At 49.7% G+C, this 114219-nt stretch carries 123 protein-coding genes and 1 pseudogene (2 of these 124 only partly in view); 25 read left to right on the top strand and 99 right to left on the bottom strand.

Translation table 11 applies throughout. From position 1 onward, the window contains the following. Positions 1 to 698, bottom strand: the 5' portion of a protein-coding gene (locus AC0YNX_RS17800; RefSeq protein ID WP_475817045.1) for an NADH:flavin oxidoreductase. It extends 424 nt beyond the left edge of the window; the window shows 698 of its 1122 coding nt (coding positions 1–698); it begins with the start codon at positions 696 to 698; the stop codon falls past the left edge of the window. A gap of 130 nt (positions 699 to 828) precedes the next feature. On the opposite strand from AC0YNX_RS17800, the gene AC0YNX_RS17795 reads away from it, so the two are divergent. The 4 genes from AC0YNX_RS17795 (at position 829) to AC0YNX_RS17780 (ending at position 2760) form a co-directional block, all read left to right on the top strand. Continuing rightward, positions 829 to 1212: an ArsR/SmtB family transcription factor gene (locus AC0YNX_RS17795; protein WP_475817230.1), complete on the top strand. Its 384-nt coding sequence runs from the start codon at positions 829 to 831 to the stop codon at positions 1210 to 1212. Positions 1213 to 1243: 31 nt separating this feature from the next. Continuing rightward, entirely contained in the window at positions 1244 to 1990 is a 747-nt protein-coding gene (gpmA, locus tag AC0YNX_RS17790; RefSeq protein ID WP_475817044.1) for a 2,3-diphosphoglycerate-dependent phosphoglycerate mutase, read from the top strand. 24 nt (positions 1991 to 2014) lie between these two features. Further along, positions 2015 to 2356 (top strand): DUF1801 domain-containing protein, encoded by a 342-nt coding sequence (locus AC0YNX_RS17785; RefSeq protein ID WP_475817043.1) that lies wholly within the window; start codon positions 2015 to 2017, stop codon positions 2354 to 2356. A gap of 263 nt (positions 2357 to 2619) precedes the next feature. After that, positions 2620 to 2760, top strand: coding sequence for a hypothetical protein (locus AC0YNX_RS17780; RefSeq protein ID WP_475817042.1), 141 nt, complete (start codon positions 2620 to 2622; stop codon positions 2758 to 2760). Positions 2761 to 2991: 231 nt separating this feature from the next. Here AC0YNX_RS17780 and AC0YNX_RS17775 read toward each other — a convergent pair whose 3' ends face one another. Then, positions 2992 to 3186: a hypothetical protein gene (locus AC0YNX_RS17775; protein WP_475817041.1), complete on the bottom strand. Its 195-nt coding sequence runs from the start codon at positions 3184 to 3186 to the stop codon at positions 2992 to 2994. Between the two features lie 169 nt (positions 3187 to 3355). Here AC0YNX_RS17775 and AC0YNX_RS17770 point away from each other — a divergent pair, with 169 nt between their 5' ends. Continuing rightward, the gene (locus AC0YNX_RS17770; RefSeq protein WP_475817040.1) at positions 3356 to 4042 is read left to right on the top strand and encodes an ankyrin repeat domain-containing protein; all 687 of its coding nucleotides are present in this window, start codon (positions 3356 to 3358) and stop codon (positions 4040 to 4042) included. Positions 4043 to 4242: 200 nt separating this feature from the next. On the opposite strand, the gene AC0YNX_RS17765 is transcribed toward AC0YNX_RS17770, so the two are convergent. The 13 genes from AC0YNX_RS17765 to AC0YNX_RS17705 form a co-directional block, all read right to left on the bottom strand. Continuing rightward, positions 4243 to 5853 (bottom strand): glycoside hydrolase family 3 protein, encoded by a 1611-nt coding sequence (locus AC0YNX_RS17765; protein WP_475817039.1) that lies wholly within the window; start codon positions 5851 to 5853, stop codon positions 4243 to 4245. Between the two features lie 39 nt (positions 5854 to 5892). Continuing rightward, positions 5893 to 7563 (bottom strand): response regulator transcription factor, encoded by a 1671-nt coding sequence (locus AC0YNX_RS17760; RefSeq protein ID WP_475817038.1) that lies wholly within the window; start codon positions 7561 to 7563, stop codon positions 5893 to 5895. Continuing rightward, positions 7560 to 9374: a sensor histidine kinase gene (locus tag AC0YNX_RS17755; RefSeq protein WP_475817037.1), complete on the bottom strand. Its 1815-nt coding sequence runs from the start codon at positions 9372 to 9374 to the stop codon at positions 7560 to 7562. Before AC0YNX_RS17755 ends, AC0YNX_RS17760 begins: the two co-directional genes overlap by 4 nt. A gap of 226 nt (positions 9375 to 9600) precedes the next feature. Next, positions 9601 to 10497 carry a carbohydrate ABC transporter permease gene (locus AC0YNX_RS17750; protein ID WP_475817036.1) on the bottom strand — a complete coding sequence of 299 codons (897 nt, stop codon included), beginning with the start codon at positions 10495 to 10497 and terminating at the stop codon, positions 9601 to 9603. Beyond that, the gene (locus AC0YNX_RS17745) at positions 10497 to 11378 is read right to left on the bottom strand and encodes a carbohydrate ABC transporter permease (protein ID WP_475817035.1); all 882 of its coding nucleotides are present in this window, start codon (positions 11376 to 11378) and stop codon (positions 10497 to 10499) included. Before AC0YNX_RS17745 ends, AC0YNX_RS17750 begins: the two co-directional genes overlap by 1 nt. Positions 11379 to 11473: 95 nt before the next feature. Then, positions 11474 to 12859, bottom strand: a complete 1386-nt coding sequence (locus AC0YNX_RS17740; RefSeq protein ID WP_475817034.1) for an ABC transporter substrate-binding protein — start codon at positions 12857 to 12859, stop codon at positions 11474 to 11476. A 231-nt stretch (positions 12860 to 13090) separates the two neighbouring features. Then, a complete protein-coding gene (locus AC0YNX_RS17735) occupies positions 13091 to 14068 on the bottom strand; it encodes an aldo/keto reductase (protein WP_475817033.1) in 978 nt (325 codons plus the stop codon). Between the two features lie 189 nt (positions 14069 to 14257). Continuing rightward, positions 14258 to 15238: an Rpn family recombination-promoting nuclease/putative transposase gene (locus AC0YNX_RS17730; protein WP_475817032.1), complete on the bottom strand. Its 981-nt coding sequence runs from the start codon at positions 15236 to 15238 to the stop codon at positions 14258 to 14260. Positions 15239 to 15364: 126 nt separating this feature from the next. Then, positions 15365 to 15574 (bottom strand): hypothetical protein, encoded by a 210-nt coding sequence (locus tag AC0YNX_RS17725; protein WP_475817031.1) that lies wholly within the window; start codon positions 15572 to 15574, stop codon positions 15365 to 15367. A gap of 21 nt (positions 15575 to 15595) precedes the next feature. Next, positions 15596 to 18532 carry a DEAD/DEAH box helicase gene (locus AC0YNX_RS17720; protein WP_475817030.1) on the bottom strand — a complete coding sequence of 979 codons (2937 nt, stop codon included), beginning with the start codon at positions 18530 to 18532 and terminating at the stop codon, positions 15596 to 15598. After that, the gene (locus AC0YNX_RS17715; RefSeq protein ID WP_475817029.1) at positions 18529 to 20130 is read right to left on the bottom strand and encodes an SWIM zinc finger family protein; all 1602 of its coding nucleotides are present in this window, start codon (positions 20128 to 20130) and stop codon (positions 18529 to 18531) included. The genes AC0YNX_RS17720 and AC0YNX_RS17715 overlap by 4 nt, the downstream gene beginning before the upstream one ends. Before the next feature lie 143 nt (positions 20131 to 20273). Then, positions 20274 to 22022, bottom strand: a complete 1749-nt coding sequence (locus AC0YNX_RS17710; protein ID WP_475817028.1) for a sensor histidine kinase — start codon at positions 22020 to 22022, stop codon at positions 20274 to 20276. A 157-nt stretch (positions 22023 to 22179) separates the two neighbouring features. Further along, entirely contained in the window at positions 22180 to 22854 is a 675-nt protein-coding gene (locus AC0YNX_RS17705) for a tetratricopeptide repeat protein (protein ID WP_475817027.1), read from the bottom strand. A 191-nt stretch (positions 22855 to 23045) separates the two neighbouring features. Here AC0YNX_RS17705 and glsA point away from each other — a divergent pair, with 191 nt between their 5' ends. Then, positions 23046 to 23984 carry a glutaminase A gene (gene glsA, locus AC0YNX_RS17700; protein ID WP_475817026.1) on the top strand — a complete coding sequence of 313 codons (939 nt, stop codon included), beginning with the start codon at positions 23046 to 23048 and terminating at the stop codon, positions 23982 to 23984. Positions 23985 to 24102: 118 nt separating this feature from the next. Here the strand turns inward: glsA and AC0YNX_RS17695 are convergent, their stop codons facing one another. Beyond that, the gene (locus AC0YNX_RS17695; protein WP_475817025.1) at positions 24103 to 25572 is read right to left on the bottom strand and encodes a DHA2 family efflux MFS transporter permease subunit; all 1470 of its coding nucleotides are present in this window, start codon (positions 25570 to 25572) and stop codon (positions 24103 to 24105) included. 235 nt (positions 25573 to 25807) lie between these two features. Here AC0YNX_RS17695 and AC0YNX_RS17690 point away from each other — a divergent pair, with 235 nt between their 5' ends. After that, complete coding sequence (locus tag AC0YNX_RS17690; protein ID WP_475817024.1) at positions 25808 to 26422, top strand: TetR/AcrR family transcriptional regulator; 615 nt, start codon at positions 25808 to 25810, stop codon at positions 26420 to 26422. A 59-nt stretch (positions 26423 to 26481) separates the two neighbouring features. Here the strand turns inward: AC0YNX_RS17690 and glpX are convergent, their stop codons facing one another. After that, complete coding sequence (glpX, locus tag AC0YNX_RS17685; RefSeq protein WP_475817023.1) at positions 26482 to 27471, bottom strand: class II fructose-bisphosphatase; 990 nt, start codon at positions 27469 to 27471, stop codon at positions 26482 to 26484. A 695-nt stretch (positions 27472 to 28166) separates the two neighbouring features. Here glpX and AC0YNX_RS17680 point away from each other — a divergent pair. Both AC0YNX_RS17680 and AC0YNX_RS17675 read left to right on the top strand, forming a co-directional pair. Then, positions 28167 to 28328, top strand: a complete 162-nt coding sequence (locus AC0YNX_RS17680) for a LuxR C-terminal-related transcriptional regulator (protein WP_475817022.1) — start codon at positions 28167 to 28169, stop codon at positions 28326 to 28328. 370 nt (positions 28329 to 28698) lie between these two features. Next, positions 28699 to 29712, top strand: coding sequence for a hypothetical protein (locus AC0YNX_RS17675; RefSeq protein WP_475817021.1), 1014 nt, complete (start codon positions 28699 to 28701; stop codon positions 29710 to 29712). A gap of 14 nt (positions 29713 to 29726) precedes the next feature. Here AC0YNX_RS17675 and AC0YNX_RS17670 read toward each other — a convergent pair whose 3' ends face one another. The 24 genes from AC0YNX_RS17670 to AC0YNX_RS17555 all read right to left on the bottom strand — a co-directional run bounded on the left by AC0YNX_RS17670 (position 29727) and on the right by AC0YNX_RS17555 (position 44324). After that, entirely contained in the window at positions 29727 to 31325 is a 1599-nt protein-coding gene (locus tag AC0YNX_RS17670) for a recombinase family protein (RefSeq protein WP_475817020.1), read from the bottom strand. Then, on the bottom strand, positions 31309 to 31506 hold the full coding sequence (locus AC0YNX_RS17665) for a hypothetical protein (RefSeq protein WP_475817019.1): 198 nt from the start codon (positions 31504 to 31506) through the stop codon (positions 31309 to 31311). The genes AC0YNX_RS17670 and AC0YNX_RS17665 overlap by 17 nt, the downstream gene beginning before the upstream one ends. A 71-nt stretch (positions 31507 to 31577) precedes the next feature. Continuing rightward, entirely contained in the window at positions 31578 to 32147 is a 570-nt protein-coding gene (locus AC0YNX_RS17660) for a sigma factor-like helix-turn-helix DNA-binding protein (RefSeq protein ID WP_475817018.1), read from the bottom strand. A 153-nt stretch (positions 32148 to 32300) separates the two neighbouring features. Next, positions 32301 to 32789, bottom strand: coding sequence for a hypothetical protein (locus AC0YNX_RS17655; protein ID WP_475817017.1), 489 nt, complete (start codon positions 32787 to 32789; stop codon positions 32301 to 32303). A 140-nt stretch (positions 32790 to 32929) separates the two neighbouring features. Continuing rightward, entirely contained in the window at positions 32930 to 33355 is a 426-nt protein-coding gene (locus tag AC0YNX_RS17650) for a hypothetical protein (RefSeq protein ID WP_475817016.1), read from the bottom strand. Next, positions 33343 to 33579 (bottom strand): zinc-finger domain-containing protein, encoded by a 237-nt coding sequence (locus tag AC0YNX_RS17645; protein ID WP_475817015.1) that lies wholly within the window; start codon positions 33577 to 33579, stop codon positions 33343 to 33345. The genes AC0YNX_RS17650 and AC0YNX_RS17645 overlap by 13 nt, the downstream gene beginning before the upstream one ends. Further along, positions 33572 to 33784 (bottom strand): hypothetical protein, encoded by a 213-nt coding sequence (locus AC0YNX_RS17640; protein ID WP_475817014.1) that lies wholly within the window; start codon positions 33782 to 33784, stop codon positions 33572 to 33574. The genes AC0YNX_RS17645 and AC0YNX_RS17640 overlap by 8 nt, the downstream gene beginning before the upstream one ends. After that, positions 33781 to 34647, bottom strand: coding sequence for a helix-turn-helix domain-containing protein (locus AC0YNX_RS17635; protein WP_475817013.1), 867 nt, complete (start codon positions 34645 to 34647; stop codon positions 33781 to 33783). Before AC0YNX_RS17635 ends, AC0YNX_RS17640 begins: the two co-directional genes overlap by 4 nt. 109 nt (positions 34648 to 34756) lie before the next feature. Beyond that, the gene (locus AC0YNX_RS17630; RefSeq protein WP_475817012.1) at positions 34757 to 34948 is read right to left on the bottom strand and encodes a hypothetical protein; all 192 of its coding nucleotides are present in this window, start codon (positions 34946 to 34948) and stop codon (positions 34757 to 34759) included. 7 nt (positions 34949 to 34955) lie between these two features. Next, positions 34956 to 35288, bottom strand: coding sequence for a hypothetical protein (locus AC0YNX_RS17625; protein ID WP_475817011.1), 333 nt, complete (start codon positions 35286 to 35288; stop codon positions 34956 to 34958). Continuing rightward, complete coding sequence (locus tag AC0YNX_RS17620) at positions 35285 to 35944, bottom strand: sigma-70 family RNA polymerase sigma factor (RefSeq protein WP_475817010.1); 660 nt, start codon at positions 35942 to 35944, stop codon at positions 35285 to 35287. Before AC0YNX_RS17620 ends, AC0YNX_RS17625 begins: the two co-directional genes overlap by 4 nt. Continuing rightward, positions 35941 to 36120 (bottom strand): hypothetical protein, encoded by a 180-nt coding sequence (locus tag AC0YNX_RS17615; RefSeq protein ID WP_475817009.1) that lies wholly within the window; start codon positions 36118 to 36120, stop codon positions 35941 to 35943. The genes AC0YNX_RS17620 and AC0YNX_RS17615 overlap by 4 nt, the downstream gene beginning before the upstream one ends. A gap of 60 nt (positions 36121 to 36180) precedes the next feature. Next, positions 36181 to 36741 (bottom strand): hypothetical protein, encoded by a 561-nt coding sequence (locus AC0YNX_RS17610; RefSeq protein WP_475817008.1) that lies wholly within the window; start codon positions 36739 to 36741, stop codon positions 36181 to 36183. Further along, positions 36738 to 36977 carry a LexA family protein gene (locus AC0YNX_RS17605; protein WP_475817007.1) on the bottom strand — a complete coding sequence of 80 codons (240 nt, stop codon included), beginning with the start codon at positions 36975 to 36977 and terminating at the stop codon, positions 36738 to 36740. The genes AC0YNX_RS17610 and AC0YNX_RS17605 overlap by 4 nt, the downstream gene beginning before the upstream one ends. Positions 36978 to 37119: 142 nt before the next feature. Continuing rightward, on the bottom strand, positions 37120 to 38496 hold the full coding sequence (gene dnaB / locus AC0YNX_RS17600) for a replicative DNA helicase (RefSeq protein WP_475817006.1): 1377 nt from the start codon (positions 38494 to 38496) through the stop codon (positions 37120 to 37122). Continuing rightward, on the bottom strand, positions 38493 to 38699 hold the full coding sequence (locus tag AC0YNX_RS17595) for a hypothetical protein (protein ID WP_475817005.1): 207 nt from the start codon (positions 38697 to 38699) through the stop codon (positions 38493 to 38495). Before AC0YNX_RS17595 ends, dnaB begins: the two co-directional genes overlap by 4 nt. Positions 38700 to 38778: 79 nt before the next feature. Then, the gene (locus AC0YNX_RS17590; RefSeq protein WP_475817004.1) at positions 38779 to 39681 is read right to left on the bottom strand and encodes a replication protein; all 903 of its coding nucleotides are present in this window, start codon (positions 39679 to 39681) and stop codon (positions 38779 to 38781) included. A 14-nt stretch (positions 39682 to 39695) separates the two neighbouring features. After that, on the bottom strand, positions 39696 to 40220 hold the full coding sequence (locus tag AC0YNX_RS17585; protein ID WP_475817003.1) for a hypothetical protein: 525 nt from the start codon (positions 40218 to 40220) through the stop codon (positions 39696 to 39698). Beyond that, on the bottom strand, positions 40221 to 41018 hold the full coding sequence (locus AC0YNX_RS17580) for an MBL fold metallo-hydrolase (RefSeq protein ID WP_475817002.1): 798 nt from the start codon (positions 41016 to 41018) through the stop codon (positions 40221 to 40223). Continuing rightward, positions 40972 to 41892: a RecT family recombinase gene (locus AC0YNX_RS17575; protein WP_475817001.1), complete on the bottom strand. Its 921-nt coding sequence runs from the start codon at positions 41890 to 41892 to the stop codon at positions 40972 to 40974. The genes AC0YNX_RS17580 and AC0YNX_RS17575 overlap by 47 nt, the downstream gene beginning before the upstream one ends. Before the next feature lie 3 nt (positions 41893 to 41895). Beyond that, entirely contained in the window at positions 41896 to 43425 is a 1530-nt protein-coding gene (locus AC0YNX_RS17570) for an AAA family ATPase (protein ID WP_475817000.1), read from the bottom strand. Then, positions 43422 to 43667 (bottom strand): hypothetical protein, encoded by a 246-nt coding sequence (locus AC0YNX_RS17565; protein ID WP_475816999.1) that lies wholly within the window; start codon positions 43665 to 43667, stop codon positions 43422 to 43424. Before AC0YNX_RS17565 ends, AC0YNX_RS17570 begins: the two co-directional genes overlap by 4 nt. Before the next feature lie 19 nt (positions 43668 to 43686). Continuing rightward, positions 43687 to 44091, bottom strand: a complete 405-nt coding sequence (locus AC0YNX_RS17560) for a helix-turn-helix domain-containing protein (RefSeq protein WP_475816998.1) — start codon at positions 44089 to 44091, stop codon at positions 43687 to 43689. Beyond that, positions 44088 to 44324 (bottom strand): AbrB/MazE/SpoVT family DNA-binding domain-containing protein, encoded by a 237-nt coding sequence (locus AC0YNX_RS17555; RefSeq protein WP_475816997.1) that lies wholly within the window; start codon positions 44322 to 44324, stop codon positions 44088 to 44090. Before AC0YNX_RS17555 ends, AC0YNX_RS17560 begins: the two co-directional genes overlap by 4 nt. 431 nt (positions 44325 to 44755) lie before the next feature. On the opposite strand from AC0YNX_RS17555, the gene AC0YNX_RS17550 reads away from it, so the two are divergent. After that, positions 44756 to 45136, top strand: coding sequence for a helix-turn-helix domain-containing protein (locus AC0YNX_RS17550; protein ID WP_475816996.1), 381 nt, complete (start codon positions 44756 to 44758; stop codon positions 45134 to 45136). Between the two features lie 1017 nt (positions 45137 to 46153). Here AC0YNX_RS17550 and AC0YNX_RS17545 read toward each other — a convergent pair. The 6 genes from AC0YNX_RS17545 to AC0YNX_RS17520 form a co-directional block, all read right to left on the bottom strand. Beyond that, complete coding sequence (locus AC0YNX_RS17545) at positions 46154 to 46519, bottom strand: LytTR family DNA-binding domain-containing protein (RefSeq protein WP_475816995.1); 366 nt, start codon at positions 46517 to 46519, stop codon at positions 46154 to 46156. A gap of 29 nt (positions 46520 to 46548) precedes the next feature. Continuing rightward, entirely contained in the window at positions 46549 to 46671 is a 123-nt protein-coding gene (locus AC0YNX_RS17540; RefSeq protein ID WP_475816994.1) for a cyclic lactone autoinducer peptide, read from the bottom strand. Beyond that, positions 46664 to 47200: an accessory gene regulator ArgB-like protein gene (locus tag AC0YNX_RS17535; protein WP_475816993.1), complete on the bottom strand. Its 537-nt coding sequence runs from the start codon at positions 47198 to 47200 to the stop codon at positions 46664 to 46666. The genes AC0YNX_RS17540 and AC0YNX_RS17535 overlap by 8 nt, the downstream gene beginning before the upstream one ends. Continuing rightward, on the bottom strand, positions 47197 to 47856 hold the full coding sequence (locus AC0YNX_RS17530) for a hypothetical protein (protein WP_475816992.1): 660 nt from the start codon (positions 47854 to 47856) through the stop codon (positions 47197 to 47199). Before AC0YNX_RS17530 ends, AC0YNX_RS17535 begins: the two co-directional genes overlap by 4 nt. A 331-nt stretch (positions 47857 to 48187) precedes the next feature. Next, a complete protein-coding gene (locus tag AC0YNX_RS17525; protein WP_475816991.1) occupies positions 48188 to 48460 on the bottom strand; it encodes a hypothetical protein in 273 nt (90 codons plus the stop codon). A gap of 468 nt (positions 48461 to 48928) precedes the next feature. Further along, positions 48929 to 50068, bottom strand: a complete 1140-nt coding sequence (locus AC0YNX_RS17520) for a hypothetical protein (RefSeq protein WP_475816990.1) — start codon at positions 50066 to 50068, stop codon at positions 48929 to 48931. A gap of 564 nt (positions 50069 to 50632) precedes the next feature. On the opposite strand from AC0YNX_RS17520, the gene AC0YNX_RS17515 reads away from it, so the two are divergent. The 5 genes from AC0YNX_RS17515 to AC0YNX_RS17495 are packed head-to-tail and all read left to right on the top strand — an operon-like array spanning position 50633 to position 54614. Further along, positions 50633 to 50905 carry a hypothetical protein gene (locus tag AC0YNX_RS17515; RefSeq protein ID WP_475816989.1) on the top strand — a complete coding sequence of 91 codons (273 nt, stop codon included), beginning with the start codon at positions 50633 to 50635 and terminating at the stop codon, positions 50903 to 50905. Positions 50906 to 50918: 13 nt separating this feature from the next. Next, positions 50919 to 51134 (top strand): hypothetical protein, encoded by a 216-nt coding sequence (locus AC0YNX_RS17510; protein ID WP_475816988.1) that lies wholly within the window; start codon positions 50919 to 50921, stop codon positions 51132 to 51134. 12 nt (positions 51135 to 51146) lie between these two features. After that, positions 51147 to 51614 (top strand): hypothetical protein, encoded by a 468-nt coding sequence (locus tag AC0YNX_RS17505; protein WP_475816987.1) that lies wholly within the window; start codon positions 51147 to 51149, stop codon positions 51612 to 51614. 4 nt (positions 51615 to 51618) lie between these two features. Beyond that, positions 51619 to 52284 (top strand): M23 family metallopeptidase, encoded by a 666-nt coding sequence (locus tag AC0YNX_RS17500; protein WP_475816986.1) that lies wholly within the window; start codon positions 51619 to 51621, stop codon positions 52282 to 52284. Further along, entirely contained in the window at positions 52281 to 54614 is a 2334-nt protein-coding gene (locus tag AC0YNX_RS17495) for a type IV secretory system conjugative DNA transfer family protein (protein WP_475816985.1), read from the top strand. The genes AC0YNX_RS17500 and AC0YNX_RS17495 overlap by 4 nt, the downstream gene beginning before the upstream one ends. Before the next feature lie 36 nt (positions 54615 to 54650). Here the strand turns inward: AC0YNX_RS17495 and AC0YNX_RS17490 are convergent, their stop codons facing one another. Then, on the bottom strand, positions 54651 to 54866 hold the full coding sequence (locus AC0YNX_RS17490; protein WP_475816984.1) for a hypothetical protein: 216 nt from the start codon (positions 54864 to 54866) through the stop codon (positions 54651 to 54653). Positions 54867 to 55662: 796 nt separating this feature from the next. On the opposite strand from AC0YNX_RS17490, the gene AC0YNX_RS17485 reads away from it, so the two are divergent. After that, the gene (locus AC0YNX_RS17485) at positions 55663 to 56463 is read left to right on the top strand and encodes a hypothetical protein (protein ID WP_475816983.1); all 801 of its coding nucleotides are present in this window, start codon (positions 55663 to 55665) and stop codon (positions 56461 to 56463) included. A gap of 144 nt (positions 56464 to 56607) precedes the next feature. Here the strand turns inward: AC0YNX_RS17485 and AC0YNX_RS17480 are convergent, their stop codons facing one another. From AC0YNX_RS17480 to AC0YNX_RS17295, 38 genes are all read right to left on the bottom strand, one after another. Continuing rightward, positions 56608 to 56874 (bottom strand): hypothetical protein, encoded by a 267-nt coding sequence (locus tag AC0YNX_RS17480; RefSeq protein WP_475816982.1) that lies wholly within the window; start codon positions 56872 to 56874, stop codon positions 56608 to 56610. Between the two features lie 147 nt (positions 56875 to 57021). After that, positions 57022 to 57951 (bottom strand): GH25 family lysozyme, encoded by a 930-nt coding sequence (locus AC0YNX_RS17475; protein WP_475816981.1) that lies wholly within the window; start codon positions 57949 to 57951, stop codon positions 57022 to 57024. Next, positions 57929 to 58405, bottom strand: coding sequence for a phage holin family protein (locus AC0YNX_RS17470; protein WP_475816980.1), 477 nt, complete (start codon positions 58403 to 58405; stop codon positions 57929 to 57931). Before AC0YNX_RS17470 ends, AC0YNX_RS17475 begins: the two co-directional genes overlap by 23 nt. Positions 58406 to 58462: 57 nt before the next feature. Further along, a complete protein-coding gene (locus AC0YNX_RS17465; protein WP_475816979.1) occupies positions 58463 to 58675 on the bottom strand; it encodes a hypothetical protein in 213 nt (70 codons plus the stop codon). Then, complete coding sequence (locus AC0YNX_RS17460) at positions 58669 to 59205, bottom strand: DUF4376 domain-containing protein (RefSeq protein ID WP_475816978.1); 537 nt, start codon at positions 59203 to 59205, stop codon at positions 58669 to 58671. The genes AC0YNX_RS17465 and AC0YNX_RS17460 overlap by 7 nt, the downstream gene beginning before the upstream one ends. A 12-nt stretch (positions 59206 to 59217) precedes the next feature. Next, on the bottom strand, positions 59218 to 61227 hold the full coding sequence (locus AC0YNX_RS17455) for a hypothetical protein (RefSeq protein ID WP_475816977.1): 2010 nt from the start codon (positions 61225 to 61227) through the stop codon (positions 59218 to 59220). A 2-nt stretch (positions 61228 to 61229) separates the two neighbouring features. After that, positions 61230 to 61796 (bottom strand): phage tail protein I, encoded by a 567-nt coding sequence (locus AC0YNX_RS17450; protein ID WP_475816976.1) that lies wholly within the window; start codon positions 61794 to 61796, stop codon positions 61230 to 61232. Beyond that, positions 61789 to 62922 carry a baseplate assembly protein gene (locus tag AC0YNX_RS17445; RefSeq protein ID WP_475816975.1) on the bottom strand — a complete coding sequence of 378 codons (1134 nt, stop codon included), beginning with the start codon at positions 62920 to 62922 and terminating at the stop codon, positions 61789 to 61791. The genes AC0YNX_RS17450 and AC0YNX_RS17445 overlap by 8 nt, the downstream gene beginning before the upstream one ends. 2 nt (positions 62923 to 62924) lie before the next feature. After that, a complete protein-coding gene (locus AC0YNX_RS17440; protein ID WP_475816974.1) occupies positions 62925 to 63248 on the bottom strand; it encodes a GPW/gp25 family protein in 324 nt (107 codons plus the stop codon). After that, positions 63248 to 63652, bottom strand: a complete 405-nt coding sequence (locus AC0YNX_RS17435) for a phage tail protein (protein WP_475816973.1) — start codon at positions 63650 to 63652, stop codon at positions 63248 to 63250. The genes AC0YNX_RS17440 and AC0YNX_RS17435 overlap by 1 nt, the downstream gene beginning before the upstream one ends. Then, positions 63649 to 64038, bottom strand: a complete 390-nt coding sequence (locus AC0YNX_RS17430) for a phage baseplate assembly protein V (protein ID WP_475816972.1) — start codon at positions 64036 to 64038, stop codon at positions 63649 to 63651. Before AC0YNX_RS17430 ends, AC0YNX_RS17435 begins: the two co-directional genes overlap by 4 nt. A 17-nt stretch (positions 64039 to 64055) precedes the next feature. Then, positions 64056 to 65084 (bottom strand): phage late control D family protein, encoded by a 1029-nt coding sequence (locus AC0YNX_RS17425; RefSeq protein WP_475816971.1) that lies wholly within the window; start codon positions 65082 to 65084, stop codon positions 64056 to 64058. Then, positions 65081 to 65290 carry a tail protein X gene (locus AC0YNX_RS17420; protein ID WP_475816970.1) on the bottom strand — a complete coding sequence of 70 codons (210 nt, stop codon included), beginning with the start codon at positions 65288 to 65290 and terminating at the stop codon, positions 65081 to 65083. Before AC0YNX_RS17420 ends, AC0YNX_RS17425 begins: the two co-directional genes overlap by 4 nt. Further along, positions 65287 to 67125, bottom strand: a complete 1839-nt coding sequence (locus AC0YNX_RS17415) for a phage tail tape measure protein (RefSeq protein ID WP_475816969.1) — start codon at positions 67123 to 67125, stop codon at positions 65287 to 65289. The genes AC0YNX_RS17420 and AC0YNX_RS17415 overlap by 4 nt, the downstream gene beginning before the upstream one ends. A 235-nt stretch (positions 67126 to 67360) precedes the next feature. Then, positions 67361 to 67678, bottom strand: coding sequence for a phage tail assembly protein (locus AC0YNX_RS17410; RefSeq protein WP_475816968.1), 318 nt, complete (start codon positions 67676 to 67678; stop codon positions 67361 to 67363). Between the two features lie 11 nt (positions 67679 to 67689). After that, positions 67690 to 68208, bottom strand: coding sequence for a phage major tail tube protein (locus AC0YNX_RS17405; RefSeq protein WP_475816967.1), 519 nt, complete (start codon positions 68206 to 68208; stop codon positions 67690 to 67692). 18 nt (positions 68209 to 68226) lie between these two features. Further along, on the bottom strand, positions 68227 to 69681 hold the full coding sequence (locus AC0YNX_RS17400) for a phage tail sheath family protein (protein WP_475816966.1): 1455 nt from the start codon (positions 69679 to 69681) through the stop codon (positions 68227 to 68229). Between the two features lie 2 nt (positions 69682 to 69683). After that, a complete protein-coding gene (locus tag AC0YNX_RS17395) occupies positions 69684 to 69953 on the bottom strand; it encodes a hypothetical protein (protein ID WP_475816965.1) in 270 nt (89 codons plus the stop codon). Next, complete coding sequence (locus tag AC0YNX_RS17390; protein ID WP_475816964.1) at positions 69950 to 70372, bottom strand: hypothetical protein; 423 nt, start codon at positions 70370 to 70372, stop codon at positions 69950 to 69952. The genes AC0YNX_RS17395 and AC0YNX_RS17390 overlap by 4 nt, the downstream gene beginning before the upstream one ends. Then, on the bottom strand, positions 70369 to 70944 hold the full coding sequence (locus AC0YNX_RS17385; protein ID WP_475816963.1) for a phage tail protein: 576 nt from the start codon (positions 70942 to 70944) through the stop codon (positions 70369 to 70371). The genes AC0YNX_RS17390 and AC0YNX_RS17385 overlap by 4 nt, the downstream gene beginning before the upstream one ends. After that, complete coding sequence (locus tag AC0YNX_RS17380) at positions 70941 to 71273, bottom strand: hypothetical protein (protein WP_475816962.1); 333 nt, start codon at positions 71271 to 71273, stop codon at positions 70941 to 70943. The genes AC0YNX_RS17385 and AC0YNX_RS17380 overlap by 4 nt, the downstream gene beginning before the upstream one ends. Continuing rightward, entirely contained in the window at positions 71270 to 71572 is a 303-nt protein-coding gene (locus tag AC0YNX_RS17375; RefSeq protein ID WP_475816961.1) for a hypothetical protein, read from the bottom strand. Before AC0YNX_RS17375 ends, AC0YNX_RS17380 begins: the two co-directional genes overlap by 4 nt. An 18-nt stretch (positions 71573 to 71590) precedes the next feature. Then, positions 71591 to 72643: a major capsid protein gene (locus tag AC0YNX_RS17370; protein WP_475816960.1), complete on the bottom strand. Its 1053-nt coding sequence runs from the start codon at positions 72641 to 72643 to the stop codon at positions 71591 to 71593. A 16-nt stretch (positions 72644 to 72659) separates the two neighbouring features. Continuing rightward, complete coding sequence (locus tag AC0YNX_RS17365; RefSeq protein ID WP_475816959.1) at positions 72660 to 73040, bottom strand: head decoration protein; 381 nt, start codon at positions 73038 to 73040, stop codon at positions 72660 to 72662. Positions 73041 to 73043: 3 nt separating this feature from the next. Then, positions 73044 to 74147 (bottom strand): head maturation protease, ClpP-related, encoded by a 1104-nt coding sequence (locus AC0YNX_RS17360; protein ID WP_475816958.1) that lies wholly within the window; start codon positions 74145 to 74147, stop codon positions 73044 to 73046. Continuing rightward, positions 74131 to 75744 carry a phage portal protein gene (locus AC0YNX_RS17355; protein WP_475816957.1) on the bottom strand — a complete coding sequence of 538 codons (1614 nt, stop codon included), beginning with the start codon at positions 75742 to 75744 and terminating at the stop codon, positions 74131 to 74133. The genes AC0YNX_RS17360 and AC0YNX_RS17355 overlap by 17 nt, the downstream gene beginning before the upstream one ends. Positions 75745 to 75768: 24 nt before the next feature. Continuing rightward, a complete protein-coding gene (locus AC0YNX_RS17350; protein WP_475816956.1) occupies positions 75769 to 76002 on the bottom strand; it encodes a DUF6148 family protein in 234 nt (77 codons plus the stop codon). Between the two features lie 6 nt (positions 76003 to 76008). Then, a complete protein-coding gene (locus tag AC0YNX_RS17345) occupies positions 76009 to 77880 on the bottom strand; it encodes a phage terminase large subunit family protein (RefSeq protein WP_475816955.1) in 1872 nt (623 codons plus the stop codon). Further along, a complete protein-coding gene (locus AC0YNX_RS17340; RefSeq protein WP_475816954.1) occupies positions 77873 to 78394 on the bottom strand; it encodes a hypothetical protein in 522 nt (173 codons plus the stop codon). The genes AC0YNX_RS17345 and AC0YNX_RS17340 overlap by 8 nt, the downstream gene beginning before the upstream one ends. 250 nt (positions 78395 to 78644) lie before the next feature. Further along, a complete protein-coding gene (locus AC0YNX_RS17335) occupies positions 78645 to 79115 on the bottom strand; it encodes a hypothetical protein (protein ID WP_475816953.1) in 471 nt (156 codons plus the stop codon). Positions 79116 to 79228: 113 nt separating this feature from the next. After that, complete coding sequence (locus tag AC0YNX_RS17330) at positions 79229 to 79954, bottom strand: putative phage abortive infection protein (protein WP_475816952.1); 726 nt, start codon at positions 79952 to 79954, stop codon at positions 79229 to 79231. A 316-nt stretch (positions 79955 to 80270) separates the two neighbouring features. Continuing rightward, complete coding sequence (locus tag AC0YNX_RS17325) at positions 80271 to 80402, bottom strand: hypothetical protein (RefSeq protein ID WP_475816951.1); 132 nt, start codon at positions 80400 to 80402, stop codon at positions 80271 to 80273. A gap of 3 nt (positions 80403 to 80405) precedes the next feature. Next, on the bottom strand, positions 80406 to 81011 hold the full coding sequence (locus tag AC0YNX_RS17320; RefSeq protein WP_475816950.1) for a hypothetical protein: 606 nt from the start codon (positions 81009 to 81011) through the stop codon (positions 80406 to 80408). 1 nt (position 81012) lies between these two features. Then, positions 81013 to 81471, bottom strand: coding sequence for a hypothetical protein (locus AC0YNX_RS17315; RefSeq protein WP_475816949.1), 459 nt, complete (start codon positions 81469 to 81471; stop codon positions 81013 to 81015). Positions 81472 to 81580: 109 nt separating this feature from the next. After that, complete coding sequence (locus tag AC0YNX_RS17310) at positions 81581 to 84664, bottom strand: chitobiase/beta-hexosaminidase C-terminal domain-containing protein (protein WP_475816948.1); 3084 nt, start codon at positions 84662 to 84664, stop codon at positions 81581 to 81583. Between the two features lie 109 nt (positions 84665 to 84773). Then, on the bottom strand, positions 84774 to 85415 hold the full coding sequence (locus tag AC0YNX_RS17305; protein ID WP_475816947.1) for an Ntn hydrolase family protein: 642 nt from the start codon (positions 85413 to 85415) through the stop codon (positions 84774 to 84776). Between the two features lie 327 nt (positions 85416 to 85742). Beyond that, positions 85743 to 86111, bottom strand: a complete 369-nt coding sequence (locus AC0YNX_RS17300; protein ID WP_475816946.1) for a YhjD family protein — start codon at positions 86109 to 86111, stop codon at positions 85743 to 85745. A gap of 45 nt (positions 86112 to 86156) precedes the next feature. Then, a complete protein-coding gene (locus AC0YNX_RS17295; protein WP_475816945.1) occupies positions 86157 to 87011 on the bottom strand; it encodes an ATP-dependent DNA ligase in 855 nt (284 codons plus the stop codon). A 348-nt stretch (positions 87012 to 87359) separates the two neighbouring features. Here AC0YNX_RS17295 and AC0YNX_RS17290 point away from each other — a divergent pair. Further along, positions 87360 to 87446 (top strand): annotated as a pseudogene (locus AC0YNX_RS17290) (helix-turn-helix domain-containing protein); the annotation flags it as partial. A 114-nt stretch (positions 87447 to 87560) separates the two neighbouring features. Here the strand turns inward: AC0YNX_RS17290 and AC0YNX_RS17285 are convergent. The 3 genes from AC0YNX_RS17285 to AC0YNX_RS17275 form a co-directional block, all read right to left on the bottom strand. Next, complete coding sequence (locus tag AC0YNX_RS17285; protein ID WP_475816944.1) at positions 87561 to 87947, bottom strand: aspartyl protease family protein; 387 nt, start codon at positions 87945 to 87947, stop codon at positions 87561 to 87563. Continuing rightward, positions 87944 to 88204, bottom strand: a complete 261-nt coding sequence (locus AC0YNX_RS17280; protein WP_475816943.1) for a hypothetical protein — start codon at positions 88202 to 88204, stop codon at positions 87944 to 87946. Before AC0YNX_RS17280 ends, AC0YNX_RS17285 begins: the two co-directional genes overlap by 4 nt. A gap of 124 nt (positions 88205 to 88328) precedes the next feature. Then, positions 88329 to 89243, bottom strand: coding sequence for a phytanoyl-CoA dioxygenase family protein (locus tag AC0YNX_RS17275; protein ID WP_475816942.1), 915 nt, complete (start codon positions 89241 to 89243; stop codon positions 88329 to 88331). A 144-nt stretch (positions 89244 to 89387) separates the two neighbouring features. Between AC0YNX_RS17275 and AC0YNX_RS17270 the strand changes: the two genes are divergently transcribed. Beyond that, a complete protein-coding gene (locus AC0YNX_RS17270) occupies positions 89388 to 90239 on the top strand; it encodes a helix-turn-helix transcriptional regulator (RefSeq protein WP_475816941.1) in 852 nt (283 codons plus the stop codon). A gap of 91 nt (positions 90240 to 90330) precedes the next feature. Here the strand turns inward: AC0YNX_RS17270 and AC0YNX_RS17265 are convergent, their stop codons facing one another. Both AC0YNX_RS17265 and AC0YNX_RS17260 read right to left on the bottom strand, forming a co-directional pair. Continuing rightward, positions 90331 to 91167, bottom strand: a complete 837-nt coding sequence (locus AC0YNX_RS17265) for a YhcN/YlaJ family sporulation lipoprotein (protein ID WP_475816940.1) — start codon at positions 91165 to 91167, stop codon at positions 90331 to 90333. A gap of 129 nt (positions 91168 to 91296) precedes the next feature. Next, positions 91297 to 92277 (bottom strand): aldo/keto reductase, encoded by a 981-nt coding sequence (locus tag AC0YNX_RS17260; RefSeq protein WP_475816939.1) that lies wholly within the window; start codon positions 92275 to 92277, stop codon positions 91297 to 91299. Positions 92278 to 92707: 430 nt separating this feature from the next. Here AC0YNX_RS17260 and AC0YNX_RS17255 point away from each other — a divergent pair, with 430 nt between their 5' ends. Further along, positions 92708 to 94132: a DHA2 family efflux MFS transporter permease subunit gene (locus tag AC0YNX_RS17255; protein WP_475816938.1), complete on the top strand. Its 1425-nt coding sequence runs from the start codon at positions 92708 to 92710 to the stop codon at positions 94130 to 94132. Positions 94133 to 94185: 53 nt separating this feature from the next. Here AC0YNX_RS17255 and AC0YNX_RS17250 read toward each other — a convergent pair whose 3' ends face one another. After that, complete coding sequence (locus tag AC0YNX_RS17250) at positions 94186 to 95061, bottom strand: LysR family transcriptional regulator (RefSeq protein ID WP_475816937.1); 876 nt, start codon at positions 95059 to 95061, stop codon at positions 94186 to 94188. Positions 95062 to 95224: 163 nt separating this feature from the next. On the opposite strand from AC0YNX_RS17250, the gene AC0YNX_RS17245 reads away from it, so the two are divergent. Further along, positions 95225 to 96016 (top strand): SDR family oxidoreductase, encoded by a 792-nt coding sequence (locus tag AC0YNX_RS17245; protein WP_475816936.1) that lies wholly within the window; start codon positions 95225 to 95227, stop codon positions 96014 to 96016. 21 nt (positions 96017 to 96037) lie between these two features. Here AC0YNX_RS17245 and AC0YNX_RS17240 read toward each other — a convergent pair whose 3' ends face one another. The 5 genes from AC0YNX_RS17240 to AC0YNX_RS17220 all read right to left on the bottom strand — a co-directional run bounded on the left by AC0YNX_RS17240 (position 96038) and on the right by AC0YNX_RS17220 (position 102995). After that, entirely contained in the window at positions 96038 to 97651 is a 1614-nt protein-coding gene (locus AC0YNX_RS17240) for a response regulator transcription factor (protein ID WP_475816935.1), read from the bottom strand. Then, positions 97648 to 99411 carry a sensor histidine kinase gene (locus AC0YNX_RS17235; RefSeq protein WP_475816934.1) on the bottom strand — a complete coding sequence of 588 codons (1764 nt, stop codon included), beginning with the start codon at positions 99409 to 99411 and terminating at the stop codon, positions 97648 to 97650. The genes AC0YNX_RS17240 and AC0YNX_RS17235 overlap by 4 nt, the downstream gene beginning before the upstream one ends. Before the next feature lie 105 nt (positions 99412 to 99516). Continuing rightward, positions 99517 to 101115, bottom strand: coding sequence for a type 2 periplasmic-binding domain-containing protein (locus AC0YNX_RS17230; RefSeq protein WP_475816933.1), 1599 nt, complete (start codon positions 101113 to 101115; stop codon positions 99517 to 99519). Positions 101116 to 101182: 67 nt separating this feature from the next. Then, entirely contained in the window at positions 101183 to 102058 is an 876-nt protein-coding gene (locus AC0YNX_RS17225; RefSeq protein ID WP_475816932.1) for a carbohydrate ABC transporter permease, read from the bottom strand. Positions 102059 to 102092: 34 nt separating this feature from the next. Further along, on the bottom strand, positions 102093 to 102995 hold the full coding sequence (locus tag AC0YNX_RS17220; protein ID WP_475816931.1) for an ABC transporter permease: 903 nt from the start codon (positions 102993 to 102995) through the stop codon (positions 102093 to 102095). Between the two features lie 243 nt (positions 102996 to 103238). Between AC0YNX_RS17220 and AC0YNX_RS17215 the strand changes: the two genes are divergently transcribed. Continuing rightward, positions 103239 to 106352: a glycosyl hydrolase gene (locus AC0YNX_RS17215; RefSeq protein WP_475816930.1), complete on the top strand. Its 3114-nt coding sequence runs from the start codon at positions 103239 to 103241 to the stop codon at positions 106350 to 106352. Positions 106353 to 106433: 81 nt separating this feature from the next. On the opposite strand, the gene AC0YNX_RS17210 is transcribed toward AC0YNX_RS17215, so the two are convergent. Then, positions 106434 to 108680, bottom strand: coding sequence for an FAD-dependent oxidoreductase (locus tag AC0YNX_RS17210; protein WP_475816929.1), 2247 nt, complete (start codon positions 108678 to 108680; stop codon positions 106434 to 106436). 344 nt (positions 108681 to 109024) lie between these two features. On the opposite strand from AC0YNX_RS17210, the gene AC0YNX_RS17205 reads away from it, so the two are divergent. From AC0YNX_RS17205 to AC0YNX_RS17190, 4 genes are all read left to right on the top strand, one after another. After that, positions 109025 to 110017, top strand: a complete 993-nt coding sequence (locus AC0YNX_RS17205; RefSeq protein WP_475816928.1) for a beta-ketoacyl-ACP synthase 3 — start codon at positions 109025 to 109027, stop codon at positions 110015 to 110017. A 142-nt stretch (positions 110018 to 110159) separates the two neighbouring features. After that, complete coding sequence (locus AC0YNX_RS17200; protein ID WP_475816927.1) at positions 110160 to 111080, top strand: J domain-containing protein; 921 nt, start codon at positions 110160 to 110162, stop codon at positions 111078 to 111080. A gap of 536 nt (positions 111081 to 111616) precedes the next feature. Further along, on the top strand, positions 111617 to 112714 hold the full coding sequence (locus AC0YNX_RS17195) for a glycosyltransferase family 4 protein (RefSeq protein ID WP_475816926.1): 1098 nt from the start codon (positions 111617 to 111619) through the stop codon (positions 112712 to 112714). Between the two features lie 104 nt (positions 112715 to 112818). Continuing rightward, positions 112819 to 113535 (top strand): glycosyltransferase, encoded by a 717-nt coding sequence (locus AC0YNX_RS17190; RefSeq protein WP_475816925.1) that lies wholly within the window; start codon positions 112819 to 112821, stop codon positions 113533 to 113535. Positions 113536 to 113588: 53 nt separating this feature from the next. On the opposite strand, the gene AC0YNX_RS17185 is transcribed toward AC0YNX_RS17190, so the two are convergent. Further along, positions 113589 to 114219, bottom strand: partial view of a lipid II flippase Amj family protein gene (locus AC0YNX_RS17185; protein WP_475816924.1) — the 3' portion only. It continues 161 nt past the right edge of the window; 631 of the gene's 792 nt are visible here — the last part of the coding sequence; the start codon falls outside the window, past its right edge — the gene reads right to left on this strand; it ends in the stop codon at positions 113589 to 113591.

Here is a 114219-nt window from a genome sequence, read left to right as displayed (position 1 = left end):
TGCGACAACCGAATGATGATTGGAAAATCAGGACCTACCGCGCGGCGGCAAGCTTCGATGATCTCGACGGCAAATCGAGTACGCGCCAATAAATCGCCACCATATTGGTCCGTGCGTTGATTCGTTTTCTCCCAGAGGAACTGGTCGATCAAGTAACCATGAGCGCCATGGAGTTCGATACCGTCGAAGCCAATCCGTTTCGCATCGGCTGCTGCTTGTGCGAATGCTTGCACGACTTGATCGATTTCCGCCTGCGTCATCGGCTCATTCACGGGTTCACCCAATAGATTAAGTCCCGAAGGACCAATCGATGGCGCTTCCGGATGAGGGAGCGAACCGTTCTTGCGGGTCATCCCGACATGCCAGAGCTGAGGTACGATGCGCCCTCCCGCTTCGTGCACCGCGTCAACGACGCGTTTCCAGCCTGCGAGCGCTTCTTCTCCATGAAAGTTAGGGATATTCGGATTATCGGTTGCCGCTGGATGATTGATCAGCGTGCCTTCCGTAATGATCAAGCCAACGCCATTCTCCGCGCGTCTACGGTAATAATCCGCTACGTTCTGTCCAGGCACACCTCCTGGTGAGAAAGCTCGCGTCATCGGAGCCATCACGATCCGGTTAGCTAAGCTGAGATTACCTAGCGAGAAAGGCCTGAACAATACATCCACGGATTGCGAGTTGGTTACTTGATTTGTCATGGTTGCTCCTCCACACCACTGTATTTTCTATAAAAGACTGCAGTTTGACATGCTTGTTGCACAATAAAATGTTTAATAATTCGATTGTTATCGAACAATAGAAATATAGCATGAGGTGTGGTAATATGCAATCACTACCTGTCAACAAGGAGGAAGCTTTCTGAAGATACTATTTCACCCGGATAAAGCAGCTATTCATCTCTCGTCTATCCTCTATGCGCTCAGTGATCCAGTCCGGTTATCCATAGTTGCAGAAATCAGCAGAATAGGGGAATCCACTTGTGGCGGCATCGATGTGAGCGTCGTGAAATCGACCTTGTCCCACCATGTTCGCACGCTGCGCGAAGCAGGAGTTGTACAGGTTCGCGTGCAAGGTACCCAGCATTTCCTGTCCATTCGGTCGGTTGATCTAGAAGAAAGATTCCCCGGCTTGCTGAGTTCCATTCTTAATGCTTACTCAGGCTCAAACGAGTCATTTGCGTTCGACAAACCTGAGAATTATGATAGATCTTAAGCAACTTATCCTTATATAAGGAGGATTCCGCATGATCAAAATAGTGCTGATCCGCCACGGGCAAAGCGAATGGAATGTCGAGAACCGATTTACGGGCTGGACAGACGTGGATTTGTCCACGAACGGTCTCGAAGAAGCAAGACAAGCCGGAATCATCCTCAGAAAGCAGGGTTACGTCTTCGACGCAGCGCATACATCCGTTCTGAAGCGTGCGATTCGAACGATGTGGATCATTCTTCACGAGATGGATTTGACATGGATTCCCGAATTCAAGAGCTGGATGCTGAACGAGCGGCATTACGGCGCACTCCAAGGATTGAACAAAGCCGAGACGGCCGAGAAATATGGAGAAGAACAAGTTCACTTGTGGCGCAGGTCCGTTGACGTTCGCCCGCCTGCACTCGATAAAACGGATGCCAGGTACGAAGCGTCCGCACCACGCTACCGAAATTTAGAAGAAGGTGATTTTCCGTTAACGGAAAGTCTAGATGATACAGAGCGCAGAGTGTTAAAATATTGGGAGGAGCATATCGCCCCGGATCTCTCGTCCGGCAAGCATATTCTCATTGCGGCACACGGCAATACGCTTCGGGCACTGGTGAAGCATCTGGATCAGATCCCGGCCGACGGCATCGCTGATCTGAACATCCCGACCGGCATCCCGCTCGTGTACGAATTGGACGAGCAATTGTCGCCGATCCGGCATTATTACTTGGGCATTGACGGCGAGGTGCCGGAGGGCTCGATTCCTTCCCACTTGCCCAGTCTTCCGAAATAATCGTAAAAAAGGAGCGGCAATTCAATGACGAATCAGGAAGTTTCCGCATTTATCGAGAACCTTAGTCAACCATGGCAGATCGAGGTCAGCAACCGACTACGTCAGATGGTTCATCAGGTTATTCCGGAAGCCGATGAACGCATTCAGTACAAGAAGCCCCATTTCCTGAAGAATGGACACTATGCAGCGGTGATATCGCCATCCAAAGACGCCATTGCGTTCATGATCATGAATGCTGCCGGCCTTGCATTTCCGAAAGGATTCGAAGGGCCAGAGGAGCGGAAATGGCTGAAAATCCGTAAAGACGATACGCCTGATTACGATCTCCTTGCCGGTCTTCTGACTCAAGCGTCCAGCACGCTGTAACAAAGTCGGGGAAAACAACAGCAGCCATGGACTTCTTCACTCGTCCATGGCTGCTGTTGTTTGTTGTTTCGTCCTTTATTCCTCTAGAGTGTTTCATTCTCCTGCTTTCACCAGCCTGTAGCCAAGCCCGTATACCGCCTCAAGCTTTAGCTCGTAATTTCAACATTCCTGTGAACTCTGCATGGATTGTGATTTTTATCACATTCTTTATTTCGGACTAAGGATACAATGTGGTTAGAAACAATTTAAGGGGGCGCATTCAAATGGAAGTTATGTTCATGATTATGGGATTCAACTTAGCAGTAATCGTTTTACTGGGCATTCTTGTAAAGGGCGCATTAAACTTGGAATCGATTGATCAAACCTATCCGACCGGCCAAACTTTGAATGGAGGCGGAAGATAATGGATACATTTGCAATTTACCTCTTCTTCTTCGGCATGCTTGCTTTAGTACTTATCGGGCTGCTAGTACCTGCCAGCCGTATAACCATTCCAAAAGACGATGAAAGCTTGGTGGAATGAGTTGAAACGGAATAGTGAAACGATGGAGACTCTTTCGGGAGTCTCTTTTTCATATATATAAAAAAACAGCCTTAGCCCCGTTGAACTCAGGACCAAAGCCGCCTAACTTTCTTCATTGCTGGTCTGCATAGATTTGAATTTCTTCAATAAACAAGTCATTAAGCGAGCTTACCGTACCGTCTTTCTCCACCTGAAATAAGTCGAGTTTCTCACCATTTACCGTGAACTCAATAAAGCAGTTCCAACAATAATAATGATGTTTACCGAGCTTGCCTATATCAATCGAGTTGCAGTTCAGACATCTCATAAACGCATATCCTCCTTACCTTCCATACGAACGTCTATCATCTATCACTAGCTTTTCCATTTGTATGATAGAATATACGGTGAAAAAGGATTTAGAGAGTGAACCGTGAATGAATGTAGGTATGAACAGAATGAATAAGTATCTATCTGCAAAGGGGCTATGATGGATCATGAACAAATACATTCGAGCGTTGAAATCACTGGATATTGCGGTCACCAAAGAACTGCTTCAAAAAGAGCCAAAGTGGCTGCAATGGTCGGAGGAAGACGGCAAGAATGCGCTCCATTACGTCGGCGGAGTAGATGTCACCGATGATCCGCGGAAGGGGGATGCGAGTCTTCAAATTGTGAAGCTGCTCTTAACCAGCGGCATGGACTTCAATAGCGTTCACCGAATACCGGATGACAAGTGCGGGTTCTTCCCCGCCACCCCGCTATGGTACGCATACACGCGCGGAAGAAATGAGAAGCTCTACACCTATCTGCTGAGCGAAGGTGCGAACCCCAATGGCTGCATGTTTGCGATCGCTTGGTATAACGATGTCAAAGCGGCCAAGCGCTTCAAGGATCACGGTGCGGAACTTGAGGATGCGGCATTCCTCTCCGCGTTCAATTGGAAGAGATTCGAGATCGCAGAGTGGTTCTTGAAGAACGGTTCGAATGTGAACTCTGCTGATTCGAATGGCAATACTGCCCTTCATCAAGCGATACGACGCAAATATAAAATAGAGCAAATTGAAATGCTGCTGCAATTCGGGGCAGATTGCGATCAAGCGAACAAGCAGGGAATTTCCCCGAAAACTATGGCTGAGCAAGACAACCGGACGAAAGTGCTGCGTTTGTTTGAAGCGCAGTGAACAGAGCAATTTATAGTCGGAGGTAGAATGTCGTGCGTACTTCTCTACATGTTTCAGAGCAGGGATAACCGATCACTCTCAGCTCCACCACGCAACCGAAAAGTATGAAAAAAAGGGAACCCCACCGTTTTAAACGGTGGGGTTCCCTACACTTTGACTGCACAGGCCAAAATTCACCTGTGCAGCTATCCATCAACCTATTATTGCTCGCCGTCAGCCCAGCGCCAGCCGAACGGATATTGCTCGGACAGCGTAAGCGGCAGCTTGCCTTGCGGCTTGAACTCGCCGAGCAGCGCGCGGGCTGCGGACTCGAGTGCAAGCGGGCGGCATTCGTATACCGCGAGGAATGCCGATACCTCCGGGTATACGAGCAGATCGAGCGGATTGCGCACCGATACCGCAACAGTGCGATCAGCCGCCATCGCGAGCAGCTGTGACGCAGCTTCGCGCTCGTTCACATGCTTGGCCGCATCGTAGCTGACGAATACGATTTGCTCGAATGCGTCCAGACCTTCAAGCGCATCTGCATCGCCGATGCGTCGCTCTACTACATGCGTCATGCGGGCAGCGAGTCGCCCGCCGAGCGTACCATCATCGGTCAGCAGCTCGTCCGCATCCGATACGGCAACAATCGCAGGCCATAGCACGAGCGTCCGCGCCTCCCGCTTCAGCGGCAGCAGTCCTGCTTCATTCTTCACAAGCGTCACCGACGCCTCGCTCCAGCTGCGAGCAGCCTCTTGCTGGTCCGGCGTATTCAGCTGCGGCGCAAGCGTCGCCCAAGGCTCAAGCGCCTTGCCGACTTCTCGCTTCGCTTTCAGCTTCATAATGCGCGCAAGCGATTCGTCGATGCGAGCCTCAGTCAGCACGCCGCTCTCGACTGCAGCAACTACGGCTTCAAGCGCTGCGCGCTGCTTCGAAGCAGTATGGCAGATCAGCACCATATCTGCGCCAGCCTGCAGCGCCATTACCGCTCCGCGCTCCGGTCCATAGAACTTATCAATGGCGTTCATCTCCAAGCAATCTGTGACGATAACGCCTTCGAAGCCAATCTCCTCCCGAAGCAGCCCGCTAAGCACAGGCTTCGATAGAGTAGAAGGCACGCCCGACGGGTCAAGCGACGGCAAGCAAACATGCGCCGTCATAATCATATCCGTCTCAGGCGCTGCCATGCGGAATGGCACAAGCTCAATTGCTTCCAGCCGCTCGCGGTCATGATGCAGAACAGGCAAATCCCGGTGCGAATCGACGCTCGTATCGCCGTGACCTGGGAAATGCTTGATCGTCGCAGATACGCCCGCACGCTGATAGCCACGAACCGCGGCAAGACCCAGCTCGCCGACAACCCCCGGCCGATCGCTATAAGAACGGACATTAATAACCGGATTGTCCGGGTTATTGTTGACATCCACGCACGGGGCATAGTTCAAGTTGATGCCCACTGCGCGCAGCTGCTCGCCAGCAATCGCAGCCGTCTCAAACACGCCGCCGGATGATCCCGTAGCGCCAAGCGCCATGTTGCCCGGCATAAGCGTAACGCCGCGGACAAGGCGCGACACCATGCCGCCCTCTTGATCGACAGCAATGAACATCGGTGTTTTGCCCGCACGTTCAGCCGTCCCCATCAAGCTATCCGACAGCTCGTGCACCTGCTTCGCATCAACAATGTTACGCGTGAAGTAGATGATACCGCCGACACCGTACTCCTCAATCAATGCTTCAATATCGGATGACGGACGCTGTCCATGAAACCCGAACACGAACAACTGCCCGATTTTTTTCCGTAAACTGTACTGCCGCCAATGCTCTCCCATCACTAGCACCTCTTCTTCTCTATTTGACTCCTACAATGCCTAACGCCACTCGTCAGCCTCTTCGTCCTGCGAGAGCGCCACTGTTTCCCCTTGCAGCGCCATCCGATATTCCGTTGGATTCTGCCCAGTATACTTCATGAACACTTTCGTAAAATACCGCCGTTCCGCATAACCGACTTCCTTCGCGATCTGCGCGACGCTCTTCGGCGTCTCAAAGAGCAGCGATTTCGCAGTTTCCATGCGCTGGCGCGTGATGTACTCGATGAACGTTTCCCCAAAAGACTGCTTGAACAGCAAGCTAAAATGAGATGTAGACAGCCCAACATGCGTCGCCGCTTCTTCGACACTGAGGTCCCGGAATAGATGACGATCAATGAACTGTTTCGCATCTGTCAATTGACGCTCGGAATGCTTGCGCTTATCCGTGGATCGCGCCACGCCTTCATCGGACGCCTGCCGAATGGCAGCGAATAGATCTTTGACGCTGAAATGCAGATCCATCTTCCGCCACAGCGCCTCTTCCAGCTCCCGCGGCAGCAGATCCGCTTCCTTCAGCTCCCGCATCAGATGGAGCGCAAGGAAATGCAGCAGCGGCTTGAGCCGCCCTTCGGCACTTCCGCCTGCTTTTTGCAGCTGATCGGCAATCCGCTTCTGCTCCTCGTCAACGCCTGCCGCATCTCCGCGCTTCATTGCGCCGATGAGACGTTCCGCAATATCCCACAGCGTCCGGCCGGTCTCGAAGCCGCCCGCAAGCTCGCTGCCGTAGAATGCAATGGTCACATTCTCCGTCGACAGCTGCATACCGCGCTGCACGGCCTTATAGGCGGAAGATAGCTCAGTCATTGCAGTTACTTTATCATAGATTCCCGCATGCAGCTGCAGCTTCGCATTATGCATGACGGAAGCGAGCAGCATCTCTGCCCACTCCTTCATCTGCGCGGCAACCGGCTCCTGCATGCTGCCTGATTCGGCGCCGCCGCCTTGAATAAGGACACACCACTCGCCATCGCGCATCTGAATGACCGAATGATGTAGATGCGCGACCTGAAGCGTCTCCCTGAGGACATTGCATACGGCAAAATTCCACATTTTCCGCTCTTTATCCGGCCACTCCCGCCAATCCTTCGCATCCGCGGAGCCTGCATCAATGTCGAGTACGATGACGGTGTACTGCGGATTGCCGAGCTGCTGCTCCTGCCCAGCCATCAGCCAGTTGTCCGGCGTAATATTGGTGTAGTCCAGCAGAACGTCGTAGAGGATTTTCTCATTGGCAAGATTGATAATCCGGCTCAGCTTCCGCTGTTCTTCCTTAATCTGCGTCCGCTTCTTGCGCTGCTCTGACATAACCCTGGCAATAACGCCTGTCAGTTCATCATAAGGAATCGGCTTCAAGATATAATCCTTCACGCCATACTGAATCGCTGCGCGCGTATAGGAGAAATCCTGGTAGCCACTCAGCATAATGATATCGCACGGAATGGACTGCTCCCGAATTTGCCGAACAAGCTCGAGTCCATCCATCACAGGCATTCGAATATCGCACAGCACTAGATCAGCGGGCTCCGACTGCAGCATCTCAAGCGCCTCGACGCCGTTCTTTGCTGTTCCTCTTATCTCAAGTCCAAGCATACTCCACGGAATGACTTTTTCCAAGTTCCGCGTAATATGCTGTTCATCATCAACGAGCAGCACTTTGCCGTTCATCTTCATTGCTCACCTCTGCTTCGCGGTATCTTAATTCGGATCATGGTACCGTATCCTTCATAGCTGCACACCATGAGTCCGAACCTTGGACCATAATGAATGCGCAGCCGGTCTGCAACATTCCGCAGTCCAAGCCCTCTCCGCTCGCCTTGCTCCGCCACACTGAGATCCAGATCGCGCATAGGCGCAGGATCGAGCCCATTGACCCGTTTCAATGCCGCTTCATCCATGCCAATCCCATTGTCCGCAATGGTGAAGATGTTGTAACTAGCCTCTTGCGTCATAGCAATTCGAATCAAACCGACATAATCAATACCTTCAAAGCCATGCTGAATACTGTTCTCGACAAGCGGCTGAAGCGTCAGCTTCAATATCGTATCATGAAGCGCTTCTTCTGGAATATCCAGCTCATAGCTGAACAGGTCCTCGAAGCGGTATTTTTGAATTTCAAGGTAACTCCGCACATGTTCTATCTCTTGGTGCACCGTAATGATCTCGGAGTGATGCATGCTCGTTCGCAGCAGAATACTCAGGCGCCGAACCATCTGCATGATCTTGCCGCCTTCGTTCTGGGCTGCGAGCGCATTGATGGATTCCAGCGTATTGAACAGAAAATGCGGCTTAATCTGCGCCTGCATCAGCATCATCTCCGCCCTCTGCTTGCGCTCCTGCTCCGTTCGCACCTCGCCGAGAAGCCTGCCGATGCGATCAATCATGCTGTTAAAGCTCTTAGCGAGCAGCAGCGTCTCATCCTTGCCGGTTGTCGGCACGCGGATGTCCATCATCCCTTGCTCAACGAGGCGCATTTTGCGAACGACGCGAATAATGGCTTTGGCCACGGGATTCACGAAGAAGATGTTAAAGAATAGCGCAAAAATCAAACAGAGTAACGTAATGCCGCCAATCCACTGAACGAATCGAACGTTCTCGCTCGTTAGCGATTGCCACGATTTAACGGACACAAGGACCCACCCGCTCCGATCGAGATTGTACGCAGAGACGAGTGAATCCTCATGGTTGAATATAGCGCGATAGCTCGCATAGCGTTCCGTATGCTGCAGCGGCAGCGAAACCTGGCTGTTTGCGTATCTGCCTTCAAGCTCGTGCTGGCTGTCAATCATGACAAGCCCTTCCTTATTGACAATGAGATAGCGGGTCTGTGTCTGCTTCTCGCCGCTCAAGGTGAAATCCTGCAGCATGCTGTCTACTTCGTCAGACTTTACTTGAATGACCATAACGCCGGAATCGTTAAACGTATACATATCTTTCACAAGCCGAATTTGCGTGAACAGAGCTGCTCCTGATCCTGTTAACCCCGGCTGCTCGTATGGGCCGATCCACTTCTGGCGGCCGCCGAGATTCACAACCTCCGGAAAGATCGCATGACCCTTCAGCATATCCAGAGTGATGTTCTTGAATGTTGTCGGATCGTTGCGGAAGGAACGGAACATCGTGCCGTCCTTGCCGTACAGCACCAGCATGCTGAGCGCTGGGTTCTGAGACAGAACCGTATCCCGAAGCGACTTCTCAAACTGGCTGATCGCAATGAGCCTGCTTGCATCATTCACCGAATTTCGGGAGCTGCGCAGCGCTTCCTGCACATTGGCATTCGTCACGGTCGCGTCCGTGAGCTGGTCGAGCTCCTTGAAGAAATAACGGATATTGCCGCCGACCGCCTTGAGCGTAATCTCCGTCTGCTCGCTGTACTTCTTCTCCAGCAGATGCTCCGAGTTCAGGAAGGACACAATGCCAAGGCCTATGAGTGGAGCAACGATCAGCGCGAGAAAAGCAAGCAGCAGCTTCGGACGAAGGTTCATAAGCGGGACGGCTCCTTTGTTTTTTTATATAGCGTCAAAGGTGTTGGTTATTTGGAGGTGGTACCAGAGCGGAGCGGGCGGAATCGTTGTGAAGAAACCTGCCCAGAACCTTATGCTAGGTTAACACTCTAGCATTACGGTTCGGGCTCAGCGTTCGCCTAGGCGATCGGAACAATGATCCGCACGCGCAGCGGGAGTGGTACCACATCATTTCGCCGCTCACCAATCAGCCCTTGACGCTGCCCGCCGTCATGCCGTCGATAATCTGACGCTGCAGGAACATATACACGAGCAGGACAGGAATGATGCTGATGATGACCGCAGCCGACAAGGAGGCGAAGTTCGTCCGATAGCCGTCATTGAAGGTGGCCATCCCCGTCGGAAGCGTTCGCAGCGATTCGGTCGTGACGAACAGCTGCGAGAAAATATATTCGTTCCAGTTGCCGATGAAGGCAAGAATAAACACCGTTACAAGCGCCGGCATCGTGACAGGAATGATCACTTTCGCGAACAGTCCTGCTGCACCTAGCCCGTCCATAATGCCCGCTTCTTCAAGCTCGGACGGAATGGACTGCATGAACGCATGCAGAATGAAAATCGTAATGGGCAGCGCATATGTGCAGTATACCAGAATGAGTGCACGATGCGTATCATAGAGGTGCAGCTCGTTCACAAGACGGTATAGCGGGATGAACAGCGCGCCTGGAGGCACGAGTAGGCCAAGCAGGATAAAGCTGTACACACGCTTGCTTAGCGCTTTGTACTTCATCCGCGACAAGGCATATGCGGTCGCAGCTGAGAAAAGCAGCGTGAAGAAGCAAGCGATAACCGTTACATAGAGACTGTTCCAAGCATAGAGACCGATATTGGCGCTTTCCCAAGCTGCCCTGTAATTCTCAAAGTTCAGAGTGGATGGGAATGCCCATGTGTTTACCGTAATTTCGCGGTTCGTCTTAAACGATGACAATAGCAGCCATACTAGCGGGAAAAGCGAGACAATCACATAAACTGCGAGCAGCAGATGCATCGGCAGCTGACCGCTTCCGAGTCTGTTCTTGGTGCGCAGACTGCCGTTCATCGCACCGGGCACCGCTGCACGTTTAGCTGTAATTGTGCGATCCATTAGTACTGCACCTCCTCAGATTTCGATACGCGCTGCAGAACTGCTGTCATAACAAGAATAATGACGAACATCGCGACGCCGATCGCACTGCCGTAGCCGAGTTGAAGCGAACGGAAGCCGACTTTCAGCGCATAGGTGGACATGACCTCAGTCGATTGGAAGGGTCCGCCATTGGTCATTATTTGAACGATATCGAGCACCTTGAGCGTACCGGACACCGTCAATAGCAGCATAACGAACATCACCGGACGAACGAGCGGCAACGTAATGCGCCATGTCTCGCTCCAGCCGTTCACGCCGTCAATCTTAGCGGCTTCGCCAATTTCCTTTGGAACGTTCAAGATCGCTGCCAAGCAAAGGACGATGAAGAACCCGATATTTTGCCACGCGTTCGCAATGAGGATCGAGAGCATCGCCAGATGCGGGTCCGACAGCCACTCTTTGGCCCAGCTCTCCCCGCCGATCAAGCGAAGCACTTGGTTAATCAGACCGGAATCGTAGTTGTACAGCACGCCGAACAAGATTGCAACCGTCGTCGTCGAGATGACCACAGGCACGAATACAGCTGATTTATAAAATCCGCGGAAGCGTCTTACCTTGCTGATGAGGATCGCAATCAAGAAGACAAGCGGAATGTTGACGACAAGGGAGAAAACCATGAAATAGAAGTTGTTGCCGAGCGCCTTCATGAAGATCGCGTCGTGCAGAAGGCTTTTGAAATTATCGATGCCGATGAATACTTTCTCTGTTACGCCATCCCATTGATAGAGTCCGTAGATGAATGAAACAATGACCGGATAAATAAAGAACAACCCGTAGAGCAGCAAGGTTGGTATAACGAATAAGGCATAGACCCATGGATTGCGAAGGGTATGGTTCATGATGATCCTCCTAAATCAGCGCTTATCATGCAAAGAGGGCGCCCGTTACGGCAGGACACCCTCTCGTCATCATTAGTTTCATATAACGCTTCGTATTATTTTTGCGCGTTCGCTTTATCTTGCGACGCTTGCGCCGCTTTCGCCACAGCATCCGGCTTCTTCACTTTGCCGATCAGCTCTTGCAAGCCTACACCGATATCAGCGCCAACGCTTGGTTGTACGATCGCGTCGAATGCTTTCCAGGAGGTAGATGCGCTGCCCATTACGCTGAGCACATCAGAGATCAATGGATCTACGCCGGACATATCCGACAGCTTCATGGAAGGAAGAACTTTATCTTCAAGAAGCGTACGTTTTTGAACCTCTTCGTTAAAGAAGTTTTTGATGAACAGGGTTACTGCTGCTTTTTGATCTTCGTCAAGGTTAGACGAGAAGCCGAAGCCGTTCGAGTAGCTCGCGTTGATCGAAGCTTGATCGCCTTTACCGCCAGTGATGGACGGGAAGTTAAAGTAACCGATGTTGCCTTTCAGGTCGCCGGCTTCGTCACTTGTGAAGCGGTTCGCATCCCAACTGCCTGTGAATACCATGGCTGTGTCGCCCTTCAGGAATTGTGCGCCTTGATCTGCGTATGGCAAGCCGAGCGCACCCTTCGTGAAGTAGTCATTGTCCACGAGTTTCGCATAATCGGAGAAGCCCGCTACGAAGTCTGGATCCGTCCATTTCGCTTCGCCTGTCACAAGCTTATCGAAGCTTGCGATGCCGACGTGGCGCTCCATAATTGTGTTCCAGAGCATGCCGTTCACCCAAGCATCCTTCGCAGCGAGCGCAAACGGTGTTTTGCCTTTGGCTTTCACCGCATCCGCGAGCGTGATCAACTCGTCGAAGGTTTGCGGCACTTGCAAGCCGAGGTCAGCGAACATCTTCTTGTTGTAGAACACGCCTTCGCTGTAACCGCCGAATGGCAATCCGTATACTTTGCCATCAATCGTGAATTCATCGAGGCTTGCGAATTTATCTTTAATGCCGAGCTCGTCAAGGATTGGCGTCAGATCGAGCATACGGCCTGCTTTCACATACAGGTTCAGGTCTGCGCCGCCGAATACTTCGAAGATATCCGGAGGATTGCCTGCAGCCATCTCCGCTTTCAGCTTCTGATCGCGGTTAACGACCTCGTCGATGCCTTCCATGCTGATTTTCAGACCAGGGTTCTCGGATTCCGTCTTTGCAACAACATCTTGCAGGATTTTCAACCGAACCTTGCTCGTTTCTTTAATTTGGGTGTGACGCAGTGAGATCTTCACGTCTTTAGCCGCCGGAGCATTATCTGTAGTTGTATTGTCCGTCGTCGTGTTTGTGCTTGTATTCGCCGTATTATTCTTGCTGCTGTTCGTATTTGTATTGTCATCCTTGGAACCGCAAGCGGAAAGTACAAGAGATGCGCTCATAAGCGTCACTGCAGCAACTGTTAACCCTTTCTTCATTAAAAAGCCCCCCAATGTGAGTAAATGATTACCGCTTTCCCTTACACTTTGAATTATAGAGGGCGCTCCAAAAACGCAGGAGGTCGAAATTACAACGGGTTTGGGATACTTTTGGGCGGTCTGTAAAAGAAGGGGGAATAATAAACGACCCACAGGAGGTGAAAATCCTGTGGGCAGCGTTTACATGCAGAGAATAGTATCCTTTGTAACAGATTAGCTAACGGAAATTGCTTACCACGCGTATGCGCGAGGAGCTTCTCCGCCTGGACCTGGGAAGATCTCGTCGATCCGTTTGAGTGTTGCTTCATCCAGCTCCAGCTCGACAGCGCGCAGCGAGCGTTCGAACTGATCGACCGTACGCACGCCGATAATCGGAGCGGTTACCGCCGGGTTCGCCAGCAGCCATGCCAGAGATACAACGTCTTCGCGTTCGCCAAGCTCGTCGCAGAGCTCGCCGTAAGCGGCCAGTTGCGCCGCATGCTTCTCGAGACGTTCCGAATTGCCGCTGCGCTTGCCGCCTCCGCCATGACGCGCATTGCCAGCAAGCAAGCCGCCGTCAAGCGGGCTCCAAGGAATGACGCCGATGCCAAGACCTTGAGCCGCAGGCAATACTTCAAGCTCCGGCAAACGGCAAAGCAGGTTATATTTATGTTGTTCCGATACGAGTCCAAGTATTCCGCGCGCTTTCGCTTCGCCTTGCGCAACCGCTAGATCCCAGCCAGCGAAGTTGCTCGCGCCGACATAACCGATCTTGCCTTGCGTCTGCGCTGCGCTGAATCCGTTCCACAGCTCGTCCCAGCTCACATTGCGGTCCACGTGATGCATCTGGTACAGCTCGATGTGATCGGTTTGCATGCGCTGCAAGGATGCTTCCAGATGGCGCCGCAGCTTATAAGAAGACAATCCCCCGTCACGGTTCGGACCGTCATGCTTATCGTGCATATCTCCGTAAAATTTCGTAGCGAGCACGGTACGCTCACGGCGTCCGCCGCCCTGCTTGAACCAGCGGCCGATAATTTCTTCCGTGCGGCCGGCATTCTCGCCCCAACCATAGATGTTCGCCGTGTCAAAGAAGTTGATGCCCGCGTCCAAAGCGGCATCCATAATGCGGAATGATTCCTGTTCGTCCGTATCGACTCCGAAGTTCATTGTGCCAAGGCAAAGACGGCTTACCTTCAAACCAGAACGTCCCAAATACGTATACTTCATCTCGATTTCCACAGCTCCTCTATCATGGATAATGGTCTAGCGTCTCTAGCAGGAAAAGTCTCCCTTCTCTATTATAGAGAACTAGGATAAGAATACCAAACGCGAAAGTCCCATTTACCAAAAATAAAAGAGGCGTGTCCAGGCTTGGTTGCCCGAGATCATCGCCTCTGTAACGGTTATGCTTCTTGTTTAGCGCAGCCGTAGCTGTTCTTGATATGCCTCATCCATTAGCTTCTGCGCATCCTCTAGCTGGCGAGCTTGGAATAGACGGTCTGAGAGACTGTCCAGTATGTCCAGATCAGAAATTTGCTCCAGCTGCCTGAGCATCTCGCCGCATGCATCGCCGAACTGCGATTTAATGAATTTGCCTAGCATTTTGCGATCGGACTCGATGGCGCCTGCAATTTTACCTGCAATCTGACCAGCGAGCATCCCTTTCAACTCCGCGTCCTTCTCCCATTGCGTCTTCAATTCCATCAATTCCACGACTTTCTCCTCCTCCGTTTGTGCCAGCATTTGAATTTCCCGTTCCAACTCTTGCTTCTCTATGTCATCCAATATTAAATACGTATCAAAAAATCCGGTTATCAACCGCATCCGCGCCGGGTCAATCTCGAGCCGAACCAGCATCCGCAGAAACTCTTTCTTCACTTGTACTTTCTCTTCTTTAGTATACCCCATCTTGCAGAGCAGCGCAGCAGCGATCGGATTGTCCTGCTTGATATATTGCCGCCAATCTTTCTTGCGCAATTCTACGATGCAATAGTTGAAATCAAGCACCTGCTGGAAAGGTAAATGCAAGTGGAACGAATCAGGCTCGTCTCTAGCCTCGTCATAACTGAATATAGCAATGGGCAGAATCGGCCTTCGATACTTCTCGTACAACCTGCCGAAGTAAATAAACATCCTCTCTGGAAACCCTCGCTGCCACTGTGCTTGCGACTCCAGATGCACAATAATGATCGCCTCTTCACCCTTCAGCTTCGTTTCGATCAGGAAATCCACCTTATACTTTTCCCCTGCCACAACATCCGTAAACAGCTCCTCCGACAAGAACGTCAAATTTGCAAAGTCGATAGCTTCAAAGGCTTGCGGAAAGAAAAGCAGCATAAACTCCTCGAAATACGTGCGGATCATCTCTTTAAACAAGCGGTCATGATCAATTGCCATTAGCCGCCTCCTTTACTCTAGAGGTTCAAAACAAAAAAAAGCACCAACCAAGCCGTAGAACATCTACGTCTTGGCGGTGCTTCCGCTGCTTTGATTATATCCTTGCTACGCTTGCGCGTAAACTAGCTAGCTATTATCCGATCGCATCGCTTCTACGGCGTCACGAATCGCTTGATAGAATTCGCGCCAGTGCGGGGCGGCTCCTTCGGGTCCGATGACCTGTGCCTCTGCGAGTTCGCTTAGATCGGATGCTTCCGGCTGCTGTGCCTGCTGCAACTCCGAGGCTGCTTCCTCGTTCGTCGTCGCTGCTGGCGTTTGCACTTCCTTCTCCACCATCGCTTACGCTGCCACCCTTCCTTAACCTTTCAGACGATGCTTGCGCAGTGTAAACAACTCGCGAAGATCGTCGGTCGACATCTCGGTAATCCAATTCTCCGATTGGCTCACAACCTGATCGTTTAGCATTTGCTTGCGTGTAATCATATCGTCGATCCGCTCTTCTAGCGTACCGAGCGTGACATACTTATGCACCTGCACGTTGCGGGTTTGACCGATCCGGAAAGCGCGGTCCGTCGCCTGATTCTCTACCGCCGGGTTCCACCATCGGTCGAAGTGAATGACGTGGTTCGCCGCCGTCAAGTTTAGGCCCGTTCCGCCAGCCTTTAGTGAGAGAACGAACGCACAGCCCGGCTCCTGTTCGTTCTGGAATGTCTCGATCATGCGGTCCCGATCCGCCTTAGGTACACCGCCGTACAGATAAGGCGTCGGCAGACCCAGCCGCTCTTCTAGCAGCCGCTTCAGCGTATGACCCATCTCCACATACTGTGTGAAGATCAGGCAGCGCTCACCCTCCGCTGCAATTTCCTCCACCATCTCAAGCACACGCAGCACTTTGTTGGAGCGCTCCGGATCCCAAGCGTTCTTCAGCAGAGTGGCATCCTCCTTGAGCAGCAAGCTCGGATGATCGCACACCTGCTTGAGCCGCGTCAGCGCCGACAGAATGATGCCGCGCCGTTGGAACACGCCTGCTGTCTCAAGCTGGTTCATCAGCGTCGATACAATATTCTCATACAGCGCACCTTGCTCCACCGTGAGCGACAAGTACGTGCGCATCTCATTCTTCTCAGGCAGCGCCAGCTGGATGGACGGATCCTTCTTGAGCCTCCGCAGCATGAACGGCTTCACCCAGCGCTGCAGCTCGGCGATGAGTTTCTCGTCGCGCTCCTTCTCGATCGGGAGCACGACCGCCTTGCGGAATTCATTCAACGAACCAAGATAGCCCGGATTCGTAAAATCATACAGCGACCACAGCTCCGTCAGCCTGTTCTCCATCGGCGTACCCGTCAAAGCAATGCGATGCTGTGCCGAGAAGCCGCGGATCGCTGCAGACTGCTTCGTGTAGTAATTTTTAATATTCTGCGCTTCATCCAGGCAGATAATGTCCCATGATATGTGGCCGATCTCTTCTTCATCGAGCGGTGCAAGCGTGTAAGAAGTGATAACGAGATCCACCTCACCCGCTTCAAGAACGAATTGCTCGCCACGAGCTCGCTTCGGACCGTAATGCACGAGAACGCGCAAGCCCGGCGCGAACCGCTCCAGCTCCTTCTCCCAGTTGCCGATAACCGACGTCGGACAGATAAGGAGCGAAGGACCCAGTCTGCCGCTCTCCAGCACATGCTGCAGATAGGCCGTGAACTGTATCGTCTTGCCAAGACCCATATCGTCGGCAAGACAGGCACCGAGTCCGAACTTGCGCAAGAACGCAAGCCAGGATACCCCTTGCAGCTGATAATGGCGTAGCTCGCCCTGGAACGCTTCCGGCTTCTCAATAAGAGGCAGATCGGATGCTTCGCCAAGCTGCGCGATCCACGCAGTCAAATGCTCATTGAGCTCGACTTCAGCGACCAGCGCGTCCTCGAGCTCGTTCTCTGCTTCCAGCTCCGCTCCGCCGCGCAAATGCATCTCGAACACATCGCGCATCGACAGCCCGTGCTTGCCGCCGTTCTTCTTCAGCCACTTGCGCAGCCGCTCCATATCGCCAGGATCGAGATGTACCCATTCGCCGCCGATCTGCATGAGACGGCGGTTCTCCATCGCTAGCTTCATAAACTCCGCTTCGCTCATATCGACATTGCCCACGGCAAGCTTCCAGTCAAAATCAACAATCTGCTGAAGCCCGAACATCGACTGCTCGCCAGAGCCAACCGACGAGCGCACCTTCGCTTTCAGCTTCATCCTCCGATTGCGCGCTGCTTCCCACCAAGCCGGCAGCAGGACGGAGCAGCCGGCGGCGAGCAGCTTGACGCTCTCATGCTCGAGAAACTCGAACGCCTGCTCATCGGTTAGCTCTGTCCGAATGAGACCTGCCGCTGCGCCGGCGCGGCCTGCCGATTCGGGAAGCACCCATTCCGGCAGCGCAGTCGCCCATTTCTGTTCTTCCTTGCGCAGCCGATCCGCGAAATACGCCTGCCATTCGGACGGTGCATCCTCCGGCAACACGAACCGCGGCACGGCGCCATCTTCTTCGTATGGCGATGCGGCCGGCGCAAGCGTCAGCCAGCGGCCGCCTTCCGCCCGCTCCTGCACGGCAGGACGCAGCCGCCAGCCCTGCTGCTCGTTCGGCTCCAGCAGCTGAAGTGCCGTCCGAAACGGCACCTGATCCTGCTTCATGCCAATCGACACGAGCCAGTCATCCTCGTCGGCTGCCTTCATCATAAGTGCGCCTTCGCCCGCAAGCGCAGCAGCTTTGCGCCAAGCCACACCTGCCGCTTCATCGCTCTCAATCAGTTCTTCCACAATGCCGCTCAGCCAGCCCTGCACCGCTTCGAGATCGCCTTGCTTCTCAAGCTGCGGCACCAGCTCACGCCATGCCTCGAGAGTCACCTGCTCGCTGCGCGGAATTTCAAGTCGCCATGCTCTTGCTTCGGCACGCCAACGCGACCAATCTGGTGCGTACCATCCGCTTAACAGCGCCTGACGAAGCAGCTCTGCCAGCTTCGACAGCGCTTGCACGCGTTCTGTCCATTCCACTCTCAGCAGCCTTGCCGGCTTCGGAGACGACAAGTAATCCATCGCCAGCGATGAGGGAACGGTCAATTCAATTCGCTTCAGCCGTTCATCCGATCGCTCTTCAATGTCCGCGCCATACCATGAAGCCTCATGCCAGGCAAACAGCAGCTTTCGCATCCGAATCGTAAGGCCGGCCGCATGAGGAGTGGACAGCACAATGCCTTCTCCTGCTTTCCAGAACCCGTCTACGACGATAATATCTGCAATTGAATAGCCTCTCATGTGATGATTTTACCCCTCCACAGCTCTTCCTGCAGTGCGCGCAGCCGTCCGTGCTTGCGAACGATGCCGTCCACGTACCGGTTCCATTTCTCTGCTTGCTTCTCCGTTTTATACAGCTTCTCCAGCTTCTTCATCAGCTTGACTGCTTGCCTGTAGCCTTGCCGGTTCCGTGACCGGATCGCGCCATCAATCGCTTGATGATAGAGCGGATATAACGCCCCAGGCGCGAGCTTGCTCATCTCCCGAATGAGCTGAACATCCATCTCGTCAGGCTCTATGCCGAAGAGCAGCTGGAGGTCAGCCCACTGTTCGTACTGCTTCCGATCCAGCCAATGCTCCGACAAGGCAGAATAAGAATGCGGCAGGAATGAGACGAGATACTGCTGCCAATTCGGATTGTCCGGCTGCTGCATATCAGCTAATCTGCACATCGACAGGAAAGGCCCGAATGCTTTTGACTTGCGCTGGGTGAGAAGACCGCTATACAAATAACCAATCCAGCCTTCGAGCTTGGCATAGCTGCGTTCTTCAAGCCGCTGCAAGGCACAATCGCATGCAAGCAGAGCCGTCCGATTAAACCCCGTCTTGCCGAGTAGATCAATCGCATCCGCGTCCCGATCATCGGCAAAAGCTAGGAAAGCGAGCGCCATCGGCGCAAAGAAGCCCCCCATGCCCGCCGGATCCGTAGGGCTCACCGTCGATTCCAGCTTGCTCTTCAGCCAATCTTCTTCAGCCCTCGTCCAAGCCTCATCATGCACCAGCTTGCCCCAGAGAGCAAAATACAGCGATTCCCATCGATGCAGTTGCTGATCCCGATCCATGTCCCGCTCATGAAACATCTCTATCAAGCGATCGACAGCAGCTCGTTCCAGCTCAGTCATCTCGGGCGGCTTCAGCTCAGCCATTAATTCGTAATATTGATTGATCCACGGCTCTGTCATCCGTGCGAAAGCCATTTCATAATAATAGCGGCTATAGGTATCCGTTATGGAATACGCCCGCTCAGCTTGCTCAAGAACGTAGAGGATACCATGCATCCAGTGCAAGCGGCGAAGCCGGTCATCCCATGACTTGGATACCGCTTTTATACTTAACAGAACCGCCTGCAGCGGATGAAGCGAATGCCGGCATTGCCGCCACACTTCACCATGCGCCCGGTCCATCTCTTCAATCCATTGCTTAGGGTCCATCTCTGTGCCGGATACTGACATCGCGTTTGATCCCACGTTAGCAGGCTGGCTCTGGCCTACCTCGACCAGCTCATTTCCATAAAGCATACGATTATGGATCTCATCGGCGCTTTTGCCGGCATATGCATAATACCCATAGAACACGGCTGCCATATGCTTGCAATAGCCTGTATTCGGACAGGTGCACGTGCTGAAGCCAAAATCATCCGTATCAAGTGTCACCGCATAAATAACGGTTCCTTTAACAGCACCATAAATTGAATTGCCTTCCATCACCTGTATGGAGAGCACCTTCTCACGGCGGTAGTAATCGAAGCCGCGTTCCAGCACCTCAAGGGGGATGTTGCTTGCTATTGCCGTCTCTAGCGCCCGAAGTCTATGCTCATCCAGCTGAAAAAACGTGCTCACTTTACTCCCCCTTTGTATTTGCAACCATTCCAACCATTATATCACATTCAACAAGCAGTTTCGCTGTTCACCCGAACTACCTTGTTTACAAAAGCAAAAATCCCCTGCCTCGGAGCTTCCTCCAAAGCAAGGGATACATCTGGTTAACACGGGATTTTGACGATAAAAGATACCTGGTTTGGCTCGTTAATCACGAGGCGAATCGTTCCTTTATACTGCTCGACGATGGACTTCACGATATGCAGCCCAAGGCCGGAATGCGTGCTGCCCTTAGACGAATAACCTGCCTGGAACAGCGGCTTGTCTGCCAGCTCTTCGGCATTGTGACAGGTGTTGCTCATCACAAACTCGAAATAGCCATCCTTCTGGCTTGCACAGAGCTGAACCATTCGCTCTGCTTCCTCGTACTTCACAACCTCATCGAACGCGTTATCGATCAGATTGCCGAGCAGCCTCGTCATATCGAGCGACTTCACCCCAAGCTCAAGCTTGTTCATGTTGCTGAAATCCGTCTGGAAATCAACCTTCAGCGGCTCCGCCTGCAGCAGCTTCGACCTGACGACTGCAGCAATCGCCGGACTTCCGATATTAATAATATCGTTCATCTGCCGGATCTCACCCGTCAATTCAGAGGCGTATGCTTTCAGCTCATCCATGCGGCCTAGGCTTGCAAGCGACTGAATCGTCTGCACATGGTTGACAAAATCATGCCGCTGCGAACGGATCGACTGGAACAGGCTGTTCATCTCATCCAGATACGTCTCCTGGGCTCTGCGCGCCAGCTCATCCTTGGACTTGCGATAGGCTGTAACCGCCCAGTAAACCACAATCAAGCTAAGCACGGTAACAATCGCGATGATAATGGCAATATTAACGAACTGCTTATCCAGCGAATTCTGAATGATGCCATAGTCCGCCACGAGCGACAGGACATAACGGTTAATCGGTTGGCCTTTCTCATCCAGCATGCTCGCTACCTGATCAGGGACATCAACCGGAATAAATACCTTCATGACATGCTTGCCATTAATGACGGCATCTTCGGTGATCTTCTCATTCTTCTCGTAGGCGAGCTTTACATTCTCCTGATCGTCTTGATGCTTGAAGGTATACGAGCCGCCAATGATTGGATTCTGCGTCATATGCTTCACAACTTCGCCGTTATTCGAGATTGTGCTCTTCTCGCCAAGCGGGAATGTCTCCGGATTAATGACCGTAATCTCTTCGAGCGTCTTGTTCAGCTTCAGCGTTTCGGAGATCAGCTTGCTTACGCCCGTCACCTCGTCATAGGCAAGCTGCCTGCCGTCGTAGCTGACATACGGATCGAGAATATAGTTGGTCGTGCCGTCGTAGTAGTAGCCCCACTTCTGGACGGAACTCGTCTCCGTTGAAGAGAACTCAAACGGGCCCGTCCAGAAGTTCGGCAGCTTCTGGCCCCAATCAATAGATACATCTCTCTTATCGAAAAGCTCATTAAACGCTTGATACCATGGCTTCCACGTGTTTGTCTTATAGCCAAGCTCCTTGGGATTCGAGGATTTATAGAGCACGATATTGTCAGCGGTCCGCTTCAGCAGCGTGATGTCGACCATATCCAGCTTCTTCGCCAGCTCAACGAGCTGGGCGTTCGATACGTCCTCGACGTTCGGGCTTAAGGCGAACTGAGTTGCAATCGACGCGGCGCGCAGCTCACGGCCAATTTGCTCTTGATATTTTTCCGCGCCGTTCCTGGATAGCTCGATCGAAATTTCTATTTGCTTCGCGACCGACTCCAGCTCATGCTGCAAGCTGTCTTCCAGCGAATCCTTCGTTGTAAAATAATAGATGGTGTTGTTCACACCTAGCAAAAGGGCAATCATAATAATCGCCAAAAGCCATACATTACGGCGCATGAAACAAAACTCTCCGATCGAATTGCATTATTAGTAGATATTTGTCGATAGAAATAGAAATCTACCCAATTATGAATGATTTCGCTCCATGTGACAATGTAAGAATACAAGCATTTATTAACAGAAAAAGAACCGCCCGTTTCCCAGGCGGTCGTGCCTAACTCCTCATTCGCTTCAAAAAAGCGAGCAATGCCCATTTGCGCTCCTGTCGCTTCTTGTAACGAGGCAGCGAACGATAGATGACGCCGCATTCCGTCAACGTTTGCTTCGCTTCTACTGTACGGCCCAGCTGCTCATAAAGGTTAGCCAGCTTGTAATAGGCTTCAATCGACGAAGAATGGATCGTGCGGAACGACTCCAGATGAAGAATGGCCTTCTGCGGATCCTTCTTCGCTTCAATAGCAGCTAAGCGCAAGTAAGACGTCCCATATTTCACGCGCGGATTAATGGACAGTGCATTGTGAAGCGCCGCTTCCGCTGCATCCGTCTCCTGCAGATGCATCAGGCAAGCACCGAGGTCATCCCAGAACTCCGCGGAATGCTCGAGCGCATCCTGAAGCGGCATGAGCCATTCTTTCGCTTCCTTGTACTTTTTGCGTTCGATAAGCAAGCGGCCCAGTTCATGCTTGGCTGGAACGTCATTCGGGTTCATCGCCACTTGCTGGCGAAGCCTTCTAATGGTGCCGAGCCTTCGCATCGGCTTCACGAAACTTGGCGTCAAGCCGATAAAGCGGCGATCCAGTACATACAGGATGCCAAGCAGCACGAGAACGGCCAGAAACGGGCTTCCGGTGAGCCACCACAATAAGCCAAAAAGAACGATTTTGATCATAATGCCTCCTGCCTGCCCTTGTGACAAGCGCTGAATGGAAATCTGTTTCCATTATTGTACACGATGATCGCATGGCGCGGTAGATGCAATAATCGCCTGCAGATTATACTTGCCGTGCCTCTTTGGAGGAACGTACACTAGTAGCATATACAAGGATGTTCAGTATAGCCATCAGGAAAGTAGGCGTTATTATGAAGATCGATCAGTTGCGTGCGGCACTGCCTCAATGGGTAGAGGCAAGTCGCAATTACACAAACGATGGCGTGGTCGCCTCGTATATTCCAGAGTTGGCGAAAGCTCCGGCACATGCGCTCGGTGTCACCGTGTTGGGGCGGAGCGGCGAAATGATTCGTGCCGGAGAAACGGACTTTCCGTTCACGATGCAAAGCATCTCGAAGGTGTTCACGTTGCTGCTCGCGCTCATGGATAATGGCGAGGATGGCGTGTTCGCCAAGGTCGGCATGGAGCCGACTGGCGATGATTTCAATTCGATGCTGAAGCTTGAGCTTGTTGAGCCAGGCAAACCGTTCAACCCACTGATTAATGCCGGAGCGATAGCCGTGTCGTCACTCATCCATGGCGATACGCCTGCAGCCAAGACCGAACGGATACTTGCCTTCTTCAGCGAAGCGGCAGGCGGGGCGAACCTCGCGGTGAACGAGGACGTCTTCCGTTCGGAATCCGCAACGGCGCACCGCAATCGTTCGCTCGCTTACTTCCTTAAAGACAATGAAGTGCTTGGAGAAGAGGTCGATGTCGAAGAGGTGCTGCAGGTATACTTCAAGCACTGCTCGGTTGATGTGACATGCGAGCAATTGGCGCGCATGGCGCTTCTGCTAGCTTTCGATGGCACAGACCCACTGACTGGCCGCGAAGTCATTCCTCGGCGTTACGTGCAGATTGCGAAGACCTTCATGATTATGTGCGGCATGTATAACGCCTCCGGCGAATTCGCCATTAAGGTCGGCATCCCCGCGAAGAGTGGCGTATCCGGCGGCATCCTGGCGCTCGTGCCAGGAGAATACGGCATCGGCGTCATTGGTCCGGCGCTCGGCAGCAAAGGCAACAGCACCGCTGGCGTTCATCTGCTGGAGACGATGTCTACTGCGCTGGATTGGCGGATATTTTAGAGGAGGGAGAAGGCGCGAGAGAACACATATGTTCTCCCAACTCGCCGACTTTTTCCCACTAAACCACGAAAAACTGCCCAGCAAGTCAATCCCTTGACCTGCTGGGCAGTTTTTATTTTTATCCGACGTGCATCATCATTTCAGGACGATTGCCTTCTTCACCTTCGACCGGCTGAGGTCTGCGAAGCACAAGACCAAGCACTGCGCCGAAAGCTGCGATGAACGTAAGCACGAGGAACGTGTCGCCGAACGAGTTCGAGAATGCTGCGAGCTGGCTCTTCGCTGTTGGAGCATAAATGGTCATTCGCTTTGCAAGAATCGTTGCAAGACCTGCTACAGCGAACGACGTCATGACTTGCTGCGCGGCGTTTGTCAGCGACGTTACGCGGCTTACGAGATCACGCGGTGCGGATTGCATCAGATGCGTGTTGAGCGGCATCATCGACAGACCCATGCCAGCGCCAAGCAATGCCAGCGGTACCATGATCATCATCAAACCGGACGCTTCATCAACTCTGGACAGAATGAACGAAGCGACTGTAACGAGCACCATACCGATGAATACAAGCGGTCTTGCGCCGACTTTGTCAAACAGCTTGCCGCCGATAGGCATGAACAGACCGGCTGCGATCGCTTGCGGGAGCATAATCAGACCTGTTTTGAAAGCCGAATAGCCTAGAGCTTGCTGAAGCAGCATAGGTACAAGGAACATCGTGCCGAACAGCGCGATTTGGGAAATCCATTGAACCACGATGCCGCGAGAGAAGTCCGAAGAGCGGAATACGCGCAGCTCGAGCAGCGGCTCTTTGCGGGTAAGCTCAACGATAACGAACAGAATAAGTGCGATTGCGCCAATCGTGATACCGCCGATTGTTTTGGCAGCTGTCCAGCTAACTGCACCTTCACTTACGCCATAAGACAAGCCTGCGAAAGCAATTGGAGCAAGGATAAATCCAAGCTTATCGAGCGCAGCAACCGCCTGACGCTCAATACGCGGAAGCGTGCGAATACCAAGAAGAATACCAATTGCGCCGATTGGCAGATTGATCAGGAACAACCATTTCCAGCTTACATAGTCCACGAGGTAACCAGCAAGAACAGGTCCAAGCGCCGGTGCAAGCAGGATTGGAATCCCCATCATACCCATAACCGCACCGACTTTATCAGGCGGGCTTAAACGATACGTGAACGCCATTGCAATCGGAAGCACCATACCGCCGCCGATCCCTTGAATGATACGGAATGTAATGAGCATCTCTACTGAAGTGGCAAGTGCGCAGAGAAGTGATCCGACCGTGAACAGAAACACCGAGATCAGGAATACCTGCTTCGCCCCGAAGCGGTCAGACAACCAGCCCGCGAGCGGAATTACCGCCGCCTGAGCCAGCGCATAGCCCGTTACCGTCCACGATACGACTTGCGTCGTCGTGTGGAACTCTTCAACGAGACCTGGAATAGCTACGTTAACTGCTGTGCCGTCAAGGACAACCATAAAAATACCGATAATAATTGCTGCGAGCGGGCCCAAAATCTTCCGAATGGAGAACGGCTCTTCGCTTCTTGCAGCTGATGCTGCTTGTGCAGACATAGTTTAACCCTCCAGCTCCTTTAAAATTTCCGTCTCTTCAGCTTCTTTTGCTACGGCTGCATTGACCCCCAATAATCGTAAGGAGTACAATGTAGGCACTATAGCCTAACGAAACTTGACGGTTTATTTAGTAAATGGACAATTGTCCGCTTACTTTTCAGCTTACATGAACCGTCTCCGCGTTGTCAATGAAAGACAATGTGAATTTTTTTCAAAATCAGGAGGTTCATGGTTCATGATGCAACGGAGCGAAAGAAAAGATGCCGCCAGCAACCGCGAACTGATACTTGATACTGCGTCCCAGTTGTTCGAAGAGCACGGCATCGACAGCGTCAGCATGCACCAGATTGCGAAGTCCGCGGGTGTCGGGCAAGGCACTTTGTACCGGCGTTATTCATCGAAAGCTGAGCTTTGCATGGATTTGTTAACCGACCGCTTCGGTAAATTTGCAAATGACTTGCAGGCTCAATTGGCGAACAACGCAAGTCAGCCTGTGCGTACGAGGATGGCTGGCTTCTTATCGAGCTGGATCGATTTTATTGCAACAGAATTGAAATGGTTCAATGCCATTAAGCCGGACAACTGGTGCGTCAATGACGAGATTAACGTATTCGAGTCCGAACCGTTTAAATTTGGCATCGGTACGCTGAAGAAGCTCCTTGATGATGCCGCAGCAAGCGGTGAAATTCGTCCCGTCGACGCCGAATTTGCTGCTTTCCAGATCGCCACCTCGATGAGTCCAATTGCGCTCATTTATTTCACGCAGGAGCGCGGGCTGTCGCTTGAACAGTTGAAAGAACAGTACTTGCAGTATTACGACGGACTATTCTTTAAATCATCCAGTCAATGAAAAAAGGACGTTCCCCTAGTTTGCACCGTGGGAGCGTCCTTCTTACATGTAATTATCGGCTACGCCTTTGTGCCAAGCTGATTAAGCTGGCCGAGCAGCGGCTTGCCCGGCAAGTAATGCTGCGACTTGATGTAACGAATCGTGCGCGTCTTCGCCCGCATAACGATTGAATGCGTCTCTGCACGCTGCCCAGGCAGCATCGTAACTCCGCCAAGAAACTCTCCAGGCGTCACCCCTGTAGCCGCAAAAATCACATCCGCATCGCCAACCATATCATCCATTCGCAGCAGCTTCCGCGGATTGACTAACCCCATCGCGATGCAGCGTTTCTCCTGCTCTTCATTCTCCGGCATGAGTTTCCCTTGTATCTCGCCGCCTAAGCACTTAAGCGCCGCGGCTGCAAGCACGCCCTCCGGCGCACCGCCAGAGCCAACGTACAGGTCGATGCCCGCTTCCGGGAATGCCGGTGCGATCGCGCCTGCAACATCGCCATCAGATAGAAACTTGATGCGAACCCCTACCTCGCGCAGCATTCGGATGATGTCCGCATGGCGTTTGCGATCAAGGAGCATGACCGTCAGATCGGACACGTTCTTGTTCAGTACAAGCGCTGCCTTCTCGACCGTCGTGCGAATCGGATCTTCGATGCTAAGCTTGCCGGCAAGGGCCGGACCGACCGCAAGCTTCTCCATATACATATCTGGCGCATGCAGCAGCTTGCCCTTCGGCGCAACAGCTATAACCGCCATCGCATTGTTGAGCCCGCGCGCAACAAGCTCTGTCCCTTCAAGCGGATCAACGGCCACATCCACCTCTGGCCCTTGAAGGCTTCCTACCTCTTCGCCGATATAGAGCATCGGCGCCTCATCCATCTCGCCCTCGCCGATGACGACCGTTCCGCGCATCGACACGGAATCGAGCATGCCGCGCATCGCATTCGTCGCCGCTTCGTCGGCATGATGCTTGTCGCCTCGCCCCATCCACGGTGCGGCGGCGAGCGCCGCCAATTCCGTGACTCGGACAATTTCAAGTGCAAGTTCACGTTCCACGCGTAACCACACTCCTATTGATCAATCAGGTTAAATGCTCAAGCACATTATCAGTTTATTTGCATATACGGCTTAAATGATTATTTATTCAGCCAATCATCAAATGCAGATGATTTTTCCGTGTCTTTGACTGCCATAAATTTTTTCTTATAATCTCCGTCCATTACGTTATTCCGAAAATGAGTTTGATTACCACTTATATCGACCAACCCTTGGCTGCCTCCCTTAATAAAGAAGGTGTCTACTTCACCATCGGTCTGTTTACCTAGAAATAATAAGTAAGATTGATTTGGCGAAAGTAATTCTTCACTACCTAATACACCAATTTGGAATACACGGATTTACGGTTCGGTCTGTGCAATAGACTCAGTCAGTGTTGCTTTTTCATTAGATTGATTCCTTGAACTAATTTGAATAAATGTTATTAATCCACAAACAAAGACGATAGCGATCATAAATAATTGATTTCTTTTCATGACAAATGGCCCCTCGCTAGATCTTCTGCTTTCATTCGCAATACTACTCAAGAGGCCCGTCTCTCATCAGCCCGACAGTGATATCTGCAATACGACAAATACCCGCCCATTTTTCAAGACATACCGCACCACTACAGGCGCCTGATCATAAGATAATTTGACTGTATCCCTTAACCTTGTAAAACATAAAAACCCGAGCAAGGAGGGGTGACAAAATTAATGGGTAACGACCAGAAGAGCAAGTTTCTTTTAACTCATCGTGAACGCGAGGTTTTCGAGCTGTTAGTACAGGATAAAACAACGAGAGATATTGCACAGCAGCTATTTATCAGCGAGAAAACTGTTCGAAACCACATTTCCAAGGAAATGTACTTTCAATAACGTAATAATTCAGATGTAATTCTTATTTGAATAAAGACTGTCTGAAGAGGCAAAAATAAAAACTAGCCCCAGAAATGGGGCTAGTTTTTATAAGCTGTTATGCGGTTATAGTTTTTGCCCGCTCTTGATCGTCACTCGACTCGATCTCCTGAGCAACTGCCTCAAAGAGTGCAGTAAGGAAATCATCATCTTGCCACGACGTCAGACCGAATAAGTGGTATGGGAGCTCAATCGGTAATTCTTGATCTTGCCCTTGGCTACAGGTGGTTAATTCGGGCAGACATATCCCCCCTCAAATTTAAAGATAAGGGATAAATATGCTTGCCCTGCTTATAACATGTTGACTTTAATTAGAGGAGCGTTAATTTTCATGAACATGCCTAACTATTCTATAGTCCCCCATGAGTATCGCCTCTCTGTAGGGAGTTTGCAAAGTCAACATCCTGAACTCGAGAACGTATTATCATTACCTTCAGGCGAAAAACTGAAAGACTTCCAAATTATTTGGCAAAGACCAATAACTGGTTTTAACAATAGAAGCATTTATAAGTGGTATCAATCTAATCTTAATTCATCATCAAATGATACAACTATCGATTTGGCTTCGGAGTCTAACCCAAGAAGTGAAATAGGTAGTGTTTCTTCTTGGAATAAATTAGGTATTGGAAAGCAACGAGACGATAGTAATGACCTTGTACCGTATAACATGAGAAGTGCTACTATTGGATATGGAATTGAAGAAAATAAATGGATGTCATTTCGAGATTTTCAAATTTCTCTTGATGAATTAATGAAGGAGCAAGGCGACAAAAATAATTCAACTTCTATCTACAAAAAGAAAGCAGCTGAATTGCAACAAAGCTTAGTTGCTATTGCTAAATTAAGAACAAATGTAACTCCACACGAAAGTCCAACTGTGAGACTAGCGAAAATTGCTAAAAGCTTTAGCCTCCTGGTATTAGAGCGTCGATTATCAGCTTACGCAGGGTTTATTAAAGAATTAATTGTACTTGATTTATTAAAATATTTATCAAGTAGCTCAAGCTCACACTTCTCTTTTGAAGTTTACAGATCTGATGATTACGGGGATATAAATGCAAAAAATGATTTTTTTCTTTACTTCAAACCAAGAGAATGGGCATCAAACGGTTTCTGGGCTCGAGTTGCAGTAACTGCTTCAGACAAACGAAAAGAGCTCGATTTACTTGAATACAGGAATGAAATTGTATTCAAGGTTGGAGCTAACCCTAAATATTCAAGTAATTCAATTCAATGGAGCCCATATTTTTACGTTCCTGACCCTGTCTATATTGCAGAACAATTAACTAACTTTGTTAAATGGAATGAATTTTGGGCAAAAGTAAAGACCTCACTTGAGAACTGAGTGAGGTCTTTTTATTAGATTATTGTCTGTACGTAGGTTTCTCCGTCCTTATCAATCTCGATTCTACGTATGACACGTAGCAAAAGTAACCGTGTTTTCTCAATGTCATCGTCGTATGAATTTATACTCATCAGCTCGTCCAGCGTGCGACGAACTTCCTTCATGTTTTTCTCGATATCAAGAATTTGCTTCTGACTAGCTTCCATAACCTGAAGCTTCTTGTTGCAATCCTCGAGCTCCTTCTCATACATCTCTTTCTCAAAGCTATACTGCTCATTATCCAGTTCACCAAGCATGTTCTGACGGCGGATCTCGAAGAGAAGCTTTCGGTTATCTGCAATCTTCTTTTCGAGTTTGCCAATATCCTTGTCGTAACTATTCTTCGGCAGCCTCGCACTAATCGCCTCGATCCCGCCTTTACCTTCGAAAGCAGAGACAGCGTTGCGAATCAATGTAATTATCTCTTGAATCAATGCATCTTTGAGATCGTAATACTCTATCCATTTACCATTTCGGCAGCCAACTTCACCAACGCGACGCCGGCGCGAACACATCAGATAACGATATTGCTTTTCCTTCTTCAAGGTTGACATAGTGACCATGGCAGATCCGCATTCAGCGCAAAACATCATCTTGGCGAAAACGTTAACGAATGATCTCCGCCCACCTCGAGCCCCACCGCCTCGTATTAATCTAAGCTCCTGGGCTTGATCAAACATTTCTTTTGAGATTATTGCTTCGTGCGTCGGAAAATTGGTTCGTTCCCATTGGTCTTTCGGCTTCTGAACTAATTTCTTACCGCGATCCATCAAGTCGTTCAAATCGTTATAAGAAACTTCAACTGTGTGCCGCCCGAAAATAGTGTAACCAGTGTAATTCTCATTCTGTAATATGCGTTGAACAGTGGAAAGGCCCCACAGTCCGCCTTTATACGATGGTATCGACTCACGACTCCCATTGTCGCCATTCAGGAAGTTTACAATCGATTTTTCGCCCATACTTCCGTTCACATACAAATCAAAAATCAATTTAACTATCTCTGCTTGTTCTGGAATGACCTCTAAGGTCTTTCTTTTTGCTTTTTTACCGCCTGGATTCGTCACTTCGACTTTTTTATAACCAAACGGCGGGATGCTGCCAGTATAATTGCCGTCCATTGCTGACTGACGAATACCGCGACGAGATGAGATGCTAATATCACCGCTCGTATTTTGGTTAACCACGGATTTGATACCAAACAGCAATTCATCATCTTTGATTCCAGAATCGTAAGCATCCTCAATCGATACAACCCGGATTTTCAGAGCATTCACAAGAATCCTCTTTAGCGAAATGGCATCCAGAGCATCCCTACTGAATCGGGAAAGGGAAGCAAACCAGAGTGATCTGATTTCTCCCCTTTTTGCATCTGCAATCATTTTCTGAACATCTTCTCGAGCAACGATGCTCGTTGCTGAATCTCTATCTTCATAAACCGCATTATCGGAGAAATGAGTTCCCATTCTGCCGGCATGCTCGCGTATAAAAGCTTCCTGGTGTTCAGGGCTATCTTTCTGCGAATCCTTCATTGTTGAGACACGAACATATAAACGATCTTCACCCATTTTGCTCATTACGCATTTCCTCCGAAATGTATTTGCACAGAACTTCATCAAGATTATCCGATACAAGGCCGTTTTTTGCAAGTACTGCTTGTATCCTCTCCTTGACGATAGCACGAATAACTTCGTCTGGATTATCGCCAACTCTAACGATTCGGATGTTGAATGATTTTTTCTTTTTCCTCTTTTCCATCAGCATCACCTAACGTTATTTTATGAGCGAGGGCATGGACATTTGCCCCAGCCCTCGATTGATTATTCGTGTCAGCATGTTAAAAATATATTCCCACCTAGATCTTCGCTTACCTTACGCTGAGCTCGCTGGACGTAATCGCTAACGGATGACTTCTCAATTCCCAACAAGTTTGCAATATATGAGTGCGAAAACCCTTGACCATGAGCCATCTCGTAACATTCCCGTTCCCGATCCGACAGCCGTCGAAGCGCTTCTTCGAGTTGGAACCTCTGCCAATCAGTCAGGTTGCTCGGCCCGCCAGCGTTTGCTCGAACTACTAACGACTGCATGCGGACCGGGTCCATCAGCTTCTCTCGCTCATATGCCGCACGCCGCTCGATACCACGCTTGCTGCCCGGACGCTTGCTCGTGTGCATCCAGGTGATAGCGAAGTTCACATCGGAGATCGCTCCTTTTATGATCTTTATATCTGGATGCTCGGTTGGTTTCCCATCCTCATCGACCAATGCCTCCGCTTCCTTCAGGGCTTTCCGCAGCCGCCAATAGGTTTCGCGGTACGAGAGCTTCAGGTCTCTCATGTTAGCCAAGAAACCACGAGCATCCAGTTCCGGCAGCTTATCCACTTTTCTTCTGGCCACGTTATCCCGCCCCTCTGTCGTTTTGGATAGCCCCGACCGGATCGACCGGGGCATGTGTTTTAAACAACTGACCTAATTAGCAAGTAAGCTCCAGCCCAGCAGGCAGCCACGAACAGCAGCACGGCAATTCTTGACCAGTTCCAGCTCCGCATGCTACTCCTCCAGCAGGCCGAGCTCGTCGTCATCATCGTTTGAGGTTTCTTCTTCGCTGTGTTCATCCTCGGCGGCGCCATCCGAAGATTCGGAATCATCTGTGTCAACATCAGGTTCGGAATCGGCGCATCCGTCTGTTTCTTCTTGCGAATCTTGCTGCTCTTCTGTTTGCTCGTCAAGATGCTCATCGGTATCTTGGTTCACTTCCGCTTCCTCGATCGTTATCTGGCCTTCTTGTTGTTCGAGATCGATTGTGCCGTCGCCATTGCTCCTCATAGCAAGCCCGTGGTTCGGAGCTGCTGGCACTACGTCGTCTATCTCTATTTGTGAAGAAGCAATGCCAAGAGTCGCTTGTCCGCCTGCCTTCAACTTGTGCAAGGCAAGGATTTGCGCGTCACTCAATTCTCCGCGCACTTGGAACTCAAGGACCGTCTCGTCCTTCTTGTTTGTGTTGAACTTCGTGAAATTTACACCTACGACAGTTTTCATTTATGATTGCTCCTTTAAGTTAATTTTTAGAACGTATGTTCTGTTTTATGGCAGCAGTTAGCCGCGGGATCGACCGAAACGGCCATCCCTATTCTTTCAGTCGATATCCTACCTCGCTCAGAACCGATACCAGCTTCGCATCATGGTCTGGCATGCACCACTTCATACTCACCTTCACATTCTTCATCCGTCATCCCAGCAAGAACCGATTCTGGATAATTAAAACCCTTCAACTGCTCTCGGTAATTTGTCATGTTTATCCCTTCCATGGTAGTACCAGCAGCAAGCTCCATCGAGAATGTTTTCTCGATCCCTTCCCTGATCCGCTTGATATCCTCGCGCAGCTCCGTGAGCGTCGTAGCTGTCGACTCCATGATCTCAAGCTTGAGGAAGTGCTTCAGCGCAAAATCGATGTTTGTGAAGTACCCGAGCGTTTTATATATCTCAGTCAGTTCGCCAGTCTTAGCATTCTTCGAGAACTTACCTGTGTACTGCTTGATCAAGAACTGCGTGCCGTCTGATTCAAGGTAGATGTTATTTTCAATCTGGACTTTCAATTGAGGCATTCTAATTCATCCTCCTGAATAAATTTGCGATCGCCGCATTTGAGTTGGCGGCCGAGGTCCTGTAACTGCTGGCCGACTGAGCATTGTTTGACGCAATAGCTGTCAATCTTCGCAAAGTGGCCAGAAGCACTATGAGTTTTGTTCAATTCTTCCCTTACACCGCAAATGCGACACGTTCCATCCAAGTGGTAGCTGATCTTAGCGAGAACTGTTTGTCTATCCATTGGCATCGCCGCCCTCCAAACGCTGCAATTCATTAATCGCACCAGCTATTGAGGCGCCAGCTTCTCCACAATGCATCAAGTAGACTTCATCGCGTTCGTTCGCGGTCATATACATACCGAGTATATTGAGTGTCTCAAGTGCCTTATTCAGTTGCGCCGCTGCCTTCGTCGCCAAACGCTGTTCGTTCTTATTGGGTTTGTTCATGCTCCTGACACTTCCCAGCCGCGCTCCATCGCAGTATTGATGAGCTGCTGGATGTGTGCATTATTATGACGACTGACGAACTGTTGCACCGTCCACTCAATGTCAGCAGGTTCAACCAAGTCTTCCGCCTGTGCTCGGATAATATTGACAATGACCTGCAAGCGGAGGAGTGTCTCAGTCATAAGCTGCGGTGCCTTAATCTCGCGCAGCCCAATCTTGCCTTTCAGTCCACCATATTCAACCAATGCCTTGAAGCGGTCCTCGATGTCTTTCTTACCGGTATCGATTAGTGGGATATGAAGTGTAATGCATCTTTTTGTTGGAGGCTGTTCAACAATGATTACCGGTTCATTGACAACTTCCAGGTCAGCGAGAAGATGCCGGATACGCTCATCTTGTTGTGAAACGAGTGTTCCCTGTTCAGATAACTGCTGCCGCCTTACCTCCGCTGTCCGCTTCCACTCGTCGCGATCATTCCGCACTTCATCAATCTGAATTTGTTGCTGAGCATTGGCCGCGCGCATATTCTCGATCTCAATATTCAGGCTACCGATGATATCGACGAGAGATCTGTCTGCAAACGGCGATGTTAGTTCAGACTGTGACGCAGGTTCAGAGGTTGACGTGGAATCTGGAAGCAGCTCTACCGACTCTTCACCAGCCAGGAGATCACGCGCTTTACCTGCAGATATCCCTTTCAAATTCCAATTCTTAATCCATGCATAAAGCGTGTTGTACTTCATCCCCCAGGCTTTTTCGATACTCGAGATAGTTTCTTCCTGAGCAATTGCCTTAAGGAATTCTTTCCTTGTTAATCCACATGAAGGACCATCCTTCGGGGCAGGCCCGCGGCGATTCGTCATTATCGGCGTCGCTCCTGTTATTTTATTTGATTTACTATTGATCTCCGCTAATTCTTCCGGACTTAGTCGATACGGGATAACCGGGCCAGCTCCGCACGAGGCAGCCTCTCTATCCCTGCTTGGTATTGGCGTTCCGATCGCCCTCACCTCCAGCAACCTGCTTCATTCCTTCCAGCACCTTTAATACTTGAGGAATCGGAATTTTATATCTGTTCTGGTACCAGGAAGCAAACTCTATGTCAGTGAAGTTGGAATAGACGTCTCGCAACTGTTGGATGCTCTTCTTCACATCTGGAATCACCGGAGCATCATTGAACTGGTTCTTCTTGTATTTCTGATCCGTTGTCCGGCATCGGTGTAGAAACGACATTCTGTCCGCCTCCTCCTAGCGAAAGTTCAGCATGCTCTGTTTCATCCAGCTCGATTGTTTGCATTCCATCCCACAGTTCCCTTATTTCAGCCGCTTTCGCTTCAACAGCTGCCTTTTGTTTAGGTGTGAGTACGATGTCCATTGCTTGACTGTAATGTTCCTGCGCTTTTGCATAAGCCCTCGTGTGCAGAACAGCCATCGCCTTCCAGAAGCTTTCGCTCGTCATTCCCTTTAACCTTTGGAAGTACTTACGCCGCTGAGTGTCGTTCATACGAAAATCCCTTCTTCCGCATATTCCACATACATCTTTCGGATCTTCACAAGTCTGTTAAAGACGCCTTGGTGAGTTATTCCGCAACTCCGACCGATTTCACGACAAGTCTGATTGTTAAGCATTCCATCTATCACAAATCGTTGATTAGGACTAAGAAGCCTCAAGAACTCGTTCGCGTAGACAATAGAGTAATCTTCTGTACAAGGTATAGTGCTTCCAAGGGATTCCGCATCGTGCTCATCTCCTAGCGGGGAATCTAGGGAAGCTCGTTTAAGTCGTAAGAATAATAGGGCATTCTCGGCCGTTTTCATTGAGCATCCAGCAGATGCGGCAATTTCAACAGCCGGTTTATCGTGCAAATTGTTCCTTCGTATGTGCCCCGCTACGTCCACCACATTGTAAGGAACGCTGTAACCGCCACGTCGAATGAAGCGAAGTATTAAACCATCAATTGTCCGGTAGGCGTAAGTTGAAAACTCAATTCCCTTTGCTGGATCGAATCCTTGGGCAGCTTTGACTAAACCAACACAGCCCTCACTGTAGAGATCGTCGTAATCAACAGCGCTGTCCTGGATCGCAGCAACATACTTTTGTGCTACCTTGTGAACGAGCTTGAGATTTTCAGTAACAAGCTGATTTCGATATTCATTCATCGTGGATACACCACCTTCGCTTTGCACTGTAGGTTATTTCGCAACAATCGTCGATTCCGCTTATTCAGCTCATCGATTGCAGCTTGCACTTCAATCGTCGATGCTGTTTCGTCATGATAGGCGATCGTGAACAATTCGGTTTCCGATGCTTCTTTCAGCCTGAGTTTTCCGCGCAAGTGGATTCACCCTCTCCAAAATGAGATCATACGTTCGATTCAATGGCAGCACGAATCCCTCTACCGAGCGGATGCGCGGCTTTTCTTCTTTTTCTCCGCCGATTCTGGACTGGAGGATATTGCTTCAAGAACTTCCCGTTGAAAGGCTGTGTACTCAGTCAACAACAGCTGCTCCTGGTCGATCGATTTCAAACCTATTGCGATCTGAGCTAATACAAAGGCATCAAGTACGTTATTACTGCTGGTCTCGAATCCCCAGCGCTTGAAGATCGGAACCGGTAAATCCTCTTTCTTGGTGTTTCCTTTTCCGGAAGCAAACTTCTTTAGCTGCGACGGTGACGCTTCAATGTAGCTCAGCCCTCGTCGGAATAGTGCCATTCGCAGTCCCCAGCCGATTCCGCCGAGCTGAATTGCCTGCTGCGAAGCAAAGCCAAAACCTTCAATCACGATTACATCATCCGGCTGCAGGTGCTCCATTATTTCGTCGATTTGAGTGGACATCCGCTTTGGATCTGTCTTCCCGATGCCAGTGAGCTCCTTGGCCCGCAGCAGCTTGCCGGATTCATCAAGTGCCACAAATCCACATTTTGTTGAAGGGTCAAGTCCAACATAACGTTTCATTCCGCAACCACCGCCTTCTCCAGGATAACCATCGCGCGCGGAGCACCTTCTACCCGTTTGATATATCCGGCCTTCTCAATTTTTTCTACAAAGCCATGAGCCGTGGACACATTCGTATTAACTCCCTCGGCTATTTCGCGAACTGAAGGTACGTATCCGTTCTTCGAGATGAATGATTTGATAAAGGCCAATGTTTCCTGCTGTCGATTTGTTAACGGCTTTTCTGCTGCTTGCAACGTTTCTTCCTCCTCTTCTGGATAATGGCCGAAAATTGTTGGAGTATGAATATCTCCCCAATCGCTTTGCCGTTATCGTCATACACTATCTCCCAAGGTACGTCCTGCATGAATGGATCAACCATTGATACCAGCTCCTCCGCTATGCGATGTAGCCGTCCTCGTGTATTTCCTGCTGCCGATTAAGACTTGCGTATTTCCCGTATTCCTTGATAAATGCAAGCTCGACTGTTCCGACAGGGCCGTTCCGTTGTTTCGCTATGATGATCTCAACAATATTCTTCTTATCACTTTCCTTGTCGTAATAGTCATCCCGGTATAGGAAAGCTACAATGTCTGCATCTTGCTCGATCGATCCGGATTCTCGAAGGTCGGACATCATCGGCCGCTTGTTCTGTCTCTGCTCGACTCCGCGACTTAACTGAGATAGTGCTATGACTGGAACGTCAAGCTCGCGCGCGATTTGCTTCAACGTTCGGGAGATTTCCGAGACCTCCTGCTGCCGATTGTCGCCTCGACCTTGAATCAGCTGGAGATAATCAATCAAGATAAGTCCAAGGCCATGTTCTTTCTTCAACTTCCTGCATTTTGAACGGATTTCAGAAACGTTGATGCCAGGCGTATCGTCGATGAAGATCTTTGCACCGGCCAGCGCGCCAACTGCGTGGCTCATCTTCTCCCAATCTTCGCCCTCGAAGTAACCAGTCTTCATTTTGTTAGCTGAAATGTGCCCTTCAGTGGAAACCAACCGAGCAACGAGTTGCTTGTACGACATTTCAAGTGAGAATATGGCAACCGTCTCTTTCAACTTCACTCCAACATGCTGCGCGATATTAAGAGCGAATGCCGTCTTACCAACCGATGGACGGGCAGCTACGATGATCAAGTCTGATTTTTGTAAGCCGGCGGTCATTCGATCAACGTCCAGCATCCCCGTCCCTAACCCCGTAACGCCTCGCTGTACGTCCTTGGTGTTGTATTTTTGCTCTGTGTCCTCCCAAACCTCAAGGAGCGCTTGTTTGATTTGAACAAACTCCTTTGCTGGAGCCGTCTGGTCCGCAAGTCGTGATATTCCTTTTTCAGCAAGAGATACGAAGCTTTGAATGTCTGAATTTTCGGCAGCCTTCTGAAGCAGCTCGCTTGCAGTCTCAATTGCTTGCCTGCGCAGGAATACTTCGCGAACTCGATCTGCGTAGTGTCCGGCATTGTCCGCCGTCGGCACGGTACTAGCTAAACTTGAGAGATAAGTGATGCCGCCAACATCCGCCAGTTCTTCGGAATCGTTGAGCGCTGAACTTAGCGAAACAACATCGATAGGGACTCCTGATTTGTACAGCTTCCCCATGGCTCTAAAGATTCGCTTATGTGCTGGCTCGAAGAGTTGACCTACTCGCATCCGCTCATTAATGGTTTCGAACGCTGAGCTTTCTATGAGTATTGAACCAAGCGCCGATTGCTCCGACCGCACATCTGATGGCATCTCTTCAAGACCGATGGCTTCAAGCAATTTATGATTCATTCTGCTGCGGCCTCCCTTGCGATCATCGCTCGAACCGTTTCCCAATATCCCTCTGGCGGCGGACTTTTTGTTGCTGCCCAAGAGTCCAATTCAAGGAACAGCATTTCCGTTTCCTCTTTCATGAGCTTGTGAGGCAGGCTTGCATCTACCAGAACTGGTCGAGCGATGTCTGCAATATCCGGGAACCAGTTACTTGACTGCACATGCTTTTGGTAATTTTCAAACGCTAGCTCCCAAGATACATCTGCTAAGGCTGCGATCCACTCTTCGAATATCTGAGGATTACTCCTCAGATTGGGAGCCTTGTTCGGGTAGGCTGCCGAAGCCTTCCCCAGGATTAATGCTATCTGGTTCCTGTCTATTGCCATCACCACCAATCTGATCTCTGAGAAAGTCGAGGTTCGAACCAAACTTAGATTGCTTCTCAGCTGCAATTCCTTCTGGATCAACGACGTTATAATCCTTATAGCGTTTCTGGTTTAAATAGGTGGACGGGTGAGGAATGTGCTGCTTCTGTGTTTCAAGCAGCTCAACCGTCTTCGAGAAGTTCACTGTATTCTGAATAACCAGATAAGCGTCGAATGATTTGTCCTTACACAACTTGGACCATGCTTTTAACGCTGCATCCTTAGAAACCTTTCTTGGATAGCTAGACCAAAAGATTTCAAACGCCTCGCTATTGTCTTTAAAAGATGTCTTTAAAAGAATGTCTTTCTTTGGGGGCGCGATCGCATCCCCCGGAATGGCAGCTTGAGGGGCGCAATCGCATCCCCCGCGAGGGTGGTAATCGCATCCCCCGGATTCATTGCTACGAGGGGTGCGATCACATCCCCCGCACTGCTTCTTGTCGTCCATTGGGTCACCTCGTTTCGAAATAGTCCAAGCTTCGTAATCTTTATTGAAGGAAAGCTTTCTTGCGCTGTTTTGCGTAGCCTGCTTTGTCACCAGCAGAACCTTCGCTTTCAGCAAAGTTCTCAACTCTTGTTTCACTGTGCTCTCTGCTAGGCCCGTTCGCTCGTGCAAGAAGGTCAACGATAATTCATGGTCCTTCCGATTCCAACCATATGTGTTTCGCCAGACAACCATAATGATGCTTAACTGAGAGCCGTTGAATTTGTAGAAGGGGAGTTGATCCAGTAGCTCATTCGCTAGCCTGGTGTGTTTATCCGGTTGCGGGTTGGCCATTCCACCTCACCCATTCAAGTCGTTGTTTGTTGCTGTTCAGCGGGCGACTCCTGTAACACTTGTATCAGACGTTCCGCCAGTTGGTTAACAGGAATCGGACTTTCAATTCTCAGAGCAAACAGCATTGAGGAAATTTTCATCGCAATTGTTTCTTCTGATGGTGTTTGCTCGACGTTATAGCCATTTACAAGTGCCGAGATGAGATTGTAACCATTGCCGATCGTGCCGGCATATTCTCGAAGGATGTTAAAACGACGAGCCGACGTTCCAATTGCAAGATGGGCTACGATGTAATCGATGTCTACGCCGTCTGCTTTGAATGAGTCGATTACATCTGCAACTTCTCGAGGTAATGTAACACGCACTACAGGTTGCGCTAGCAACTGCCGATTAAGTTTGAGCTGCGCCTCATATTCCCACTCGATAGCAGCGATATGATTCATGAGCATGATGGCTGTATCACGGCCGTATGATTGAACTGACGACATCCTGATCGACGTCTGCATTGCCTCTCTGATTTCCGGTGTCATTTTCTTCATCTACACAACCTCCAATTTGTAATGTTCACCAGCCCGCAGCCCCTTGGCCGTAAGTGCGCGACGGACGGTACCGGACGCCAGAGCTGGCATATTGTTGTTGCTCGACATGTGAGTTAAGAAGATTCGTTCACCGCTGCCCTTCACTAATTGCGCCAGGGCAGCAGCTGCTGCATCATTTGATAGGTGCCCGATGTCGCTCAGTATCCTACTCTTCGTCTTCGGGTCATACGGACCTTTCTCGAGAAGATCAACATCGTGGTTGCACTCGAAGACGTAGATATCGCTGTAAGCCATCGCATGGAGCATGTCAGTGGTGACCTTCCCGGTGTCCATCAGCACGCTGACCTTACCGTCGCGATCCGAGATAGTGAAGCCGAGCGGTTCGTATGCATCATGGTGAACGGCGAATGCTTTGATCGTCAGGCAGCCGAGCGAAAGTGCGCGAAGTATGATCGACTTTCCCGCCTGCAAGATGATTCCCTTTCCATCCTCCAGTCGGCTCACCGCTTTCAGCGTTCCTTCGCTGGCATAGACCGGCAGCTTGTACTTATCAGCAAGTGACAAACCCATTACGTGATCCTTGTGCTCGTGTGTCACGAAGATCGCATCCAGCTTCGATGAATCAATACCGGCGTCGAGCATGATCTGCTCAATCTTCTTACGCGGCAGCCCCATGTCGACGACGACGTTTACTGTTCCGTTCCCGAGCCAGACGCAGTTGCCATCAGATCCGGAAGCGAGGATTTTCACCTCAATCATCAATTTCGCCCAACTCTGGCGCAGCAGCCTTTTCTTCAATCTCGAGCTCCATGATCTTGTGCAATCCGATCAACTCCTGCAGCGTTGGCTTATCGCCTTTCGGCTTGCAGTTTGCTGCCATGTATGCGGATTTTGCGGCATCGTCCGTGATTCCCAGCTTCTTGAACGCTGTGCTGATCTTACCGCGGATCTGAACCATCTCATTGACCTCGGCAGCTGGCGGAAGTGGAGCTGGCTGCTCTTTAGTATCCGGAGTGCCATCGACTTCCGCAGTGATGTCCCGGCGCTGACCTGAATTGTAAGTTGGAGTTTTGTCAAAGGTGTTCTCCGATCCGACCGCTTCATCCTCGGCAACCTCGATGCCGTACTGACGCTTAAAGGCCCGCTTGATCGCATGCTTCACGATCATGTCGTCGAAGTAGTTCTTCCACATGTCGCCGTTCCGGCCCTTAAGTAAGTGTTCAACCTGGTCGTTCGTGACGATCACTGCCATGTTTGGAGCGTCGGTGCGGTATGCAACACAGTAAGCTCCGACTGTTTTCCCGCGCTGCATGGAAGTGATTCGATGAAGCGGTTGGCCGGATACAATATCGATTTCGAATTCGTCATTCTCCTTGACCTCGGAAGTGATGAATCCACCATACTGTGGGTGTCTCTTGGCCAGCGATACAATGCCCTCAACGGCGATCTGGATACTCATAACCGGACCGTCTTTGCCGTTGTAAACGATGCAGTAGATTTGATTAAGGAACGGGTTAAGACCGCTGCGTGCGCAGGTTTGAACAAAGAGAGCGAATTGCTCATCAGTCGTTCCTTTAGCGATGGTCGATTTCAGTGTAAGAAGCTCAGTCTCGTTAAAATTGCCTACAAGCGCTTGGGTATTTAATGCTGCAACAGCTTTAGAGTTGGACATGGATTAGACCTCCGTAATGGTTAATGGTTGATCAGCAACGCGGCACTCGATAAGCTGGCCTACTGGTATGGTGTACTTGATGATCGATTCTGCATTGTCCAGGAAGACCGGAGCAACAACACCGCTCTGCTTACTGAGTACCTCGATCAGCTCGAGCCCGGCGCGAATCTTCTCTGCCGTCGAAAGCTTCCGGTATGGCTTGCCGTCTTGCTCGAGTTCGAAGAAAGGCTTCTGCGCGCCGTCGCCGACATTGGTTTGGAAGAGCTTTGGCTTGAGAGTATTGAAGAGGCCATTCACTTTTTCGGCCATGAGGTCCGCTTCCTTGGCACGGAATGCCTTGACTGCATCTAAGATGAATACGGATTCGGTGAAGCTTTCGTGAGTAGCCTTCTCGCTCGCCTCTGCCTGCTCGATCTGCTGCTGTAGAGCACCGCGGCCACCGGACTGGGCAAGCCTGTTTTGAATCTCACTCTTCTTCTCGAGCAGCGACCGGAGGTTTGCCGGATCGTAATCAATAGCTATCGCTGACGGGAGATTGTCGCGCTGTTCGTTTAGCTGTTTCAGCTTTTCCTTCAGTTCGGTGAACTGCGCTTTAATGACGCCGAGTTCACGTTCCTTATGTTCCTGAACCTTAGTAACTGATTTCTCGTCCAGTGCTTGACCACACTTGTCGCAGTTGTCCTCAATCGATGCCGCCTTCACCCTTGCATGCTGAGCTTTAACTTGTTCGCCGCGCTGTACAATACCGTTAATCTCAGACGTCAACCGCTCCAGTCGGTTATTTGATACCAAAGCATCACGCTGTGCAGTTTCTTCCGCTTGGATCATCTCTTCCAGTGCGGCGCTGTCCTTCTCAGCCTTCTGACGGTCCTTAACGCTAATGTCCGGAGGCAATGATGCTTGCTGCTCTCGCAACGTCCTTACCCGTTCCTTCGCAGCGATCAGTGCCTTATCCTGCCGGTTCTTGTTGTCGCTATGCTTAGCCACGAGATCGTCGAGCGATGCCTTCTTCAGCAGCTCAGCCAGCTTATCGGCCTGTGGTACTGGAAGGGCTGCGAACACGTCCTTGTTCGCCGGAGGAAGCACGTTTTTCAGCAGCATTGCGCGCTGATCTTCCCATTTTTGCGAAAAAAAATACGCCGGCGTGAACAGCGATAAAAACAGGTTCTTGTCAAACAGTGATTCGACCAGCTCTTTGTACTGGGTCGCCTTCTTCGGCGTCTCGTTGACGTAGTACTTTGTTTCGCCGTCTTCGATGATTCGACTCAGCAGTATCTGCTTATCATCAACGGCAAGTAGCAGGTGAACCTCGACACGATCGAACTCATATGTGAGTGGCTCCGGTGATAGCTGCTTGGTCAATTGGTTACCGAGCGTATCTGTGCCGTAGAGATTCCAAGTAATCATCTCGCCGATTGTCGACTTGCCTGCACCGTTCGTGCCGATTACGCGGGTAATCTGGAAGAGTTCCAGCAATAGTTCCTTGTGTGACTTGAAGTTTCTCGACCGAAGTTCATCTATCCGGATACTCATCGGTTACCTCTCCGATTCCAAGTAGCCGGCTTGGGTTTGACGATGTGCGGTACACGAATCGACTCAGGGTAAGCCAGATTTGCGGGATTGTAACCGAGAACCGAATTACCAGGCTTGTATGGCTTCTTTTCTGACTTCTCCCGTTTGAAATGACGATGCTGTCTCATTTGCGCATATTGTTTGGCTGCAGCAGCTTGTACCGCACAGCGGAATGCTTGTGCTTTATCTTTGAAAATGTTCATGTGGATATTTCCTCCTCCATTAGATGGTGAACCGTTCGTTTTTCATTTCCCTGCGGACCTTATCAGCGCAGCTCATGCTGCAGCATATGTCTTGTCCTACTTTGAAAGCTGAGTCGCCTGCGTGGATCAGAGCGCCGCATTCGTCATTGAAGCATTCTTCTGTCGTTGGTTCGCTCGTCATTAACTCGTTCACTACTGGTTGGCTCATCGTTTCTTCCTCCCGTCCAAGTAGGTAATCGATCGATACGTTGTGCAGGTAAGCGATGGCGACCAGAGTGTCGAGGTCTGGCTGCCGACGGCCGCGCTCATAGTGACAAAGCGCTGCGCGCGATATGCCGAGCCGGCAAGCTTCATCTTCCTGGCTGAAGCCAGCTGATGAGCGAATCAAACGCATCCGGGATGCAAGGGTTTTAGCCGCGCTCATTTCAATTCATCGATGCAGTTCTGGCAGACCAACTTCCCTCCGAGAACAGTTTTGATTGACTGCGATCCACAGAAAGTGCAGCCTGGAGCGTATTTCTGAAGAACAATACGCCCACCATCGACGAATACTTCGAGAGAATCCTTTGGTCCAATTCCGAGATTGTGTCGCAATTCAATTGGGATAACGATTCGACCGAGGTCATCGCATTTTCTTACTACGCCAGTTGATTTCATATTTTTTATTGCTCCTTTAGTTGAGGTATAATTTCCAATGATTTTGAGTAACATTTAAATAATAGGTGATTTAAAATCACATCTTGTTTAAAAAAAATTTCAGTTGCTATTCTTAGTGTCATTAAACAGGAACATGCATTCTCTTGTGTGATTTAAACTGTCATAATATAATCTACCTAAAGATGCAACCACTTTCTGTAATCATTTCCTTATCTGCGAAATATGGAAATGAAAGATAAAAACAACGAAGCTCACATTAAACCAAATTAACATTTTTCATAAAGCTGCCAGCTACAGGGAGCCTATTTTGTTATGTTCTGGTATAACCACCGCCTTTCGGTTCCGTGAACTGATATTACCACGCCTTCCAGAATCACGCAATATGTTTTTGTGCTTTTAAATCACATTTTTTCGAAGGATGGATGTTGTCCATGTCAGAGGTGAAATTCCAAGCGCTAGGCGCTCGAATAAAGGAAGTCAGGAAAAAGAAGGACTTCTCTCAAGAAGAGATTGCCCAATTGCTGGGCATGACGCGTTCGAATTTCAGCAGCTACGAGATCGGACGGATCCAGCCTCCGAGTACTGTACTTGATAAGATTGCTGAACTCTGCGATACATCAACTGATTACTTACTCGGCAAAACCGACAGCTCTCTACCTCTTTCCGTTGATGAGCGCTTTATTGATACTCTAGATCTAGCCGACGACGAGATTGTCAGCAAATTCAACCTAAAACTCGATGGTAAAAACTTAACGCCGGAGCAGCTTAAGATGGCGATTGCTTTCCTTCGGACGGTGAATCAGCATCAGTAGATAAGATAGCACGCAATCGAGTCTCTAGTTCGGTTGCGTGCCTTTTGTTATAATTTGTTAATCGCATGAGTACATCTAGCAAATCCACGTCCTCTTTTCGATCCACTTGCCTACACCTCTTCTCATTGCGTCGACGAAAAATTAAAACGAAAGTTGGTTAGACGATGGCCTACTCCCGTGGGAGGGGTCGTCTCCAGTATTGGCTTGATGTGCGAGAGATGAAGCAGACCGAATTAGCACGACGTACTGGTTGGCACGTCGACTTACCTGATAACGGATGGTCACCGCGGATGATCTCACACTTTTGCTCAAACAAGAAGCCAATGTCGGTCGAAGCGATCTATACTTTTGGGCAGATCCTTGGTCTATCCGATCCCCTCGTCCAACTCTACGAGAGCTGGGAGTGGGACGGAACTGGAGAAGATCCTAAGCGTCGGTAATTTTTCACCGCCGCTCCCCGGGAGATTTGGAACCCATAGGTTCCAATCTTCTTCGTGATATCGATGATATTGCCACACGGAAGAGTGTTACAAAGATTAGGGTAAATAATTCACTGTTCGAAACCCTAATCGACTCTGGTAGCATTCTTTCCTGCTTAAGTTTCTTAACGCGTTTAACCTCCAAAACAAATCCTAAAGCCAAAGCTGCTACTAACAGTCCTTCAGTTAACAGATTACTCGTTGAATATACTTCCTGAGATGGGTCATCTCTTAGAGCTTGGATTAGCTTGAGCAATATATCAAGCATTTTGGCACCGCCCTTTTGATCTATTCGTGGTGCAATGTCAATAGGACTATCGGTTTCATTCAACACGTTCAATCGCCCTTGACAAGTACAATTATGTGTGAAATGGACAGAACTGTAAACTACCGATTTAAAAGGAAATCGGTAACAAATATCCAAGAATTGTTCGACAAGGTATGACAAACTCCGATGAAATTTTATGGTATGTAATTAACTTGTAAGCAAAAAAAGGCGTGTCCCATTTCTGGACACACGCCTTTTTTGATGGTTGCTTTAAGTAACAACCGGATTAATATTAGTCCGACTTACTAAGATGTCCAGTAGGTCACTTTTGCGCCGGCGAGAAACATAGCAAGACTTTGCTCCATCGAAGTATAGTTTATTGAGTGCCTTGTCCCAACGTTGAATCATGACAGTGTGGACTAGGAAACCTTTATCGACGATATTAAAGCTAAAGCCACTTGATTTCAAGCCCTGCTCATAAAAACTAATCGTACCTTGAGCATAATAGTGCGCGTCTGTGGTATCCACTCTCACAATTGATGGTTCCTCGGACTGTAAGAAGATGACTTCGGTTACGGGCAGATTAATCAACCCAGTAGCCCCTTGGATGTCCCTTGATACAGTTAGTTGAAGCATTCATCTTCACCATCTTTTCGGTGTTCTTCTTATTTCAAAAGCTCTTCAGGCGTTTCTGGCTGGTGAATATATGCCCAGCTCGCTGTTGTTACGACAAGCACAGCTACTGCGCTAAGTGTCGTTGCGATTCCGTAAAGGATGCGTTTACCCATGATGTTTTTCACCTCCTCCCAAGCGAATTAGAGTCAGGCCTTGAGCCAAAAATGTGACCGCAAGAACACTGGAACCCACCAGAAAGTTAACGGAGATGATCAGGCAAGCGAGTATCTTCAAGAACGGGAAGTATTGTGGCTTAATTCTTGTTTGCCGCTCGATCCGCGATGGCGCGAATAGCGCAGCAAGTACAAATGCTGCAGCGGTTAAAATAGAATTCAACGTCACTGATAACTCAGGGGTCCAAGATAGGACGGTTAGGATTCCTACTGAAACAGCGATACATAATCCACCTGATTTTAGATGGTAGCCACCAGAAACTTGTCGGAGTAAAGCGAAGGAAATCAATACGACAAAACCTGACTTAATGTTGCCGGTGATGATCGCCCCAACGATAGTAAGAAGAATTATTGCAGAAGTGTTTATCATGAGAGCAAGAGAGTACGCCAACACCGCTTGACTGGCCGGGTGTTCTGGAACCCTACTCTTTATACTTGATGCGATGCTGTTAGAAATCTGCTGTATCATATGCCGTGTATCTTTTCCTTTCTGATTGAGTAATAAAGAAACAGTAAGAAACCAACTAGGAATCCAATAAGGTTGAGGAAGAGGTTTTGGTAAAACATCATAAATGCGACTCCTATGATAAACAGACAAATCAGTGCAATAACTAGGACATGTTCACCGGAAAACTTCAGTTTCTCAAAGTCAAAAGTAAATCCGAAACCCTTACGATAAAAGAAGCTGCTGGCGGCTACACCAATTGCACCTGACAAGAACTGAATTATGTACCCGTTCACTGGATCTTCAAGCGGTCCAGTTCCTTGGAAAATTGAAAATATAAGAGCTGTTTGCAGAGCTACGAAACCGAAGAAGCCAGTGATTACCATTACGAGCGATTGTAATAATGGCAACCGGACTACTACTTTAAAGAACAACATCGTAATTAACAGATTTATAATTGGGGCAATTGCTGCAGCTGCATCATCTACGTTGTATAAGCGAGTAAGGTGGTTCTGAAGATTTATGATCTCGATGATTATTAAGGAGTGCCATAGGTACCTCTTGAAGTCTATCCTGAAGATATAAAGAGACAAAGCATAGATTGCTAATCCCTCGATGGTTGAAAAGAACATGAAATAGATAAAATCAAGCATCTTCTTGACCTCTCCTCTTGGTCTCAATGTATAATTCCATCTTCGATTTCAGCCATATCGGTCGGCCTTCATCGAGTATTGCATCGGGGATCGGAAACTCCCCTCTATAATTCGGCTTCAGTGCACGCTTACCGGATAACGAGATATTTTGTTGTGTCATGCCTAGCTGTTTCGCTATCCAAGAAGCTGTCACATACTCTTCTTTCCCATCTGGTTCACATCCCCAATTCCAACATTTGTTATTTACAGTATATTACAAACGATTGTGATGTACAAGCGAACTATTGTTCCTAAAAAAAACGAAAAGGCCGCGAATTTTCTGCGGCCTTCACTTTCTCTATTTAAGCATCTAATTGCATTAAGATCTCAGTGCAGCTGCTAATGCTGCCATTTGTTTTAAGAACTCCGGATCGCCTAATTTCTCTAATGCATGTTCATTTGCCTTACAATCTAGATATGTAGTAGGGTCCTTAGCCAAAGCAACACTACCAACAACTTTTACATCCTCATAAATACCAAGTGACTCAAAAAAGTCTTTTTGTTTTTGTATTTCCTCTGGAGTTGCTCCCTTAATTGCTACACGACATGATCCGTCTTCCTTTTGATGTACGATTTTAATATCAATTGCCATACTCCCACTCCTTTTTATCAATCAAACATGAGCATTCATAATATTAACAAAAAAAGAACAGTTTGTGGTAGATAATCCCTAATTACACAGAAAAAGAGCGCTCAATTTACTTGGCGCTCTTTAGCATTTTTTCACCTGAAAGTTATCTTCTTGCACCTTTTGCATATATAAATCATAAGCTGCGTTTGAACAGCGTAGCCGAAGACGCAGCTTCAGATAGATTGTACATATAACAAAATGCTAGTCTGTCAGACACTTTGTCGGGCAGACTTTTCTTATGACCAGAAGTTACGACAAAGAATTGAGGTTCGTTTGGATTGGGAATAAAAAAATTCCAACGTTAGAGGAAGTAATAAAAGGAAAAGGTCGGCACCCAAAGGAGATGAGGCGCTCTTCCTCTCCATATGATACGCTTCAGTTCGGTCGAGCCTATCGCTTTAATAATTCCTAAGCCCATTGCTTGTGAAGTTAAAGATATTGTATTGCTTGTGAAGTTAAAGATATTGTATTTGCGAAAAAGTTCTTCGAGTCCTGTAATTGATTCATTATGACATCAGCAACATCCTTGGCAGTCATACAGATTTCTGGTACATCAAAAGCGGTTATAAATTTTTCCTCACTCATACAAAAAAGTTTGGAAGAAAGCTCAAGAGATGAAAGATCAAAATTTATATCTAAGTTACCCTCATATTCCATTGAAGCTCCGACAGTTCTGCCCATTACCCTTATCTTAAAATCAAGATCACGCTTGAAATTAACTGTGAAAGTAATGTTTCCGTTTTTTGCGGTAAAGTGCTCAATTGAAATATAAGCTTGACCTCTAAATACTGAAATATTTTTATCTGTATGTTTATAGGGTTCCATTCTACATCCGGTCGAAACTAAGCGTCGAATTATATATTCTAATATTGCTGATTTTATTTGGGTTACATAGAGACTATCTAGCTCTGGAATTAGCGGAACCTGTACTGTTCCTTTATCTGTATTTACTATAATAGTTCCATTTCCTGAACTTATCCTATCCACCACAACGGTTAACTCACGATCAAAAATAGTACTTGTAGATACACAATCATGTAAGCATTTTGCACTTGCAGGGGTATAAATGTCACTTTTAATCTTCGGCCATGGATCTTGTGGATTGTAAGGAACATACCAAATCCGAATAACGATCTCGGTGCCTCTGTATGTAACCTCATGGTGCAATCCGTAATTACTTTGCTTGATACATTCCATCATATTTGTCATACATGTACCCCATTGTTTATAAACCTCTGGGTCAACCATCAGACTTACAATATGGCTGGCTTCGCTATGAGAAAAGTTAACTACCTTGCCCTCTTCGATATACTTTTGCAATTTCTCATAATCCTCTTTGGATGTGTTTGAATTTAGTCCAATAGGCACCGGAACACCTTCAACCGGGATAACGATATCAAAGCTAAATCCATTATTACGATGGTTTATAAACTCATCGTAAGATGTCTGTTTTATCCAGGAAAGAAAATTTTCTCTAATATCTTTTGTTTTATCAACAATCAATATGTTAGCTTTTGTTTGTTCTAGGATTGCGTGGCATTGTACAAAAGAACATTGTTCAGACATCATTTAATTTTCCTCCTTATTGGTTCTATGTAAATTAATACTTTTGAATCCAATGTAGTGTATCCGTTTTTGTCTCATTATTATTCAATCCCATGCCTGAATAATTTGTTCAAGGGTTTGATCGAGGCATAGAGAGCATTTTTATTCCCGCCATACGGCATATTCCATTCTGTTTACAAATGGATTCCCCCTCTTTTTCAAGGCCAGAAATCCTCTTCGTACACGTCATATCCATGCTGACGTAGAGCTTGGACGATCCGTCCCCTCGTGCTTTGATTCGGTCTTCTCCCCCCTGAGCATACGCTGCTTGCAATGCTCTTATCAATTTTGCATATCTCCATAATCTTTGTCTGCCCTCCATAACCAAATGTCACGTCTACCCACTCGCCAAAACGGGTTCGTTCCTTTCCTAATCCAGCCATCTAATTACTTCCCTTCCATTCTGTGTTGTCAATAGATTGGACAAGATTCGGCACTTTTATACAGGCTCTATGAATAAATGCGTAAACTAGTACAAACTAGGCGAATATCATGACATTGTAATCAGTCAGACGGAGGTGAGACAGCATGTCAGACAATTTGAGAGCGAAGGTTGAAGCGCGGCTACGCAAGTGGCACGACGATGATCTGCGAGAGGCTACTGCTAGGATCGACAGTGGGACGCTCTCGGAGCTTGTGCGAGATGGCCTGCGCGTCATGCTCGGTATTCGCACCAAACGACAAATGGAAATCAAGGAGCGCCCTCTGATGATTCCGCAGGCGGCTAGTCAGACAGTCCGTCATACGGCTGCAGACTCAGGAAAACCAACTCAGAACAGTAAACCACTGATGAGAATTTAAGGAGTTGTGAACGATGAAAGTCACCATGAACGGTAGGGATTTAAACGAGAGGATTGAGGCGCTTGGACAGCAAGAGCTCCGTTATTTTGAGGAAGTCAGGGCAACAGGTCTTATGGTCATTGGGGCTTTCGTGTTTATTTGTATCACTGGGGTACTGCACTACTTTGCCGGCGTACCTCTTGATTTCGGGGCGGATCATATCATCAATACTTTTAAGACGGTACGCTAGGAGGTCGGTCAGGTGAGCACATTAACAATGCAACCGCATGGGTTCACGGTTTCATTTCGAGAGTCCGAACCAGTCGCCGTACCGATCCGCGGTAAAAGCAGCAGTAGATGGATCGCAGTCGTCGATCATATGAACCGCCACAGAGCGATTTATCGTATCGGAGCGCTGACACTCACATTGTTTCTCGCAGGAGAGGTTGCTGCTTTCGCTGACCCAATGATCGGGGATGCGGTATCTGCTTCACCAGTGGGAGATGGAACTGGGGTGGATGCTGGGGCAAGGAAGCTCTATGATAGACTGCTTCAAATCGGACGCTGGATTATCACCATTAAAGGGGCTTTCGATACGGTTAGTCATACTGTGCAAGGCGACTTTGTGGCTGCTCGGAAATCCGGCCTTGCTTACCTGATGGTCTACGCGATTCTAAGAGGATTGCCGTGGGCGTTCGACCAAGTAGACGGTATGACAAGGGGGATGTGATGCCATGCCCATGAAATTTCGCATCACTTCGGAATATGGTGTGGTCGAAGAGATCCGGCATGGCCAGGCGCACACAGGCATAGATCTGGCGATGCCTCGGGGCACCGAGCTGCACAGCATATCGAGCGGCGTTGTGGAACGCGTGCTGGACCATCACCGCAGCCTGGGGAATGCCGTTTATGTCCGAACCAGTGCCGGCGATCTTCACCTGTATGGTCATCTGGACAGTATCAAGGTAAAAGTGGGACAGCACATCGAATCAGGCGGGCTGCTCGGGCTCAGCGGCAGCACCGGTCATAGCACGGGACCGCATCTTCACTTCTCGCTCCTGCACAACGGTCACTATGCCGATCCTTCGCCCCTTACCGCTGCGCTCCAGCACTATTCGGGAGAAATCTCCGGACCATCCTTCCTCGGTATCTCCGGACCTGCCTCATGGGTGGTGAAACACGCGCAGAAGGCCGGAGAGCATGCGTTGCACAGTTTCAGTCAAAAAGTGTTGGACGTTCTTTATGAGATCGGGCTTGCCTGCGTAGAACTCAGTTACAGCATCGCACTTGTCAGCTGCGCCGTATTAATCATCCTCGGTGCGCTCGGTCATAAAAACGGATACCGCTGGGCGGGGCTGACGTTTGGGATTTACACATTGATTAGGTGGTTAGGCAAATGAAAATCACCAAGTTTCTCGAGGTCGTCAAGCCGGAGTATGTATTTCTCAAGATCAAGCCGAACAACGCCGTCAGGAATCAGGGGACAGATAAGATAGCCCGCGCCATCGCAGCGCTGTATAAATCCACGTTCGACAACATCAAAGCAGAGCAGTATAAACTAATCCGCAAGTTTGGTCGTGAGTTCGTGATCGGCACGCAATTTCGTTATACGCTGCCGCCAAAGGTTTCCTATTTCATCTACATGGAGCAGAAGAAAGTGGAGTTTTTCTTCATCGTGCCGCGTCAGCATTTTAGTCATCTGAAAGAGAAGATTTCCGATGTGTGGGGTGCGGTAACGATTGAGCAGGTGCCAGAACTGCCACAGTTTACAGTGAAGGCGGACCGTTACGCACTCACATATACGAAGGAAGACGCGCTTAGCCTCGCCGCAGACCGCCGCACCAATGATCTGTTGAGCAGCAATCTGAACACTGTGGAAATGCTTGAAGACGGCGACAGGCTTGGTATCCTGTATAACTTCATCCCTACGAATCAAATTAGCTGGCGGCATCTATATAAAGCTACAATCGACAAGGTACACCGCAGGCTTCCCGTGGACCGTAACAAGTTCGGACTGATGTACTCGGTGAAATTCCTCTTTGCTGCAGGCAATGCGATAATACGGGAGATTTCCGAAACGCTCAGCGGCAACAAAAAAGTGGAATCAAACAATCTGCTCGAAAGTCTTGCCGAACGAATTAGCGGCGGCCGGAAAATCAGTGAGAGCACCGCAAAGAAAGCTAGCTCCAAGGTTCTTGATACGCAGATTGTCGTGCTGTCCGAAAGCACCGATCTAACCCGGCAGCGGAGCGCGGCGCGCAGCCTGGCGCAGTCGTTCGATACGATCTCCGAAGATAATCAGCTTACCTTCAAACCTCACAGCAAACAAATCAGCTACACCGCAAGGGACATCCGATCGGGCCGCAATAAGATTGGCGACCAAGAAGCCCAGCACTTCATAAGCATCGCGGGGCGCGAACTGCTGGAGCGATACAACTGCATCGAACATATCGAGACACAGGAAACGCAGGTGCCGGAGGATCTGATGGAGGGAAACATGTGTATTGGGGAAAATACCTATCGCGGCAACAAGCAGGCTGCCTACCTTTCCACTGACCGGGAGTTTCAGCAACTCATGCTTGTGCTGATCGGCCCGACTCGTGCGGGGAAATCGACGCTCATCGCTAACCTAAGTCGCGATGCCATCAATGCCGGCGAGTGCGTGATTATATTCGACTTTGTAGAGCAATGCCAACTTTCCCGAGAAGTGGCCGCGGCAGTCGGTCGAGAACGGACGCTAGTAGTAGACTGTGGGGATTTCCGGAAGATTCAAGGGCTCGGTTATAACGAGGCTATCAGTAAGAGTGCAGATCCGTTCGAAGTCTATGACTGCTGTAAGAAGCAGACCACGCAACTCCTCGCGTTAATTGATTCCATCAACTCAGACGGCACGCGGCTAACCGCCAAGATGCAGCGATATCTATCCAGTGCTGCCCTGGTTACCTTCGTGAGCGGCGGCAGCATTCGGGATATGTTCAACTGCTTACAGGACCACGAAGAACGCCACAGACTCATCAGATCCGTTCCTGCCCTTCAGCGTGAAAACCTAAAGAAGTACATTCAATCACTGCGGGAGCTCGACGAATACAATCGGGCAGGCGATGCCGTAATTGGCACAAGAGACTCGTTTATCACGGGGATTATAGACCGGCTGAACATGCTCGAGCAGAATGCTTACATCGAAAAGATGCTGGATAAAGGAACGGCCGGAAACATCGATCTAACAAAGGAAATGCAGAAAAACCAAGTCATCTGCATCCGCATGCCGTCGGATATGTTCAGTACTGAAAGCGAGCGTGACGTTTACACCACTTACTGGTCAACGAAGATTTGGCTCGCGCTGCAGATGCGCAGCAAACAGCTCGGCGGCGACCGTTCCAAGTATGTGAAAGTGAACATGGTTGTCGATGAACTCTATCAGGTGCCGCATACCGAGCAGTTCATGAAATCGAAGCTGAGCCAATACGCGAAGTTCGGATTGAAGCCGATCGTGAGCGCCCATTACTTAAATCAGATCAAATACATCAGAGACGAACTGCGATCCGCAAATGCTAGCTACATCCTCATTAGCGGCTGTGACAAGAAGAATTTCGAGGAATTGAAAAGTGAGCTTTATCCATACCAAGAGGAAGATTTAATGAAGCTGCCGCGCTATCACAGCTTAAATTTGATTAAGAACAAGGACGGTCACGCACGCTTTATTACCAAACTGCCGAACCCCATTATTTAATAAATCGCGGGAATGTAATCATCCCCGCGATCTTAATCACTGCGTTACCATATGGGCAATGTGCCGGAATTGAGGATGATTATTGATCACTTCATCAAGTCCGAACTTTCCGACCATTACTTTTCCCGATTTCGTAGTGTAAGAAACCGAATATCCCATTACGAACTTAAGCAAATCCTGATAATCTGTTCTTCCTGGATTCACAGCAACCCCGTTTACGGTTCTTTCAGTGATATTTTTGCCTGGATGCACAGCAATCGACTCCTCTCAAATTGGCAATTATTGGTTTGCAAGAATTACATTAACACTGAAGCAAATATCCATCAAGAGTAGCAAAAATCCTGATTTATTGGCTAGGTTGTCCATGTCAAATCACGGAGGCACGGTGTGGTCGAGCGGGACGATAGGTGATCGGTAGGCACTTTGCAAAAAACTGAAGATATTGTAATAAAATATTTATTTAATCGTCCCGCCCGATGAGGCTGATTAGCTACCGGCCGAAACTAATCTCATATGAAAGGAGGGATCGTCGCGGGAAGCCCTGCAATACAATCAGGGAGACAAAACAGCTCCTGCTATTTACAAGCAGGAGCTGGCCTATTTGTTGTGGTGCTATACTTCTACAGGACAAGTTGACACTTTCCCCCGGCAATCTGCTGCCGAGAACCGATACCCCTACAAAACTCATAGTTAATGATTGGATACGGTAACTTAGGCATATATACCTAATTAATGGGGTGTGAGTTAAGAACTACCAATTTATACCTGGACAGTTGTAATTAATGAAAATATACTTTACTGAAGATTCTCTATTAATAATTAGGAGGAATTAATTGTGTTTCGTAGTAAAGTGACTTCAATATAACGTTATTTGTCTTGTGCTAATTCTCTGAGCATGTGGTGCAAAAACATCTAGTCCTAGTGAAAAGATAGTAAAACATGGCTGTTATCTTGAAACGGTTCCTTAAGCAAATGAGATAATTACTTAAAATTAACATGATGTCACGACATGTGAATTGCTACTAAAAATAAGGGGTGTCTAAGAACGGTGAAGAAATTTAAGTTATTAGTAATTACATTATGTTTTTGTATGATATTCAGTACAACACCACAAAAAACCAGTGCCCAAAGTTTTGATGATCCATCCTATAATGAATTTGTAAATGGACTGGTTTCATTGAATAAAAATAATCCAGTTGCAATAAAGGCGCTGTCTGCAATTATTTCCTATTATTATGCTTACACGAATGCCATGGATGTTGTTAATACAAAGGAAAGTGTTGGCAACTTCATCAAATGGGGTTGGTTTAATGCTCCTAAAGATGATTTAATAATAAAACTAAAAAACAATTCCACATTTAAGTTAATCATAGGTGGCGACTATGGAATTAAAAATGAGGATCCTGAAGTCATTTTTGATTATGCACTTAGAACTGATAAATCGATTCAGAAAATTGCATTTGGTAAAATTCAAAATTTGCTTCTCTCGGCTATAGGTACTGTATATAATTTGCCTACCGATTTAATTGTTCCGGTACTTAATGCAGGAACAAAATCCACAAAAATTCTAGAAGCTACACCTGTACAAAGCAAAATAGTAATTAACAAAAACCAGATGATAAGCTTGCCTGGAGTAAATGTAAAGCTTGGTAAATCGAGCCTAATTAGCAGGATGTTTTCTAGTGAAAAAACAATAATTGTAGACGGTAGTTTGTTGAAATGGACAACAAGCAACAAGAGTGTAGCTGCTTTTAACGGAAATCAATTAAAAGGTTACAATAAAGGAACAACCACTATTTTTACTTATATTGACCATAAAAAAATTAGTGTTCAAATTGTTGTAAATTAACATTGCAAATTGGACGATAGACATCATGGCTTGCACACAAAAGTCATAAAAAAAGCCCCTCCTGGCGTTTGCCGAGAGGGGCTTTTTTGTAGTTGTGTTTGAGACGATATTATAAGAATCCAACTCGGAGGTTGCGAATAGAAGCTAGTATGTTTCCAGCAGTAACCGCACCGCTTGTCGAACTGTCGTAGTTGACTTGAATTTCGATGTTGACCTGATAGCCCGATTCGTTACTGCGTGCGACTTATAGCAAGCATGCGGTGCCCAGACAACGGCTTTGTTGATTCCAGTAATACGCACGTTCCCAGTCGTAATCGGCGACAGGTTCGCTGTGCTTGACTCTGAGATCGTGACGTAAATCTGGAGTCCGTCCCGATTCACGATGTCGAACACCTTCGACTCGAATGACACGTAGCACTCGTCTTACCTACTGGTGAGTTAGCACCCCTTTAGGGGGTCGTATTGGTCCTTCTTCGAGTTGTAAAATTGCGGGATTGGTAGACCATTGCTACGCACAAGAGATTTGTCCGAAGCACCCACAGATATCATCCTCCTCGCTTATTTATAGAGATATACTTTCTTCGTTCCGCCATCCCATGACACTGTCCCTCCGAGTAACTCAGCTGCGTTACGCACACCGATATACGTCTTGCCCCCGATCAGTTTAAACTTTGTCACAACCCTCCCGTTAACATAGGCACTCGCAGCAGCCGGATCCCAATGGATATTAGCTCCTAAAGCTTCGCCTAATTGACGAAGCGGAAGATAGGCATGACTGTCGATGATGCGGCCGTAGGCTACGAGCTTATCGTTGACAACGATTTTGATGGTATCTTCCGCAGTTGGCTGCGGCATCGGTGGTAGACCGGAGTACTTATCGAAGAAAGCCCGCTCCATCGCATTGATATCAACGTTGCCAACAATACCGGAGACCGAACCTGCCGAAGTGTACTGGAACACGGACCAGGCATCCCAAGTGTTATTTGCCATCGGCTTCTCAACTCCATAGTGAGCCACCCATAACGGCCACTTCCCTAGTTCCTTACCCAGATGCACCTTGGCGAAGTTGCCACCGGTGTATATCATTGTTGGATGACCGGTTAAATGTTCCACCGTCTCGAGCCACTCAATGCACCAAGCCGTCAAAACTTCGTTTGGAACATTCCCCGCGTTTCCCTCGACATCGAGAACATGCGGAAAGTCAACTTTAAAGCCTTTTACTGCTTTTGCGAAGCTTGCAGCCTCTGTGGCAGCTGTATTTAGTTCCGGGTGAGCATAATGATAGAAGCCCACTTCCAGCCCCGCGGCGACTGCTCCAGCCGCGTTGACAGAGAAGGCTGCATCTTTGCTCGATCCGCCCTCCGTAGCCTTGATAAAGGCGCCAGCGACGCCGTCTGCCTTGACCTCTTTCCAGTCGATGCTTCCTCTGTCGTTCTGGTGATGCGATACATCGATAATCTTTACATTACTCGTCTGCTTTGCCTGCATCCTTGCTTTCCCCTTTCTCAGAAAGCTGCTCTAAAAAGTTCTTGATGGCGCCAGGCAGTGGGACGCCGATAGTTCCAAGGTTCTCAACAACGGAGATGCCCTCTCGCCCACCGTAAAAATAAATGGCCGCTGTCCTGAAGATTGGCGATCCAGGCTGAATCCAGTCATCTAGTAGAGATGCTAGACCAACAACAAAAAGGACGACAGCCTTCCGAATGCCTCCCCAGTACATTACTTCACTGTTCACTTTTACCTGGCGAATCGCTCCGAGTAACCCGGTCACGTAATCAGCTACCATAAGCACAAGCAGCACTTGCAGCGCCTTATCCCAACCACCGAGCCAACTTGTTATGCTGACGCCGATCGCGGCTATTCCCGCTCCCCATGTTGCTTCCTTGCCAGTTCCAATTGCTGCCGCCAATGAGTTAAGACCAAGTTCTTTGAAGTGATTCATGTTCTTCTGCTCCTCTCAACAATAAAATAAGCCCCGCAGCAGCGGAGCCATAGCTACTCACAAAGGAGTCCCCTCATCTTTCTCTATTGATTTGTAACAGTGATCCTTCTGGAACAGATCGAGAAACCGGCAAAGCAGCTTGCAAGAGTAACACCCTTTCAAAGCCCGCTTGCCCGCTCTTGATGATATTGTTTCATCAGGATCGCCGCCCGCCAGCGTATTGATTAACTGGTCAATGGAAATCAGCAAGTTCCAAATGTACCTTACCATGTGACCGCCTCAACAGCCTCCCGCGTATCCGCCGCCTTTACCTCTGCTTCTAGCATGAAATAGCGCATTTGCGTGCTTTCGTCGTGCGCTGCGCCGTCCTTGATAACTTGAATGAATTGGTCCCGCGTATGAACGACGAATGTGGTATCGGATGTGACATACCAAGGAACCGATTCGATAGACGGGTCAAGGCTCAGCAGCGTGCCCTTGGCGCGGAAGTTGTCAGCTGCCTGTTTGTCGTAGCCGTACACCTTCGGATCACCAAGCGCTGACGATGTGAACGACGAATATAAGGTTGCATCTCTCGCGGCTTGCAGCTCTGTCAGTTTTCCCTGCTTAATTGACTGGATATCTATTTCGACCTGCCCAATTATCCACTCATTGCCGTCATATTGTGCGAACGGTAGATTATTAAAAATTTCTTCTGATATCTCGTACGGGAAGTCAATTGGAATTTGCGGCTCTGGAAAATCCGGAAGGACCAGAGCGCTTTCCGGCTTGCCGTTCACCAGGTTACAAAAATAGCGCATGTACGCACCTCCTTAAATAATAATCAGCCGCGCCGAGAATAGACGGGTGTTATTCTTGTCCAATCTCAGGCTTAGCTGTGGTTTTGATGCGTTTAGGTACGGCGTGAGATCAATAGAGCGCACTACACGAGAAGACGTGCTGCTTGTGGCTACGCCAGTAATCGGCGCGTCAGTACCAGTAACCGGGGCTACATTGGTAGCGGTAGCGAAGATGAGTGCTTGCGCTGTTCCGGCCGAGGAAGTCAACAAATTCGCTTCCAAGAAAACTTGCCGGTTTGCAATTAAGGCAAAATCGAGCGTAATTCTATGGTCGTATAGGTCGAAGCTTGCTCCTTGCGGGTCCGTAACGGAAGAGCTTGTGTCGGTAGTGCCCGTTCCTTGGCAGTAGCCCGTGCCGTAGAACATCGGAATGTAAATTGCATCAGAACCAGTAACAAGGTATCTCTTAGTATCAAGCCAAGGTACACCCGCGCCGTCTACACGTTGAAGCGTGTAGTCAGAGGCTGTCGTACTGCCTGCTGTCGTGCCTGTCTTCGGCCAGTAAATGCCCTCACTCGGTCCAGCGTCGTCATTCATAATCAGATTCCCGATACCTTTCATATCGGAATTGTTCAAGTCGATAGCAGCCCGGTTATTTGAAGCGCCTATCCATGTATACGTTGCCGGGAATTGCATAAACGCCGTAGGCGTTACGCCGTCCACGTACTGTAGGTTTAGCGTGGTACTTGCTGAGGCGTCGGCGTTATACGCCTTCATCCCAAGCTTATCTGCCGCCCGGTCATGGTATGTGGTAGACCGCAGGACGCCCCCGATTCTATAGAAAGTAGTGGGGTTACTGCTGCCTGTATCATCAAGGTACAAGTCGCCGCTTCCGATGGAATACAACACGGTACCCGTAATAGATCCGTTTACCGATTGGTTCCCCTGGTCAGTTAGGAGCCTCGCCCACGGCGTCCATGTCGCGCCGCTATCGCCCGATGTGCGCGCATATATCGCGCTAGGACTCACGGAGTTGATTAGCGTGAACACCTGCGAGATCCCCGAAGCCGTCCGCTGCTGCACGACGCATACCGCACCAGCCGCAACGGGAACGTTTGTGGCTGTGTTCAAGATGCCGTAAATGCCGGTCGTAATCAAGGCATTCATGTCCCCGCTGTATAAGCTTCCTTTAACCAGACCGTCTGCTGCCGTAAGTGGGAATGACTGTGCCAAACTTATAGCAGACTGTACGAATGCAGCATTGACAGCCTGTGTTGTATTTGTCCCGTTTGCGGGAGTAGGAACCGTAGGTGTGCCAGTGAACGCAGGAGAGGCTAAAGGTGCCTTTAATCCCAAAGCAGTAATTATTGCATTAATCGTCATGGAAGGCAGCGTGTACCAATTACCTGTTCCTGTGATTCTCTTTATTACGTTTGCAAGCTTTGACCATAGCCTAGTAGGTGTGTCGGCACCTGAAGCTGCAGCAACAGTGTCATCAATAGTGCGATTTCCGATTTTGGCATCGGTAACTGATCCGTCAGGGTGATCCAGCACCGCTGCGTTTTGATGCGCTTGGAAGTCGGCAATTGTAACGGTCACTAGCGATGTATCAATCGGTGCAGTCACATTCGTTGCATTTCCCATAATCATTTCAACGTCGATGTATTTCTCGATTGCGTCGCTGCCGCCAGTACCGGCAGCAATGAAATCTGCTGTTCCACCAGCGTTACCGTAGAGGTATAGGATCTCCCCGAGATCCGGATCTTGAGCAAAGACACCGAGCTCGCGGAAATAGAATCCGGTGCCGATAGCGCCGTTGTTCATCTTTGTACCCACAACCGCTCGCCCGCTTGTAATCGTCTTTACCTTAACAATCGGGAGAGACGCCTTCTGGTTAACCAACGCATTCAATGTCTCGATGGCGACCGTCAAGGTTCCATCTCCAATGGCCATTCTGGTGTAGGTAATCGTCCCGCCCGCAGCCAGTTTACCCTGAAGAGCAAGTCCTTTATTGGTTAGCTTAAGTCCGTTAAAAACGCCCATCCTCAAGCTCCTTCCTGTTTAAGCGTAATAAAATCGCCTGTGTGTACTCCGAAACCAAAATAGACCGGCATAGTCGAAAGCTCAGTGAGAACAATCGCCTCTAGGTGAGATCGAGCATTTTTGACTGTGGTGAGTGCCGCAATAAACTGCTGAGCATGCGTGTCCGTGATTGATGTGTTGCTCGAGATCACACGGAACATGTATGGATCGCCACCATACTGGAACCATTCCTCAACTTCGCCGTCACCGAAGACCGTAGTTATGAGCTCTTCGACTACAGCCGGGGTACCTTTGATCTTATGCCACTTATAACTGTTCTTAACGAGATCGCGTCTACGCTCGATCGGCAATGACTGGTCATAGAAATCAACATGAAACTGCCAGGCTAGTTCGTCAGCTTCTTCTTCCGTTAGAGAATCTAGTCGATCAAAGATGCTGAGATTTGCAATCATAGCTGTCGTCGCTTGGTGCTCTAAATCAAGCGCCTTTGCGGCGGCCGCGATTGTGGAGTCGGCAGCCAGGTTAGGCGGCAATAGATCAAGCAAGCTTGCTGCAGAGAGATTAATCATCTATAAGACCTCCATAAGTATGGGTCACCGTGCCGCTTACAACGGCTATCTTCGTGTCGGCCACATCTGCGTATGACGGGCTCGTAAGGTTTACCCGGTGAGCTCCGCCAGCCATTAGACGATATATAAGCTCAGATGGATTAACATCACGACCCAACTTACTCTTTTGCCAAGTGATATAATCCGTCTCAGCTTTCAGAACCGCAGCTTGGATAGCGGCTTCTTCTGAGGACCTGCTTCGCGCGATATAGTACGTGTAATTGATCGAGTACGTCTGTGTGGTTGGGGCAACGACGGAGACGTTGTCAGTAAGCGGCCGGATCTGGCGGTCCTGGAACAATGCGGTCACATCAGCCAACACACCTGATGATGGAATAACACCGCCCGCGAGAAGAGGAACAATCTGCACTGTTCCCGGCGTCGGTGAGCTTACGCCAACATCTACAATCGAGGGATTTGCCGTTTTCGTCCAATAGCGATATGCACCGTCTGGTCCGGCAACCGAGAATGATTCCGGAGACTCATAGATCCGCTGCCTGAAAGCATCGTCCGATTCAATATCAGCTCCGCCGTTACTTGTATCTGTATTGATAGAGGTAGCCACAAATGGAAGATTGCTGTCCACGAGCTGACTTATCTGACCGGCGACGTACCCATTCCCCATGGCGCCAGCTTCAGTGCACGAAGCCACCACATCACCGATAGTGGCACCTATCGCAATTGTTACCGCTCGATCCGTCATAAAGTAAATCTTCGGATCAGATCGAGTACTCACCATCGTTCCTGCTGGAATCGTAATCGTCACTGACTGCGGAGCTGAGAGTGTGAACCTAATTGTTGTTGAAGCCGCAGTCGTAGGGAGCCTCCACGTTTGGCTAAACGCTCCGATATGGTCCAAGATAAGCCCGTTTGCATATTTCAGCAGATTCGCTTTACTCGTCACATTTATCAATGCTCGCTGCTGTACGATCATGGCTGCTAGTGAATGCAAAAAGAGGCGCTCTGGATTCCCCGGGCTTAATACCCGACCAGTCAGCGCCTCATACACCGTAATCATATTGTTCAGTGTCGCCGTCACATCTTCGTCAACGAACTGTATATCTGGCAAGTCGACCAGTTGCTGCACCTTTATGACACCTCGCTTTCAGCGATTTCGAACCGTACGGTAGGAATCAACCTTCCCGTAGTGTGGTCTTCTTCGAAATCAACCTGAGTCACATTTACTCGCGGCTCTGATTGATTAACTGCTCCAGCGACCTCCGTGGCTAGTAGAGCTTTCGCGATCGGAATTGGTTGATCGATAAAGCTGGAGTCAACTCCAAATTCACGATCATAGGGTACCGTGAATTTCATTGTGGTCACGATCACACGGACATTTTGAATTAATTCATCAATACCCGTTGCCCCTATGACTATTGGAACTGGTTCGCTTCCGTTCACCACATACTCCATTATCTCTTCACCCCACTCACATACTCTTCGATGGAGATCTTCATTGTAGCGACTAATATGTTTCCTTTGTTGTCAACTTCGACCCAGCCTTCTTCTAAGCTTGTAATGATCCACAGCCCAACTCCGATAACCTTCCCGCCGACAGTCAACGGAACTGCACGACCGCTGTTCTCTAGCTCACGCAATGCATGCGTTTCTTTGTACGGGTTCATTCCATATGCAGAATCAAACCTCATGCTGAACGAAATCGTATCTAATCCTTGACCTACTCTCTGGGTCAGCGGCTTTCCGCCAAGAACATCATGTTTCGCCCATCTACCGGCAGTCTGGCGCGTTAAGTCTGCAAACGTCCGAATCTTTTTATCGGTTACCAGAAAAGCGATTTTACCGAATGCTCCGATCATGGCAGCGCACCTCCTGGATAGCTGATTGAAGAAGCGCTTATATGGTCAACCGTGAGTCCTCCGGTTATTTCTACGCCACTTGCAGTGTGAATGCGTAACAATCCCGCTGAGCGATCGAAATAGACGTGACTCCCATCCTCCAGCCAAACACCGCTGTACGCCGCATTTGAAGCAGGAGGAGCTTGAGATGCATTGTAGAAGGTTCCAAGTACAAAGCCGGTGCCTAAGCGATCCCCCAGAAAAACACAGAGCACACGGTCATTGACTTCCGGCATCCAATAAGCACCTGCTTGTACAATGACCGGGAGTTCTGCACTCACCTGATCGTCTCGATCGGGAAATGCGACGCGGACCGTCCCAGCAGCTGGGTTAACAGTCGATACCACACCTTTACGAATGTATTCTACCAACCCAGCACCTTCCTTACCTCAATCTGAGTTCTGTAACCACCACTTCCGTCGACTGAGTGAGTCGAACTCTCAATGATGTATTTTCCGTCGAACCGATGCCAACCAACCAGGTTAAGTGTCAAGCTCGCGGAAAGTCGTGTATCGCCAGGCAGAGACAGGCTACCACGACCGAATTCCTTATTCTTCTGTCGAAGCCGATTCTTCGCAATCCTCAGCGCTTCTGCTCGAGACGATGCCGCTTCATTCACCTTAAGCATCGGTCCACTCTTCGGAGCGCCCGGTGGTACGTAAGTGACACTCAGATTTTTATCAGATTTCGAATCCATGTATGTTAATTGACATGCTCGATATGCTGCATCAGCTGTACTCCAAGAAAATGAATATCCGGTACAATCCGTTTTTCTAAGATTAAGAGCCGGCGCTTGTTCTTCGTACTTATGTTCGTCAAACAGTACCAGTTTGCCCCGAGCTACTTTTATTGCTATTCCTTCTTGGCCGCAGAGCTCAACAAGAAATGCAAAGTCAGTCTGATTCGACTGATCCATCCTTTCGTACGAAGGATTGTCAGATATCTCATACATCAGCTTCAACTTCGAACGCGCAGCGATGTCAGCGGCTATCTTCTTCAACGTGACTTTCTCCCATGACCGGTTATAACGTTCACGATGGCCGCCGACGCCTGCTGGAATAGATAACGCTTTGATGGTCACCTGATCCGGAGGTCCGTTAAGATCCAACGAGTCCACGTCAAATGTACCACAAGGAAAGATCTCGAATTTATTCGGTCCCGCCCAATTGATCGTCTTTATACGGGCATCGATCGAATCCCCCTCGCTCGGGCTCCAATCTCCCTGCCAAAGTTGATTTCGATCTTCTAGTGAAATTTGCAGATCATCTATTTGCCCGCTTGCTGCATCCCTGTAGGAAAATGAGATGAGCGATTGGGCCAACTCGGTCGATATGTCCTTGCCGTTGTAGGTGACTGTCAAAGCTACTCGACGAGCGTCCTGTGATTGCGTCATGTCCCATCACCGCGCTTCCAGGGCGGGAGAATCGAAGTGAAATCTTCCGGCTCAGCTGGCGTCTGAAGCTTGATTCCACCATTAAATATCACTGTAGATACATGAACAAGATTCGAGCTGATCAGTAGCGGAACTAGCGTTGATTTGCCGTAAACTTTAAAGGCGATACCATCCCAGGTATCGCCTTGAATCGTCGTATAGGTCATTGCGCCAAGTTCACCCGCTTCTGGTTCTGATTGTAATTTTTCATTTGCTCTGCAAACCTTTCTCCACCCGTCTTGGTTGCTTCCTCAATGGCAGTTTTGTCAACCGGCCCGTTAAAGGTTTGCTTAGGACTGTAAATAAAAGTGTTCATATTCGATGCAGGCGGTTTGGCCGTCGGCAGCGACTTACTCTTAAAAGGATCAGCAGAATTACTGTACTGCTTAATGGGATCTGTTGAATACGCTTGGCTCGTACCACCGATAACAGTTTTGTTATCGCCTTTGTCTTCTTTCCAGATCCAATCAGGAACAAACCAGTCTACAGCGCCGCTGAAGTCTCCCTTCAGTAAATCACCCAAGTTCCACCAATCCGGTGTCATCTTAAACAGGAAGCCGATTTTCGATGACTTCAACCCGTCAAACATCCCTTTGCCAAGGCTAGCTCCCATATCAGCCCCAACCTTAGCCATCTCCGGAGTTGTGGAATCAAGAACATTAATCATAAAATGAGCAACGTTCTCTGTTACATTCTCCAATGAATTACGACCTGAAGCAGCCCACCAAGCGTTAAACGTCTGCATTACGTCTGAAAATATGAAGTCCACCTTACTCTCAAGTGTTGGAAGGCTTCTAAATTCAGGGTTTTTAAAGAAATGATCGTTCATATACTTTGTTGCAGTATCAGTCATCCTTTGAATTGCATCTGTTATTTCCGGTGTATATTCCGTTACGAGGTCAGCCGCTTCGCTAGCTGCATGCTTAATAACAGGCATTAAAGGTGTCAATCCAGATATTTTCAGTGTCTCAACAGCTCCATTGAACTGCTCGACCGCACCAGCTGCATTGTCCATCTTCGTCTTTGCGACATCGAGAGCGGTAACGTTTGACATGTCCTTCTGGAACTTCTTCACGCCATCTGAACCTGCTTTGAAGAGAGTAGAGGCAGCTTTAACACCGTCTGTGCCGAACATCTCCATCATCTTATCGGTACGCATTTGCTCTGACATTCCCCCGAATGCCTTGTGCAGCACCGCAGCGATTCCGGCGATGTCCTTGATCTTTCCCTTGTTGAAGAACTTGTTCGCTTTACCAACGCCGATCCCCAGTTGGTTGAATAGTTTTGTTGCCTGCTTCGTCTGCGGCTGCAGGTACATCAGCATGGACTTGAAGCTCGTGCCGGCGTCAGATCCGCTCTTCAAACCATCGTTAGACATGAGTCCAATAGCAGTGTTAAAGTCTCGGAAGGATAGGCCAGCCATGTCAGCCACAGCACCACCGGACGCAATAGCATAGCTCAGTTCATGGACATCGGTCGCTGCTGCATTCGCCGTTCCAGCCAAGATGTTCGAGACAGTCGCCGCGGCCATGCCGTCCTTTCGGAATGCGTTCATGGATGTAGACATTGTCGCTGCGGCTTCTGCAAGATCGAGCCCGCCGGCTGTCGCGAGATTAAGAGCCGCCTCGAGTCCGCCGGCCTGCACGGCTGCCGGCGTTAGGCCCGACTTGAGAAGTTCTTCTAGCCCTTGCGCACTTTCTAGCGCGCTATATTTCGTGTCTGCACCCATCTTCAATGCAAGACCTTGCATCTTGCTCATTTCAGTTGCCGATGCTCCAGTCAGGGCTTTAATCGTCGACAATTCCGATTCAAAGTCCATAGCCTTGTGTAAAGAATCACCGATTATAGCACCTGTTGCGACTACACCACCTGCGATACCAACTCCTGCTGCCAGGCCAGCAGCTTTACCAATCGACGTTAAGCCTCTTACGATTCCCTTTCCGAAACTTCCACCTGTACCCTGATTGTCGATGCTACGAAGCTTTCGATCTAAAGAATCCACCTGGTGCTCAGCTTGGGAGAAAGTACGTGAGAATCTAGACTCGAGTTCGGCATTGAGTTTAAATGCTAATTCGTAATCTCTTGAAATAGGGACTCACCTCGATTCCCATCTGTGAATTTATTGGTCGCCTCAACCCAGGTGTTTAGCTCAATAACAGGTAAGCTCAACCAGTACGGAATAGGCGTGTGGGTGACGACAGATAAGGAGACAATGATCTCGCGAATGTTGCCGCACCCTACATCAGCAAAAAATCCTGAGCCCTCAATGTGACGAGCGTGAAGTCCTTTCCTGGTAAAGCATGCAGCAATTCAAGAGGTACATCTGCAGCTGCAGCTACGATGTACAGCTGGTAAGCCTTTGACATTTCCTTTACCAACCCAACACCGCCCCCGGTATCCGTTAGGAATCGGCGTTCTGCGGTCAAGATGTCTTTTCCGGTTAGCTTGTCGAAGTCGAGTACCAGTTGCGTAATTTCCTCTTCTTCAAAAACAAACGGCCGACTCAGGGTATAGACCCTTTTGTCGGCCGTTACATTGGCGTTTTCATTGCTCATTAATTCATCCCTCACAATCCCAAGTTTGCTCGCCGTTTAGCGAGGTAGTCTACGCCATTCACGATGAAGATATAGTTCAACTTATCGAGTTCGATCACTGTTTTACCGTTCACCATCTGTTTGATGTACAAGACCTCTAATTCATTGACACTATCAGTCGTTGCATTGACCTCCATCTTCCCGGGATCATACTTCTTAGGAGTAGCCCGGACCGTTACCTTCACTGGAATTTCTTCATGTTGTCCAGATACATTGTTGAACACCTGGTTTACGCCTCTGAAATCAAGTGAATGTACTACAGGTGCCAGCAACTGTGTCGCAACTGCTTCAATCGTCCGCCATGTAATTCCACAAGACATCGCCGCAAAAAGACCGATTGAGGGGCTATCAATTTCACCAAGAATACCTGCCCCGGATAATGTTGTAGTTAATGCCTCGTAACTTGGCAATGTTACGTCTACAACCCCGAGGAAAGTACCGCCATTCAGATAGGCGGAAAATGCAATTAACTTCTCAGGAATTTGTTTCAATGGTTATGTCCCCCTCCTTTAGGCTGCAAAAAGAGCCTGAAGATATTGAAGATCGTACTCAAGCTTGAAGCTGATTTGCTGCGCTGGTCCCGGCGGGGTAACGTACAGATGGAAAGTAATCTTGCCGTTCAGTAGATCAGCATCAGAGTTTTCCGATTTTATGAATACAACCCTACCTCCCAAGAGCGCGCCGCTTGCCTGCAAACCATTCAGCCAGACGTTAATCGAGTCGGTTACAGCCTCAATTAGCCGCGTATTCAACGGATCATCTACGTATTTCCAGTAGGTAATGATGATCTGATTGGCGAGCCAGCTGAACATTCTTCGCACGGGGATGAATGCCTTAACTGGGTCACTCTCAAGAGGGAACGCCGCTGTACGATTTCCCCAGCTGCGAAGTCCTCCCACGAAGTTGACAGCTGTAATGATGCCTTGAGCGTTAAGATATTGTGCCTGATCCGGAGAAAGATATAACGGACTACCGCTAGCCTGCACTGTACCGTCGATCTTCAATGTTTGATTTGATGGAGAAACGAATGGGATGTTGCCGTTTGCAGCATCCAGCTTGCAGATAACCCCGGCAAGGTGCGAAGAGTAGTTATAGACTTTGCCACCTAATGAAAGCTTCGGATACCCAGCAATCTGATATTCCGAATTCAGGTTGTTTCCCGATTTCCATGCGGGAGCATCGCCGTACTGTTCAATAGCTTCTACATCCAAGTCTACGAGGGACTCTGCCTTGAAGTGGCCGTTAATATTACTAGCTTTCGCGGTCATAACCGCTGCGACAAGCGGGTCAGTAGAGAAGCCAGGCGCTAGCACCAGAGATGGAACAATTCCGAAACGCGGGAAGACCTGATCCAATAGCTCCAACCCTGTTTCCTTACCGGTGGTTGCGTCAACGCCACCAATAATCTCAGTAGCATCAACTGCTGATTGATCCAGTTTGTTATAACCAATCTTGAGGGTAGTGACACCGGAAGGAATAGATCCACCGTTTTTAACGGTAACGACTAATTTCCCGTTGGCGTTGTAGCTCAACGAGTAGTCCGTGTTCAGATTAAAGGTGGCCGCTCCAGCCTGGTCTTTTACAATGATGCCAGCCTTGAGTACTCCTTCGACATTGATTGTTACAACACCATTCGATACAGCTGTGTCTACGGGAACCACCGTGCTCTTCTGGACCGTCGGATCAAGTACATTGACCAGTACAGCAGTCGACTGATTGTATTGCCTCCAGAAGGCGTCCATGAACTCGCAGAGCGTAAAGCCTCCCCAGTTATCGCTGTAACCGAATGCGTTAACAGCTTCCTCGAACGAATTCACGAGAATTGGTTCATTCACCGCCATTACGCTGCGAGCGGAAAGGTGCACTGGCGCGGTGCCGAATACGACTGGAATTGTAGGTCTAGGAGTGTCAGCAACTTCGATCGTAATCGGCACCTCAGTAACTTGAATACCGTGTTGTTCCATGATCAGACTCCTTTCAATTTTTCATAGATGATGTGCTGCGGAGTGCCGACTTCCTGAATCAGCTCCCTCATGGAGGTCAACTGGTCCAGTGGCACAATCATCTCGGTAATATCCGGGTTCGCAGCGATGATGTCCGATAAGTGAACCGGTATGCCATTCCGAAATATCTTGAATTTCGGAAGACGTCCGTTTCTAAGGCTTGGTCCGACGTATATTTTCTGCGGTTGGTGCGGCTGTTCAACGACTTCAGCATCTTTTTTCCGATTACTCAAATCCCTTGCACCTCCTCAATAATGGTTGGGAGTGACCACCGCATCCGAACCTCGCCAAACCATTCCGGCGCAGGCTGCTCTTCATAGAACTCCCAATCGTACGATTCGAGCCGCGCGAACTCCAATGTGCGTTTCTTAAGTAACTCAGCCCGGACCTGTTCCATGGTGTGAAACACATCCCATGCACCATCCGTGTATTCATCTCCCTGGGCGCCGAACAGGAAGGAGATATGCGTGCTGCCTTCGTCGATGTCGCTGCCCTTATGTGGAGAAATGATAATGAACGGCAGCCGGTTCTGCCCCGCCTTAACTGAGGTTTCAGTCTTTTTCGGCAACGCGAATATATGAACGTCAGCTTGGCTACCTAGCAGCTCTTGCACACGTTTTTGGAGCAATTTGATCAGCAAGATCGTGGTCACTTCACCAACCCTCCTTTCTCAAGCCTTCGGTTCAGTTCATGTTCAAACCGAGCTGCCACTTCTTTGTCTGCCACTTTCACTAGCGCGTCCAAGACGCTTGGCTCATTGACCATTACCGGAGTAGCTGGACCGTACACCTCTTTAATCGGCAGCCGTTTCCGCCCGACACGCTTAAACACACCAACATGCCCGCCGCGGCCGACTTTAGCTATGAAGCCACCTTTCAGTTTCTTCACGCCGGGCTTCCGCACACCGGCTTTAAGCGCCTTTGGCGGACGCTGCCCGCGAGCGAGGGGCTTCTGTGGGTTCGATCTGAACTTGATAAGCGGAATGTTTCGACCTTTCCAGACGACAGCCGTGCTCATCGAGCTGATGCTTCCTCGTCTGATGGTGACGTTCTGGCTGATGTCCTTTGCCTTGGCATAATACTTCTTTCTGACCTCGCGGCCCGCTTCCGTCTTCACGCGTTGAGCAGCACGAGTCAATGCGGCGTAGTATGCGCGCGGAATCGTCTTCTCCGTGTTCTTGATGATCTGCGTCGCCAGTTTTAGATTCGATTTTGCCCGGATCATCCTGAGTACGACTCCAGCGTTATCTTGTAGAGGCCGTCTTCGTCCGCTACGGTCGCAATTGTGAAGGAGACGCCATCGAAAACCAACTCCTGATCCTCTTCCGGTCGGTACCCCATCTCGAGAGGATCGACGAAGAAAATCACTTGTCGAACAGAAACCCCCTCAGAGTATGAGGGGGCGTGTGCGTTATATATGTGCTTCCCTTGCTGGTCGGTATCGACGAGAACCCATAGCTGGCGACCGTCGATGGTGTGCTGCGTGGCGAACTCGTCAGGATTAAGGAACGTTGAGTGAGCGTCTATGGCTAGCTGCTCCTTAAAGCTTGTCATCTGGTTTTCTTCTTATCGTCGACCAATGGGACATTTGTATCCGGTCCACCATCGCTGCCGGTAGCATCCCCATCACCTTCGCCACCATCTGCTGGAGGCTCTCCGTCATCATCACCGCTTGGAGGATCCGTTTCCGCATTCAGCTCAATATCAGCAGCGGTACCGTCGATATGCCAGCTGCAATAGCCGCCTGCTACCAAGTCTTCCGCATCTCTAGAAGACAGCCCTGAGATAACTTCCCCAGGGCTGTAGATTTGATTGCCGTCGTCGACTTTGCCTCGAATTACGATAACATCCATGAAGTTCAATCTCCTCTCTTAATACACGTCCGCTACGAGCCAGCCATCAATATCGTCCGGAACAGGAATCGGACGAGATGTCAGTCGAATCATGCGAGCATCAGCGCTGTTTTCAGCCCAAGATTTTGGAATTCTAACACCTTGATAGGTATAGAACTGACCGTCTTCCTCCATCTGAGTGACAGCACCGTAAACGAAGGTGCCGAGATTCGGACGGCAAAGGATTACTTGATCGTCTGGAATGTAAGGTTGTTCCACGCCGTTGTCGTCAATGAACCAGTCGTCATATGTGTAGAGTTCCAACCCGAGGCCTGGCAACTTACCGCAGTACGTCAGCGCTTCGTCCTGAACGCTTGGATTCATGAGCGCGAGTGTTGCGTTTTGTTGATTCAGCATCGTCGCAATTTCAGGATCATTACGGAATTTATCCCAAGCGCCTTGGCCAAAGATAACCATCGTCGGAGCTGATCCCGTTGCCTTAATGACACTGAGTCTCCAGTCTCGGAGTTGCCCGTATTTTTTACCGTTCGAACCCGCATCATCCCATTTTGCTGTGCTCGTCAGGACTACCTTTTGAGTAAATCCGAAGTCGATTTGATCGTCAATCCATTCGGCGTCAAGTTTGTCGATGAAACCTTTCACAATGATCGGCTTGCCGAGCAGTAGCTCGCGAGCCATCCACTCAATCCGGCGTGAAATCATATCATCGAGTTCATTCAAGTCATTTCCAAGCAGCTCCGCCTGCCTTTGAGCCGGTGTTCTCTCACTGAACACATTCTCGCCAATCCCACGAGTAACGAGGTCGTCCATGGTGAGCACACGTTGAGGAGCAATTTTTGGTGCAGTGTACATTTTTGTTTTGAAGCCATCACGAGCAACGGTGATTCCACCACGGCGTGGAGCGACGAATGGGGCCATTGGACGCTTACCTTTTTTGTAATCAAAAAGCACATTCTCTGTCACGAACGTTTTCGTTCCTGGGAAGAATGTGCTTGAGAAGAATTTGCGAAGAGGTAGCATTTTACGAACGGACTGAAGCATTTGAATCGTTTTGTACAGATCAAGATTCATAGTATCAATCGCCTCCTTAGTAGTTTTGGACATCTTTAAGGAAGATGCCCTTTGTGCGAAGCATTGCTTCGTGATTGGCTGCTGTATCAGTTCCACCGAAGACAAGAGACTTGCGGTTGAACTGGCCGCTGATGTACGCCGACGTCACAACATCTGCAGAAGTAGTGTCAATATCGTCTGTGAGGATGCAGTCAGCTGTCTGGCTGCCGTCGCCGTTTGCGCTATTAACCTTCTTGCCTTTACCTGTTGCAGTTACGATGCCGATTACTGTGCCACGCGTCAGAACGCCTTGACCTGTCAAAATCGTAATGCTCCGAATGTCTCTTGGGTGCGTCGTTCCTGCAATCAGCTTGTCTGGTGTAGTGGATCCTGCATTGTCATTCCAAAGGTTACTCATTCCTTATTGCCCCTTTCTGTTTTGGTTTGCAGCTGCTGCCACCATGTCGATAAGTGCTTCATTCTCAGCTTTCTTTGCTTGATCTTCAGCTGTCACCGTACCCGCTTTTACACCGTTGTTCGCATTCAGTTCATCTGTGCGGTCATTCAGGTGCTTGATGCCTTTACCGGCATCAGCTTTCAAAGCTTGGAACGCCAGCGTTTCCGCAGATACCGGATTCACGTATTTGGCATTCTCGACGAGGTCGTCCGCGATAGTGTTGGCGATTTCGTCGATCGACTTGATGCGGCTGCGCTCTTGCTCGGCGCCTGCATTAATCACTTGCTGATAAATGTCAGGATGTTTAGCTTGCAATTCATTCATATCCATTGGTTCTTCTTCCTCCTTTGTAGTGTGTTCTTCTTGATTCTCCAAGCTATTAAAAACCAGACTTCCCTGCGGAATGAACGCAGACAGGTCAAGGCCTTCAACCTTACCGCCTTTAAGTGCAGCTGTGACAATAAAGTCGCGAATCTTCTCTTCAACCTGCAGAGGAATTTCTCCACTAATGCTATTTGTGACAGCAAGCAAAGAGTTATCGTCATCGAACAGAATTCCATCGGCAAAACCTAGCCCGATAGCCTGCTGCGCGTTCATCCAAGTGGTCTTATTCATTAGGTCCAGCAACTCATCGGTTGTTTTGCCCGTCCGAAGACGATACGCATTGGTGATTGCGACATCTGTTCCATGGAGCATGTCAGTATTACTTGAATGGGCGTTTTTGTCGCCACTCGTCCAAGTTGAAGCGTTGTGAATCATCAACTGGGCAGTAGGAGACATCTTAATTTCGTCTGCGGCCATCAAGAAAAAGGAAGCAGCGCTCGCAGCCATACCGGTGACCTTGGCTGTCACTTTGCCCGGGTACTCTTTCAGGATCGTGTACACCTCAGACCCTGCTGTAACGGATCCACCAGGAGAGTTAACATATACCTCGACCTCATCACCGCGGGCATCGTCCAACTCTTTTGTTAGCCTAGATGCACCGATGTAGGGCATACCTAGCCAATCGTAAAGCCAAGAGCTTCCGTCTCCGATAACCGGACCGTTAAGCTTAATCTTCTTCGGCATTATCTTTTTTCACCTCCTTCTCAGAGTTTCCACCCTTCGTCGACGGTAGAGGTATAACCCCGACTGCAGAAAGAGCTTCATTCTCAAGCTCAAGTTGCTGAACGTTTGCCCAGAAGTCGCTACCATTTGTCTCGATAGCCTCGCGCTCCCGGGTAGAGAGACCTTGAGCTATCCGCAATCCAGCTGCGGTTGCTTCTTTAACTGGATCAAGCTGACCAGGTGCCGGACCATTCCACTCAGCTTTACTCCATGCCTTCCGGATTGCCGGGTCATTAAAAAAGCCCGGTGCATGAATGCGGCCAAGTGCGATCGCCTCGGCCAGCCACTCCTCATACACGGGCTGACAAAACTCTTTCGCCGTCCAAATACGGCGCATCCGGAACATCTTCCATGCTTCCAGCAGTGCAGCGCGACTGGCGCTGTAGCTCGACTGGAAGTGTTTCAACAGTAGTTCGAACGGTATCTCAATGGCTGCGCCGACCATCCGGCACATCGCGCTCACAAACCCGTCGAAGTTTGCATTTGGGCGCTTTGGGTCCGCGAATTGAGCTTCTTCGCCCGGCTGCAGCACATTTATTGCACCGATACCCATCTCTAAGGAATTCGGGTCACTTGGAGCAACCTTTTGATCATCCGAAACCATCGATCCGAGCGGTATATCTGAAGATGGACCTTCAGATTTGATGAAGACTGTGAACATGGCCGAGATAACGGCTGCCATAATCTCAGCTTCTGTGTACCTGGTGATTTGTTTCAGCGTCTCGATTACAGGCGCTAGGAGCGGCACTCCACGGCGTTGCTCCGCGCGATCGGATTCGAATAGGTGCAAGACGTTCGGTCGCCCTGTAGAAGCTCCAAATGCCTCTATTCGCTTCCACTCGCGAAGAGGTGATACCGTGTAACCTACTTCCGTAGGATGCATGTTGCAGACATGGTAAGCGACCAGTCCGCCGGCGGCATCGATCTCCACACCAGAGATAATCCTATTTCCACTCACAGCCTTGCCCTCGATGCTATCACCCAGCACACCTGATGCTTGCGGAGTGCTGATTCGATCTGCCTCGATCAAATGGAGGCGGAGTCCGTACGGCTGCCAAGGTGTGCGCTTGTCAGTCCGGAAGAGCGCGAAAGCATCACCGTTCATCAGCATCCCGAGGAACGCGACGCCTTGCTGATCATAGAAGTCGTTCATCCGAATAGCATCCGAATGCTTGGACTCTGACCAAATCGCAAACTCACGCTGTACCTTTCCAGCCCACTCATCAGCCTGAGTTGGAGTCATCCCGAGCACGACGGCGTCAATGTTTGGCTTCAACCGCAAGCCTGGACCAATTACATTTGTTCTGGCTGTCTTAAGAGCAGCAGCACCGATTGGTCCGTTCATGAACAGATCTCGAGAACGGGCACGAAGGGTATCCAATGAGCGGTCAATATCCTCTTTTGGACTGGCCGAGCTTGTTATCCATCCCCGCATGCTCTTCTTTGTTTGCGATGCTCCGCCCTGATCGTATCCGTTTATCACCTTGTTAACTTCCCGAGCTGCCGCGCGACGCATTCCAGCTTCCGGGTTGATGTAAGTAACAACTCGATCAATCAAATTGATAATGACCACCTCCTTCCGTTAAAAGTCCCGCGGTATGACACCGAACATCCGATTACGTCCACGGCCAGCTGCCTTTGACTCTTCGGTAGAAATCTCCCGCTCCAGATACCTGATCATATCTGCAACCTCTTTAAGATTAGCTCGTGTGAGGCGACGGGTGCCGATTGTGTAATCCTGCGCGCCGGATATAATTGCTGACTCACACGAGATATACTGCTGCAGGCGCGTCTGAAGATCATCCAATCTTGCCATCAATAATCACCCCATTTCCATTCCTTTCTTCACAACACCAGCCCTCTTTGCCTTCGGAGCTGGCTGTGGAGCTGGCTGTGGAGCCGGCTCTTTAACCAATAAGCTGTCATAGTGCTTCTTCAACTGCTCGAGCTGCGGATTCGCAATCTCATAGGCTGCCGTCGCGTAATTTCGCAGATCGAGCGGTTCATTCGGCGTACCAGCGACTTTCCGCTCCCAGTGATGCACCGGGCGACCTTTGACGAACTTTATAACCCGGTGCTCAGCAGTCAGGCCGTTGAAATAAGCGCGATCGTATCGCCTCTCCACGTTGTCCGGGAAGTGGCAGTAACCCGGTTGCTCCGGATCCGCGACGTTCAGTCGAGAAGTCAGTGTATCCTTGCCGACGTCGACGCCGATGTGGAAGAGGTAGACACCTTCGTCGTTTCGCCGCTTCGGTCGCATGATGTACGCAATGCCGGAACCACCTTTACCTTTGATCGGCCACACCCGCTTCGCCTCGCGCTGCAGGCAATACTTGTAAACTTCCTTCGTAAAGTGACCGCCAGAGTCAACGCATGCTGTCGCGATCTGCAGCTCAATACCGTCTGCGCGCCGGTAGCTTCGTTCCAGTACCTGATCAAGTTGCTTCCAGACGTATTGTTGACCCGGGTCGCCCATGATCACGCCGTATTGCATGCCCCAGGACTGTGCCTCCAGTCCCCAGCCAACGATCTCGTACTCAAGTCGATTGTCTTGGACGTCGACGCCACAGGTAAGCAGCAGCGCTTCGTTCGGCACATCCGCCTTTTCCTGATACGTCCGGCGGCGGGAGAGCAGCGTGTCTACATCAACAACCTTGCCTGTTGTCTCCCACGGCTCACCGAGGACTGTGTTGACCCAAACTTGAAACATTTCGGGACCATCACGTTTCGCCTCAAGGAAGGTGCGTGCAATATCCGTCCATGATGACCACGGGCTGGAGAGCTGGTTGATATGAAAGCCGCGCCGGCGGGAGTGCTCCTTCTGAGCAACCCATTTGCCTTCACCACGCCGCCATTCCTTTTCCGAGTGGAGCATGCCGCAATGAATGCAGCGGTATTCCGCCCGAGAAACGACAATCTCGTTGCTCTCCGTCGTACTGTAGTCGAAGTCCAACTGCCCGAAGACCAGTGCTTGGTATTCTTCGCAGTTAGGGCATGGGAGTTGCCATTGCTCCATTGTACTGTCGACGTATAGCTTGTAGATCCGTGACGTCTCTTTGATAAGTGGCGTCGAAACGAAGACATGCTTCCGATTATGGAATGTCGTCGTCCGCTTGGTCGCGAGGTTGATTGGGTCGCCTTCGGTACCGGCCGAAGCCGGATAGCGGTCCACCTCATCACAAAGGACGATCCGAATAGGTCGGCTGGACAGCGATGCAGGCGAGTTCGCCCCGACGATCGTGATGTAGCCGCCTGGGAAGCTCTTTTCGCCAATCGTGTTGCTCGAGTCCCGGCTCTTAGCCTCGTGGACTTTGCTCCGCAGCGCGGGACTCGCGTTAATCATCACAGAGAGCCGCTTCTTAGAGAAGAAGTCAATCAGTTTCTGATCCGGCAGCAGGTACATGATCGGCGCAGGCTCCTGGTCAATGTGGAAACCGACCATGTTCAGCGTGCTTTCCGTCTTAGAGACCTGCGCCGAGGCCATGACGGCGATCTCCTCGTAATTCGGGTCAACCAATGTATTCATGATCTCCCGCGTATACGGAGCGCGATCTGTTCGCCAAGGACCGGGCTCAGCGCTCGTCTCCGAAGTGAGAACCCGATTAACGTCTGCCCATTCCGAGACCGTGAGATCGGCTTTGGGCGTCCAGAATCGTGCGAGTTGTTGGAACAGCTTGACTGTCCTTTTATCCATCCGCACCGCCGCCATTATCGGCCGCGAACATCTCCGGCGTGTAATTGACTAGACTCATCAATGCAGCGTTTATTTCGGTCGTCAGCGTCTTCTGTATGACGGCTGCAGGCTCCTGATCGAGCTTTGGTGCGACGCGTGCGGGTACCGCCTGCAGTTTTGTCTTCACCGTCAGGATCATATCGCTCATTGCCCGTTCCACGTCTTCTGCACGGTGAAGCTCTCCACGCATCTCGGCTAATTCAAGAGCAGCTTTCTCTGCTCTGATGCGCATATGCTCTGTCCTATGATCAATCAGCCGAGGTCCGTTATCTTCCTCTTTACCACCTGAGATGTGCTCGCAGTACGCTTGCACCGCATCAGCCAGAATATACTTTCCTGGGCTGGACTGTTTTAAGACGGCGTCTTTCGTTAATTGCCTTATCCACCGTGCTGATTTTCCGACGATGGCCGCCAGTTCACCGGTCTGAACCTCTCGATTATGAAGAGGATCTACTTCCGCCTTTGCTCTTGGCATCGCCGCACCTCCACTTCCGCTTTTGGTAACACTATGTGATGGAAGAAATTAATCGCATTAATTTGAAGCGAAAAACAAAACCGCTCCCGACCTCGAGTGACCGAAGCGGAAGCGGAAGTGATTTTTCAAAATTTTATCTAGCCCTATTTCGGGCTCACGCGCACCCGCATGTCGAAAGGTCCCTGGAAGGACCCATCCTTGTCGAATTTCGGCATTTCGACAGACACTTCGTTCCATGACTGAGAGGATATTAGATTTCCTTCCCTAGATCTAATCGATATGAAGAGATGCTAACCATCGCGCCCTTCATACAACGGTAAAGCTCATGGTAGAACTCATCATTGAAATTCGGATCAGAGTTGTCGTCTATATTATTAAACCGTTCCATAAAGATTAGTGCTTTGGTCGATATCTTCGTAATAGTTTGTTCAAGAATCTTATAAATCCTACTATCAACTTCAATCGATTCTGGTATGTACTTTCGTAGTTTGTCTTGAATTCCATTAGTCCATCCCAAAATCAATTTGAAATCTTGTTTTTGAGCAATATCAACTAGTTCAACTGCTGATGTTGAAAAAAGGTTGCTTACCTCAGTGGAGAGCAGATATCGCTTCTTACTTAGAGTAGGCTTATTCTGATTCTTAAATGACCACCTAGCCACACCAAAAGCTCCTATAGTTCCGATGATGCTACCTGTAAACCCGCCCCAGTCAAATCCCACTGTTACAACCACCTTTTAAATTCCGTTAAATATTCCTACGGAAATAGTAACAGTTTGGTTGCGTATCTGTACATTGGTTACAAATAAAAAGCCGCTCAATTAAGAGCGACTCATCACATATTTGAATCACTTTCCATACGCTCATATCTAGACCGAAAACCGTACTTAAGTAGATCCATACGCCTTCCTTGAGAGCTTGTGAAAATGTAGATGCAGCTGATTTCATCATCACTCAGACGGATATTCAGCAGTTTTGCGAAGACATCTTTCTGGGATTCATCGATATCAGCAACATTAAGAGTATCAATAATGTAGAAGATGATCGTAAAATACGTGTCCAATTGAAGTCGATATCTTTCAATTACTTCTTCTTCCATTGACTCTCCAAAAGAAGTCCTATGTTCTGATACGATTACGTTGAAGCACTTCTTACCATGCCATGTTCTTCCGTCTTCATCGCTTATATGAAACTCATTTCGGAAATCATCAATATACATTAACAACCGCATTATTGTGCTCTCTATTCTCTGCACATTCATTAACTTTCTTTGTTCCTCAAGCTGTGTTGCAGAACGCTCCGATTCGAGAAGCTGAAGTTTCAATTGTTCCGTTTGTTCTTTTTGAACTTCTCGTTGAATTTCTAAATCTTTTCGTTGCAACATAATTGTATAAATGAATCCAGCAAATGCAAGAGTGGAGAAGAGAGTATTTAACGCTCCGAACATATCTCCGAAGGTCCCTCTGTCAGCAGCACCGGTGTCGCCAGGATACACTTGAAACAATATCCATGCAAATAGCCAAAAAAATGCGATCGTTATTACAATGATACCGACGATCATACTTAAATGGTCTTTAAGATCTGGCTTTTGGCTACTCATTAATCAACCCTCAAATCGACAATGTTATGTTCTACGTACTTAGTTACAGAGGCGGTGTTTTAAAACCCCGACACATAATGCAGGCACATAGCGCTACGCTGGTGCATTTCTGCGCTGCGCTTTTAAAAGCATACGCACTTAGTAACTAGAGAGGAAGAACAAGCCCATTATACAAATCGCCGTAATTCGCCGTCAATTACGATTTTCGACCGTTATGTTCATAAACCAACCCAGAACACTCGTTCTCGCTTGATCACGATAGCTCGGCCGCAGTTTTTTATCGATCCGGCACCTCGATGACAAACTCCGTTGCCCGTTCTTCAATGACATTCCAGTTCGTTTCCTGAGTGTCCGGACGGAATGGATAATCATCTGAGCCATCTCCGGTCTTACCAACGGTAACAATCATCTGTCATGCCTCCGTTACGTTGATCTCGTCCCACCTTGCGATAAAGGTTGGTGCACCCGCTTTGTCATAACGCAAACCAACCCTAGTGTAAGCAGCGTACTTCGTGTTTCCCCCTGCCAGTGTATGATTGATCTTCAATACGCCGTTAACATACACTAGGATTTGAAGAGCATTACAGATGACCGTGATTAAATATTCTTGTCCGTCAACCCATGCCATTGCTGCTGATGAAATGCTGCTGTATGTCCCTGTATCATTCTTTGTAAGATCTATTGCAGCACCATTACTGCTCGGAGCTATCTGCAAAAAGTTAGAACCATCTAGTATGCGGAAGAGTAGCATGGGAAAGCTTTTGTTCGTTCCACCATAAGAACCAAAGACCTTGCATGAACATCTAAAATTCCCCTGGCCTGCATCTGCATAAACGCCAGCACCGGCAGCATCGTTCGCGACATATGCTTTCCCACCAATAACGCCCCATGTGCCAAATAAAGACGTCCACGTTTGCCCCGTCTCGGCCTTACCAAGTGTAGTCGCGCTGTCGGCCCGGTTGAACGAATCAGATAGAAGGATACGTCTCCCCGACAAAAGCGATGCTATGTGTCCCATCCTACACCGCCTTTGTCACCAACTGGATCGATCTTGATGCAGTTTGATTCACAGGTATTGCAGTTGTGCCGCTTCTCACCTTTACATAGCGGATGCCAATCCACGAAGACGGCGACACTTCGATATACCGGAGTGCTGCAGCGTTCACGATTTTTTCCACTCCCAAACTGTCGTAGAAGCTATCATACGTTACGCCATCCTCAGACACTTGAAACGTGAGGTTTGCCGCGTCCCATGCTGCTGGCATATGGATACCCACCAACGTTTTTCCTGCCAGATCCACAAAGCCTGACAAATTAGCGCCGCTGGCTATCGTTACTGGCACTTGAGTTGGTGTAGTTCCGACGAATTGTACGTTCCGACTTCCATCTGGATTAATTCCATCTGCCGGATTAACGACCGTCGAGCCATCAGATTTAAACTGTTTTGATTTAATTGGCGTGTTATAGTACTCGTTCACGGTTGTCGTCTCCTCTCTGTTTGAACGAAGAATAACTTAGTTGAATCCGAATTGATCTTAGCCATTTTCTATCTCCTTAGTAACCAACTATCCGAGCGTAGGAATGATTCTACAGCGGCAATACTGCGTAATAATCGACGCTCGCGTTCGTTGTCGGAGAACCCGCCTTGCTGTACCGCCATCCAACTTTAGTAGAGCCGCTATACTTTGTAATCTCAGCGGCAGTCAGGGTGTAGTCGATTTTCAAGACATTATCGACGTATACCTTGATATTGCTACCATTACATACCGCCTTGACTGTGTAGTACACATCATTGGTTGTAGTCTGCGAGACATACGACCCCATTGCTGAACCTGTACCGCCGTCATATTTGTAAAGCGTCATGCTGCCGCCAACCATACTGACTAAGATGAAGTTTTGATTATCAATATAGCGAACAATCAGATTGAAACGGCGTGAGTTAGTACCTGTCGCGATACACCCTTTAGCAACATGCGTGACAGCATAGTTCGTAGCGCCGCTTGTGCTTGCCGTTTCGATAGAACCGTCTGTATCTCCAACGTTGTACGCTTCGGTCCCAGTTGTTCCCCATGTACCGCCCGTTCCTACTGGAGTCCAAGATGCACCTAGCGTTGTTGCGGAAGGTGTACGGTTAAAGGTATCCTCGAATATCGGAGGAGCATTAATTGTATATACCGCGCTTTGTGCAGCGCTTTCGTTGCCCGCTGTATCGCGCCCGAAGTAACGAACGGTAGTTGTAGCCCCTACTGAAATCGGTGCACTGTATACCGCGCTCGCCGTTGTAGGTGCTGAGCCGTCCAACGTGTAGTAGATCGTCGCTGCTTCATTTGCTGATAGCGTGACGCTTTGTGTTGTCGTATACGTTCCAGTGGCCGGAGAAATGGACACAGTTGGAGGGGTCGTATCAGTTCCAGGTGGTGTTCCGCCTCCCGCTACCGAACCCGTATAGGCGCTGCTTGTTAAGCTGTAAGTCAGCGTTGTATCTGCCTTTAATCCTGCGAATGCATTAAGTGTTTGATTCGCTGGGGCTCCACCAATACCGACTTTCCCGACAGGCGTCCTACCACCAGAATAATAGTTGGTGTTCGCAAATCGTATACTTGGATTCCAACCAAACGGGTCAAGAATGGATAGCGCTAATGTATACGTTCCGTTCGCAACCGTGTTCGGAATCGTGAAAGAGCCGCTCACGGTATTTACAGCGGGAGGCGTATCGTATTTATCCGTACTGGTATTCCAGTTATCTCCGGGCAACCAAGTACGAATATCCGTTTTAAAGATTCCTTTCCAAGCGACAACCCCACTGCTGTCCAACAGACATGCTTCTACAGGCCAGTCGTAATAGAATGGTGATGACCCTTTATTGGTAACTTTAAACTTAATATTCAGTGTCCCGCCCGAAGTAACGTTGCCTGTATACGTAACTTGACTTAATACATAGCGATAGCCGAGCACTTTCTGCATTACCGTAGCGCCCGCTAAAACCGAAGGATTCGTTTGTGAGTACTCCGCTATCCAACCTAAGCTTGACTGATGTGTTCGCATAATCCAGTCGATGACATAGTTAACATTCAAAGGAATACTTAGGTTTGCATCTGGTGAGCCGCCAAGGTTACTTTGATCTCCCCAGTTGTAAGCAACCTCCCCGCTGTTGATCTGCGTTCGCCAGTTGTTCTTTGCAATTTCGCCATTACCGCTTGAAACATCATTCGGTAAAGCAAAGCTATCCCACATTGTTCCGAAATCAAAAGCTAGGAACGAATTATGCGGGTAACGAATGGTCACTTTTTTATTCTTAAATGCCGCCACAGCCGCATTACCCATAGCTGTTTGAAAGCTAAGGGGAATATGATCTGTTCCGTCAGATAGCTTATCAGGGGAAATATGGTGTTCGCCCCATTTGCCCCATAAACCAAGTTCCACGAAGGCGACTCGCGGATCATTGTCCCACGCTTCTCCAAGCTTCGCGATAAACGCCACAAGACGATTTATCATGGTCGTGTTGCTGGCTTCCCAAGGTTCTGCCACAGTCGAATGAGATATTCCATTCGGCCAATATTCGCCAGAACCCGGTTGCACGATAACTACGCGGGGCACGACTTTGAGATTTCTAGCTTCGATACCTGCCCAAGCCGAACCATTGCTCCAGTCTTTAATCTTTTGAGCAGTGTCAGTTGCGTTGACTTCCAAATCAGTATATTTGATGTAATGTTTGAAAATGGTTGCATATTCATGTGCCTTAAAACTCGTAACATTTACATCGCGTCCGGGTCTAAAACCCATCATTGGATTTCTAAACGATTCCGAAGACTCAGCTAATTGAACTGTAATAGCCGATAGGTCATCTGGAGGTGCGACAACAGTGTCACTTGTTGTTATTGTTACAATATTGCTAGATGTGGAAATATTACCAGCCGCATCTTTCGCTAAGACTTGGAATGTATATGCGGTACTTGCGCTTAATCCTGTTACATTATATTGCGTCCCACTAACCGTAGCTAATTTAGTTACACCTTGATAGACATCATATCCAGTTACCCCTACATTATCGGTCGATGGTGTCCACGATAAAGTAACTGCATTTTCAGTTACATTGGACGAACTAACGGCTGGCGGAGTCGGCGGTGTCGTATCGGCTACTTGTAGAGAGTTCAGTTTCGCCTTATCTGAAGCGCTCATTAACCCCTTTTTGGTTTCTGTTGCTACCTCTGCGTCAGTAACGATTGTTACATCCGATGAACCGTCAAAATCAGGCGTAGAACCAGTTACAAATCCTTCTAGAGTGATCCGCCGTTTCGTCTGCAGTTTCTTCGCTTTATCGACAACGCCGTCATTATTTGTATCATATACAGATTTGGACATATCTCCGCCGGCGTTTCCGTTTCCACTGCCACTGCCGCCGCCGCCGCCGCTATAGCCCCCGCTATTACTCTGTGATAAAGCCGAGGTATTGACAGCTATCGTCCTGTAAGCCTCATACTCTGGAGTTCCTGGTCTATTTGCTGCAGCAATCGCTGCCGATGAATTTTCGACTGGCACGATTAGCAAATCAATCTCTGGAGATGCTGCAATCAATGCTTCAAGGTACGCTGGAATACCAATTGCGAAAACCTCATACTGCTTTAACCCGGCAGTCATGATCGAAGGTCCAACATAAATTTTGTTACCCAATCTATTCACCTCCGCGTTTTTTGTATAGAAAAAGCCCCTCTCTGCAGAGGAGCTTGATTTCCCGAAAAGAAAAAGCACTCCCGAAGGAGTGCTTTTTTAAATAAGCATTCTATTGATATGTAATTGATTTTTTTGCAATAAACTTTACTTCCTTTGGAGTTATCAACAAAGTGTCAATCGAGCCACCTACAGTTGGAAACCTTGGTTCGAACCTCAATTGATCAATTGTAGTGCGTATCAAGTGTCGGGAAAAATCAATGGCATCTTGGATATTCATTATAGCAAACGGAATATCTTTGGCGAAGTTCACCATCAACCTGTTTACTATTTCCGCACCGTCTCCATTTCGAAAGATTCCATATGCCGGTTGTCCTTCCATCACATTTAACCTATCCATTGATTCATTTGAAGTGAGTACACTGTACACAAATGGTTCACTTCCGTCATAACCACCAATAATGAATCCGATCTCTGGAATAGGAGTGAATCTTCTAAAATAGCTGAGTAATGATCTTGCGAAATCCTCAGTAGTAGTCGGCACTTCTTCCGTTTCTAACTCGAATTCTGAAACAAAATGTTCCACTGGCTTTCCAGCCACGTATGCATGGCCACAAGTTGCGACTCCGAACTTATTAAAGAGCGAAAATACTTTGTTTGTCGAATCAGATAACACAAAGTTCGCTCCGGAAGTCCTGCTATCACCAGAAATGATGATTCCCGTCGGAACATAAACAGCGTTAATTAATGTCATGATCTCGGCCCCTCACTAGGTATTAAGTATCATTTTAATAATTCGCCAGTATGGAGGATTTCCCTTCCAATTTGTCGAATATAGATACCTCGGAGGTTGATGGCAGAATGGCATCCCAGAAGAAGCTCAAGCAGATCATTACAGACGGACATGTAAATGGCGGCGATGTTAAACAATAAGAATGTAATGGTTCTATACCATAATGGAGAAATCGCCGATTATGGCGGCCGAATCGAAGAGGCTAGCGAAATCGCTATAAAGATAAATGGAGCATATTACACAAAAGCCGCCTGCCGGTTCTACATCATCCGGTAAGGCGGCTTATTATTATTTGAAAACCTTCGCTATATACGTACCGAACCTCTTCGATATCTCAGACCTTACAAGGCTCCGCAACATTTCAATAACATTCTCATAACCACGGCACCGATATTTGTACTTGAATGCCGATTCACCATGGATGTTGTCAGCATCCATCTTCCACATCTTTATGTCAGCTGCCTTTAGCTTGTTCCGCAAATCTCCCAGATCGGCCATGATAATATCTTGCAGCCGTGTTAGGGAAGCAATATATAATGTTCGCATGGTCATCTTCGATTTTTCCATTTCAAGACGTTGCTTCTCAACCATATCCAGCATAATCGGAAGCAGGCAGCATTCCTTAATCATCACGTATTCTTCTTGAGTACAATTCACGTTCGTTCACCTCAGAATCATTATAAGCGAACAAACGTTCTTAATTCAATAGACAAAATCAACGAACTCCGGCGTCCGGAGCATTCCCTTCTTGGTCCAGTTCCTGGTGCGAACTCGAGCGCGCATTCTTGGCTGCACGTAAACAAAGTTTCGATCCTCGCCAACAATCAGTTTGTTGGCAACTGCGAAGAACGCTTTGCGGTGTGATGCCGGAACAGCAAACTCAATTATACCTACCGGCTTACCGTCTTTCCGAGCGAGCCAGCCGAACTCGTCCTTACGATAACCTGCGATCTCGACTTCAGTGTAAACGTAATTTATAACTTTTATCCAATTCGGCGAGCGCCGTCCGACATATTTGCTGTCTTTACGTTTCGCGACAATCCCCTCAAGCTGCTGCTGTTGAATGACCTGGAACAAATCGTTCCCGCGTTCGCCGATCTGCAGCACGCGTTTGAAGTAATCATTCTCCTCGAGAACTGACTCCAGGAGCGCTCGACGTTCCGTAAGAGGCAATTGACGAACATCGCGGCCGTCAACCTCGAGCACATCAAAGACGAAATATTGTACCGGAAGCCGGCACATTCCCTCCTGAATCATCGACGGCTTCGACATCTGAAATCGTTCCATCACAGATTCGAAGCAAGTCCGTCCAGTTGCCGGATCGACGAAAGCAACCTCACCGTCGAGAATAACACTAGAACAGTTAACCGGCGGAGCATGTAGCTCAGGGTATTTCTGCGTAACCTCATTCTCGTGCCGGGTCCAAAGCTTTAACGAGTTGCCGTCCTTAACCAGGAGCAGCCGGTGACCATCAATCTTCGGTTCGAATACATACCGCGGATCGTCGAAAGGCTCTTCACGCTTCTGAAGAAGCATTGCCTGTGGAGTTGTGTTCATGATGTCATCCTCCCATACGTTCCAATTGTATCATTGACTGATAAATCGGAACCAAGGGAAGTGATGGTATGTCCGTCTGCATGTACGCGTTGTCCAGCTTTCGCATTCGGACGCTAATAACACATGTCTACACGCTCTTCGAGCCTTTTGGAGGAGTGCGGATAGATTTGTCGCTCATTGCGTTTATCTCCTGCTCACGCATCTCAAATAAAGCGCTAGAGCCTGTAATGCTACACATATGGATTGATGGGTTATTAACCCTTACACATATAGTGGGCTTTCGTAGGGCAAAAAAACGGGGGTTCGGAGATAATGAACATAACAATTATTTTACGTGTTTGAGTACGCATTTCCAACGTCATGCAAAAGTTGAACGTTAAAGGTCGTTCACAAGCGGTTGTCGAGCTAATAAAGCTTGGGGAGTTAAAGATTTGACGCAGTCCACCGCATACCTTGCTCAGCCTTCTAGCTCCGACTCCGGTTCTCCGGGGACGAAGCAAGAAGGCTTTTTGACTGCTTGAAAGGGGAGTGATCGAGGAGGGTTGTATACTATGTATATGTAATTTCCATTGTTTCGAAGTCTATTTTAGATCGTGCTTTTATTAAGAAATCAACTCCAAGTATGCATTCAAAACCGTATTGCTCTTGAATAGAGCCTAGTTGGACAGGAAAATCATTCAAAGCAATATGCTCAACTTGAAGCTCCGGGATTAACTGCTCATAGCAAATTTCACTAGTCCCCCCAACTCCATACATACGCTTTGCTTTGCCATTTATAAAATCAATGTAAATACCTATCTGTGCAAGTACGTCGGTATCAAAAACCGTTGCGGCGCAACCTGTATCTAGTAGGACATTTGTTAAAATAATGGACTGACTATTGAGAGTTAAGGTCAAAGATACGACTGGCAATCCATGCTGGAGATTAAGCTTCATTGGCGCTGTCTCACGCCAGAGAAGAATTCCTCCACAACCTCTACGTCACGGCGGCTCGTATGAAATACATAAAGTTCACGTGTCGGATGCAACTTGTGTAAGTGCTTGTACCCGCTCCATGCCTCATGCGGGTTGTCGTAATCCTGTATAACTGCCATATCCTCCAACTGACGCACATGGTCAGCGGAGCTTGCTTTTATCGCCTCAACTAGTACAAAACGACTTGGATGTAGCTCGGTAATATCAACCCATTTCATCGGCTTCACCTCGCTGATTGTAGTATTACAATTATAGCACAGTTGTTCAAGTATGATGGACGCGAGTTCAAACGTAGGACAACATAAAAAAGCCAGCCCCCTCGGGACTGGCTTTTTTCAAATGCTATCTCCGCCAATAATTATTATGCGCATACCGATACTGCTCCGGCTGCTTCGGCTGATGGATCGCGAAGCCACCTTGCGGCTTATATTCGAAAGGGGTTTCGCCTTGTGCGTATGATGCCTGCTTGCGACGTTCAATGCAGTCGTACAGCAAATGCTGCTTGAGTGCAAGATATTCGAGCGTATGCGGACCGAATTCGGCTTCGATCTCGCCAGGGCGGAACTCATAATAGACGGTACGGCGAAGTGGATTGCCGTCTCCTGCAGGAGAGCCGTGCAGCACTTCGATATTGTGCAGGATGACATCGCCCGGCTGCATGGGCACCGGAATCGCATCATCCGTTGAAAAGCCCGGCTGCTTCACGCGTTTATCCGCATCTTCCGCACTCCAGCGGTTCGTGCCCGGGATAACCCAGAGACAGGTTTGCAGATCAGCTTCATCGAGATAGAAATCAACGTTGAAGATCGGACGCGGATCGGTGCAGCCATCTGGAACAGCAGCATCGCGGTGCCATGGCACGATAACGCCTTCATTCGGCGCTTTCAATACCATGGAGTCCCAAGTCGGGATGAAGTTCACGCCTTGCAGCTTCTCGACTGTTCGTAATATAAAAGGATGCCCAAGCAGCACCTTCATCGGGTCACTCTTCTCAATGACATACTCAATGCGGCGCAGGATCGGCTGGCCTGATTTCACTCCAACGCCATACATGAAGTCGGGATCATCCACTTCCTCCGCCATGCCTTGGTCGACGAGCTGCTGCATCTCAGCTTGCACGAGCGCAAGTTCCTCGCCGCGAAGAACATTTCGAATCACAAGAAACCCATTATCAAGAAAGAATTGCGCTTGCTCCTCGGTAATTACATTTTGCACAGCTGCATCAACATGAGGTAGTTTGATATCGATCACACCCATTATCAATCGCTCCCAACCGTGTAATAACTGCTTCACACTTGTAGTATAAGGGAACGCACAGCCCAAGTAAGTAGTTAAAAGTAACAAAGAGGTTGCCGAAATCACACTAATCTGCCATCGTAAGAGATGAAGAGGTGATTATACTTGACCAAGGTTCCTCTGCTCCATCATCCGTTGCCCGAGCATGCGGCAGGGCTTTATTTTCACCCTCCCTATATCACGTTAGCCCATCTATTCCATGCTCCTTCGCAATGGGATATCCAGAGTCGAATGCTGAGCAGCTATCAGCTGCAATACGTCGTAGAAGGGGCTGCTTCGTATACCGTTGAAGGGCAGACCATCATCACACGGCGTGGCGATTTGATCTATCACTCTCCGCAGCAAGTCCATGAAGTTCATACTCTCCCGAGTGAAAAGTACATATGTATCTCGATTCTGTTCGATTTTGGCGAGATCCCCTACCCTGTAGAGGAACTGCTTGGGTCCACAAGGTACCTCGGTAATTTTGCCGGTCATACGATTGAGACGATGCTTACGCAGCTCATTACGCATTATCAGCAGCCCGGACTTGCCCATCATGCCCAGTGCCAAGGCCTACTAATGCGCATTCTTGGCGAATTGTCCGGCTGGAAGCAAGAGCAGGAGACTCGAACAGGGCCTCAGCAGAAAATCAAAACGAAGATGGTCCTCATCCGCAACTATATCGCAAATCATTACCATCAGGACATCCAACATCATGAGCTTGAGCAGTTGTCTGGCCTTAGCCGCAACTATATTATCGTTAAATTTCGCAGCGCATTCGGCATCACTCCGTTCGATTATTTGACGCGAGTGCGCATTGAACGAGCCAAGGAGCTTGCGATTCAGACGAACATGTCCATCAGCGAAATCGCAAATGCGGTGGGCTACTCGGATGTCCATACATTCGGGCGGATGTTCAAGAAGAAGCTCGGAACAAGCTTCAGTCAATTCTGCTCGGCGATTGTAACGGATTGAATGCGAGCGAATAAACGAAAACAACCGATCCGCAATCATGGCGAATCAGTTGTTTTCAATTGGCGAATAGTAAATAAAACAACAATAAGTTCTATCTGCGCGACGGGAAGATACGGTCGACCATCGCATTGAATTCCGCTATGAAGCCTTGGATTGGATGACCGAGCTTCACGTCATTCATATACGAAGTCATGCGGTCGACGAAGTCCGGGTTAGCGGACACGTACACTTCTTTAATTTGCGGCGCCAATTCTCTGACTTCACTTGCAATCCGGGTTTTCAGGTCGCCTGTAACCGCCGAAGAGCTGTTACGCGAGTCCGAATATGGCTGCACACGATTAATCGTTGGCGGCAATGTCCGTGTTGGCGTCGACAGCGGCGCGCTGCGCATGCTGAAGTTTTTGGCCGTCATGTTCGGTGACGAGATTGAGCTTGCGCGCGTTTTGCCTTTGCTGCTCATGCTCATGCTCGTACCGGACGACATAATCTTCATGTATGGACGCTGGTACGCCTGCTGCGTACGACTAAGCGGTGTTGGTGCCGGCGTAACGTTCATCGCCCTTGTCCCTTGATTGTCTTTGAACGAAACCGCAACGTAGGCGTTGTCATCGGTCAGCATAACATACGCTTTATTCACTTCAGGCATTGCTTCGAGCCGTTTGGCAATGGAATCGCTCATCTCCAGACGGTAGTTCTTATGCAGCCCGATAATGTTGTTGCTGTTCAGACGATGGCCGTCCATTCGATTCATCTCATTCTTCTGATCATTGGCAAACCTGGAATGAATGATTCGATTGCCATTCATATCATAAGCTACACTATTGCCCCGGATATTACGGTTACCTAAGTCACCCTGCTTGTCCATGCACCCTGTCAACATCGTCGTCAACATGGCGCCGGCTGCGAGCATTGCAAATTTCCGCTGCATGTGTCTCATCCTCCATTTCATAAGGAGCCGACTTTAGGCGGCCCGGTTATAGCGTTAACCGGACGGAGACACGCTATGCTGACAAGTTTTTAGGTTAAGTTGCGCCTTTTTGCCTGATGGCAGCTGTCCTTACAGCGCACCTACGACTCGATGGGGAACGTAAAGCTCTTCAAGGTATGCAATTTCATCCGGTGTCATCTTTAAGGCAAGCGAGCCAATCGTCTCTTCAAGCTGGGCAATGCTAGTCACGCCGATAATGGGAGCTGTCACAGGCTCCTTCTGCAGCAGCCAAGCAAGCGCGATATGTACACGAGGAACGCCGCGCTTCTCTGCGATTGCAGCAACCCGATCGATGATGACTCGGTCAGTCTCTGCAGCCCCGTCATATTTCATCTTCTGTGCTTGATCCGTTTCGGAACGGTACGTCGTTACAGACGCATCACGAACCAATCGGCCTGAGGCAAGCGGGCTATATGGGATCACGCCGATCTTCTCTTCCCTGCAGAGGGGCATCATCTCCCGCTCCTCTTCACGGTACATGAGGTTCATATGGTTTTGCATCGCGACAAATCGCGTCCAACCGTTCTGCTGCGCAACATGCAGCGCCTTCTGAAACTGCCATGCATACATGGCGGAAGCCCCGATATATCTAGCTTTTCCCGCCTTCACGACATCATGCAGAGCTTCCATCGTTTCTTCGATGGGTGTATTGTAGTCCCAGCGGTGAATTTGGTACAAATCCACATAATCGGTCCCGAGCCGCTTCAGACTTGCATCAATTTGACTCATAATCGCTTTGCGCGAAAGACCTGCGCCGTTCGGTCCTTCATGCATGCGGAAGAACACTTTAGTCGCAATGACGATCTCATCCCGATTGGCGTAGTCCTTCAGTGCTCGTCCAACAATCTCCTCGCTTGATCCGGTGCCATACACATTCGCCGTGTCAAAGAAATTAATGCCGAGATCGAGTGCCCTCTTAATGACCGGTCGACTATTCTCTTCATTAAGCACCCACGGATGATTCCACCGCTCAGCTACGCCAAAGCTCATACAGCCAAGGCATAGACGAGAAACATCCAAGCCGGTATTGCCAAGTTTCACATATTCCATTCGATATGTCCCCACTTTCATATTTTCACCTTTTCTTTGATAACCATCCTTGACCATTACTTATTTTCTTCTTACCCAAATCATGCTTAATACTCTCATAGTGATTATGAGCTTTCTGTGATTACATCCGTTTCATTATTCTCATTCATTATGACAATATGACAAACGATGCAAAATGGGTTAATTAAGTTCTGTTGAAGATGACCTTCCGTATTGAAGAATTTACTTCCTTCCTTCTCTAGACGAATGAGAAGCTCCTCGATATACTTTATCAAGAAAGGAAGTGACCCGGTCTATGTACCAGCTCATCATTCAATCGCTTGAACAACCCCATTCTAATAAAAAATGGGCCTCAAGCGAATAAGCTACAATCTAATTGAATTGCGGATTCGCTTTTTCCTTGAGGTACCACCTGGAGGAGAAAGAAAAAATGAATCAATATACGCGGAAATGGCCGGTTATGCTGGCCGTACTGCTTGGAACGTTTACAGTTATCTTAAATACTAGTCTGCTTAATCCGGCCTTGCCTTCTTTTGCAGAACAATTCAAAGCCGATGAATTAAGCGTCAGTTGGATTATAAATATATATGTATTGGTAATGGGACTTACTCTTCCGTTAACCGGATTTTTCAGCAAGCGTTTCGGTTCGAAGAAGGTATATCTGGCCGGCCTGATCCTGTTTCTGATAGGTTCTGCCGCCGCTGCAGTGGCAGGGAATTTGGCGACACTAATCATTTGCCGGGCGCTGCAAGGCTTTGGTGCAGGTCTGTTGACGCCATTATCGATTACGCTTATTTTTGCCTCTGTACCCGCTGAGGAAAGAGGGATGGCAACGGGAATTTGGGGTGTTGTAAGTATGCTGGCCCCAACAATGGGTCCCACTCTGGGCGGATGGTTAATCGACCATGGAGATCCCCGGCTGTTATTTCTTATTAACCTTCCTACAGGCGTGCTCGGATTGATATTAGGGGTCTTGTTTCTTAAATCCGAATCCAAGGCGGAAGGTCAGGCAGATCCCTTTGATGCAAAAGGTTATCTGTATCTTTCATCCGGAATCGGATTATCATTGTTTGCCCTTGGTGCTATGAATTCCATTGATCGTGCAACAAGCCCGTTCCACTGGGGCTTATTGGCGGTAGGACTTTGCTTTATTCTGCTGTTTATTAAGGGACGGCGAAGTGGCTCTCAGTCCTTATTGGATTTATCCCTGCTTAGAATCCGGCAATTTCGGATCGGAACGATCGTTACTACGTTAACAGCCGTTGGCTACTATATGTCGTTCTTTCTGGTCCCGATCGTCATTCAGAATGTGTATCACTTGAGTGCCACATACACTGGAATTTTGTTTATTCCCGATTCCATAATGACGGGGATCTTCATGCTGGTCGGAGGCAAAATACTTGATCGCAAAGGTGCCCGGCATGTCGTAGCCTGGGGCATTGGTATAACCGGAGTAACGACATTACTGCTAGGGTGTTTAACTTCGCATACGCCATTCTGGTATGTGGCTCTAATAATGGCCATACGCGGAGCGGGCTTCGGGCTGTCCAGTATTCCTGCTACTACGGCCGGAATGAGCGCCCTGCCAGAGAATCGCCTGGTTGAGGGATCAGTGCTGAACGATTTGATTGAGCAGCTGACCTCTTCTGTAGCCATCGTCATAAGTTTACTTGCTTTTGTCATATGGAAAGACATTATCCTCTCGGCTGGGCATCTATCCGTAGAATCGGCCAACTTGAAGGTATCTAATGTTTTATTTGTTTCCCTCAGCGTTGTCATATTTATCGTTCTTGCCGTTTGGTGGTTTACGTTCGGTAAAACAACAGTAGCGGAAGCGAGACCAGAAACAGAATAACGAAATAATCGCCAGATGAATGCTGTACTTCCGCATTCGTCTGGCGATTTTTATTAGATAACTCTCTCTTTAATATATTCGACAAACCGTTCGGTTGCAGGTGACAGAAAACGTTCCTTCTTTACATGCAAGCCCACCTCCCAGCGCCATCCCTCTTCTTCAATAGGAATCCACCTGAGGCCATCAAGGTTTAAGCCAGCCGTCTTCGGTAGCACCGATATTCCAAGCCCCGCTGCTACAAAGCCTGCTACCGTCTGAAGATCCTCAGCATCGTGGCTGGAATGAAGCGAGAAATTGGCGTGATGGACTCTAGCCAGCAGCGAATTTTTCAAATTGCAATTATGCTTCAGCCCTACGAACGGCTCCCCGCTAATTTCGCTTAAACTTACCGCAGCATGATTAGCTAAGCGATGCTCTTCGGAGACAACGAGATAAAGAGGGAGCGACAACATCGGCACCCATGCGAATGTATCATTAATGGGCATCTCCGAAGTAATCATCAAGTCCGAATATCCTTCTTCAACCCGATTAAGAATCGTCCCCTTGTCACCTTGCGTTAGTTCAAAGTTGATAGCCGGGTTCAGTCTCTGATAATCGCGTATGAGATTCGGTATGAGGTCGACGCCGAGAATATTTAAATAGGCAAGATGGATCACGCCGGAATCCGGATTGGAATGTTCTTCGATTTCTTTCTTCCCACGCTGTACTTCTTGCAGAATCTTCTCCACATGTTTCGAGAACATCAAGCCATATCGATTGATTTTCAGATTTCGTCCCTTACGCTCGAACAGAGGAACGCCAAGTTCCGACTCCAATTTCAGTATCGAATGACTTAATGCTGGTTGAGTAATGGCTAACTCTTCAGCTGCCTTAGTCAAGTGCTCCATTTGTGCAACTTTCGAAAAATATTCCAATTGGGTAAGTTCCATCGCATGTCACCTTCTACACTCGCAGTCAAATTAGAAAATCAGCTTACATGCATAATATTAATGATTTATATGAAATTAATCAATTAGACGCATGAGCGAATTGGACATATGCTTACTAAGCGACAAAGCTTCGATACAACACGATGACTAGGAGGAAATGATAATGAAGTTCGCTTCGTATGAGCGTGAGTTCCAAGGAAAGAGAGCATTGGTGACCGGAGGCACGCAAGGAATGGGTTATGCGATTGTGAAACGTCTGGTCGAGGCAGGGGCAACCGTGCTCACGACAGCGCGCACGATTCCTATCGATTATGATATTTCCGGCGTTCACTTTGTTCAAGCGGATATCGCCAAGCCGGAAGGAACTGCTGCACTTGTTCACGCTGTGAAAGAGAGACTTGGTGGCATCGACATCCTCATTAATACGGTCGGCGGGTCTTCAACCCCTGCCGGAGGCGCATTAGCCTTGACCGAGGAGGACTGGCTGGATACATTGAACCAGAATCTTCTTGGCTCCGTACGGCTAGACAGAGAACTATTGCCGATGATGGTGGAGCAAGGCAAGGGAGCCATTATCCACGTGAGCTCCATTCAGAGAAAGCTGCCGTTGTACGAGTCAACCTTAGCCTACGCGGCGGCTAAAGCAGCGTTAACCACTTACAGCAAAGGCTTGTCCAACGAATTTGCGCCAAAAGGGATTCGTATCAATACGATCGCGCCAGGGTTCATTCAGACCGAAGCCGCTGATCGCATGATCGATCGGCTAGCAGTTGTAGAGGGAAGCCGCGAGGCTGCGCTTCAAGGCTTAATGAATTCCCTCGGCGGCATTCCGATCGGCCGTCCGGGTCTACCGGAGGAAGTCGCGGAGCTCGCGGCATTCCTGGTATCCGACCGGGCCGGATCAATTACGGGAAGCGAGTATGTCATCGACGGCGGTACAGTTCCGACTGTTTAATCGTTTGGTTCCGCGCCGCGCTTATCTCTTCCGTTTCGATTTCAAGTACTTTTGCGGAGATTCTCCCATCACTTTCTTGAACAGGGTGCAGAAATACTTCTCCGTCTGGATGCCCACAGCTTGCGCCAGCTCCAGGTTGCTGTATTCCTTGGGGCTGGCCATCAGCTTGACCGCCTTTTCGATGCGAAGGCGGTTGACGTAATCGATGAAGTTCTCGCCAAGTTCTTTCTTGAACAGCTCGCTGACGTAATTCGCGTTCATCCGGACATGCTCCGCGACGATACCGAGCGACAGCGGTTCGGCTAAGTAGCTCTGGATGTACTGGACGGCTTTCTGGATTTCCGGATGGACGCCGAGCGCTTGCTGTTTCCCTAGTACGTCCATCCACTCTTTCTCCGCCCAGCTCTTCAAGGTATCAAGCTGCCATACTCCCGTTTCCGCTCCCATGAAACCCCCAATTGAATTCGCGCCAGCCGAACCTGGAAGCTTGCGCCGCGCTGCATCCATGAACATCTTGGTTTCTTCCAAGGCGATGCGTGGCTCGACCTTGCGCTTCTTAAGCGACTCCAGCAAGCTCCGCAGCTCCTCTCCAGTCTCGAAAACCGACATCGGAGAGAGGTTCGCCGACAACGTCAGGAGCTTCCCTCGGAAAGCTGCTTCGTCTTCTGGCGCATACTTCAGTCTGCCCGCCGGCGTGACGACGGCACCGGGCCCGATGTAGAATGCATCCCGCAGCGCTTGGTCCGCAAGGCGGCAAGCCGTGCCCGCGTTGTCCCAACCGTCGTACATGGGACTGCATCCGACGGAGAACAGCAGCTTCAAATAATCTCGAAGATTATCCCGAATCTCCATCGCCGTCTGGTACATTCGTTGCTCAAGCGCATAGGCGCTCTTCTCTTTCATGGAGACGAATGCGGCGAACGAATCCGCTTCAAGCTCGCAGGCGAAGCCTGCACCCGCGCGGTTGACCGTCTCCTCAATGATGTTATAAGCACCGTATTTCAGCTTCCTCTGATCACCGGCGTCATACGTTTCCTTGAAGCGACCATAGTCGTCGAACCGAATGCGGTAACAGCAATATTGGACGGGCGAGAACGAGGTAAGGATCTCCTCGGCGCTAAAGCCTTTGCGGCTATTCGGTTCTCCGCGCAGCGCCTCTTCGACGAGCTGCTTGCGAATGCGTTGGACGTTCTCCTTGAAGGCGACATGCATATTGTGGAATTGCCGCTCCTTCTCCTGCCGCTGCAGCATTCTAGCACTCGCTTTCTCCAGGGAGGCGAGAAGCTCCGATTCCTTGAGAGGAATTTTCACGAGATAGTCCGATACGTTATGAGCAATCGCTTGCTTCGCGTATGTAAAATCGGAATAGGCACTTAGGATAATGAACTCCGTCTCCGGAAGCCGCGGCTTCAACGCCTCGATCAGCTCAATACCGTTCATTTCGGGCATGACCATGTCTGTGATGACGATATCGGGCTTGATTCGCAGCGCAAGCTCAAGCGCTTCCCGGCTCGAACAGCTCTGTCCCGCAAGCGTGAACGGCGCGCCCTGGCTTTTCCATCTATCGAAGAATCCGGCCACCCGGTTTACGATCGGCGGTTCGTCGTCCACGATCAGACATGTGAATTTCCTCATGCGTCCTCTCCTCCCTTCTGCCCTTCATCTGTATCCGTTATAGCGGGAAAAGACATCCGTACCCGCGTGCCGACGCCGGTCTCGCTGTGCACGTCCACTCCGTACTCCATGCCGTAATGCAGCCTTATGCGCTGATGAATGTTATATAAGCCGATTCTTTTTCGCCCTTGAGGATGAATCGCTTTCGGGTTTGCATACGGCTGAAGCAGAGCTTCCCGCTTTTCTTCCGGTATGCCGTAGCCTTGGTCGGACACGTCAACGAAGATCGAATCGCCTTCGCGCCGCGCTTCGATCCGGATTCCGCCCGCCTTTCGCCCGCCGCTGTATCCGTGGAAGATGCTGTTCTCGACAATCGGCTGCAGGATCATTTTCAATACGGGAATAGAACGCAGCTCCAGGTCGACGTCCACCTCGAGGTCGAACACGCAATCGTACCGCTTGTTCTGGATATATAGATAGCCCTCGATATTTCTGAGTTCGTCCTCGAGCGCGACCTTCTCCGAGAAATCGGTAATGCCGTATTCCAGTATTCGGATAAGCTCTTCGATCATGCGATCCACCTCTTCGGGTTTGCCTAAGGCGACCGCGTTGCTGATGGAACCTAGCGTGTTATATAAAAAGTGCGGGTTGATCTGTGATTGCAGCACTTGAATTTCCATTTCCTTCTTGAATTGCTCCGTCCGGTTCAGGTCGGTGATGAGCAGCCGGATTCGCGACAGCATCTCGTCAAAGGACAAGGCTAGCTCGCCGAACTCGTCCTTCCTTGCATGGCTGACCTTGACGCCGAGATCGCCGCCTCGGACAAGCTCCATCTTGCGGGTCAGATATTGGACGGGAACGCGGATATACCTCGAGATGAAGTAAGCTAACGCAAGTGATAGCACTGCGCCTAGCGCCAGCAAATTCACGAAATACTTGTCAATTTGCTGCAATGATTGCCGCGTCTGCGTCTCGTTGACGATCGCTAATACGACCCACCGGTATTGCGGGATGATGGCTTTAAGCAGCGTCATCGGCTGACCGTCTACATCGAGGCGAAGGACGTCGTCGTTGGCGATGACGAGCTCCCTCGACGAGTAGCTCCCGATTCGAAGCGACTGATCCACGTTCCTCGCGGACGACACGTCGACCGGCATCGCGATGACGTTTCCTTTCAAGTCGAGAATGGCCAGACTCAGCTCTGTGCTATCGCTGATTTCGGCCAGCTTTCGCTCCAAAGCGAAGAGGTTGAGATCCATCGCCAGCACGACCTTCTTATTCAGAAGCGTCAGAGGCAGCACGAACGTCACCGTCCAGCCGGAGGTTGACGATTTGTAGAGCGGCGAAATCGTGACCGAATACGGCTTGGCGTATGCCGAATCATATATGGCTTTCCGTTCCGGGGACGGCGCGCTGAATGCCTGAGAGACGACCGAGCCTCCGACGACGGATAAATCCGGCTTGAGCAAATAGAGATCCGAGAGCACGGTTGCATTCATGTCGTAGAATCGGCCGAGCATCGCTTGCGCATCTTCCTCGCTGTGGATGGACGAAGTCAGAGAAGAAGATAACGACGTTAGTGTGTTCTGGAACAATAGGAAATACGTATCTAAATACTGCTGCTCCTTGATCATGAGCATTCTCGCATTTTCCAGCTTGCTCTCGGTGATTTCGTTCTTGATATAGCGATATGCGAGCGCGTCGAGAATCGAAGCCGTAAGCATGACGAACGCGAAGATTACGATGAACAGCTTGAAGGACACGCTATAGAACCACTTCATGGAGTTGCACCGCCCGTTGACTTAGTTGTGATGGATTTTGAGAGTTAGGGGAAGAACAGGCAAAAAAGGAGAGTCGGACTCCCCTTTTTTCGCTGGCGCTATTCGTTATTGCAGAACGCCTTCCGTCTTCAATTGGTTCGTGTAGTTTGCAATAGCATCATTAAGCTTGAACTTGTCTTGCAGCGTCTTGACGTAAGAATCGAAGGTATCCAAGCTTTCTTTGCCGGTAATGAACGCAAGCAGCGTGGAATTGACATATTTCAGACGATCCTGCGCCAGCGTGTCGGTCGCTTCATCGAACACGCGCGGATTGATGTTGTTGTCGCGCAGGTAGCCGTTGTTCAGCTGCTGGTTCGCGTTCGTCACATCCGGGTTTTTGAAATCGAAATAGACAGGATCGTTCGCCTTGCGGACAAACGCGTAGTTGTATCTCCACTCGATTTCTTTCTCGTTGTACGTCGACTTGTCCACGAGCTTAGGCTTGCCATCCGTAACGTTCCACGTTTTGCCTTCGATGCCGTAGGCTAACGATTTGTAAGCCTCGGTATTGGTATAGAAATATTGGAGGAGCTTAATGGCGCGAGTGGCTTTGTCCTTATCCTTGAGCGCTTCCTTGGAAATACCCCACATGCTCGACTGGAACGGCTTCGTATCCAGAATTTGATCACCGCTTGGTCCTTTCGGCGGCGCAATGATCTTCCAATCCGGCGTAGATCCGCCGATATCCTTCATCTTCTGCAGATCAGCCGGCTCCGCCCTTCTCCAGTCCTCGATCATGATGCCAACCTTGCCTTGGTACATCTTTTGATCGCGTTTGGTTCCATCGTCAATTGTGACCCAGTCGGGATCGACGACTTTGGCATCGATCATTTCCTTAATGTACGCTAGAGCATCCTTCAGACGAGGATCCGCATTGTATGCGATGACTTTGCCGTCTTTCACGTCGACGTAATTCGGCTGCACGCCAAACATCCAGAAAATTTGCTGAAAGCCATTCGCTCCGGCCAAGCTGTAGCCGAGAGAGCCGTCCTTCGGCAGCATGCCGATGAAGCCGTACGTGTCATCCTTGCCATTGCCGTCCGGATCATCGAAAGTGAAGGCTTTCATAACCTTCATCAATTCTTCCGCGTTCGTCGGCGCCTGCAGGTTCAGCTTCTTGAGCCAATCATTGTTGATCCACCAGCCATTGGTGCCGCCGACCGGTTCCACGCCTGGCACTCCGATCGTCACGCCTTTATATTTCATCGGTTCCCAGCGGGTCGCGTCGAAAGCGCCTGCCAATTCCGGCGTCTCTTTCAACAGATCATCGAGATTGGCGAGCAAGCCTTGATCGTAATATTTGATCGCAGACGCCCGATCCGGAAATCCGATAATGTCGGGAATTTGATTGGAGGAGATCAGGACGTTGAGCTTGTCTTTCCAGTTTTCCCCGCCGAGAACGGTTTCCAGATCGATGTTGTTGTCTTTTTCGATCAATTGGCGAATTGGATCCTTCTCGAGCTGCGGCATCGGGCTTGTCTGCCTGTACCCGAGAGAGTTGAAGAAATCGATTTTGACGGTCTTGTCCGACTGACCATTCGCGGTATTGGCGCCGTTCGCCTTGGAATCGTTCGAATTCGAATTGCTCGATCCGCATCCTGTCAGAACGAACATGGCAGTAAGAATGACCGCCGCCGTCTGTTTAGCATACTTCCCCTTCAACATACGAATTGCACTCCCTTTTTTATAATTTTATTGTATATGAAGAGTTTCCTCAACATACCGGAATCAATTATCCCTTCACGGCGCCGAGCAAGATGCCCCGCGTGAAATGCTTCTGAATGAAGGGATACACAAACAGGATCGGAAGCGTCGATACGACGACCGCGGCCATCTGCATGGAGATAGGATTGACAATGTCAGCCGCGTCTGCCGCGGCGTCTCCGGTCGAAGCGACCGCTGCCGTCAATATGTTCCTTAAGTACAGCTGCAGCGGATATTTGCTCGAGTCGAATATATACAGGACAGCATCGAAGAAGCTGTTCCAGTGGTACACCATGTAGAACAATCCGACTGTCGCAATAATCGGCATCGACAACGGGAGCACGATGCGGAACAAGATCGAGAGCTCGCCCGCTCCATCGATTTTGGCGGCTTCGTCCAGCGCTTCGGGCAATTGCTCGAAGAAGCTTTTCATAATGAGCAAGTAAAAGGCGTTGATGAGCGTCGGAACGACGAGCGCCCATACCGAGTTCAGCAATCCGAACTCCTTGACGACGAGGTATTGCGGGATGATGCCCCCGTTGAACATCATCGTGAAGACGATGATCATGAGGAAGGCTGATCTGCCGGGCAGCGATTTGCGGGACAAGGGAAGCGCCGTAATGATAGTGAAGAATAGATTGATCGCCGTGCCGACGATTGCTCGGAACAGGCTCACTTTATAGGCGTTATACACGGCGTCCCCGGCTAATAGCTGTTTGTAAGCGAACCACGTGACGTTGCGCGGAATAAACACGAGGCCGTGCTGCCGGATCACTTCACTCACAGGGGTCAAGGAGACACTGATGACGTAGAAAAAAGGGATGATGCACGAGAGAGCGAGCAGCGCCAGCAAGGTATAATTGATGGCTTGGCCCACGATTTCTCCAGCGGATAGCGCTTTCATATTGTTGCTCCTTTCTGTATGCAAGGGTTCGAGTTCACCAGATTTGGCCGTCGAACCGCTTCGCCAATTTGTTCGCGTACAGGACGAGAACGAAGCCAATAATCGATTTGAACATTCCGACAGCCGTCGCCAGCCCGATTCGCAGCTCCTGAATGCCTACGTGGTACACCCACGTTTCGATGACATCGGATTTATCCTGGTTAAGCGCGTTGGACATCATGAACACTTGATCGAACCCGACGTCCAGTATCGTGCTCAGGCGCAGCACGAACATCAGTATGATGACGTTACGAATGCCCGGCAGCGTGATGTTCAGCATTTGCTTGAACCGGGATGCGCCGTCTACCTTGGCCGCTTCATACAGGCTCGGGTCGATGCCCGTCAAGGCGGCCATGTAGATGATCGCGCCCCAGCCGACGCTTTGCCAGACGTCGCTTGAGACGAGCAAGGTCCGGATCCAATCGGATTCTGTCAGGAATGAAATGGGCGTGAAGCCATTCTCCTTGAGCAGCTGATTGACGACCCCGTCACCGGGCGACAAGAAGGCGAGCATCAAGCCGTAAATAACGACCCAGGACAGAAAATGGGGCAAATACGTCAGCGTTTGAACGGCTTTCTTGAACCATTTGACCCTGACCTCGTTCAGCATCAGAGCCAGCAAGATGGGAGCCGGGAACACGAATACGAGCTTGTACAAGGAGATGAGCAAGGTGTTCGAGAGAATTTGGCCGAAGTATACGCCTTCGAAAAACTCGCGGAAATTGCCAAGGCCGATCCAAGGGCTGCCTTGGATGCCTCCTACGATGCTGACTTGCTTGAACGCCGCGATAAGATAGAGCATCGGGATGTACTTGAACATCGCGAAATAGAGGAGGCCCGGGATGAGCAAAGCGTACATCACTTTATGTTTTTTCAGATTTCGGATTACCAACGTCACGCGTCTTGCTCCTTTCCACCGCTTAGGTTGCTCTTGCATTGTAAGGCCTGCAAGGGGGTGTGTTTTTCCCCGATTTTCAGCCGTTATTCCCGATAATACGGACGATTGCCGCGCTCAGTGCGAACGCCGCAAGGTTCCGAATTTATTGGAACAAATGCCGTAAATCCAAGCCGAACGCCTCTCTTTCGCGCTGGTATAATAGATCATTATTTTCAAGTATTCGCATGGAAAGGGGAGCTATAGTTGTTTAATCGAAGCTTGTTTGTAAGTCCTCCCGCTGAGAACCGCAGCGTGCCGTTATGGTCTTGGAACGATCGGCTCGAAGAGAACGAAATTCGGCGGCAAGTCCGCCTGATGAACGAAGCCGGAATTGGAGGATTCGTTATGCATGCTCGCTCCGGCCTGCGCTCGCCATATATGAATGAAGAATGGATGAACGCGATTGAAGCTGCGTCGGACGAAGCCGCCCTCCACGGCATGGAGGCGTGGTGCTACGACGAGAACGGCTGGCCCAGTGGAACAGCGGACGGCGTCGTTCCCGCGCTCGGCGACGAGTATCGACAGCAATGGCTGAGCTGCCGCTGGCTTAATGGAGAGGAAAGTATCGGCGGGGACGAGGACACGCACGCTGACGGATCAGTGCGATTGCTCACCGTACTGACGAAGATGGATGATCGATGGGTAACCGCTGATGACGCTGGCTTAACGGGGCGCCGGCTCGCCATATACGTGCACGAAAATCCCTATTACGTGGATATCCTGAATCCGAAAGTCATCGAAGCGTTTATCGAGGCTTGCCATGCCCGCTACGAAGCAAAGTTCGGCTGGAATTTCGGCCAGACGCTGAAGGGGATCTTTACGGACGAGTTCAAATTCCACACCGTTCCGTGGTCCTCCGGTCTACAAGACGAGTATTCGCGGCGATACGGACGCGAGCTGCTTCATGACTTGCCTTATGTGCTAACCGGTTCTGCCGGTGATAAGAAGGAAGCTTTCGCCGCGCGATACCGATTCTGGAAAATGGTCAGTGCCTTGTTCGAGAACAGCGTGAAATTAGTCGGCGATTGGTGCCGGGAACGCGGATGGCAATTGACCGGGCACATTATGGGCGAGGATGACCTCGTTGAACAGATGAAGCACTCTGCGGGAGTCATGCCGTTATATTCGCATATGGACATTCCCGGCATCGACTACCTCGGGCGAGAGGCGAAGTCTCCCCTGCTGCCGAAGCAATTGTCATCCGCCGCGAGACAGACGGGCAAGCGGTTCGCGCTTACGGAAACGTTCGGCTGCGGAGGCTGGAATCTGACTTTCGCGGAGATGAAGCGGATCGGGGAATGGCAATTCGTTCATGGCGTCAATCGGCTATGCCCCCACCTCCAAGGCTATTCCATGCAAGGCGTTCGCAAAAGGGACTACCCTCCTTCCATCTTCGTGCAGCAGCCATGGTGGGAGGAATACGGCTCCTTCGAAACGTATTTCGCCAGGCTGTCGTATCTGCTGTCGTTGGGATCGTCCGCTGCTGATGTGCTCGTCGTGCATCCGATGCGTTCAGCGTGGCTGCTCTACGAACCGGACGACGTATCCGCAGTTCGTGCGCTCTCGAACGGGCTCGACGAGGCGATCAGCCGCTTGCTGGAAGCCGCGATCGATTTCGATCTCGGCGACGAGAGCATCATCGCCGCATCGGGCGCTGTATCGGGCAATCGGCTGAGTGTCGGACAGGCCGAATATCGCGCCGTAATCTTGCCCGGATTGAGCGGTATCAGCGAATCGACGTGGAGACTCTTGAAGGCTCTCGTCGATGGCGGCGGCAAGCTGATCATCTTGGGAGAAGCACCTGCCTATCTGTCCGGGATGACGAATACCGGAATGGATGCCTTCTTCTCCCGCGATGACATTATTCGTTGCCGGACCGCGGCCAATGCTGTCTCAGAGTTGTCAGCTGACGGAAGTGCGGAATCATTCTCGCCGGGCGGCGGGCACGAAGGGTTGTTCCGCTGCAAGAGAACTTGGCCTGACGGAGAGCTTCAGTATTGGGTGAACTCAGGGTCGGAAGAAGCAATCGTCCTCCTGAACGGCGAAGCTCAGGAGGATTGGCTCGAAGTGGACGTGCTTGGAGGAACATTAACTTCTCTGTGCGCCCCGAAGGACGCCAGGATCGTTCTCTCTCCCGGCGAGTCAAAGGTTTGGATTCGCGCAGCGGCGTGTATCGTCGACGCGGACGCGGACGGAGAAACATGCGAGAAGCATCGTGACATCCGATCAAGCGACCATGCCTCCGAATCGAAAGCAGTGATGTCGCTTGATGATACGCTCTGGTCCTGCGAGCGATCCGAGCCGAACGTGCTCACGCTCGATTACGCCAAGCATCGAATCGGTGACGCTCCTTGGTCGGAGAAACCCGAATACGTATTAAAGATCCAGGAGCGCTGTATCTCGAGGAAAGAGCCCGTTCCCGTGGAATTGATCTATGAATTCCAAGCGGACGATAAGGCATGGGATTCGGGCGTTGGCGTGCCGGACTTGCAGCTCGCGATGGAAGATCGAGATGGCTGGGACGTCCGTGTGAACGGCTCCCCACTTCCTGAGGAACCCGTTGGCACTTATCGTGACCATGCGATCCGAACTTACGATATCGGAGGGCTCGCGAGGAAAGGCTTGAATGTCATCCGCATGTCGCGCCTCTTTGCCTGCAACGAGGACGTCTACCGGTTCTTCGGCAATGCAGACGCGCTGCTCGCTCCTATTCGCAACAAGCTCGTCTTCGACACCGAAATCGAAAGCATCTATGTGCTCGGTTCGTTTGGCATTAAACCTAAGAAGCTTGCAGGTGAGGGCGGGGATACACTGCGCGTCGAAGGTCCCTTCACGCTGACCGCCGTCAATCCGGAAGCTAGTCCGCGGGACGTCACCACGACAGGAAATTGGTTCTATTCCGGGACAATCAAGCTATCAAGAACGGTCCGATTGAGCGAGGAGCTAGTTAGCCTTCTGAAGAGAGACGACGCCCGATTGATCCTGCGATGGGATCGAATGACCTTCCCAACGTGCCGGGTCTTCGCGGAAGGAGCTCCTTCGCGCGCTTTTCCTTGGGGACCTTACGTGTGCGACCTGACCGAAGCGTTCGACGCGGATAACGGAGAAATCAGACTTGTGCTCGAAGGCTATGAGTCCTGCCGGAACGTATTCGGTCCGCATCATCACGTCAAAGGCGAAGTGACGTTCGTCGGGCCGACGAGCTTCACCGATCGGATCGGATGGGTAGATGCCGGGGCGACCGCTATATGGACGGATGCCTATTCGTTCTTGAAATACGGCTGGAGCAACTTAAGGATCGAAGCGGTGACGCTCTAAAACTTCCTATAAACATAAAGATCCCGTTCGTCTCCGATACCGGAGTCCGAGCGGGATTTTCATTAGCGTTCTGCGTCGATTCTATTCATAAACCCGGACTTCGACGATTTCCGCTCGCGGACAGCCATTCGTCTCCTCGATGACGACACGCAGTCCTCTCGTGTGAATGCCGGAAGTGCGATGTACGGCTTTGCGGACCCGATTATCCGATGCCTGATGCAGCACCGTCCACTCTTCCCCCGTCTTCACCTCGATCCGATAATCCTTCACGAGCTCGGGAATGACTTCGAAAGACGTACGGTGATGATGCAAATTGATCAAATCCTCATTCACATCGTCGTTGAAGGTCACATGGATTTCGGTCGGATTCACCGATTCGTCCCATGCCAGCTCAAGCCACTCCTCATTCCAACCCTGGATCGGCTCCGAAGACCACAGCTGCGGCCCTCCGAACGGCCGGTTATAGCCGCCTATCGTTTTTACGGGTGCATAAGCTGCTGTTTCCCCCATGACCCGGAAGCAGAAGGGCTGCCGGACAAGATTGCGCATGGTCCACTGCACAACCGGCTGCAAAGAATCATGATTCTCCAAATCCGGATTCGCGTGCGGGGTCTCCTGCTTGGAGAAGGACAGTACGCCCGTCAACGGCCGATCAGATACATGCGCGGACAATGCAGGCTTACTCTTGAGGACGAGGAACGCGTTCTGCGGCGCATCGGGATTCCACTCGAGCTCGAAGCGAATCCACTGGTTGCTTCCCGTGGGAACCGCCGATTGCGCGGAAGCCTCTAAGGTATGCGGGATGTAATTTTCTCGCTTGCCTGTCGTCCACAGCTCGATCTCCGCAGTCGTCGCCTCTTGCGCGTCGAGCAATACCTCAATGCCGGCAACTGCTCCATCGACCGGGAATACCACGGCGACATCTCCCGATAACGGATACTTTCGCGCGGAATGCTCTACGGCTACACGTTTCAACATGCTCGAAGCAGACACCTTCGCGTTCCTGGCCACATCGCGCTCGTCAACGTTTCGCAAGCCGATAATCGAGGCGTCCTGCCTCAGCATCGTCTGTTGAAGCTCGCGCAGCCGGTCGCGATGAAGCTCACGCGGCGTGATGCCGTAGTCAGCGCACAGCGCGGCTCCCGTACCCGCCGCCTCTCCCATGACGGCGCAGGTCGCCATGACGCGGGTCGTGCCGAAAGCGACATGCGACGCGCTCACGTTTCTCCCCGCGAACAGCAGATTGGAGACGTTGCGGGAGTACATCGACCGGAACGGGATATGGTATACGCCGTCGGGGTGCAGATGCTTGGACCCGCTTTCGGACGCGTACATCCCTTGAGGCGGATGCAGGTCGATCGACCAGCCTCCGAACGCGACCCGATCGTCGAACGGCTCCTGCGCGATGATATCGTTCTGATTCAGCACGTAATCCCCGATGAAGCGGCGGTATTCTCTCTTGCCGGGAATGGAGCCGACCCATTCAAGCGTCATGTTGTCGGCGCTGAATAGCCCGGAATTCTTGATATAATTCCAGACACCGTAGATGACCGACCATAACTCGTCCCGGATCAACTCGTTATCGTGCACGGTATCACGTTCGCCGCCCCACTCGATCCACCAGTAATGGCAGCCCGAATCGCCGCTGCGGATGACCCTCTTTATTGGAATACTCGTCTGTGTGATGTCCTTGGCGAAGCTCGGCGGCCGATAGACAACCCGTTCGCCCACGTCCTTCGTATAGAAGAGAAGCGTGCTTCCAAGCGTGATGTCGTCTGGCTCCGCAGGCGCCCATTCTTCTCCGTATTCGCTTCTCGCTTCCCTTCCGATGCGGAATTCAGCGCCAGCCAGGAAGCCGACCAGCCCGTCTCCGGTGCAGTCGAGGAACACGTCGCTCTCGAAGCGGATCCGGCGTTCAGAACCCATCATCCAACCCGTCACGGAAATGAGCCTACGATTGTCCCGCTCCCCTTCCGCATCTGCTTCGTGGACGTCCGTGTTCAAGTACAACTGAATGTTCGGCTCACTTTTCACTTTTTCCAGAAGCAGCATGTCCCACATATAAGGATTGCCTTCTGGATTGCGGTATTGGTTCTCGACGAACAATTCGCCCATGATGCCCGTCTCCCGTGCATAACGGTTCACACCGTGAGCCGTCGCGCCGCATACCCAAACACGCACCTCGCTGCTTGAATTTCCGCCCAGCACCGGCCGGTTCTGGACGAGCGCAACCGTCTTGCCTAACCTCGCCGCCGCGATCGCCGCGCAGACGCCGGACAACCCGCCTCCGATTACCGTAATATCAGTCCTTGATCGTTCCTGTCTCATGTCCGCTCACTCACCTCGAAATAATTAATTCGGTCCTCTTGAAGCATAGCAGAGGCATGGGAGGCGGTTTTCCTTGCTTTTCGGCAAAAAGGTACGGATTCTCGGGAGTTGGTTAACTAATAATAAAAAATAACATATAGACATGGGCATGAAAGTGTTGTAATCTAAATTTAGTACCAGGTACTAGAATCTGATTCTAATCCTAAATTTCACTACCTTGCGACGATGCTGGGTTAAGATGCATGATGAAACCGAATTTACAGGTTTTTTTGCACAATTACAGCTAATACTTTATTAACAGGCGCTACAGACGACTAACTACTGTCTAAAGGAGTTGACGAACGATGCCGCACTCATCCTTGCGATCTCTTACTGCAATCACTGCCTTTGGCACCTATGTGCCTGAACGCGTGCTGACGAATCATGATTTGGAACAGATGGTGGATACGAATGATGAATGGATATTTCAACGGACGGGGATCAAAGAACGCCGGATTGCCGCGGAAGACCAGTTCTGCAGCGATATGTGCTTCGGCGCTGTTCGCGATTTGCAGCTGCGCTATGGCGTCGTGCTCGAAGACATCGACTATATCATCGTTGCAACGACGACGCCTGATACGTTCTTCCCGAGCATGTCCGCTCGCGTGCAAGCCGAATTCGGTATCGCGTCATGCGGCGCTGTCGACATTCAAGCTGCTTGTGCCGGCTTCGTAGCTGCTCTGCAGATGGCGAACGGACTTCTGCTCTCCGGCGTTTATCATAAGATCTTGGTCATCGGCGCAGAGACATTGTCCAAGGCGACCGACTATACAGACCGCACCACCTGCATCCTCTTTGGCGATGGCGCCGGAGCTGCCCTGCTCGAGCGCGATGACGAAGGTGCCTTTCTAGCGTCGTACTCAGCGACGAACGGCGAAGATGGCCGCCATCTGTACCGCTCCAGCCTTGCTTCGGCGATAAACGGGCAGCCGATTCAAGCGAACGGGCTCATCGTGCAAAATGGCCGGGAAGTGTACAAATGGGCGGTTACCACCGTACCGAAGGGCATTAAGACGCTGCTCGAGAACAGCGGCTATAATGTCGATGAAATCAACTGGTTCGTGCCGCATAGCGCGAACATGAGAATTGTCGAATCCATCTGCGAGCGTACCGGCATTCCGCTGGAGCGCACGATTACGAGCATGGCGCAATATGGCAATACATCTGCGGCCTCCATTCCGCTCGCGCTTGATCTGGCGATCAAGGATGGCCGAATCTCTACTGGCGATACCATCCTGCTGTACGGCTTCGGCGGCGGATTGACGGAGTCGGCGCTGCTGCTGCGTTGGACGCTTTGACGGCGCGTTTGAAGTTTGAAACAGTCCCTTTTTACTTGGCACCTAAGGGGCTGTTTTGTTTTATTTTGTCGATTGGGGGCAAAGGAAGTATACTAGTAGTATAGCGTTTACAAGTTTAAGAGAAAGAGAAGGTAGCCCCGCCATGAATGATCTGAAACAATCCTATGAATTGCTCGGCCTGACTGAAGGTGCATCGAAGGAAGATGTGGAAAAACGGTATTTTATATTGCTCCGGCGCGACCGCTCCAACAAGCAGCGCGAAGCAGGTGAGCAGGATGATTCCCCTAGCTTGGAAGAGATCAACCGCGCGTACCGGCTAATCCTCGGCCATGAAGACGAGAAGACGATGGAGAAGTATACCGAGGCGTCTTATGGAAAATATAAATCAATGGGGCCCACGGTTCAGAAGATCGACCATTTCTTCAGCTATTACAAGTTCCATGTGCTCGGCGTCATTGTATTGATCATTGCAATCATTTATGGCATCAACGCCTATATCAATCACCGCGAGAAGGAGGCCGAGCTTGCGAAGCTGCCCCCGGTGGATGTGAGCGTCTCCTTCTTCGGCGAATACTTTAACGCGGACGGCACGTTCCAGAACTCGGATTTGAAGCCGCTTGAGACGAAGTTCGCATCGCAATTCCCGCAGTGGAAGCGCGTCGTCGGTTACTTCACTTATGTTCCGCAAGAGCTGCAGAGCCAGCAGGATTCTGCATTGATGCAGAAGAGCATCATCGATCTGATGATGAACAAAGCCGACGTGTATATTCTAGATAAGCCGAATTTCATCAAGCTGGCGCAGGACGGTTCACTTCTCCCATTGGATGGCGATGCTGCGAGCAAGATGAGCTTCTCCTACAAGCCAGAAGAGGCGATGAAGACTGTCACGCAGGACGATCCGACGCTGCACGTCTACGGAGTGGACATCTCGGGCAGCCCGCTGCTCAAGGACTTGCCGGTCATCGGCAAGGAATATATCGCCGCTATCCGCATCAACGGCGAGCATCATGACAATGCGTTCACGTTTATTCAGAAGTATGTGGATAGCGTGAAAACCAAATAGTTGGTCTGATTGGAGAACCTCTGCTGCCATTGGCGGCGGAGGTTTTTTGTTTTTTTGTGGTTCATCAAGCTGATGTAGGTCCTTGGGGATTCTCTTTGAGAAAAGGGGCTAGCATAGCGCCTAGTCTATCTCTGCAGCGCGCAAGTGTGCGAAGGTGCTTCTGCAATCCGCATAGCCGCAGCTCGCTAACGAAACCAGGAGACGCTATTCGGCTCGAATTGGCCATCGAGGAAATCTAACGGAACCAGGAGACGGTATTTAGCTAATTTAACCATCATTACGTCAGGTTTGAGCCAAATAAGATCGCTGGAGTCCGTTAGAATCAGAAAGATGCGATTTTCTTGCAAATAAGCACTGTATGTTCCGTTAGAGCTGGATCGGATGAGTCTGCTCTGCTGGACCTCTTCGACACAACTCCCCCTAGGGCACATGCACTCCAGGCTCGTATAAGGGAACAGCAACCCAAGCCTCTCTCATTCCACCGACATACACTAGCAATAAGTGTCTATGTAAGTGTGTAAGAGAGGAAGATTGCGATGAAGCTGCTAGTTACTTATTTTATTCCGAGCGGCGGGATTGAGACGTTGAACCGGCTGCGCTATCATGCGCTTCGTGCGGTCGGCATTGAGGTGCATGCCCTGTATCTGTGGAATGGCGCGGGGAGGCAGAACATGGCGGACATCCCCCATTTTGTGACGAACAACGATAACGAGATTCGCACCGTCCTGCAAACCGGCAACTACGACGCCATTATTGTCACCTGCGACCATCTGATGCTCCAGCGTCTTCGCGGACTTGGTTACAACGGGATGCTGATCTACGAAGCGCAAGGTCTCGGGACCAAAGAGCAAGCGACTGGCACGATCGCATTCGCCTCGAACTTTATTCGGTCTTATGCAGGCGCTGCGATCAGTACGCCGACTTCGCATCTTATGGAGCTGTTTCAAACCTACCTCAGCGACATGCCCCGTTTCTACGTCCAAAATATGATCGACACCAACCAGTTCATCCCTCACGGACCCGCCGCAACCGCATCGCTTAACCCGTCAGGCGCACCGATCGTCGGCTGGATCGGGCGGCTGGAGCGCAACAAGAACTGGCCATTGTTCCTCGATATTTGCAGTGTACTCGCCTCCGTCAGACCTACCTTGCAAATCTGGATGTTCGAGGATGCCACCATCTCCGAGCCCGGCGAACGCGAGCGATTCCACGCCCGTGTTCACGAGCTGAATCTGGGACACCGGCTGACGGTCCGCTCCAACATCCCGCACAGCCATATGCCGCTCTACTTATCCGCCATCGGCGATTCCGGCGGCCTCCTTCTGTCCACCTCGATAACCGAAGGCTTCGGCTACGCGGTCGCAGAGGCGATGAGCTGCCGCTGCCCGGTGCTGTCTACCGACTCCGACGGTGTCCGCTGCTTCATTGACCATAACCACACGGGCAAGTTCTTCTACTCCAGCTCCGTTCCTGAAGCCGTTCAGGCCGCAAGCGAGCTCATGGATAATTTGCCGCTGCGCAGCTCCATTCGCGATGCGGCAGACCGGCACATCCGAACGCATTTCTCGCCAAACCGCTATGCTGCGGATATCGTCAACATCCTCGTTGCCCTCAGACTCCGTCCCTACGTCTAGCAACTGCCAAAAAATAGTCTCCTACCTAAGAACACCTGCTGTGTCTGCATTCGCCCTGTCCCCATATAGTGAAGATAGAATGAACTATCCAGAGGTGAACGAGCATGCTGCCAAAAGTGTCTATCATCATCCCGTTCTACAACGATCCCTATGTCGATCAAGCGATCGTCAGCGCACTCTATCAGACCTATCCGAACATTGAGATTCTCGTCATCGACGATGGGTCGACCAAGCATCAGGATGTGATTGCACCTTACCGATCCCGAATCATTTATCTTGGCAAAGCGAACGGGGGTACCGGCAGCGCGCTCAATTACGGGATTGCGATGGCTACTGGCAAATACGTCGCATGGCTAAGCTCTGATGATCGGTTTCTCCCTGACAAAGTCGAGCGGCAAGTGGCGTATATGGAACGAACCGGTGCGCGAATCTGCCATACCGACTATCACGTAATGAACGAGCATGGCACCATTACGCAATATGCAGCAGCAATCAAATTTCCATCGGCAAAAGCATTCATTAACGGCATTCGCCACGGCTGCCCGGTCAACGGCTGTACCATCATGATGACAAAAGAGCTGTTCCAAGACATCGGCGGCTTCAACGAATCGCTCCCGTACACGCATGACTATGACTTATGGATTCGCGTGCTGCTGTCGAGGGTTGATTTTCACTATTTGAACGAAGTATTGACCGTCTATCGCCGCCATCAGCAAATGGGTACCGTCCGCAACTTCAACACCGTCATGCAAGAAGCGAATATGGTGAATGCCAATTACGCGGGACTGCTCGACTCCCTGATCGCCCAGCTGCCTGGGTAATAAGAAAAGCCTGCACGCACTTGTGAAGTGCGCTAGCAGGCTTTTTGCTTTGTTTAGATCATCTTCACAATATATCCAATAAAATACGCCGCCGGAATCAGCACGAACTGTGCGAGCATCGTCCCGAAGAAGCGGGCGGTCATGAGCACGACGTAGATTTTGCCAAGACGGTCGCGATGGGTTTCGTCACTTAGCGCTTTGTCAGTAATGAGCCCGAGCTGCGGGTCGATGAAGATGGTAAGCAGGATCGTCGCGATCCCGTTAATGAGACCGGACGCCTGCGATGCGGTGGTGCTGAATTGCGGATATATATGCGCGGCATACAGGGAAGCCAGAACGCCGACGGTATAGAAGGAGGTTACGATCATGCTGAGCAAAATAAACTTCTTGGGAATGCCAAGGTAGCGGAATCGTTTGAAGTTGAGTTTAGGTGCTTTTAGATAATATTTTGTATTCTTGAGCTGGCCGATCGTGACGCTCGTAAAGAGCTTCGGGAGCGATCCCGCGACTTCCAGCTTCGCAATCAGTCTGCCGAACAGGCTCACGCATGTTGGAAAAAGAATAATTGCGAACAGCGTTCCAATCGACGAAGCGAGCAAAATAATCCGCAAATACGTGAGCAGCTGAAAGTCAGCATGATGCTTCGCGTAATCGACGAATTTGGCGGTTAGCGGCGCTTGGATG

The sequence above is a fragment of the Paenibacillus sp. J31R98 genome, from assembly GCF_056269245.1.
The sequence above is the reverse complement of the archived record's forward strand: the minus strand, read 5'-3'. Positions and strand labels throughout refer to the sequence as shown.

Coding starts and splice junctions, on each gene's coding strand:
- AC0YNX_RS17435 (WP_475816973.1), bottom strand. CDS start 63,652: ATGATCGGAGCATTCGGTAAAATCGCTTTTCTGGTAACCGATAAAAAG.
- AC0YNX_RS17705 (WP_475817027.1), bottom strand. CDS start 22,854: ATGATCAAAATCGTTCTTTTTGGCTTATTGTGGTGGCTCACCGGAAGC.
- AC0YNX_RS17385 (WP_475816963.1), bottom strand. CDS start 70,944: ATGATCCGGGCAAAATCGAATCTAAAACTGGCGACGCAGATCATCAAG.
- AC0YNX_RS17285 (WP_475816944.1), bottom strand. CDS start 87,947: ATGAAGCTTAATCTCCAGCATGGATTGCCAGTCGTATCTTTGACCTTA.
- AC0YNX_RS17525 (WP_475816991.1), bottom strand. CDS start 48,460: ATGGCAATTGATATTAAAATCGTACATCAAAAGGAAGACGGATCATGT.
- AC0YNX_RS17345 (WP_475816955.1), bottom strand. CDS start 77,880: ATGGATAAAAGGACAGTCAAGCTGTTCCAACAACTCGCACGATTCTGG.
- AC0YNX_RS17745 (WP_475817035.1), bottom strand. CDS start 11,378: ATGAACCATACCCTTCGCAATCCATGGGTCTATGCCTTATTCGTTATA.
- AC0YNX_RS17260 (WP_475816939.1), bottom strand. CDS start 92,277: ATGGAATATGTGAAACTTGGCAATACCGGCTTGGATGTTTCTCGTCTA.
- AC0YNX_RS17775 (WP_475817041.1), bottom strand. CDS start 3,186: ATGAGATGTCTGAACTGCAACTCGATTGATATAGGCAAGCTCGGTAAA.
- AC0YNX_RS17240 (WP_475816935.1), bottom strand. CDS start 97,651: ATGAGGAAATTCACATGTCTGATCGTGGACGACGAACCGCCGATCGTA.
- AC0YNX_RS17410 (WP_475816968.1), bottom strand. CDS start 67,678: ATGAGCAATGAAAACGCCAATGTAACGGCCGACAAAAGGGTCTATACC.
- AC0YNX_RS17470 (WP_475816980.1), bottom strand. CDS start 58,405: ATGAATCACTTCAAAGAACTTGGTCTTAACTCATTGGCGGCAGCAATT.
- AC0YNX_RS17640 (WP_475817014.1), bottom strand. CDS start 33,784: ATGAACAAACCCAATAAGAACGAACAGCGTTTGGCGACGAAGGCAGCG.
- AC0YNX_RS17535 (WP_475816993.1), bottom strand. CDS start 47,200: ATGATACAGCAGATTTCTAACAGCATCGCATCAAGTATAAAGAGTAGG.
- AC0YNX_RS17670 (WP_475817020.1), bottom strand. CDS start 31,325: ATGAGCAAAATGGGTGAAGATCGTTTATATGTTCGTGTCTCAACAATG.
- AC0YNX_RS17635 (WP_475817013.1), bottom strand. CDS start 34,647: ATGACGAATCGCCGCGGGCCTGCCCCGAAGGATGGTCCTTCATGTGGA.
- AC0YNX_RS17455 (WP_475816977.1), bottom strand. CDS start 61,227: ATGGGCGTTTTTAACGGACTTAAGCTAACCAATAAAGGACTTGCTCTT.
- AC0YNX_RS17320 (WP_475816950.1), bottom strand. CDS start 81,011: ATGGGACACATAGCATCGCTTTTGTCGGGGAGACGTATCCTTCTATCT.
- AC0YNX_RS17765 (WP_475817039.1), bottom strand. CDS start 5,853: ATGGGAGAGCATTGGCGGCAGTACAGTTTACGGAAAAAAATCGGGCAG.
- AC0YNX_RS17690 (WP_475817024.1), top strand. CDS start 25,808: ATGATGCAACGGAGCGAAAGAAAAGATGCCGCCAGCAACCGCGAACTG.
- AC0YNX_RS17350 (WP_475816956.1), bottom strand. CDS start 76,002: ATGGCAAGATTGGATGATCTTCAGACGCGCCTGCAGCAGTATATCTCG.
- AC0YNX_RS17375 (WP_475816961.1), bottom strand. CDS start 71,572: ATGGATGTTATCGTAATTCGAGGCAAAGTCGACGACGGCAATCAAATC.
- AC0YNX_RS17510 (WP_475816988.1), top strand. CDS start 50,919: ATGAAAGTCACCATGAACGGTAGGGATTTAAACGAGAGGATTGAGGCG.
- AC0YNX_RS17365 (WP_475816959.1), bottom strand. CDS start 73,040: ATGAGTAACCTTTGGAATGACAATGCAGGATCCACTACACCAGACAAG.
- AC0YNX_RS17425 (WP_475816971.1), bottom strand. CDS start 65,084: ATGACGCAATCACAGGACGCTCGTCGAGTAGCTTTGACAGTCACCTAC.
- AC0YNX_RS17495 (WP_475816985.1), top strand. CDS start 52,281: ATGAAAATCACCAAGTTTCTCGAGGTCGTCAAGCCGGAGTATGTATTT.
- AC0YNX_RS17545 (WP_475816995.1), bottom strand. CDS start 46,519: ATGCTTCAACTAACTGTATCAAGGGACATCCAAGGGGCTACTGGGTTG.
- AC0YNX_RS17710 (WP_475817028.1), bottom strand. CDS start 22,022: ATGCGCCGTAATGTATGGCTTTTGGCGATTATTATGATTGCCCTTTTG.
- AC0YNX_RS17265 (WP_475816940.1), bottom strand. CDS start 91,167: ATGCAGCGGAAATTTGCAATGCTCGCAGCCGGCGCCATGTTGACGACG.
- AC0YNX_RS17780 (WP_475817042.1), top strand. CDS start 2,620: ATGGAAGTTATGTTCATGATTATGGGATTCAACTTAGCAGTAATCGTT.
- AC0YNX_RS17330 (WP_475816952.1), bottom strand. CDS start 79,954: ATGATCGTCGGTATCATTGTAATAACGATCGCATTTTTTTGGCTATTT.
- AC0YNX_RS17475 (WP_475816981.1), bottom strand. CDS start 57,951: ATGCAGGCAAAGCAGACGAGTAATGTAAAGATTATCGATGTATCGCAT.
- AC0YNX_RS17785 (WP_475817043.1), top strand. CDS start 2,015: ATGACGAATCAGGAAGTTTCCGCATTTATCGAGAACCTTAGTCAACCA.
- AC0YNX_RS17205 (WP_475816928.1), top strand. CDS start 109,025: ATGCCGCACTCATCCTTGCGATCTCTTACTGCAATCACTGCCTTTGGC.
- AC0YNX_RS17340 (WP_475816954.1), bottom strand. CDS start 78,394: ATGCCAAGAGCAAAGGCGGAAGTAGATCCTCTTCATAATCGAGAGGTT.
- AC0YNX_RS17255 (WP_475816938.1), top strand. CDS start 92,708: ATGAATCAATATACGCGGAAATGGCCGGTTATGCTGGCCGTACTGCTT.
- AC0YNX_RS17740 (WP_475817034.1), bottom strand. CDS start 12,859: ATGAAGAAAGGGTTAACAGTTGCTGCAGTGACGCTTATGAGCGCATCT.
- AC0YNX_RS17755 (WP_475817037.1), bottom strand. CDS start 9,374: ATGAACCTTCGTCCGAAGCTGCTGCTTGCTTTTCTCGCGCTGATCGTT.
- AC0YNX_RS17720 (WP_475817030.1), bottom strand. CDS start 18,532: ATGAGAGGCTATTCAATTGCAGATATTATCGTCGTAGACGGGTTCTGG.
- AC0YNX_RS17460 (WP_475816978.1), bottom strand. CDS start 59,205: ATGCGCTATTTTTGTAACCTGGTGAACGGCAAGCCGGAAAGCGCTCTG.
- AC0YNX_RS17515 (WP_475816989.1), top strand. CDS start 50,633: ATGTCAGACAATTTGAGAGCGAAGGTTGAAGCGCGGCTACGCAAGTGG.
- AC0YNX_RS17565 (WP_475816999.1), bottom strand. CDS start 43,667: ATGAACATTTTCAAAGATAAAGCACAAGCATTCCGCTGTGCGGTACAA.
- AC0YNX_RS17380 (WP_475816962.1), bottom strand. CDS start 71,273: ATGACAAGCTTTAAGGAGCAGCTAGCCATAGACGCTCACTCAACGTTC.
- AC0YNX_RS17420 (WP_475816970.1), bottom strand. CDS start 65,290: ATGACCTATACGACGATTCAAGGCGATACCTGGGATGGTATCGCCTTT.
- AC0YNX_RS17440 (WP_475816974.1), bottom strand. CDS start 63,248: ATGGAGTATGTGGTGAACGGAAGCGAACCAGTTCCAATAGTCATAGGG.
- AC0YNX_RS17325 (WP_475816951.1), bottom strand. CDS start 80,402: ATGATTGTTACCGTTGGTAAGACCGGAGATGGCTCAGATGATTATCCA.
- AC0YNX_RS17575 (WP_475817001.1), bottom strand. CDS start 41,892: ATGTCCAACTCTAAAGCTGTTGCAGCATTAAATACCCAAGCGCTTGTA.
- AC0YNX_RS17675 (WP_475817021.1), top strand. CDS start 28,699: ATGAACATGCCTAACTATTCTATAGTCCCCCATGAGTATCGCCTCTCT.
- AC0YNX_RS17725 (WP_475817031.1), bottom strand. CDS start 15,574: ATGGTGGAGAAGGAAGTGCAAACGCCAGCAGCGACGACGAACGAGGAA.
- AC0YNX_RS17280 (WP_475816943.1), bottom strand. CDS start 88,204: ATGAAATGGGTTGATATTACCGAGCTACATCCAAGTCGTTTTGTACTA.
- AC0YNX_RS17190 (WP_475816925.1), top strand. CDS start 112,819: ATGCTGCCAAAAGTGTCTATCATCATCCCGTTCTACAACGATCCCTAT.
- AC0YNX_RS17230 (WP_475816933.1), bottom strand. CDS start 101,115: ATGTTGAAGGGGAAGTATGCTAAACAGACGGCGGCGGTCATTCTTACT.
- AC0YNX_RS17730 (WP_475817032.1), bottom strand. CDS start 15,238: ATGGCAATTGATCATGACCGCTTGTTTAAAGAGATGATCCGCACGTAT.
- AC0YNX_RS17540 (WP_475816994.1), bottom strand. CDS start 46,671: ATGGGTAAACGCATCCTTTACGGAATCGCAACGACACTTAGCGCAGTA.
- AC0YNX_RS17665 (WP_475817019.1), bottom strand. CDS start 31,506: ATGGAAAAGAGGAAAAAGAAAAAATCATTCAACATCCGAATCGTTAGA.
- AC0YNX_RS17450 (WP_475816976.1), bottom strand. CDS start 61,796: ATGATTAATCTCTCTGCAGCAAGCTTGCTTGATCTATTGCCGCCTAAC.
- AC0YNX_RS17750 (WP_475817036.1), bottom strand. CDS start 10,497: ATGGATCGCACAATTACAGCTAAACGTGCAGCGGTGCCCGGTGCGATG.
- AC0YNX_RS17500 (WP_475816986.1), top strand. CDS start 51,619: ATGCCCATGAAATTTCGCATCACTTCGGAATATGGTGTGGTCGAAGAG.
- AC0YNX_RS17590 (WP_475817004.1), bottom strand. CDS start 39,681: ATGGCCAACCCGCAACCGGATAAACACACCAGGCTAGCGAATGAGCTA.
- AC0YNX_RS17465 (WP_475816979.1), bottom strand. CDS start 58,675: ATGGTAAGGTACATTTGGAACTTGCTGATTTCCATTGACCAGTTAATC.
- AC0YNX_RS17570 (WP_475817000.1), bottom strand. CDS start 43,425: ATGAGTATCCGGATAGATGAACTTCGGTCGAGAAACTTCAAGTCACAC.
- AC0YNX_RS17235 (WP_475816934.1), bottom strand. CDS start 99,411: ATGAAGTGGTTCTATAGCGTGTCCTTCAAGCTGTTCATCGTAATCTTC.
- AC0YNX_RS17225 (WP_475816932.1), bottom strand. CDS start 102,058: ATGAAAGCGCTATCCGCTGGAGAAATCGTGGGCCAAGCCATCAATTAT.
- AC0YNX_RS17695 (WP_475817025.1), bottom strand. CDS start 25,572: ATGTCTGCACAAGCAGCATCAGCTGCAAGAAGCGAAGAGCCGTTCTCC.
- dnaB (WP_475817006.1), bottom strand. CDS start 38,496: ATGAATCATAAATTGCTTGAAGCCATCGGTCTTGAAGAGATGCCATCA.
- AC0YNX_RS17250 (WP_475816937.1), bottom strand. CDS start 95,061: ATGGAACTTACCCAATTGGAATATTTTTCGAAAGTTGCACAAATGGAG.
- AC0YNX_RS17245 (WP_475816936.1), top strand. CDS start 95,225: ATGAAGTTCGCTTCGTATGAGCGTGAGTTCCAAGGAAAGAGAGCATTG.
- AC0YNX_RS17210 (WP_475816929.1), bottom strand. CDS start 108,680: ATGAGACAGGAACGATCAAGGACTGATATTACGGTAATCGGAGGCGGG.
- AC0YNX_RS17735 (WP_475817033.1), bottom strand. CDS start 14,068: ATGAAGTATACGTATTTGGGACGTTCTGGTTTGAAGGTAAGCCGTCTT.
- AC0YNX_RS17760 (WP_475817038.1), bottom strand. CDS start 7,563: ATGAAGATGAACGGCAAAGTGCTGCTCGTTGATGATGAACAGCATATT.
- AC0YNX_RS17305 (WP_475816947.1), bottom strand. CDS start 85,415: ATGACATTAATTAACGCTGTTTATGTTCCGACGGGAATCATCATTTCT.
- AC0YNX_RS17645 (WP_475817015.1), bottom strand. CDS start 33,579: ATGGATAGACAAACAGTTCTCGCTAAGATCAGCTACCACTTGGATGGA.
- AC0YNX_RS17650 (WP_475817016.1), bottom strand. CDS start 33,355: ATGCCTCAATTGAAAGTCCAGATTGAAAATAACATCTACCTTGAATCA.
- AC0YNX_RS17195 (WP_475816926.1), top strand. CDS start 111,617: ATGAAGCTGCTAGTTACTTATTTTATTCCGAGCGGCGGGATTGAGACG.
- AC0YNX_RS17275 (WP_475816942.1), bottom strand. CDS start 89,243: ATGGGTGTGATCGATATCAAACTACCTCATGTTGATGCAGCTGTGCAA.
- AC0YNX_RS17400 (WP_475816966.1), bottom strand. CDS start 69,681: ATGGAACAACACGGTATTCAAGTTACTGAGGTGCCGATTACGATCGAA.
- AC0YNX_RS17560 (WP_475816998.1), bottom strand. CDS start 44,091: ATGAGCGCGGCTAAAACCCTTGCATCCCGGATGCGTTTGATTCGCTCA.
- glsA (WP_475817026.1), top strand. CDS start 23,046: ATGAAGATCGATCAGTTGCGTGCGGCACTGCCTCAATGGGTAGAGGCA.
- AC0YNX_RS17550 (WP_475816996.1), top strand. CDS start 44,756: ATGTCAGAGGTGAAATTCCAAGCGCTAGGCGCTCGAATAAAGGAAGTC.
- AC0YNX_RS17200 (WP_475816927.1), top strand. CDS start 110,160: ATGAATGATCTGAAACAATCCTATGAATTGCTCGGCCTGACTGAAGGT.
- AC0YNX_RS17625 (WP_475817011.1), bottom strand. CDS start 35,288: ATGAACGACACTCAGCGGCGTAAGTACTTCCAAAGGTTAAAGGGAATG.
- AC0YNX_RS17555 (WP_475816997.1), bottom strand. CDS start 44,324: ATGAAATCAACTGGCGTAGTAAGAAAATGCGATGACCTCGGTCGAATC.
- AC0YNX_RS17360 (WP_475816958.1), bottom strand. CDS start 74,147: ATGCCGAAGAAGATTAAGCTTAACGGTCCGGTTATCGGAGACGGAAGC.
- AC0YNX_RS17770 (WP_475817040.1), top strand. CDS start 3,356: ATGAACAAATACATTCGAGCGTTGAAATCACTGGATATTGCGGTCACC.
- AC0YNX_RS17680 (WP_475817022.1), top strand. CDS start 28,167: ATGGGTAACGACCAGAAGAGCAAGTTTCTTTTAACTCATCGTGAACGC.
- AC0YNX_RS17370 (WP_475816960.1), bottom strand. CDS start 72,643: ATGAATCTTGATCTGTACAAAACGATTCAAATGCTTCAGTCCGTTCGT.
- AC0YNX_RS17585 (WP_475817003.1), bottom strand. CDS start 40,220: ATGAAGAAAATGACACCGGAAATCAGAGAGGCAATGCAGACGTCGATC.
- AC0YNX_RS17520 (WP_475816990.1), bottom strand. CDS start 50,068: ATGATGTCTGAACAATGTTCTTTTGTACAATGCCACGCAATCCTAGAA.
- AC0YNX_RS17610 (WP_475817008.1), bottom strand. CDS start 36,741: ATGAAACGTTATGTTGGACTTGACCCTTCAACAAAATGTGGATTTGTG.
- gpmA (WP_475817044.1), top strand. CDS start 1,244: ATGATCAAAATAGTGCTGATCCGCCACGGGCAAAGCGAATGGAATGTC.
- AC0YNX_RS17655 (WP_475817017.1), bottom strand. CDS start 32,789: ATGAAAACTGTCGTAGGTGTAAATTTCACGAAGTTCAACACAAACAAG.
- AC0YNX_RS17295 (WP_475816945.1), bottom strand. CDS start 87,011: ATGAACACAACTCCACAGGCAATGCTTCTTCAGAAGCGTGAAGAGCCT.
- AC0YNX_RS17620 (WP_475817010.1), bottom strand. CDS start 35,944: ATGAATGAATATCGAAATCAGCTTGTTACTGAAAATCTCAAGCTCGTT.